This is a genomic window from Burkholderia sp. MR1-5-21, assembly GCF_053427715.1.
In genome coordinates this window covers 1-103236 of sequence record NZ_JBSAXD010000031.1, presented here as the reverse complement: position 1 = coordinate 103236, position 103236 = coordinate 1, and the positions used below count along the sequence as shown (strand labels likewise).

Genomic DNA, 103236 nt, shown 5'->3' with positions numbered 1-103236 from the left:
CCCGGCGATCCGCGCGTTCCTCGAAGGCGGCAAGCGCGTGTCGTACGGCGCGCGCGCGATCACCGCCGGTGGCCTGATGTCGCTGCCGAAGACGGTATTCCCGGGCGGTGCCTTGATCGGTGACGACGCGGGCTTCCTGAACGCATCGCGGATCAAGGGCAGCCACGCGGCGATCAAGACCGGGATGCTGGCGGCGGAAGCGGCGTTCGACGCGGTGCAGGCCGGTCGTCAAAGCGACGAACTCAACGCGTATCCGGATGCGTTCAAGCAATCGTGGCTGTACAACGAGCTGCACCGCGCGCGCAACTTCAAGCAGTGGATGGCGAAGGGGCTGTACATCGGCACGCCAATGGTATTCATCGAACAGAAGCTGATGGGCGGCAACGTGCCGTGGACGCTGCACCACAAGCATGCGGACCACGAGATGCTGAAGCCGGCGTCGCAATGCCAGCCGATCGAGTATCCGAAGCCGGACGGCAAGCTGACGTTCGACCGGCTGTCGTCGGTGTTCATCTCGAACACGAACCACGAAGAGCACCAGCCGGCGCACCTGACGCTGAAGGATGCGAGCGTGCCGGTGAACGTGAACCTGCGCACGTACGCGGGCCCGGAAGCGCGCTTCTGTCCGGCCGGCGTCTACGAGTTCGTCAAGAACGATGGCAACGAGGATCGCTTGCAGATCAACGCGCAGAACTGCGTGCACTGCAAGACGTGCGACATCAAGGACCCGACGCAGAACATCGTGTGGGTGACGCCGGAAGGCGGCGGCGGGCCGAATTACCCGAACATGTAATGCTTGATCGCGCCGGTGTGCGCGAACGAACTGGAGACGAACGATGAGCAATGCAGCGAAAGAAGTCGTGGTGGTGAGCGGTGTCCGTACCGCGATCGGTGATTTCGGTGGAAGCCTGAAGGATTTCTCGCCGACGGAACTGGGCGCGAAGGTCGTGCGCGAAGTGCTGTCGCGCGCGAACGTGCCCGGCGATGCGGTCGGCCACGTCGTGTTCGGCCACGTCGTGAACACGGAACCGAAGGACATGTATCTCGCGCGCGTCGCGGCGATCGAAGGCGGCGTCGCGCAGCACACGCCCGCGCTGACCGTGAACCGGCTGTGCGGCTCGGGCCTGCAGGCGATCGTGTCGGCTGCGCAGACGATCCTGCTCGGCGACGCCGACGTCGCGATCGGCGGCGGCGCGGAGAACATGACCCGCGCGCCGTACAGCGTACCGGCCGCGCGCTTCGGCCAGCGGATGGGCGATGCGAAGCTGGTCGACATGATGCTCGGCGCGTTGCACGACCCGTTCCAGTCGATCCACATGGGCGTGACGGCCGAGAACGTCGCGCGCAAGTACGGCATCACGCGTGACGATCAGGACGCGCTCGCGCTCGAGTCGCATCGCCGCGCGGCGCGCGCGACCGCCGAAGGGCGCTTCAAGGACCAGATCCTGCCGATCGCGATTCGCACGAAGAAGGGTGAGGTTGCGTTCGACACCGACGAGCACGTGCGCCTGGAAGCGAGCGCCGACGATTTCACGAAACTCAAGCCGGTGTTCGTGAAGGAGAACGGCACGGTGACGGCCGGCAACGCGTCGGGCATCAACGACGCGGCGGCTGCCGTGCTGATGATGAGCGCGGACGCGGCGCGCGCGCAGGGCGTGAAGCCGCTCGCACGGCTCGTGTCGTACGCGCATGCGGGCGTCGATCCGGCGTACATGGGGATCGGCCCGGTGCCGGCCACGCAGAAGGCGCTCGAGCGCGCGGGGCTGACGATTGCCGACCTCGACGTGATCGAGGCGAATGAAGCGTTCGCTGCACAGGCGTGCGCGGTGACGAAGGAGCTCGGTCTCGATCCGGCGAAGGTGAACCCGAACGGCTCGGGCATCTCGCTTGGCCACCCGATCGGCGCGACGGGCGCCTTGATCACGGTCAAGGCGCTGTACGAACTGAAGCGCATCGGCGGCCGCTACGCGCTGGTCACGATGTGCATCGGCGGCGGGCAGGGGATTGCGGCGATCTTCGAAAACCTTCAATAATCGACCGCTCAGCACCCGACCACAGGAATCGTCATGGCAATCGAAACCGTAGGCGTCATCGGCGCCGGAACCATGGGCAACGGCATTGCGCAGACCGCCGCCGTTGCAGGACTCAACGTCGTGATGATCGACGTCAACGACGCGGCGCTCGCGAAGGGCGTCGCGACGCTGCAAGGCAGCCTCGACCGGCTCGTGTCGAAGGACAAGCTCGACGCCGCGACGCGCGACGCCGCGCTTGCGCGCATCGAGACGTCGACCGACTACCAGCGGCTGGCTGCGGCCGACATCGTGATCGAAGCGGCGACCGAGAACGTCGAGCTGAAGGCGCGCATCCTGAAGCAGATCGAAGCCGTCGCGCGCGCGGACGCGATCATCGCGACGAACACGTCGTCGATCTCGATCACCGCGCTGGCCGCGCCGCTCGGCGACCCGTCGCGCTTCGTCGGCATGCACTTCTTCAACCCGGTGCCGTTGATGCCGCTCGTCGAGATCATCCGCGGGCTGCAGACGAGCGACGCGACGGCGGCGGCGGTGCGCGCGCTGACCGAGCGCTTCGACAAGTCGCCGATCGGCGTGCGCAACTCGCCGGGGTTCGTCGTCAACCGCATCCTGGTGCCGATGATCAACGAGGCGTTCTTCGTGCTGGCCGAAGGGATCGCGTCGGCCGAGGAGATCGACCAGGGGATGAAGCTGGGCGCGAACCATCCGATCGGGCCGCTGGCGCTCGCGGATCTGGTCGGGCTCGACGTGTGCCTCGCGGTGATGGACGTGTTCCTGAAGGACTTCGGCGATCCGAAGTACCGCGCGTGCCCGCTGCTGCGCGAGATGGTCACGGCCGGGCGCCTTGGGCGCAAGACCGGGCGCGGGGTTTACGACTACAGCAAGTAACGTGAGGGAAGGCGGGCGCGTTGCACGCCCGCCTTCAGTGAAACACGGCTGCCGGCGCCGTGCCGCCGCATCGCGCGGCCGCACGGCGTTGCGCGTTTACGCGCCGGCCGGCACATCGTCGTGCCCCTTTCCCACCGCGACGACCATCGCGACGAGCAGCAGCCCCGGCGCAAGCGCCAGGTCAGCCTGCTCGTGCATACCTGTCTGACCGGCCGCGATCAGCGGCACGCACCCGCCGACACGCTCCGCGATCCGTCAATCGGGCTCAGCGTGCCCCTGCGCCTGCATCCGCGCCTGCCCGCGCTCCAGCAGTGAGCCGGCTGGAGCAACGATCGGCACCAGTTCCCCGTGCACGAGGGCCTGAGCCTCCGCACCGCTGACCCCGAGACCGCGGAGGATCGCCGCAACCGCCAGCTCGGGCTGCGCGCGTGTCTGAGCTTCGTCGGCAAATCGCTGGATCGTCGTCAGCGCGGTTCCGGCAATCACGTCGAGCGCCACTTCGACGGTGACATCGTGGAAACGGCCTTCGGCCAGCCCCTGTTCGATGTGGACCGGCAGGTACACGTAAATCAGGCTGCTCGGCCCTGCCGCATGCAGACCGGCCGCGCAGATGAAGCGCGCGAGGAGCGGGTACGTGTGCGCCGCATGGAGAAACATCCGTACGCCACAGGCAATCCGCCGGGCCGGATCCGCGTACGCGCCGACTTCGGCCTCGATGAGGCGCAGCAGTTCGTCGTTGAGTTCCTGGCTTACCGCGGCCAGCAGATCTTCGTTCGTACGAAAGTAGTTGTAGAACGTGCCTTGCGACACGCCGGCCGCCGCGATGACTTCCTGGATCACGCTGGCGCCGAGCCCCTTTTCTGCAAACACCAGCATCGCGCTTTCGATCAGCCGCGCGCGCATGCGTTCGCGGCGCTCTGCGGCAACCCGGGTCCGGTGATCAGTGGTCGTGGTTTCACTCATGTCGCGATTATAAGGCGCGGGATGCACGCGCCCGGCCGATGCCTAAGTAAAAACGAGAATATTGTCATAATGACAATATTGTCACTACAATGAGGCCTATCTTGAGCAAGCGAGAGCGATCGACGTCATGGATGTCCCATCTATCAGTCAAGCAACGAGCCAGCGCACGGTCCGAGTCGGCGCGCGGCAGATTTTCCTGACGGAAGCCGGTCGCGGCCCCGTGGTGCTGATGCTGCACGGCGGTGGCCCGGGCGCATCCGGCGTATCGAACTACTCGAGGAATATCGAAACGCTCGCACGTCATTTCCGCGTCGTCGTACCCGACATGCCGGGTTACGGAAAATCGACCAAAGGTCTGGATCGAGCCGATCCGTTCGGCGATCTCGCAACTGGCATGCTGGGGATGCTGGATGCGCTGCAGATCCGGCGCGCACACGTGATCGGCAATTCGCTGGGGGGCGCATGTGCGTTGCGGATGGTGCTGGAGCGCCCCGACGCAGTCGGCCGTCTGGTGCTGATGGGGCCGGGCGGCGTGGACACGACGCGCAGCCTGCCGACCCCCGGCCTCAAGCGGCTGCTGAACTACTACAAGGGCGAGGGCCCGACGCTGGAAAAGCTCACCACGTTCATTCGCGGCGATCTGATTTACGACGGCAGCCTGGTTCCTGAAGCCGTGATCCTGGAACGCTTTCAATCCAGCATCGATCCGGAGGTCGTCGCCAGTCCGCCGTTGCTCGGACCCAAAGGCATCCCGCAGTTCAGCAAAGTGGATTTCACGCGCGACGCACGCCTGAAGTCGGTGCAGAACCCCACGTTGGTGCTATGGGGCACCGAAGACAAGGTCAATCGCCCGAGTGGCGCGCATTCGCTTCAGACGCGGATGCCGAACTGCGACGTGCACCTGTTCAGCAAGACCGGCCACTGGGTGCAGTGGGAGCGCGCCGACGAATTCAACGCGATCGTGCTGGCGTTCCTCGCGCAGGACAGCGCCGGCACGCGCGCCACGCCAGCCCGATAAGCCGGAGCACGCCACCATGCCGACCATCGTGAATTCGGGATCCGCGCCGGCCAGCCTGTTCGGTCGCGTTCGTCTCGGCTATGTGCTCGCCGAATCCGCGAGACAGGAAGAATGGAGGACCTTTGCCGCCGACGGTCTCGGACTGCATGTCGATCGCCCCCAGCCCGGCGTGCTCGCGTGCCGCATCGATGCGCACCAGCGGCGCCTGATCGTCCGTGAAGGGGCTGCGGAAGACGTGACGGCGATCGGCTGGCAACTGGACGACGGCGCTGCGCTGCAGCTCGCGCTCGCCCGTCTGGCCGCGCACGGCATCCGCGTGCAGGAAGGCAGTCCGGCAGACGCCGCGTTGCGCGGCGTGCGCAGATTCTGGGGCTTCACCGGCCCGAAGCGGCTGCGCACCGAACTCTTCACGGACGCGATACCAGCGGACCGGCCGTTGCAAATGAAAGCGAGCGGCTTCATCACCGGCGCGTCGGGCATGGGGCACGTCGCGATTACGACGCGCCAGCCGGAAGCGATGCAGCGCTTCTGGAAAAAACTGTTCGACGCGCGGCTGTCCGACGAGATCGAGGACAGGATCGACGGAATGAATCTCGACTTCGCGTTCCTGCGGCTCAACGAGCGTCACCATTCGCTTGCCACCGCGTCGACGCGCGGCGTTCGCGTGAATCCGCTGCGCACGCAGATCCACCACATGAATCTTCAGTGCGCTTCGCTGGACGACGTGACGGGGGCCTATCTCCGCTGTCGCGCGATGGGCTACCCGATCGCCAACGCGATCGGCCAGCATCCGAACGACCGTGAGCTGTCCTTCTACGTCCAGACGCCGTCGGGGTTCGAGATCGAACTGGGCTGGAATCCGATCGTCGTGGACGAGCACACGTGGCGCACCACGGTCTACCAGGGGATCAGCCTGTGGGGTCACCGCCCGGAAAACCTGAGCACGCGCGTCAGGTTGGGGCGCCTTCGCCACGGCCTCGCGTCGTTGTTTCATCCTGAATTCATCGTACAAGGAGAGCAGTCATGAACGTAGCGCATCAGGACGATGCGTGCGATGTTGCGATCGTGGGCCTCGGGCCCACCGGCCTCGTGCTGGCGCACACGCTGGGGCGTGCCGGTCACCGTGTCGTCGTATTGGAACGCGAGCCGGTCTTCTACGGCAACGCCCGCGCGGTGTATACCGACGACGAATGCATGCGCATCTTCCAGTATCTCGCCGTGGCCGACGAACTGCAGGCGCGGATGATGATGGAGACGCCCGTGCAGCTCGTGCGTCCGGACGGTACGCCGATCACGCAGTACATGCCGCACAAGCGCCCGTTCGGCTGGCCGGTCATCAACTTCTTCTATCAGCCGTACCTCGAAACCACGCTGGCCGATACCCTGTCGCGCTATCCGAACGTCGACGTGCGCCGGGGGCGTGAGCTTGTCGATTTTACTCAGGACTCCGATGGTGTCAGCCTCGTGCACCAGGCCACGCAGGAGGCACGGTTCAGCGACAGCAACGATGCGCGGGCGCGCGTGCATGGCGATCCCGATCCGCGGCCTTTGCGGGCGCGGTACATGGTCGGCGCGGACGGCGGCCGCAGCATCGTGCGGACCCGGCTCGGGATCGAAATGACCGGCAAGAGTTTTCCGGAGCCGTGGCTCGTGGTCGACCTCGAACGCAAGCCCGGCACCGATGCGCTGCGTCATCTGCCGTACTTCAACTTCGTCGTCGATCCGAAGCTGCCGGTCGTGAGCTGTGTTCAACCCGACCGGTTTCACCGGTTCGAATTCATGCTGATGCCCGGCGAAACGAAAGAGAACATGGAGCGGCCCGAGACGGTGCGCAAGTATCTGTCCAGGTTTGTCGATCCGGACCAGTTCGTCGTCAAGCGCAAGCTCGTCTACACGTTCAATGCGCTGATCGCGGGCAAGTGGCGGGTCGGTCGCGTACTGCTTGCCGGCGACGCCGCGCACATGACGCCGCAGTTCATGGGGCAGGGCGCCAGCTCGGGCGTGCGCGACGCATACAACCTCGGCTGGAAGCTCGACCTCGCGTTGCGCGGGCTTGCCGGCGATGCGCTGCTGGACACCTACCAGTCGGAACGGCATGCGCATGCGAAGGCGATGATCGACATCTCCGTGTTGCTCAAGAACGTCGTGTCGGCGAGGAATCCGTTTGCGACGCTGCTGCGCGATGCTTCCCTTGGCGTGATCCGGACGGTTCCGCCGCTCAAGCGCTGGTTTCAGGAAGGCGGCTTCAAGCCGATGCCCGTCTATCGGAAGAATGCGTACCTCGGCTTGCCGCGCCGCCGTCGCGGCGGGCCGGAGGGCGCGCTGGCGCCGCAGCCCGAGGTGCGCCTGTTCGACGGCGCGCGGCGGCGGATGGACGACCTGCTCGGAAGCGGGTTTTCGCTGGTGGGGCTGAATGTCGATCCGGCGCGTCATCTCGACGACGCATCGGCGCAGACGCTGCGGGCGTTGTCGGCGCAGTCCATCACGCTGTATCGGTACGGCGGCCGGCCGCAGGGGCTCAACGACGTCGAACGCGACAACCGGGCTGGCACGCTCGAGGTCGAGGATATCAGCGGCGAAATGGTCGCGTGGTTCAGGAAGGCCGGATTCGACAAGGATGCCGTTGCGATCCTGAGGCCGGATCGTTTCGTGTTCGCCGTGGTTCCTGCCGCCGAACTCAACCGTGCCGTTTTGCAACTGAGCCACCAGCTCGGCATGCAAAGCGATGCGCGAGCCGGTCAGGCACGCGCACCCGCACGTGCCGCGGCAAGTCTCGCAAAAGCAGCCTGATGATCGATTTTCACTCTTATATTCGCCATGCATCAATCGCTTGATCACACTGTCATTCAGGCGGCAGCCGACGTGTTGCGCAACGCACGCGCCGCTCGCATGCCGGTCGAACCCATCGCCACCCGGTTCGGCATTTCCGGTCCCGACGCCGCCTATGCCGTCGCTGAAGCCAACACCGCCGCGCGGATCGCCGCGGGCCGCCGGATCGTCGGCAAGAAGATCGGCCTGACGTCGATCGCGGTACAGCAGCAGTTGGGCGTCGACCAGCCGGATTTCGGCGTGCTGTTCGACGACATGGAATATCTCGACGCAGACGAGATTCCGATGAGCCGCCTGCTGCAGCCGAAGGTCGAAGCGGAAGTGGCCTTCGTCGTCGGGCGCGATCTCGACGACGACGCGCCGAGCTACGGCCGGGTCCTGGCGTCGCTCGCCTATGCGCTTCCAGCGCTCGAGATCGTCGACAGCGCGATCGCGGACTGGCGGATCACGCTCGAGGACACCGTCGCGGACAACGCGTCCTGCGGCTTGTACGTGCTCGGTCACCAGCCGGTCTCCGTCGGCCGGTTGTCGATCGGCGAACTGGGCATGTCGATGACCCGGCAGGGCAAGGTCGTTTCCACGGGCAGCGGCGCCGCGTGCCTTGGCCACCCGCTGCGGGCGGTTCACTGGCTTGCGTGCGCAATGGCGCAGCGCGGGCAAGGGCTGCGTGCTGGCGATGTCATCCTGTCCGGCGCGCTGGGCCCGATGATTTCGGTCGCCTCCGGGGACACGATTCATGCGCAGATCGGCGCGCTCGGCAGCGTGAGCTGCCGCATCGGATGAGGACGATGGCGATGGGCAAGAAACTCAAGGTTGCCATCATCGGCAGCGGCAACATCGGCACCGACCTGATGATCAAGATCCTGCGTCACGGCGAGCACATCGAGATGGGCGCGATGGTCGGCATCGACGCGGCGTCCGACGGACTGCAGCGCGCCGCGCGCCTGGGCGTGCCTTCGACGCACGATGGCGTCGAAGGGCTCGCGCGGATGCCCGTGTTCGACGAGATCGACATCGTGTTCGACGCGACATCGGCGTCGGCCCACGTGCGCAACGATGCCTTCCTGCGCACGATCAAGCCCGGCATCCGCTTCGTGGACCTGACGCCGGCGGCCATTGGGCCATATTGCATCCCGGTAGTGAACGGCGAGCGCCACCTCGACGCGCTTAACGTCAACATGGTGACCTGCGGCGGTCAGGCCACGATTCCGATGGTGGCCGCCGTGTCGCGGGTCGCGAAGGTCCATTACGGCGAAATCGTCGCGTCGATTTCCAGCAGGAGCGCGGGGCCCGGCACGCGCGCCAACATCGACGAATTTACCGAGACCACGTCCCGCGCGATCTCGGTGGTCGGCGGCGCGGCCAAAGGCAAGGCGATCATCGTGCTCAATCCGGCCGAGCCGCCGCTCGTGATGCGCGATACGGTGTACACGCTCAGCGAGTTCGCCGACGAAAGCCGGATCGAGGAATCGGTGTCGCGCATGGCGGCAGCGGTGCAGTCGTACGTGCCCGGCTATCGCCTGAAGCAGCGCGTGCAGTTCGACCGCATCGATGCGGATCGGCCGATCCGGATTCCCGGCGTCGGCGAACGGATGGCCGGCCTGAAAACCTCGATCTTTCTCGAGGTCGAAGGCGCGGCCCATTACCTGCCCGCCTACGCCGGCAATCTCGACATCATGACGAGCGCCGCCAAGATCACGGCGGAGAAGGTCGCCGCTCGTCTCGTCGCCAACCCATCGTGAGTTCCGGTCATATGGACAAGAAGCTCTACGTTTCCGACGTGACGTTGCGCGACGGCAGTCACGCGATTCGTCATCAGTACAGCATCGCGCAGGCGAAACGGATCGCTGCCGCGCTCGACGCAGCCCGGGTCGATTCGATCGAGGTCGCACACGGCGACGGCCTGCAGGGCGGAAGCTTCAACTACGGCTTCGGCGCGCATACCGACGTCGAGTGGATCGAGGCAGTCGCCGGTGTGGTCAGCCACGCGAAGATCGCCACGCTGCTGCTGCCCGGCATCGGCACCGTGCACGACCTGCGGGCTGCGTACGACGCAGGCGCACGGGTGGTGCGCGTCGCCACGCACTGCACGGAGGCGGATATCTCCCGGCAGCACATCGAACAGGCTCGCGAACTGGGCATGGAGGCCGTCGGCTTCCTGATGATGAGCCACATGCAGACGCCGCAAGCGCTGGCGGCGCAAGCGAAGCTGATGGAAAGCTATGGCGCGACCTGCTGCTACGTGGTGGACTCCGGCGGCGCGATGAACATGAGCGACATCCGAGATCGCATGCGGGCGTTCAAGGACACGCTCAAGCCCGAAACCGAAACGGGCATCCACGCGCACCACAACCTGAGCCTCGGCGTCGCGAACTCGATCGTCGCGGTCGAGGAGGGCTGCGATCGTGTCGATGCGAGTCTCGCGGGGATGGGCGCCGGCGCAGGCAACGCGCCGCTCGAAGTGTTCATCGCGGCCGCGGAACGCCTCGGCTGGCATCACGGCACCGATCTGTACCGGCTGATGGACGCGGCGGACGACATCGTGCGCCCGCTTCAGGACCGGCCGGTGCGCGTCGACCGGGAAACGCTCGCGCTGGGCTATGCGGGCGTGTATTCGAGTTTTCTGCGGCATGCGGAGCGGGCGGCGCGGAAGTATGGCCTCAAGACGGTCGATATCCTCGTCGAACTGGGGCGCCGCGGCATGGTCGGCGGACAGGAGGACATGATCGTCGATGTGGCGCTGGATTTGCTGAAGACACATGGAACGCAAGCCGACGCTTCGGTCGTGACGGCATAAGTCACGGGGTGCGTCACCCGTGCATGGCAGTCGTCGGCGGATGGCGCCGCGGCAGCCTGCACGTCCCGCCGTTCCGGTAACAGGGTGGCGTTGCATTGCGTTGCGGCTCGCCAACGGTAGATGTGCAGGGCGTCCGGACCGCAGGGCTTTCGACGATGATCGGCTCGGGCGTGCAACCGTACACGCTAATTCGCACTGCTTGATAACTATCATGGACTGGAGTTTTCCGTGCACCGCATAGATGTTCACCACCACTTCGTACCGCCTGCCTACAAGGCGGCCATGTCCCGCCGCGGCATGCACAAGGTCGCGGGTGCCGAGCTTCCCGAATGGAGCGTAGCGGCGTCGCTGGACGTGATGAACGCGAATGCGATCCGGACAGCGATGCTGTCGATTTCCGCGCCGGGCGTGTATTTCGGCAGCCTCGACGAAGCGCGTACGCTCGCACGCGAATGCAACGAATACGCTGCGCAATTGTGCGAACGGCATCCGGGCCGGTTCGGATCGTTCGCCGTGCTCCCGATGCCATTCACCGGGCACGCATGCGAGGAAGCCGTCCATGCGCTCGACGTATTGAAGGCGGACGGCGTTGTCCTGCTCGGCAGTACCGAGGGGACATTCCTCGGCGCACCGGAATTCGACGAACTGATGGCCGAGCTCGATCGCCGCCGCACCGTCGCGTTCGTCCATCCGAACCTGCATCGATCGAGCGAGGAGTTGGGGCTCGGCGCTCCGGGATTCCTGATCGAATTCCTGTGCGATACGACGCGCGCGGCGTTGAACCTGATGCTGACGGGTACGCTCGAACGCTACCCGAAAATCCGGTGGATTCTGGCGCATGCGGGCGGATTCCTTCCGTATGTCGCGTGGCGGCTGTCGCTCGCCAATCTCCTTCCCGACTACACGTCGAAGATGCCTGCGGGCGTGCTGACCTACATCCGGCGGTTCCATTTCGACACGGCGCTGTCGCCCGCGGCCTATCCGCAGGCGGCGCTGCGCGAGCTCGTCGAGCCGTCACAGATTCTCTTCGGCAGCGATTTCCCGTTCGCGCCGGCTCCGGTGACCGCGATGCAGCGCGACACGCTCGAACGTTCGCCGATCTGGGACGCCGACGCGCGCGCGGGGATCGATCGCGGTCACGCGCTTCGCCTGTTTCCGCGCCTCGCTGCCGATGGCGAGCGAATCGCCGACGTATCCGTTCACGACGACGGACCGCTTCTGTGGCTGAAGCGGGCGGCCGCGGGCGCAAGCGTCCGGCTCATCGACAGGCTGAGAAATCGCTGAGCGAAGCCCTCGTTCACGCAGTGGTGCTTTCCGGACAGGTGTGCTGATCCCGTTCGTCCGGACACGGCGGCGGACCACCCATTGCACGCGTTGGCGGACGGGCAATGCGCAAGCCATCGAAATTCCCGGCGATACGGAGCGTCGATGCGTGTCCGTGCCGGACGACCGCCATTCGCTGCCGCATGGCGGCGCGTGTTCCTGCAGCAGTACCCCCATCACAAGATTCGGAGACGACATGAAGCACACAACCGCGGCGCTGTTCCTTTCGATCGCGGCAATACCGGCGGCGCATGCGCAGTCGGCAGGCCAATGGATGTTCAATGCCGGATGGATGCATCTGGCACCGCAGGATTCGAGCCAGCCGTTGACGGTAAGTGCGCTGGGGCACTCGGCCGCGATCGCGGGAAGTGGCGCGGGCGTCGCCGACGTCGATACCGCCGCGCTCACGGGGACTTACTTCCTGACGGATCATGTCGCGGTCGAGACGATCCTGGGGATTCCGCCCAAGCTGCACCTGAGCGGCACAGGGACGATCGCAAGCGTTGGGGAACTGGGAACGGCGCGCGCGTGGAGCCCCGCGATTCTCGCGCAATATCATTTCGGCGAGCCGTCGGCGCGCTTCAGGCCCTATGTGGGCGCCGGCGCTGCATACGTGTGGTTCAGGAGCGTCGAGTTGAGCAGCAAGGTCGCGACGGGCGAATTTTTGGCCTCGCCGACGCTCGGCACGCGGCTCGAAGGTCCGACGTCGGTGTCGCTGAGCAAGTCGTTCGCGCCGATCGTCAATGCCGGCCTGACCTGGAATCTCGATTCGCATTGGTCGGTGGGCGTATCGATCTCGTATGTCTGGCTCTCGACCAAGGCGACGCTCACGACCCGGGCGCCTGTCGGCACTGTGACGAGCACGGCCAACGTGACGATCAATCCGGTCACCTCGTTCGTCTCGGTCGGCTACCGGTTCTGATCGGACGCCGAGACATGCTGCCCGACGCTTGCGTCGGGCCGTTTCTTATGGCGTGAGAGGCGCGTTCGACGTCATTCGGGCGTGGATTCAGACACCCCACCCGGCAACGGCCGATTGGCGATCTCGACGGCCTCCGCGCGCGGCAGCCCCAGCGATTGCAACAGCGCCGCCGCCGCACGCTCCGCGTAGTGAGTCTCGCTGTATCCGACAGCGTTGAGCATGTCGGCCACGGATGCGTCGACCGTGCTGAAGTGCAGTTCGGCCGCGATGGCGGCGAGCACCGTGCCGCCCACCGAGACGAGGCTCATCAGCGGATCGTCGACGACAAAGCGCCCGGCAGCGATCCCTTTCTGAAGATCCCGCTGGAGCCGGGGGCCGAGACCGTGCGTCAGCACGCGTGCCGACAATCCCTCGCGAATCAGGAATTGCCCCCAGACCGGCTCGCGCCGCGCACGCAGCAGCGTGTGCCGGACCGACACCGCGATCACTTCGGCCGGGTCGGACAAGTCGGCAGCCACGCGATCGAGGGTGTCGGCGAATTCTTCGAACACCCAGTCCGTCAGCGCGGCATGGATCGCTTCCTTCGATTCGAAGTGGTTATAGAACGAGCCGAAGCCGACGTCCGCGGCTTCCGTGATCTCGTTGATCGCCACGCCTTCCATCCCTTTTTCCGCCATCAGCCTCATGGCAGCCTCGAGCAGGCGCATCCGCGTTTCGCGCTTGCGGCGCGCGCCGCGCGGCTCGCGGGCCGCAGCGGGTTCGCTGGCTTCGGCCGCCGGGCGCGGCGATCCGGTACGGCGGGTAAAGGCGTTCGACATCGGTGCTTGGGTGGGAGGCTTGGGTTTCGAGTATACGTTCCACCATCAAAATTGACAAAATTATCAGTTATGAATTTAATGTCAGAAATGCGGCGCGTAGAAGTGGCCGAGTCGCCGTGTGCAAAAAAATGGAGACGGAACGGTGGTGGAGATGAGTTCAGCAAGCGAGGCGGGCAAAGCGGGCAGAGTGGGCGGCAACGGCGCATCGCGTCCGGAGCCGCGCCACCTGCCGTCGAGCGTCGACGTGCTCGTGGTGGGCTGCGGGCCGGTCGGCGCGATGGTGGCCAACCTCCTCGCGCGCGATGGCGTGCGTGTGCTCGTCGTCGACAAGGCAACCGACATATTCATGGCGCCGCGCGCGATCGCGCTGGATAACGAGGCGCTGCGCATCCTGCAGCGCGCGGGCGTCGCGGAGACCGATCTCGAGACCGTCGCGATACCTTGTGTGCGCCTGCGCTCGCCGTGGCTCGGCGAATTCGGCAAGGTGAATACGCTCGGCGGCGCGGACGGTCATCCGAAACTCGTCACGTTCTACCAGCCCGACCTCGAGCGTTGCCTGCGTGCGCGGCTCGTCGCACACGACTCCGTAGAAACGGCGTTCGGCGTGACGCTCGTCTCGCTCGACGAGCAGGACGACCATGTCGTCGCGTCGCTGGACGTCGGGCTGACACGCCGCCACGAGGTCCGGGCACGCTACGTCGTCGGCGCCGATGGCGCGAGCTCGCTCGTGCGGCAACTGATCGGCCAGGCATTCGACGGCAAGACGTTTGCCGAAGACTGGCTGATCGTCGACGCCCGTCACGTTCGCAATCCGATCGATCACGTCGAATTCATCTGCGACCACCGGCGCCCGACGCCGCACATGACTGCCCCGGGCGGGCGCGAGCGCTGGGAATTCATGCTTCGTCCCGGCGAAACGCGCGACGAGATGGAGTCCGATGCGCGCGTTCGCGCGTTGCTGGCGCCGTGGGGCGGCACCGATGGCATGGTGATCGAGCGCAAGGCCGTATATCGCTTCCATGCAAGAACGGTGAACGCCTTCAGCAAGGGGCGCGTGTTTCTCGCGGGCGATGCTGCGCACATCACGCCGCCGTTCGTCGGGCAGGGGCTCGTCGCCGGCTTGCGCGATGCCGCGAATCTCTGCTGGAAGCTCGCGTGGGTCATTCACGGGCGGGCGGCGCCCCGCATTCTCGACACCTACGATCAGGAGCGGCGCCCTCACGTGAAGGCGATGATCGGTCTCGCGAAGTTCATGGGGAGGCTGGTGATGCCGCGCAACGCCGGTGTCGCGTTGCTGACGCACGGCCTGATGCGCGTCGCTCGGCTCGTTCCGCGGTTTCGCAGGCATTTCGACGAACTCGGGATCAAGCCGAGGAACGCGTTCCGCTGCGGCCTGTTCGTCGCCGGCGCCGCGAAAACCCGGCTTGCGCGAGGGAGCGTCCTGCCACAGGGCTGGGTGCGTGGCCGCGACGGTACGCTCTGCCTGAGCGACGATGTGCTCGGCCGGGGCCTCGTGCTGGTGGGATTCGGCCTCGACGCCGACGCCGCGCTCGATCCGGCGACGCGCGCCGCATTTGCCGGCGCAGGCGGGACCGTCGTCCAGATTGCGCATCGCGGTCAGCGCCTGCATCGGGCGGCAACCGGTTGCTGGGAGGACCTGGAAGGCGCATTCATGCCGCGTGCGGTGCCGTTCGGCTGGGCGGCGGTCGTCCGCCCGGACAGGACGATCCTGCACGACGGTCCCGCATCCGAATCGGATCGTCTCGTTTGCGAGACCCTCGAATTGCTGGGTACGCCTGCCGAAGCGCCGGCTCGCCCTGTTCAACCTGCGTTCCCGTCTGCCTGAGGTGCCAGCATGAAGCTCGGGACTGCCCAACCGGCCCGCCACCCGAACCCGACGACGAAGGCGCGGGCGTTGTCCCATCTGGTTTTCGAACGTCCGGACCTCGACAGGGCCGAGCGGTTCCTCAACGACTTCGGACTGCGCACGGTGTCGCGCGACAGCGAGTCGCTGTTTCTTCGCGGCGCCGCCGCGACGCCGTTCTGCTATGTGGTCCGAAAAGCCGGGAAGGCCCGCTTTGTCGGTTTCGGCCTCGAAGTCGACGGAATGCCCGCCCTGGAAAAACTTGCCTGCATACCGGGGGCCTCGGATGTCGAGGCATCGCCGTGGCCCGGTGGCGGACATCGCGTGCAGCTCGTCGATCCGTCGGGCTTTCGCGTCGACGCGATTGCCGGCCAGGCATACGCCGGCGCGCTGCTGCATCGGCCGCCGCTGCTGCTCAACTCGGTCGATGCGATCGTGCGCGTGAACGCCACGCAGCGCTTGCCGGAAACGGCGCCCGAGGTGATCCGCCTCGGGCACGTGGTGCTCGAACTGGCCGATTTCCAGGCGACCTGCGCGTGGTACACGCGTCACTTCGGCTTCATTCCGAGCGACGTGCAGGTGCTGCCCGACGGTTCGCCGGCCGTGACATTCATGCGGCTCGATCGCGGCAGCGCACCGGCCGATCATCACACGCTGGCGCTCGCACAGGGATTCGCGCCGATATTCAGTCACAGCGCATTCGAGCTGGTGGATGCGGACGCGGTCGGCGCCGGGCAGCGCGTGCTGCGCGAAAGCGGCTGGACGCATGCGTGGGGGATTGGCCGACATATTCTCGGCAGCCAGGTGTTCGACTACTGGCAGGACCCGTGGGGCGACAAGCACGAGCACTATTGCGACGGTGATCTGTTCACATCCGACATGCCGATGGGGGTGCATGCGGTCAGCCGGGAAGCGATGGCGCAGTGGGGGCCCGCGATGCCGCGCAGCTTCACGAAGCCGAAGCTCACGCTGTCGAGCGTGTCGGCGCTGGTCCGCAACCTGCGCCGCAGCCCCGACCTGACGTTCGCGAAGCTGCGCACGCTCGCGAAGATCTTCGCGTGATATCCAACTATTGAAAGAACAGTCCGAGGCGCATTCATGGCACTGCACGTTTTGCACTACCGATACGACGGTCGCGCTCGCTGGGGCGTGGTGAAGAACCATCGGGTGACACCGATACCGGGCGAATTCGACACGACCGGCGCGTTCTTGCGCGCCTGCAGCATCGAGACGCTGGCGGCACTTGACGGACAGACGATTCCCGAGTCGGAAACCGAGTGGCTGTCGCCCGTCACACGCAACCAGCAATTTGTTTGCCTCGGGGCGAACTACCGGCAGCACATGATCGAATCGGGCATGGATCCGGACGTGAAGACCTTCAACATGGTCTTCACGAAGGCGCCCGGCTGCATCGTGCCGGCCGACGCCGATCTCGTGCGGCCGGCTCACGTGCGGTTTCTCGATTACGAAATCGAACTGGGTCTCGTGCTCAAGCGCGACATCACGTCGCCGCAGACCATCACCGATAGCAATCTCCACGAGTACGTCGCGGGTGCGGTGATCGTGAACGACTATTCCGCGCGCGACGTCCAGATTCCGCAGATGCAGTTCTACAAAGGCAAGAGCTATCGCACGTTCGGCCCGGTGGGGCCTTACCTTTGCCTGCTCGACGCGCGCGACATCGCGCAGTTGCGCGAGTTGAAGCTGACGTTGACGGTCAACGGGGAAGTGCGCCAGAGCGATTCCGCCGCGAATCTCGTTCATGGGCCGGCCGAAACGCTCACCGAACTGTCGGGAATGCACGACCTTCATGCCGGGGATCTGCTGGCGACGGGGACACCGTCGGGGTGTGCGCTCAGCGTGCCGTCTCCGGCCAGGCAGCGGATCGCCGCGTTATTGCCCGAACCCGTGAAGTGGCGGATGTTCATGAAGATGCAGGCGGGCAGAAGCCGGTACCTGAAGGCCGGCGACATCGTGGAATCGCGCATCGCGAGCCGCGACGGGACGATTGATCTGGGTGTGCAACGCAACCGCGTCGTCGACGAGGCCGCATGAACGCAATCGCAACCGAAGCCGACGTCGTCGCAATCGAGACGGAAGGGCCGCCGGCTGACCTGCCCGCCAGCACCTACGAGATGATTTGCCGCGGCGCGGCGATCGATCCGTCAGCGCCCGCGCTGTCGTTTTTCCTGCGCACGGACGATCATCGCCACGCGCGGCGCTGGACCTATGCGGCGCTGCTCCGCGACATCACGCGCACCGCGAACCTGTTCACGCGGCTTGGCGTCGACCGGCAGTCGGTCGTCGCGTACGTGCTGCCGAACCTTCCTGAAACGCATTTCGTGATCTGGGGCGGCGAGGCGGCCGGTATCGTCTGCGCGATCAATCCGCTGCTGGAGGGCGCGGCGATCGCGTCCTTGCTGAACGCGGCAGGGGCCAAGGTGCTGGTGACGCTGGCGCCGTTTCCCGGCACCGACCTGTGGCCGAAGATCCAGCCGGTGCTGGAGCAGGTGGCATCGCTGCGGCATCTCGTGCTGATCGACCTGGCAGGCCAGGTCCGCGGCTGGCGCCGTGTCGCCGCACGGTTCATGCAGCGTCGCGAATGCATGCGGCTGCATGGACGCAGCGGATTGCGCGGCGCGGTTCCCGCGCACATCGACGTCCACGATTTTGCCGGGGCGATCGCACATGAACCGGGCACCGCGCTGACGAGCCGGCGCCGGTTCGAAGCAGACGATTTCTCGTCGTACTTCTGTACGGGCGGGACAACCGGCCTGCCGAAGATCGCGATGCGCCGCCATGGTAACGAGGTCGCCAATGCGTGGAGCGTCGGGCAGGTGTTCGGCGCGGGCATGGGGCCCGGCAAGACCGTGTTCTGTGGCTTGCCGCTGTTCCATGTGAACGCGGTGACGGCAACCGGCCTCGTGCCGTTCTCCCGTGGCGCGCACGTCGTGCTCGGCACGCCGCAGGGCTATCGCGGCGACGGGGTGGTCAAGCGCTTCTGGGAAATCGTCGAGCACCACCGGATCAATTTCTTCAGCGCCGTGCCGACGCTGTATTCAGCGCTGCTCGACGTGCCGGTCGGCAATCGCGACATCCGTTCGCTCGAATACGGGCTGTGCGGCGCCGCGCCGATGCCCGTCGAGGTGTTCCGGGTGTTTCAGCAGCGAACCGGCGTGCGCATTCTCGAGGGCTACGGCCTGACCGAAGGCGCTTGCGTCAGCAGCGTCAATCCTCCGCTTGGCGAGCGCCGGCTCGGGTCGATCGGGTTGCGCGTTCCAGGGCAGGCGATGAAGACGGTGGTCGTCGACGGTGGCGGACATTACGTGCGCGATTGCGTGGACGACGAGGTCGGCCAGTTGGTGATTTCCGGCCCGAACGTATTCGCCGGTTACGCGCAAGCCAGCCAGAACGACGGTCTTTGGCTCGATCTCGCCGATGGCAGGCGCTGGCTCGACACTGGCGATCTCGCGCGTCGTGACGCGGATGGCTACTTCTGGCTGACCGGCCGCAGGAAGGAGCTGATCATCCGGGGCGGACACAATATCGACCCGGCGACGATCGAAGAGCCGCTGCATCGCCACCCGGCCGTGCAGATCGCAGCGGCCGTCGGCCGTCCCGATGCGCACGCGGGCGAATTGCCCGTCGCCTACGTGCAGTTGAAATCCGGCGCCAGCACAACCGAAGCGGAACTGAGCGCGTTCGTGCGCGATTCGATCGGCGAGCGGGCAGCGCTGCCGAAGCGGATTCATATCATCGATGCGATGCCGCTGACGGCGGTCGGCAAGATCTTCAAGCCCGAGCTCAAGCGCCGGGAAATGCTCGACGCGTTGCGCATCGCGCTCGCCGATGCCGGTATCGGCGGGGCCAGGCTGAGCATGGGCGACGACGCGTCACGCGGTATCTCGCTGCAGGTCGAGCTTGCCGATCCGTCGCATGTCGAGCCGGCGAGCGCGATCTTGGGACGCTTTCCGTTCGCGTTCTCGACGACGGTGACCGCTGCCGACGGCTCGCGACTCGATAGATAGAAGCCAGGTTCAGGCGGGGCGAAACACGCTCTGCCATGACGTTGCCTATTAAATTAGGAAAACTACTTAAATGAAAGGAGGAGATATGAAGCAGAGGAAAATTGTGGCACTTGTCGGCGCGTCGATCGGAGTCGGCTTCGCAGCCGCGGCCGGGAACGCACATGCCCAGGCCAGCGGGACCACGACCGTCGGGATAGGGTGGCTGCATATCATGCCGCAGGGCAGCTCGGACGAGACGGTCGTCGAAAGTATCGGCGGCAGGCCGGTCGATCAGCCGATAAACGGCACCGGCGCGCACGTGGGAACATCCGACGCAGCGAGCTTCTCGATCGAATATCACATCACCGATCACGTCGGGGTTGCGTTTCTTGCCGGATCGCCGTTTACGAGCGATCTGATCGGTGACGGCACGCTGAGCCGCTACGGCGTGGTCGGCAAGTCGAAGCCGATGGCGCCGGTGCTCGAGGCGAGATATCACTTCCTTGCAGCGGACGCGCGGTTCAGGCCGTATGTCGCGCTTGGCGTCAACTACACGTGGTTCACGGATACGCGGCTGACGAACAACGACTTCATCGACGCGAGCTTCGGTCCCGGCAGTTCGACACATGCGACGCTGAGTGCGTCGTGGAACCCGACGCTTGCCGTCGGCGCGAGCTATGCGATTGCGAAGCACTGGTCGGCCGGCTTTTCGCTGACCTATATTCCGATGTCGACGAACCTCACGACCTACGCGAAGACGGCAGTTGGCGCGGACATGGTCACGAAGACGAAAATCCGGACGAACCCGTTGATCACGCTCTTCAACGTGGCATATACGTTTTAATCTGCACTGCAAAAGATGGGCCGGACTGAAGCGGTTGCGAGGCCGGCTTCGCCGGCCTCACGGGCAGCGACGATTCTCCGGATACCCCCGCCGGGCGTCAAATAATCGCCATCGATTCGGTCATGTTCTGTTTCATGTAGTCGAGGAATCGCTTCTGAAACAGCATCGTATGGTCGTGCGCGGCTTTCTCGGCGGCATCTGCGTCGCGCCGCGCGATCGCGTCGATCAGTTCGTCATGGTCGCGGCCGAGCTTGGCCGCCGTGGGCGAGCTCACCGTGAAGTCGAAATGCAGGTGAAGCAGGCGCTGCCCCTCGCCGAGCAGCCGCTCGTAGTAACCGACGAAGTACGGGTTGTTGGCCGCGTGCGCGATCGCCATGTGGAGCGCCTTGTTGGTCTCCGACATCGCCTGGAAATCGCCGCTGTTGACGGCGTCCATGTAGACGTCGTCAGCCTTGCGGATCTTCGCGAGATCCGCGTCGGTGCGCTGGGTGGCCGCGAGGCGGGTGACCGCCCGCTGGATCAGGTCGAGCGCCGAAATGTATTTCGGGAATTCCTCGATCTCGAACGGCGTCACGAGCGTCGTCCGGTTCGGCAGGATCGTGACGAGTCCCTCGCTGCTCAGGCGCGCGATCGCGTCCCGCACCGGCGAACGCGACAGCCCGAACTGCGCGGCCAATGAAATTTCGTCGAGCTGTACGCCGGGCTTCAGCTTCAGCGTCAGAATCTGCTTGCGCAGTTCCTCGTAAACATACCGTCCGCCATGCCGGCGGCCGCCACCTTCGGTTTCAACGGCCTCTTTGCTCATCACGCCACCATTCATGTAATCGGCCCGGATCGCCGAGCGCGCTCTCGAGTTTAGCATCGCTCCCTCACGTCCCGGCCGACCCGAAGCCGTCGCCCCAGGTGTCGCTCAGCATGAATCCCGCAGCCAGCGGATCGTCCGGGTCCACACCGAGTTGCTGGATGCCGTAGACCCAGGCCCGCCCGGTGATCCTCGGCAGGACCGCCGGCTTGCCGCCCACTTCGGTCAGCCCCAGCAATTCCACGCCGAATTCCCCGCCGATCGTGGATCGCGACGTCAGGCGATCGCCTACCCGGACGCGCTGGCGCGCGGCGAGGGTCGCAAGGTTGGCCGAGCTGCCGGTGCCACACGGGGACCGGTCGACGCGGCCCGGCGGCAAGGTCGTGCAGGTCTGGTAGAGCGTGTCGGTGACACGGTTCCGGAACATGACGTACGCGACATCGTTGATTTCCGCATGAAGCGGGTGTTGCACGGCGATCTGGCGGTTGATGAGGTCTTTCAGCCGTACCCCGTGCATCGCCAGTTGCCGCGCATTTTCGGGCGCGATGGCGAGCCCGATCTGGCCGACATCGACGAGCGCATAGTAGACGCCGCCGAACGCGATGTCGGCCTTGATCGTGCCGAACCCTGGCGTTTCCACGTCCACATCGAGACGCTCGACGAAGGACGGCACCATGTCGAGCGACACCGCGATGCAACGTCCGTCGCGGCACGCCGCGCGGGCCGTGACGAGCCCGGCCGGCGTGTCCAGCACGACCGTGGTCTCGGGCTCCTGCATCGGCACCATGCCGAGTTCGAGCAGGGCCGTGACGACGCAGATGCAGTTGCTGCCGGACATCGGATGCGCCTTGTCGGCCTGCAGCACGATGAATCCGGCGTGCGCGTCGGGCCGGGTCGGCGGCAGCAGCAGATTGACCGACATCTGCAGGCAGCCGCGCGGTTCGAGCACGACGAGACGCCGGAGGCTGTCGTCGACCTCGTTGAGGTAGTTCATCTTGTCGAGCATGGTCTTGCCGGGGATGTCGACGACGCCGCCCGTGATGACCTTGCCGATCTCGCCTTCGCAATGCACGTCGACGAGCTGCAGCGTTTTCTTCCAGCGCATGATCGATTCACCTTACTTGAGATACCAGCCCCACGGCTTGTCGCTGTCGTAGCGCGTGATCTGCTTGACCTCGAGATAGTTGTTCAGGCCCCACTCGCCGAGCTCGCGCCCGATCCCGCTCTGCTTGTATCCGCCCCACGGCGCCTCGGTGAACGTCGGCTGCGAGCAGTTGATCCACACGATGCCGGCGCGCAGTGCGCGGGCGACGCGCTCGCAGCGCGCGAGATCGGCCGACATCACCGCCGCCGCGAGGCCGAAGCGCGAGTCGTTGGCGGACCGGACCGCCTCGTCCTCGCTGTCGAACGGCCGGATGCAGACGACCGGGCCGAAGATCTCTTCGCGCCAGATCCAGCTCTGTTCCGGCACGTCGGCGAAGATGGCCGGCTCGATGAAGTAGCCGTTGTCGAGATGCGCGGGGCGCCCGCCGCCGGTCACGAGCCGCGCGCCTTCGTCGCGGCCGCGCGCAACCGCCGCGAGTACTTTGTCGTATTGCCCGCGGCTGACCAGCGGCCCGAGCAGCACGCCGTCATCGCGGCCGTTGCCGATCCTGAGTTTGCGCGTTTCCTGCGCGAGCCGCTCGACGAGCGGCCCGTACAGCTTGCGCTGCACGAGCACGCGCGACGTCGCCGAGCACACTTCGCCCTGGTTCCAGAAGATGCCGAACATGATCCATTCGACGGCCGCTTCGATGTCGCTGTCGTCGAATACGACGAACGGCGATTTCCCGCCGAGCTCGAGGCTCACGTTCTTGATGTCGCGCGCGGCGGCCTGCATGATGCGGCTGCCGGTCGGCACGCTGCCGGTGAACGCGAGCTTGTCGATGCCGGGATGCTCGGCGAGCGGCGCGCCCGCGTCGGGACCGAGGCCCGTCACGACGTTCAGCACGCCGGCCGGCAGTCCGGCCGCTTCTGCGATTCGAGCCAGCTCCAGCGCTGTCAGCGGTGTCAGTTCGGACGGTTTCAGCACCATCGTGCAGCCGGCCGCAAGCGCGGGCGCCACCTTCCAGGCGGCCATCAGCATCGGGAAATTCCACGGGATGATCGCGCCGGCGACACCGACCGGTTCCTTCCGGACAATCGAGCTGAACCGCTCGTCGGCCAGTGCGACCGGCGTTTCGGCGTTACCGTCGAGCTGTTCCGCGAGCCCTGCGTAGAAGTCGAAGCAGCCTGCGGCGTCGCCCAGATCCCACAGCGCTTCGGGCAGCGGCTTGCCGTTGTCGCGCACTTCGAGTTCGGCGAGTTCCGGCAGACGGTCGCGAATGCGCTGCGCGATCGCGCGCAGCACGGCGGCGCGCGCGGCGCCGCTCATCCGCGGCCAGGGACCGTCGTCGAATGCGCGGCGTGCCGCGTCGACGGCCAGGTCGATGTCTTCGGCGGTGCCGGCGGCCACCTTCGCGATCACGGTTTCGTTGCTCGGATCGATCGTGTCGAAGGTCTGCCCGCGAGCCGGAGCAACCCAGCGTCCGTCGATGAAAAGTCGTTCGTAGGATGTCATGGATGATCTCGAATGTCAGTCGAAGCGATAGGCGCTGAACGGCGCCAGATCCTGACGCGTCGGCCGGCCGGCGGCGAGGTCGCCGATCAGGCGTCCGGTCGTCGCGCCGAGTGTCAGCCCGAGCTGGCCGTGGCCGAACGCCATCAGCACGTTCGGCAGCCGCTTCGAGCGATCGATGACGGGCTTCGTATCGGGCAGGAACGGGCGATAGCCGACGCCGTACTCGACGCGTTCGGTGCGCAGCTCGGGCAGGATGCGTTTCGCTTTCGCGAGGATGATGTCCGCGCGCTTGAAGTTCGGTTCGGCGTTGCGGCCGGCGAACTCGATCGTGCCGCCGATCTGCAGCCCGCGCGTCATCGGGCTGAAGCAGAAGCCGCCGTCCGCGTAGATCACGGAATGCCGGAACGCGATGCCGGGCTCGGCGAGCAACGCCTGATAGCCGGCGATGCCCTCGAGCGGCACGTTCACGCCGAGCTGGCCGAAAAACGGCCGCGAGCCCGTGCCAGCCGCGACGACGACCTGGCTGGCTGCGACGCGCTCACCGTTCGCGAGCGTCACGCCCGTCGCGCGTCCCGACGTCTCGTCGATGCGTACGGCGTTCGCTCGGATGCGGCGCCCGCCCTGCGACACGAAGCTGTCGGTCAGCGCCGCGATGAAACCCTCGGTATCGCTGACCGAGCGCCAGTCCGGGAACAACAGCCCATGCTGGAATTTGCCGGCCAGTACGGGTTCCAGGTCGCCGATATCCGCGGCGTTCAGCCGTTGCGACGAGAACCCCAGCGACTGTCGCAGATCGAGGTGGGGCTGCTCGCGCGCGATGCCAGCCGGATCGTCGAACACTTCCAGGATCGGGCGCTCGCCGATCAGCGCGCGGTTCCCGCACGCATCGAGCAGCGGCGCGTAGTCGGTGTAGACGTCGTGCGTGAGCGACGCCAGCGCGTTCGCGATCGACACGATCTTCGCGTGGCGGGCCGACGCGACGAACCGGAAGAACCACGGCAGGATGCCGGGCAGCGCACTCGGCCGCAGCGCGAGCGGCCCTTCCTGATCCATCAGCCAGCCGGGCACCTTCATCAGGATGCCCGGCTTCGACAGCGGGATGACTTCGCTGACCGCCATCTGTCCGCAGCTCCACTTCGCGGTGCTGTCGCCGGGCGCGGCCGGATCGATCAGCGTGACGGCATGTCCGTCGCGTTGCAGGTAGAGCGCGCAGCAGACCCCGACGATGCCACCGCCGATGACGACGGCCGGTTCGTGCCGGGATGCGCGTGGCGCCTCGATGGCGGTGTCTTGCGGAACGGCGTTCAATTGACGCACTCCTGCAGGCTGAAGTCGGCATTGTCGCTGAGCGGCGGATAGAGGGTCGTGCCGGACATGTGCGCATGACCGCGCGCCTCCAGCGTCCGCGAACGGCGGCCCCGGTCGTGGCGCTCGACGAAGTACGCGCGGCGCGCGCTCATCGTCGCGCCCTGGAGAGAAGGCGCGCCGTCGATCACCATGCGTACCGGCATCCCTACAGTATGGCCTTCGAGACAGGTAAAGCTGTGAATCGGCATGTTCGGTTTCCCGTGTCTGCGCACCGGCGCGGGCGGCGCCGGTGCGCGCTGCGCGTCAGGCCTGCGACGCGTCGAAGACCGCGCGGAATTCCGCCTTCTCCGCGTCGGTCAGCGGCTGCAGCGGCATGCGCGCGTTGCCGACCTTGAAGCCCGCGAGTTCGCAGCCGTACTTGACCTTCTGGATGAACTTGCCCGACTCCATGCTCGCCATCACCGGGAACAGCGAACGCATCACGTTCTGCGCACCGGCAATGTCGCCGGACGTGAACTTGTCGTAGAAGCCGACGACCTGCTTCGCGAAGCAGTTTGCGGGCCCGCAGATCCAGCTCGTCGCGCCCCACAGGAAGAAGTCGAGCGCCTGGTCGTCCGAGCCGCACGACAGCTGATAGTGATCCTTGTACTTGCCGCCGATTTCGATCGCGCGCAGCAGGTTGCCGCTGCTTTCCTTGATACCGATGACGCGCGGATGATCCTTGAGCGCGTCGAGCACGCCGAAGCCGACCTCGACGTTCGTGCGAACCGGGTAGTTGTACAGGATCACGTTGACGTCGGTCACCGCGGCGAGAATCGCGTCGTAGTGCCCGATCAGTTCGTCCTGCGAGGGCAGCGCATAGTACGGCGGCGCGATCAGGATGTTGGTGTAGCCGGCATCGCGCGCCTGCCTGACCTGCTCGATCACTTCCCGCGTGCACGAGCCGTTCGCGCCGGCGATCAGCAACCCCCGATCGCCGACCACCTCGCGAACGGTCTTCATGACCGCGCGGCGCTCGTCGTTCGTCAGCGCGTAGTACTCGCCCGTCGAACCGAGCGGAACGAAGCCGCGGACGCCGGCGTCGAGCTGAAACTCGAGGATCGACGCGAGCGTATCGTGATCGACTGCGCCCGATGCGTCGAACGGCGTGACGAGTGCGGGCAGTATGCCTTTCAGTTGCATGAGATTTCTCCAGCTTGACGAGGGTTGATGAGGGTCAATAGGCGTAGCGCCTGAGCATCCTGGACTCCACTACGCCGACCAGGCGGGTCAGCGGAAAGGCGACGAGGAAATAGATGACGGCCACGGTGGTCAGGAACTCGACCGGCCGCGCCGTGCTGTTCGACACGTTCTGGCCGACGAACATCAGGTCGGCGACACCCACCGACGAGATGAGCGCGCTCTCCTTGAACAGGCTCACGACGTTCGACAGCAGCGGCGGAATGGCACGCAGCAACGCCTGCGGAAAGATCACGTAGACGATCTTCACGTGCGGCGACAGGCTGAGCGCGATGCACGCGTCGTGCTGCTCGCCGGTGATCGACTTGAGCGAGCCGCGAAACGTCTCGCTCGTGATCGCGGCCATGTACAGCGTCAGCGAGATCAGCACCGACAGGAAGGGCGGAATCGGCAGCCGGAACACGACCGGGAAGCAGAAGAACACCCAGAACAGCTGGATCAGCAGCGGCGTGCCGCGAAAGAATTCCACGTACGCGGTGACCGGCCCCTTCAGCCAGCGGGATGGCGACATCCGCAGCAGGCTCAGCACGAAACCGGCGAGGCTGCCGACGATCGCGCAAGTCACGGTGAACACGAGGGTCAGCCCGAGGCCTTTCGCGAGCACGAGCCAGTAGGGCCAGACGACGGAAAAATCGAGATTCACGGCGTGCTCCTCAGCGCTGCACCGCAGCGTCCTGACGACGCTCGATGATGTGAACGAGTTTCGCGATCGGCAGCGACAGGGCGAAGTACACGAGCGCGACCACCGAATACGTTTCGAGCGGCCGATACGCTTGCGTGGCGAGGCTCTTGGCGACGTACATCAGGTCCGCCACCGCGACGATCGCCACCAGCGCGCTCTGCTGCAGGCTGCCGATGCCGTTGGTCAGCAGTACCGGCATCGCGCTGCGCAGCGCTTGCGGAAGCACGACGAAGATCGTGCGCTGCCACGGCCGCAGGCCCAGCGCGACGGCCGCGTCGAGATGTTCCTTCGGCACCGCCTGCACGCCGGCGCGATACGCTTCGGCGTTGAACGCAGTCAGGTTCAGGCCGAGCGCGAGCACGCCCATCGTGATCGGGTCGATGAACACGTCGACCATCATCGGGATGCAGTAGAAGAACCAGACGATCTGCAGCAGCGCCGGCGTGCAGCGAAAGAATTCGATGAAGAGCTGGGCCGGCCAGCGCACGATCGCCCAGCGGCTCATCGCGAGCAGGCACAGCAGGAAGCCGAGCACGAGGCCCATCGCGTTGGCGGCGACGGCCAGCACGATCGTGACCTGGAGGCCTTCGAGCAGCGCGCCGACACTGCCGGCGAGGAAACTGAAGTCGAAGTGGTAGTTCATGGCCGCCGCCTCAGTCGAGATGCAGGACTTTTTCGAGGAACTCGCGCGTGCGCGCTTCCTTCGGACACTTGAAGATCTGCGCCGGCGCGCCTTCCTCGACGATCCTTCCGTTTGCGCAGAACACGACGCGCGTAGCGATATCGCGCGCGAAATGCATGTCGTGCGTGACGATGATCATCGCCATCTTCTGCTCGGCGAGCTGCAGCATCACGTTCTGCACTTCGACGACCATTTCCGGATCGAGCGCGGACGTCACTTCGTCGAACAGCATCAGCTTCGGCTCGAGCATCAGCGCACGCGCGATCGCCACGCGCTGCTTCTGGCCGCCGGACAACTGGCTCGGGTACGCGTGCAGCTTGCTTTCGAGGCCGAGGCGCGCGAGGTACGTGCGTGCGCGGTCGGTCGCGTCGGCCTTCGACACGCCGCCGACCCTGACGGGCGCGAGGATCAGGTTGCCGAGCACCGACAGATGCGGAAACAGCGTGTAGTGCTGGAACACCATGCCGACCTGCTTCTGCAGCTTCGCGTCGATGCGCTGGCCGGCGCGCGACTCGCTGCCGCGAATGTACGGCTTGCCCTGGAACGCGATTTCGCCGCGCTGGACGCCTTCGAGGCCCATCATCACGCGCAGCAGCGAGCTCTTGCCGCTGCCGCTCGGGCCGATGATGACGAGCCGGTCGTCGGCGCGCATGTCGAGGTTCATGCCGTCCATCACGACGAGGTTCGGCCCGTACGACTTGTAGACGTCGCGCAGGCGCACGAAATCGCCGGCCGGCGCGGACGAAGCGGAAAAGGTCGTCGAATGGGACTGCATGTTCGACCTGACGGCCGTCGTTTGAGGCGACAACATGGCGTTCTCTCCAGTGGCGCCTGACGTCGGCGCTCGAAGTGCGAATCGGAAAAATCGAAACCCGTCGACGATCCGCCGGACCATCCGCGCTGCGCCCGTGGGCGCAGCATCCGACGGCGCGGCGGGACGCGGGGGCAGCCGGTCGGCGGACGCTTGCTTGGCCCTTGGTTGCTCGTTACTTGCCCGTGACCAGCATCGCTTGCACGGAGGTCTTGATCAGGCGGTTGACCGCGCCGGACTTGACCTGCTGCGCGAGATACCGGTTGAGCACGTCGAGGTCGGCCTGCGGCGTGTCCTTGCGCAAGCCGAATGCCACTTCCTGCTGCGCGAGCGGCGGCGTCGGATTGAAGCTGGCCGCCCAGTCCGGATGCGCTTCCGTCAGCAGCATGTTCGTGATGTTCGCGTCCGCGAGCAGATCGGCGCGCTTCGAAATCAGCGACAGACGCGTCTCGTCGTTGCCGGGCAGCCGCATGATCCGCGCCTGCTTCAGTTCGGCCGAAATCGCCTTGTCCTGCGATGTGCCCGACATCACGGCGACCGTCACGTTCGGCTTGTCGATGTCGGCGATCGTGCGAAGGCTCTTCGGGACCTTCGGGTTGTGCTTGTTGTAGACGAACGAAACGTTGTAGTCGGTCGCCGGCGCGGAGAACGCGACGGCCTTTTCACGCTCGGGCGTGTCGTTCAGCGCCATCGACAGGTCCCATTTGTCCGACTGCAGGCCCGCGACGATGTTGTCCCACGTCGTGTCGACGAACTCGACCTTGACCTTGAGCACGTTCTGCCCGAAATCGCGGCACAGGTCCGAGAAGAAGCCGCTGTAGGTGCCCGTCTTCGGGTCGCGCATCACGTAGGGCGGCGCGACCGCCGCGCCGCAGCGCAGGACGCCGGCTTTTTTCACGCCGGCCCATGTGTCTGGTCCATCTGCATGCGATGCGGTGGCGGCGAACATCGAAGTCGCGGCGACAACGCACGCGGCGAGCTGGCGGGTGAGACGAGACAGCCGAATCATGGTGACCTCTCTAACTTTGGGTAAACCCGTATGCCTGATGGGTCTGCCACACATCGTTGTGTGTTTTGTTGTGTGCAGCATTGCATGCATCATAGGAGAGCAAAATTCGCTGTGTCAACGGGAACTTGGCAGTTGGGACGGCTGGGGTTTTCCCCGGGATGCGCGGTCGTGGGCATCATCGGTGCGCGACGCTCCCTCCGCCTCGCGACGCGATGAAGTCGCAAGGCGGAGGGAGAAAGGGGGGGAAGGCGACGCGCCTTCAATGGCGGGAAAGAAACGTCAGACGAATGTCGTGCGACGGCCTGGCGCGATTACGAGCACGTCACGGCGGGCGATGGTCCGACCGGTTCGGTTGGGGCTTCGTCGACGCGACGCGTGCCGATGTTGCATCGGCTGTTCGATGTGCTGCGTCGGTGATGCAATATCTGCCGTTCAGCCTGCGTCGGCTGCGGGCGCCACCGACGCCCCCGCGATCCCGTGCCTGGCCAGCGACTGCGCGACGAAACCGGATGCCTTCATCTCTTCGACGAAGTCGCGAAGCACATTCGCCGCCGCTTCACCGCGACGCTTCGGCGTGCCCATCGCCTGCCGGATCACCATGAAGCGCTCGTCGAGCAGACGAAGCCCCGGCGTCTGCCGTGCGTCGGCTTCGAGCTGCTGCTTGACGCCTGCAGCGACTTCCAGCCCTTGCTCGACAAACGTCTGCACGACGGCCGGCGACGTCGGCGCGCGCACGATCTGCGCGGCCTTCAGTTCGCGCGTGAGGAACAGGTCGTAGGCGCTGCCCTTGCCGACGGCCACGCGGTTATGCGCGTGATCGACATCCTCGTTCGTGCGGATCGGCGAATCGTCGCGCACGAGATAGAAGCCTTCGATCAGCACGTAGGGCGCGGTGAACGCGATGGTTTCGCCGCGCAGCGGATCGACGGCGAAGAACCCGAAGTCGGCGCGTTCCTCGCTCACGGCCTGCACCGATTTCCCCGCGGCATCGAACACGACCAGTTCGAGTTCGACCGACAGACGTTCGGCGAATGCGCGCGCGAGGTCGATCGATACGCCGAACGGTTCGCCAGTGGAAGGATCGCGGTTCGCGAGGATCGGATTGCCGAGATTGATCGACGCGCGCAGCTTGCCGGTGGGTGTCAATGCGGAGACAACGGAAGGATCAATGGTCATGAAGGCGCTCGTGGCACCGCGTTCGACGGAAGCGGTCTCAGGGTTCAAGGATTTCGCTGATGCGTGACAGCGCATCGAGCGTATGCAGCAGGTGTTGGCGCAATGCTTCGGATGCTTCCTCATTGAGCTCGCGCTCGAGCAGTTCGAGCACGTGCAGATGCTGCTTTGCATGTTCGACGTAGCGCTCGCGATGCTGCATCGAGCGATACGACAGCAAGCGGCGCACGCGGTTGACCCGCTTGATCGTATCGATGAAGAAGCTGTTGCCGGACGCCTCGACGAGCGACTCGTGAAATCGCACGCCGCGTTCGTGCAACTGGTCAGCGGTGTCGGTTTCGATGCCGCCCGCGAGCAGGTGCTTCTCGACTTCGCGGCAGCGTTCGAGCACCTTGCGCTCGAGCCGGTAGCCGGGTTCCAGCAGCGCGGCCGGTTCCAGCGCGAGGCGCAGACGGTACGACTTCAGCAGACTGTCGGGCGTGGTCAGCATCGGCGAGAATTGCCAGCCGTAGCCCGGCTTGCGCTCGGCCCATCCTTCCTGCGCGATGCGCCCGAGCACGGCGGTGAGCTGCGCGTTCGTCAGCCCGTACCGGTTGCGGATCAGCTGCTCGGAAAACTCGTCGGGCAATTCGCCCTTGAGGCGATCGTCCGCGACCTGGAAATACGCGCTCGTCACGACGTCGGTTTCGGCGAGGCCCAGCTCTCCGACGACGTCCGACAGCGGTTCGACGACCGGCTTCGCGACGAAGAACCCGCGATTCCTTTCGCGGGTGAGGATGCCTTTCTCGTGCAGCAGCGCGAGCGCCTCGTTGACGGGGGAACGCGACACGCGCAGGCGGTCCGCGAGCATCTGCGCGGGCAGGTGCGTGCCGACGTCCAGTCCTTCGGTCTTGATCAGTTCGACAATCTGGGTCGCAATGGATCGGTCGATCATGTGAGTCTGCCTTCCGGGCGGCGCAAAAGCCCGGTTTCAAGCCTCCTGCGTCGCCAGATTTTTCTGCAATATCAGCGGGATCACGCCGCCCGAACGCAGCAGCCGGCATTCGAGGCGGGTCTCGACGGCCGCCGTCGCGTCGACGGACTCCACGCGGCCGTCCGCACGCACGATTCGCACGGGCACCTTGCAGCGCGGTGACAGCGTATCGGCCGGCGCGTCGACGTCGAGCTTATCACCTGGCTGGAGGTCGAGCGTGTCCGGGTTCGTGCCGGACGCGAAGCGCAGCGGCAGGATGCCCATGCCGATCAGGTTCGACCGGTGAATGCGCTCGAAGCTCACGGCGAGCACGGCGCGGATCCCGAGGAGCCGCTGGCCTTTCGCCGCCCAGTCGCGCGACGAACCCGTGCCGTAGCGCTCCCCCGCGACGAGCACGACCGAATCGCCGTGCTGCCGGTAGCGCTCGGCCGCCTCGAAAATCGGCAACACGTCGCCGCTCGGTACGTGCAGCGTATGCGCGACGGGCATGCCGGCGCGCAGCCGGTTGACGAGCGTCCGGTTGTAGAACGCGGCCCGGACCATCACTTCCCAGTTGCCGCGCCGCGACGCGAACACGTTCAGGTCGTCGCGGTCGTCGCCGCGCGACACGAGGAAATCGGCGACGAAGCTGTCCTTCGGGATCGCGCTGGCGGGCGAGATGTGATCGGTCGTCACGTCGTCGCCGAGCACGAGCAGCGGATACGCGCGGTACGAGCCGAGCTGGCTGCCCTGCGACGCGGACGCGAACGGCGGGCGGCGCAGCGCGGTCGATGCCGGGTCCCATGGAAACCGCGCGCTGTCCGGCGCGTCGAGATCGTGCCAAGCGGGATTCTCGCTCGCGAGCGCGAACGCGCGTGGATAGTCGCGCGGCTCGGCCGCCGCAGTGACGAGCGCGGCGACTTCCTCGCGAGTGGGCCAGAGGTCGCGCAGGTAGACCGGTTTGCCGTCGGCCCCATGCTGGAGCGGATCGCGGCTCAGGTCGATCTCGGCATCGCCTGCCAACGCGAAGGCGATCACGAGCGGCGGCGACATGATGAAGCCGAGGTCGAGATCCGGATGAACGCGTCCCGGGAAATTGCGGTTGCCGGACAGCATCGCGACGGGACGGATGCAATGGTCCGCAAGCGCTTCGCGAATCGGCTCGGTCAGCGGCCCCGAATTGCCGATGCAGGTCGTGCAGCCATATCCGACGATATCGAAACCGACCGCCGACAGATCGTCGGTCAGCCCGGCCCGTTCGAGATACGCGGCGGCGGCGGGGGAGCCGGGGCCGAGCGATGTCTTGACCCACGACGGCACCTTCAGCCCGAGTGCACGCGCGTTGCGTGCGAGCAGGCCGGCGGCGATCAGCAGGGCGGGATCCGACGTGTTCGTGCAACTCGTGATCGCGGCGATCGCGACCGGATGCTTCGGCATCGACGGATGGCGCCGCGCCGGACGGAAATCGAGCGGCGCGAGCGCAGCCGCGGTTTGCGAGTAGTCAAGCAGGTCCTGCGGGCGGCGCGGTCCGGCGATGTGCATGCCGATCGCCGCGAGGTCGATGTCGATCGTGCGCGTGTAGCGCGGCTCGGCGTGCGGATCGAACCACAGGCCTGCGCGCTGCGTGAACGCTTCGACGAGACGGATCGCGGCCTCCGTGCGGTTCGTCGCGCGCAGGTAGTCGAGCGTGTGCCGGTCGACCGGGAAGAAACCGGTCGTCGCGCCGTATTCGGGCGCCATGTTCGCGACGACGGCGCGCTCGCCCGCGGTGAGCGTCGCGACGCCGGGCCCGAAGAATTCGACGAATTCGCCGGACACGCCGATCGCGCGCAGTCTCTGCGTGACGATGAGCGCGAGGTCGGTCGCGAGCACGCCCGGCCGCAGCGCGCCGGTCAGACGCACGCCGATCACATCCGGAATGCGCTGCATCACCGGCATGCCGAACATCACCGTCTGCGCTTCGAGCCCGCCCACGCCCCAGCCGAGCACGCCGATGCCATTGATCATCGGCGTGTGGCTGTCCGTGCCGATCAGCGTGTCCGGCACGGCCCATCGCTCGCCGTCGCGCTCGACCGTCGTCACCACCGTGGCCAGTTGCTCGAGATTGATCGTATGCATGATCCCCGTGCCCGGCGGGTGGATGCGCACGCCCGTCAGCGCCTTCGATGCCCAGCGCAGGAACCGGTAGCGCTCCGCGTTGCGGCGCAGTTCGAGATCCAGGTTCAGCGGCGCCGCGTCCTGTCGCGCGAAATATTCGACGGCCAGCGAGTGATCGACCGACGAATCGACGGGCAGCACCGGATTGAGCGATGCGGGATCCGCGCCGGCTTCCGCCAGCGCGTCGCGCATGCCGGCGATATCGACGAGCGCGGGCGTGCTCGTCGTGTCGTGCATCAGCACGCGGTTTGGCTGAAACGCGATCTCGGCCGCGCTCGTTGCGCGGCGCGTCCATTCGAGGATGCCGTCGACTGCCTGCCGCCGTTCGTCGCCATCCGTGTTGCGGATCACGTTTTCAAGCAGCAGACGCAGCACGACGGGCAGTTCGCGCAACGTGTCGCCGAACAGGCCGGGCAGATCGACGAAGCGCAACGACGCGCCGTCGACCGTCAACCGGGCTTCAGGGAGGGTGTCGGTGTTTTCCATGACTGTATTTTTGCATTTACACGAGTAAAAATGCAATCTAGTGCTAACCCGAAATACCCCGATCGGGAGACATCCGTGACGAAAACGAGCAGTGGCCTGGGCCGGAAAGGCCCGGATCGAGCACGACGCCGGGTCGTGCAGGGCGCCGCGTCGCTGGGCGCGCTGGCGGTTCTCGGCGCGGCCGCGCGATCGGTGTTTGCTGACGAATTGACCCAGGCAGCTTTCAAAGGAAAGAAACCCATGTTTGCTTATGTCGGATCGCGCACCACGCGCGAACGAAACGCCCGCGGCGAGGGCATCAGCGTCTATCAGGTCGACACCGGAACGGGTTCGCTCGAACTCGTGCAGGTGTTGAAGGACCTCGTCAATCCGTCATTCCTCGCGCTCGCCGGCAACGGCGAGCGCCTCTACGCGGTGCACGGCGACCTGAGCGACATCAGCGCGTTCAAGGTCGACCGGGCATCGGGCAGGCTCGCGTTCCTGAACCGCCAGAGCACGCGCGGCCAGAACCCGGTGCACCTCGCGATCGATCCGTCCGGCCGCTACGTCGTCGTGTCGAACCACATCGGCGCGAGTCTCGCCGTGCTGCCGATCGCCGCCGACGGGTCGCTGCAGGAAGTGACGCAACTCGTCACGCTCGAAGGTCCGATCGGTCCGCACCGTATCGAGCAGAAGCAGGCGAAGCCGCATTTCAATCCGTTCGACCCGAGCGGCGAATTCGTCGTCGTGCCGGACAAGGGCCTCGATCGCGTGTTCACGTTCCGCTTCAACGACGGGCGGCTTACGGCGGCCGATCCCGCGTTCGTCGTGACGCGCGAGACGGCCGGGCCGCGTCACCTTGCATTCCATCCGGGTGGCGCGTACGCGTATGTCGTCAACGAACTCGATTCGACGGTCACGACGTATCGATACGTGCGCGCCGGAGGCGCGCTTACGCCCGTGCAAATCGTCTCGTCGCTGCCCGACACATACACGGGCACCAGCCGCGCGTCGGAGATCGAGGTCGATCGTGCGGGCCGGTTCGTCTACGCGTCGAATCGCGGCGACGACAGCATTGCCGTGTTCCGCATCGATGCGGCGACCGGGCGTCTGTCGTTCGTGGCCGCCGAGCCGACCGGCGGCCGCACGCCCCGCTTCATGACGAGCACGCCCGACGGCCGCTTCATGTACGCACTGAACGAAGACAGCGACAGCATCGTCGCGTTTTCGATCGACGCCGCGACCGGTCGGCTCAAACCGACCGGGTTCTCGACCGCATCCGGCAGCCCGGTCTGCATGGTGTTTTCCCGTCACCACGCGTAAGCCGCGAATTCGAATCAGGAGACATCCGGCGGGTCCGTCCGCCGGAGCGGACATATGCAATCGACAAACTCTATCGACGAACGCGCACTGGTGCGGAAGATCGCGTGGCGCATCATCCCGTTCGTTTTCGTGCTGTACATCATCTCGTACCTCGATCGCGCCAATATCGGCTACGCCGCGTTGCAGATGAACAAGGAGCTGGCGCTGAGCAGCGAGGCGTTCGGTTTTGCATCGGGCATCTTCTTCATCGGGTATTTCCTGTTCGAGGTGCCGAGCAACGTGATGCTCAACCGCTACGGCGCCCGCGTGTGGATCGCGCGCATTCTCGCGACATGGGGCATCGTGTCCGTGATCTCCGCGTTCGTGCAGAACGCGACGCAGCTCTACGTGCTGCGGTTCCTGCTCGGTGTTGCCGAAGCGGGGTTCTTTCCGGGCATCATCGTCTACCTGACGGCCTGGTTCCGGGCGAAGGAACTCGCGACGACCGTCGCGCTCTTCACCGCGGCGATTCCCGTGTCGTACATCATCGGCGCGCCGCTGTCGACGTGGATCATGGACCACGTCCAGTGGCTCCAGTGGAGCGGCTGGCGCTGGATGCTCGTGCTCGAGGGCGCGCCCGCGCTGATCGGCGGCATCCTGTGCTTCCTCTACCTGACGGATCGTCCGGCCGATGCGAAGTGGCTGACGCCCGCCGAGCGGGCGTGGCTCCTCAACGAACTCGCCAACGACCGGAAAGCACGCCCGAATGCGCAGCACTTCGGCTCGATCAAGGCGATGACCAATCCGAAGGTGCTGTACCTGTCGTTCATCTACTTCGTCTATCAGTGCGGCAGCCTCGGCGTCGGCTACTGGATGCCGCAGATCATCAAGGGCTTTTCGTCGACACTGAGCCACACCGAAATCGGGCTCATCGCGACGGTGCCTTACGTGTTCGCGACGATCGCGATGGTGATGTGGTCGCGCAGTTCCGACCGGCGTGGCGAACGGCGCCTGCATTCGGCGATTCCGCTTGCGGTGGCCGCCATCGCGCTGCTTGGAGCGGGGCTCACGACGAACCCCTTTGTGTCGATCGCGATGATCAGCCTGAGCCTCGCGGGGCTCTATGCGTTCAAGTCGCCGTTCTGGGCGCTGCCGACGCTGTTCCTCAGCCGCTCGACGGCCGCCGTGTCGATCGCGGTGATCAATTCCGTCGGGAACCTCGGCGGGTTCGTCGGACCGTTCGCGATCGGCTACGTCAAGGGTTCGGGGCAGAGCGCGACGCCGGGGTTGCTGTTTCTCGCCGGATTGCTCGTCGTGTCGTTCCTGATGACGTTCTTCATGCGCGTCACGGAACAGCGAACGAGCGATGCGCCGGCGGGCGTCGTGAACCAGAGTCATTGAGCCGGCTGCGGACCGGGTTGGCGCCGTCCGCGACCGACAGGCAGGTGTCGTTGCGAGCCGGCATCCGTCACACATTCTGGGTCGGGCGGCGTCCGTCGCGTTGCATTACGAGCGATCAGCGCTCGACGGGCAAGCGCCGATCAGGTTCCCCGCGGTCGCGGCGCATGCGGTCGGGTATGCGTCGCGATTGCAGCTATCACATGATTTCCAGGAGAACACAACATGATGAGACTACCCAAGCCAGTCCTGTTCGGCATCGTCGCGGCGCTCGCGGGCATCGCGACAGCGTTTTCTGCGCGGGCCGCGGACACGCAAACCATTTCGATCATGGTCGGCGGCATTTCGAAGTTCATTTATCTACCTGTCAAGCTGGCTGACCAGCTCGGCTACTTCAAGGACGAGAAACTGCAGGTAGAACTGCTGTCCCAGCCGTCCGGCGTCGATGCTGAAAACGAACTGCTCGCCGGTGCGGTGCAGGCCGTCGCTGGTGCGTACGACCATACGATCGATCTGCAAAGCAAGGGGAAGGACGTTCGATCGATTGCGACCTTCCTTCAGGTGCCGGGAGAAGTCGAAGTCGTGTCGAAAACTTCGCAGATGAAAAGCATGGCCGATGCGAAGGGCAAGACGTTGGGCGTGACCGGGCTGGGTTCGTCGACGGACTTCCTGACGCGGTACATGGCACTGAAGAGCGGCGTCGCGACCCAGCAGTATTCGACGCTGCCGGTCGGCGCGGACAATTCGTTCATCGCGGCGATCAAGCAGAACCGGATCGATGCGGGCATGACGACGGAGCCCACAGTGTCGCGGCTGCTCGAAACGGGTGATGCGTCGATTCTCGTCGACATGCGAACCGTCGAGGGCACGCGGCGTGCGCTCGGCGGCATCTATCCGTTTACCGGGCTGTATGTCGACGCGCACTGGCTGGCGCTCCATCAATCGCAGGCGGCGGGTCTTGCGCGCGCGGTCGCGCGGACGATGGCATACATCCACACGCATTCCGCCGACGAGATCGCGGACAGGATGCCGAAGGACTATTACGGCGGCAACAAGGCGCTTTACGTGCAGGCGCTCAAGGCGACCAAGTCGATGTATACCGCCGACGGAAAAATGCCGGAAGGCGGCCCGGAACATGTTCTGGACGTCCTTGCCACGATCAATCCCGCGATCAAGGGCAAGCAGATCGACTTGAGCAGGACTTATACGAACGCGTTCGTGACGGCTGCCAAGGCGCCGTAGTCGCGTCCCCCGCGAGATACGAGAGGGACGCTTCATCGCTGTGCATGTGCGTGCGTCGCGATTCAACGCAATTCCGGGAAATCTTCCTCCCAGTATTCATCGGGAAACCGCGTGAGCTCGGCCGCACGCTCCATCTCGCGACGACGCAGCTCGACGCGACGGATCTTGCCTGAGATCGTCTTGGGCAACTCGCTGAACTGAAGGCGGCGAATGCGCTTGTATGGCGCGAGCTTTTCGCGCGAGAAGCGGAACACGGCGCGCGCGAGCTCCGGACCGATTTCGTAGCCCTGCCGCACGGTGACGAACGCCTTCGGCACCGCCAGGCGCAGCGTGTCCGCGCTCGGCACGACGGCTGCTTCCGCAATCGCATCATGCTCGATCAGCACGCTCTCCAACTCGAAAGGGCTCAGCCTGTAATCGGACGACTTGAAGACATCGTCTGCTCGGCCGACGTACACGAAATAGCCGTCATCGCGACGCAACGCGACATCGGACGTGTGATAGAAACCGTGACGCATCGCCTCGTCCGTCGCCTTCGCGTTGTTCGCGTATCCGGTCATCAGGCCGAGTGGGCGCAGTGCCAGTGGCAACGCGATCTCGCCTTCGCTGACGACATGGTCGTCCGTGTCGACAAGTTCGACGCGGTAACCCGGCAATGGTCTTCCCATGGATCCGGCGACGACCGGCTGGCCCGGTGAATTGCCGATCTGGCATGTGGTCTCCGTCTGACCATAGCCGTCACGTATGGTCACGCCCCATGCGTCGCGCACGCGCTCGATGATCTCCGGATTCAGCGGTTCCCCCGCCCCGACGATCTCGCGCAACTTCACCGGATACGATGCCAGCGGCTCTTGCACCAGCATCCGCCACACGGTCGGCGGCGCGCAGAGCGTCGTGACGCCGAACTTGACGAGCACCTTCAGCGTGTCTTGCGGCACAAAGCGCGCGTAGTTATAGACGAACACGCACGTCTGCGCGTTCCACGGCGCGAAGAAGCAGCTCCACGCGTGCTTCGCCCAGCCCGGCGAGCTGATGTTCCAGTGGATATCGCCTGGCTGCAAGCCGATCCAGTACATCGTCGACAAATGGCCGACCGGGTAGCTCTGATGCGTGTGCTCGACGAGCTTCGGCTTCGAGGTGGTTCCCGACGTGAAATACAGCAGCAGCGGATCAGTCGCGTACGTCGGACCGTCCGGCTCGAAATTGGCACTTGCATCGTAGGCGAGCCCGAGGTCGATCCAGCCTTCAGCGTTACGCGGTAACCCGCCGACTGCGACGCGTGTCACGTTCGGCGCAAGCGCATCGAATTTGCCGAGCTGGTCGGCATCAACGACGACAAAGCGCACACCACCAGTCTCTACACGCTCGCGCACGTCATCCGGCGATAGCTGCGTCGTCGCGGGCAGTACCACGGCGCCGAGCTTCATCGCGGCGAGCATCACGTCCCACAGCTCGACGCGATTCGGCAGCATCAGCAACAGGCGATCGCCGCGCTCGACGCCTTGCGCGCGCAAGAAATTCGCCATCCGGGACGAGCGTTCGGCCATTTGCGCGTAGGAGAAGCGCGTGCCGCTACCGGTAAGGTCGTCGACAATCCACAGCGCAGGGTTGTCGTTGTCGCGGGCCACCACGTCGAAGTAGTCGAGTGCCCAGTTGAACGTGTCGAGCTGGGGCCACGCGAACTCGCGATATGCGCGTTCGTAGTCGATGCGATGACGCAGCAGCAGGTCGCGTGCGTCGACGAATGCCTGTGTGGAATCGGTGTAGTGGGTCATGGTCATCTCATGCTTTCATGTATATATGGAGTACTGAAGATAAATTGAGCTTGCCGGCACGGCGCCCATGCATCGCTTGATGTCGCGGTGAAGTAAGGCATGCCGTCGCCATGGGAACAGGTGATCGCCTTTCTCTCAGGAACACGCGCTACGGACGTGCTCGCGGAGAAAGTCGCGGGTTCGCTCGAAGGCTTTCGAGGCGCTTTCCTCGTGGTAGTGCAGCGGATCGCCTTGCCGATCGAACGCGTGACCCGCGGGATAGGAGAACACGAGCGATCCGGTTGAGTTGCTTCCGGGCGTTCGCCATCCATCGGAAGAATATTGCGGATCCGACTCCCCCCAATGAACCAGCATCGGGGTTTGCACGTCCGCATCTGGCTGGAAGGGCTCGGACGACCCGTAGTAAATGACGCAGGGCGTCGACAATGCTCGGGCGGCGCGCAGCGCAATCGATGCTCCCCAACCGTAGCCGACGATCGCGATATTGCCCGCATGGCCAATCGCATCGGCAGTGGTTGCAACGAGTGCGGCGGCAGTCTCGTGTCCGAGTTGCGATGCCAGCTCGGTGCCGAGTTGATGGTCGGCGAGCGCATAGCCGAGTTCGACCTCGCGCCGAATGCTGTCGAACAGGGCAGGAACCACGGTCAGATATCCGTCGGCCGCATAGTGCTCGGCGATTCGACGCATGTCGGCATTGACCCCGAATATCTCGTGAACGAGCACGATGCCCCCCACGGGCTTGTCGTCAGGTTGGGCCAACCAGCCGTTCATCGGGCCATGCGCGGTCACCATCGTAATCCAATGACTCATCGGTACCTCTTCGAGCAATAGAAATCGAACCTCGTTCGTATCGAGCTGCGGAGCGGAACTTGCAGGCAACTCAAGCGACTCGTGAGCGTCATGTCACGGATCCGCCAGTACGGATTCGTCGGACATATGCTCGGACTGCTACCCCAGCGCCTGCGTACAGCCGCTCGAATCGATGTCCTGAATGCGCCGCACGGATGTCCTGGCGAAAGGTGGTGCAGTCCGTGACATGCTGCTCCGCAGCAACCTGAATCACGCCGTATTTGCGCTTTTTGCAATCCCATCCCGGGGCGGGATTTGGTGCGGCGCGCAATATTCGAGCGAGCAAAGTTGTTGACGAGGCACATCTTAGAGGTTCAAGATTCGATCCGCAACATACAAACAGACGAGGTTGTCTGTTTGTTTTCGAACAGGACAATCGAACATCACTGGAGCGAGGAGATGAGGCTTAAGGGCAAGGTGGCGGTTATCACCGGTGCGGCAGCCGGTATCGGCAATGCAATTGCCAGGGCGTATGTGGTGGAGGGCGCGAAGGTCGTGATCGCCGACGTGAAGGGGGCGGAAGCGGCGGCGGCCGAACTCGGGCCCGATGTCGCGCTCGGCGTTTACACCAATGTGGCCGATCCGGACAGCACCAGGCAGATGGCTGCCGCGGCGCTGGAGCATTTCGGCAAGATCGACGTGCTGGTCAACAACGCCGGCATCTTCACGGGGCTCAATGGTGTCCCGATGGACGCGATCTCGGTCGAGGACTGGGACAAGCTCTACGCCGTCAACGTCAAGGGACCGTGGCTGTGCACCAACGCCGTATCGGCTGCGATGCGCGAGGCGGGCGGCGGCAAGGTCATCAACATTGCGTCGGTCATCGCCCATATGGGTGTTCCGTTCATGCTGCACTACGTATCGAGCAAGGGCGCTGTCGCAGCGATGACCCGCGCGATGGCCCGCGAGTTCGCGGCGACCCGGTCCCGAATCACGGTCAATGCGATCTCCCCGGGCTACACCCACTCCGCGAACGCAGTCGCCAACACCCAACAGCACGAGCAGTTCGAAGGCGTGGCGGCGCAGATGCGCACGATCGACCGTTCGCAGGTTCCGGCCGATATCGCCGGCGCAGCGCTCTGGCTCGCGAGCGACGAAGCGTCTTACGTGAACGGGCAGAACATCATCGTGGACGGCGGCATCTTCATGAGCCTGTAGCCGCCGGCCAACCAACATCTGTTCATCGCAAGCTGTCGCGGAGTCGAAACAATGAACGCAAATCCGAAGTCTGTTGCAAGCTCGACCGGGTTCCGGAACAAGAACCTGATCGGCGGCCAGTGGAAAGATGCCGCCTCCGGCAAGTCGATTGCCGTCGAGAATCCCGCGAATGAAGAGCTCATCGCGGAAGTGCCTCGAGGTCAGCATGAGGACATCGACGAGGCAGTGAAGGTCGCGCGTGCCGCCTTCGAGTCTGCCGCCTGGCGAAAGGTCCGGCCGATCGATCGCGGCCGAATTCTGGAGAACATCGCCCGCAAGGTGGAGGAGCACGCCGACGAGTTGACCTATCTCGAGTCGCTGGACACAGGCAAGGCCATCTCGTTTGCCAAGGTCATCGATCTGCCGTCGACCGTCGATGTGTTCAGGTATATGGGCGGGTGGTGCTCGAAGCTGGGCGGCAGCACGCCGCCGATCTCCTTCGACGGCAAGGAATACCACGCCTACACGCGGCGCGAGCCGGTGGGGGTGGTCGGTGCCATTACCCCATGGAACTACCCGCTTGCGCTGGGCGCCTGGAAGATCGCATCGGCACTGGCTGCAGGCTGCACGATGGTACTGAAGCCGACCGAGCTGACCCCGCTGAGCACGCTCCGCCTGGCCGAGCTGTGCCTGGAGGCGGGATTGCCGGAAGGCGTGTTGAACGTGGTCAACGGATACGGGCACGAGGCCGGCGAGGCGTTGGCGCGCCATCCGGACGTCGACAAGATCACCTTCACCGGATCGACGGTGGTCGGCAAGAAGATCGTCGAGTATTCGCTGGGCAACATGAAGCGCGTCACGCTGGAGCTGGGCGGAAAGTCGCCGAGCATTGTCTTTGCGGACGCGGATCTCGACCAGGTCGGCCTCGGCGCCGCGCTCGCGGTTTTCTTCAATTCCGGGCAGATCTGCTTCGCCGCCAGCCGGCTGTTGGTCCAGGACAGTGTCTACGACCGCGTCGTCGAAGCCGTCGCTGCCGTGGCGTCGCAGTTCAAGGTGGGCAACGGGCAGGAGGCCGACACCATGCTGGGGCCGCTCGTGTCGCGCAAGCAGCAGGAGCGCGTGCTCGGCTACGTGCAATCGGGCATCGAGCAGGGCGCCACGCTCGTATGCGGCGGCCAGAAGGTTGGCGACAAGGGCTACTTCCTGCAGCCGACCGTATTTGCCGATGCGGACCCGTCGATGAGGATCGCGCGAGAGGAAATCTTCGGGCCGGTCGTGAGCATCATTCGCTTCAAGGACGAGGCGGAAGCCATTCGCATCGCCAATGACACGACGTATGGTCTCGCCGCCAACATCTGGACGCGAGACATCAAGAAGGCGCATCGCGTGGCGCATCGTCTCCAGGCCGGATCCGTATGGATCAACTGCCACGGCGTGATCGACGCAGCGGCGCCGTTTGGCGGATTCAAGCAGTCGGGTTGGGGGCGCGAGGTATCGGAAGAGGGATTGTCCGCGTACACGGAAACCAAGACGGTCTGTGCGCTGCTCGACGAATGAGTGCGCGTCGGACTTGAAGGTCGTACGTTCAGGAGGAGACTGATCATGTGGGAATACATCAAGTACTACTTTGCCCCGCTCGTGCAGGTGCTGGCGATCTGGGGGTTTTACCGCGGTGCCGACTTCACGTGGATCGCGATCGCCGCGTTCCCGACGATCGCGGTCTTCGACGCGCTGCTTCCGCTCGACTTGTCCGAGCGCAAGATGAAGAGTCACTTCTGGGCCTATCTGCCGGTCTGGATTTCGACGCTTTTGCTGCCGGCGATGTACTGCGTCTTCGCCTGGTCGGTCGGCCATCACAACCTGACCGCGCTGCAAATGGCGGCCGGTGTGGCGGGGCTGGCCTGGTTGTCGGTCGTGCCGGGCGTGCCAGCGACTCACGAGCTGTATCACTCGCGCGGGCGCCTCGCGCGATTCGTCGGCCGCTACGGTCAAGTCGCGTTCCTCGATGCGATGCGCATGGAAGTCCATGTCGTGGGCCATCACCGCGATGTCGGAACCGCGGAGGATTGCGACACGGCGCGGCGCGGCACGAATTTGTACCGGTTCGTTGCCCGATCGATGTGGGAGTCCACCCGCCTGGAATTGAAGCTGGATTGCGACACGCTGGAGAAGCGCGGCTATTCGCGCTGGTCGATTCGACACTCGCTTTGGCGTGCGATCCTCGCGGTCGTCGTGTTCCTGGGCATCCTGTATGCGATCGGCGGCTGGCAAGCAGCAGGCCTGTCGCTGATCGGGATGGTGATCGCGCGTTTCTGGGTCGAGGCGTTCAATTACTACCAGCATTTCGGCCAGGTTCGGGTGGTGGGCACGCCGATCGAGAAGCGGCACGTCTGGAACCACTACGGAACGTTGTCGCGCCTGTATGCGTTCGAGATCACCAACCATGCCGACCACCATCTGAATTCCTATATCCCGTACTACAAGCTGGTGCCGGACCGGCAGGCGATCATCATCCCGAGCATCATCGTCTGCTTCCTTTCCGGGTTCATTCCTCCCCTTTGGTACAACCGCATTATCAAACCGGCCTTGCGTCGTTGGGACAACGAATTTGCATCGCCGGAGGAGCGCCGATTGGCGAAGGAGCAGAACCAGAGCGCGGGGTGGGACGACTGGTTCGACGAGCCGCCCGGCAGAACGAAGCGACCGGACACGTCCGCATGGGCGAACGGCTGAGCAGCGGACAGAAAGGAGGCAGTGTGACTGGTATCACAAACGTCGGGGCGAACCCGAGCGGAGAAATCCAGCGAAGGATGATCGGCCACGGGATGCTGATCCTTCTGATCGGCCTGCTGGCCGGGATCGGGCTGTTGATCAGCCTGATCGGCGGCCTTGAAGCGTGGCCGGGCAGACTGATTTCAATCGACCTGCCCGGTGGCAGCAGTGCGTGGGCACGCTTCCATATGGGGCAATTGCTCAACGCCTTCCTGATCGTGCTGGTGGCGCTGGCGTTGCCCGTGCTGAAGTTCGAGCCGCGAAGCGGACGACGCATCGGGTGGTTCATCGTGGCGGTCGGCTGGGCCAATACGCTCTTTTATGCGGCTGCGCTGTTCGCGCCGAACCGGGCGCTCACCTTCGGCAACAACCGGCTGGGGGACGCCAATCTCGCGTCGTTGATCGGACTGGCTCCCGCGCTCGTGTTTGCCGTCGTTTCCGTCGTCGTCGTGGTCGTGTTGGCCCGGCAGGCATTTCGACGCCTGACGTGACAGGCCGCTCAAATTTTATCGTGGTGACTGATGCGAGAACTTCTGAAATCCGTCTTCGGCAAATCGAAGCCGAAGCAACTGCGAATCCTTCCGCAAGATGTGACGATCGAGTTGGGGCAAGGCCAGACGCTGCTGGAGGCCGCATTGGCCAACGGCATCACCTACCCGCACGATTGCACGGTCGGTACATGTGCGTCGTGCAAGAGCCGCCTGAAGCAGGGCCGGGTTCGGGAAGCAACGCCGTTCGGCTACACGCTGTCCAAGGAAGAGCTCGACGCCGGGTACATCCTTGCGTGCCAGGCCTTTCCACGCGATGAACTGACCGTCGTGGAGATCGATGCGGCGGCGGCCGATCTCGCGCCCGCAGAGAAATACGTCGCGAAGATCATGGCGACCGAGCCGCTCACGCACGACATTCTGAAGGTGACGGTGCAGACGGACCGCGCCGTCAGCTATGCGGCCGGTCAGTACGCGAACTTGCGTCAGGATGGCGCGAACCGCGCCCGATCCTATTCCTTTGCGAATGCGCCGCAACGAAAGGGCAGGACGACGCTCGACTTCTATATTCGCAAGGTTCCGGGAGGCGAGTTCACGGAGGCGCTTTTCAACGGGACATTGAGCGGAGCGTCACTGGAGATGGAGGGGCCGCTGGGAACCTTCCATTTGCGAGGCGGCGACGCGCCGATGGTGTGCATTGCCGGCGGCAGTGGCCTGGCGCCTTTGATGAGCGTTCTCGAGCATGCACGGCTCAACCGTATCAAGCGCAACTGCACGCTGCTGTTCGGTGCGCGGACGCAAGCGGATCTATACCAGCTCGACGTCATCCAGGACATTGCCAACAGCTGGCAAGGCGGCTTTCGCTTCATTCCGGTGTTGTCGCATGAGCCTATCGATAGCGATTGGCGCGGCGCCCGAGGGCTCGTCACGGATCACATCGCGGCCGAGTTCTGCACGGGCGCCGAGGGTTATCTCTGTGGCCCGCCGCTGATGATCGACGCGGCGATAACCACGCTCGGCCGGCACGGCATCCCGATCGACAGGGTGTTCTACGACAAGTTTACCGACAGCAGAGACCGCTGATCGACGATCCCGACACACGCAGGACGTTGAAACGGCGTGACTTGCCAAGATGCGGGCGGCCAATCCGCATGGTGTCGTGCTCGCCGTTCTGCGATCGAGCAGGCAGTTGCTGCGACGCAGAAACGAAATTTTCCGTTCCTCGTTGACACGCGCATGTAACGGAACAACAATCTCAACAAACAGACAGCCGTGTCTGTTTGTAAATTGGATGAAGTTGAGTCTCCTGAATCAACCAGACGGAACCAGAATGAACGAAGGCATTGACAGGATCGTTATCGTCGGCGCTGGCCAGGCTGGGGCGACGGTGGCTTTCGGCTTGCGTCGAGGCGGATTCGACGGCGAGATCACGCTGGTGGGCGAGGAAGTGCATCTGCCGTATGAACGGCCGCAGTTGTCGAAGGACCTGCTGCAGCCCGAACGGGCCACGCTGCGAACGATCAGGACGCAGGCCGAGTACGAGGATCACGGCATCCGGCTGAACCTTGGTCGCAAAGTCGTCGAGACGGATGCGGTTGGCGGTCGGATCCGGCTGGACGATGGCGACGAGATCGCATTCGACCGCCTCGTGATCGCGACTGGTGTCAAGCCGCGCCGGTTGCCGGGGACGCTCGACGACCCGACGCGAGTGCGCTATCTGCGCACGGTCGAAGACGCCGGCGATCTGCGTGCGGACCTGGAAGCCGGCAAGCCCATCGCGATCGTGGGGGGCGGTGTGATCGGTCTTGAAGTGGCTGCGGCCGCGCGCGCATTGGGCTGTCAGGTGACCGTGATCGAGGCTGGCGACAGGCTGATGGCGCGAAGCGTGGACGAGACCGTGTCGCGTTATCTCGACAGCGCGCATCGCAACAACGGCGTGGAGATCCGCTACGGCGTGCATGCGACGGCGCTCATCGACGATGGACATCTGAAGCTGTCCGATGGAAGTGTCGTTGCGGCGGGCAGCGTACTCGTCGGAATCGGTGTCACGCCGAATGTTGCCGGATTCGAGGGTCTCGACATAACGGACGACGCTGGCGTGCGGGTCGATGCCTACGGTCGAACGGGCGTCGACAGAATCTTCGCCACGGGCGATATCGCTTCACAACCGAATGGAAACGGATTCGCGCGGATCGAAACCTGGGCAAACGCCCAGGACCATGCGCTGAACGTGGTCAGGAACCTGTTGGGGGAGCTTGTGCGTTACGAGACGCCCGTGTGGTTCTGGTCCGATCAAGGTCAGATCAACCTTCAGGTTGTCGGCAACGCGACGTGCGGCACGCGCGTCGTCCGCGGCGACGAGAACGCCGGAAGCTTCAGCATTTTCTGGCTGGACGACGGCAATCGCGTGACGGGTTGCGCGTCGGTCAATTCACCCAAGGACATGGCCGTCGCACGTCGCTGGGTGAAGCAGGGAAATCGAGTGGACCCGCAACGGATTGCCGATCCGGGCACCCAGTTACGCAATTGTGCGCTCTGAACGCGCACGCGCAGCACCACAAGGATAAGACCATGGAGAATGAAACGAAGTGGGTGGAGGTGGACGAGAAGAACCTCCAGTTTCGCGTGTCCCGGGAGGCCTTCGTCAGCGAGCAGATCCTGTTCGATGAATACGAGAGGATCTTCGACCAGTGCTGGCTTTACGTCGGGCATGTCTCGGAGTTCGAGAAGCCGGGCGACTTCGTCACCCGTACCATCGCGCGCCGCAACCTGCTGGTGACGATGGGAACGGACAACCGGATCAATGCGTTCTTCAACACGTGCCCGCATCGCGGCGCGACGGTTTGCCGGGATCGATCCGGCAACTCGAAGAACTTCCAGTGCTTCTACCACGGCTGGGTGTTCGGGTGCGACGGCAATCTGAAGAGTCAACCGGGCAAGGAACGGTACTGCGCGGACTTCATCGCGAGCGGAGCGGGCAATCTGGTGCCGGTGCCTCGCTTCGACATCTATGCCGGCTTTTGCTTCGTCAGCTTCAATGCCGAGGTAGAGCCGTTGCCCGACTATCTCGCGGGCGCCAAGGAATACCTCGACCTCGTGTCCAGGTATTCCGAAAGCGGCATGGCGATCTCCAACGGCACGCAGGAATACGCGATCCGCGCGAACTGGAAGTTGCTGGTCGAAAACAGCGTGGACGGCTACCACGCGGTCAGTACGCATGCGACCTACCTCGATTACCTGAAGAACACCAACGGCGGTTTGTCGAGCACGAAGCTCGAAGGGCGGAGCCGCGATCTCGGTAACGGCCACGCGGTGCTCGAATACACCGCGCCGTGGGGTCGTCCGATTGCATCGTGGATTCCTCTGTGGGGAGACGAGGGAAAGGCGGAGATCGACCGCATTTACGCGCGCCTCGTCGAGCTGCATGGCGAGGAGATGGCCGACCGCATGGCGCACAAGAACCGCAACCTGCTGATTTTTCCGAACCTCGTGATCAACGACATCATGGCGATCACGGTGCGCACGTTCTACCCGCAGGCGCCGAACTACATGCTGGTCAATGGCTGGTCGCTCGCGCCCAACGAAGAGTCCGACTGGGCGAAGAAGTTCAGGCTCAGCAACTTCCTCGAATTCCTCGGGCCGGGCGGATTCGCGACGCCGGACGATGTCGAGGCGCTCGAGTCGTGCCAAAACGGTTTCAGCAACTACCGCCTGGTCCCGTGGAGCGACATCTCCAAGGGCATGGGCAAGGCGTCGCCCAACTACGACGACGAGCTGCAGATGCGCGCTTTCTGGACGCGATGGAACCAGTACATCGGCGGATCGCCCGCTGCGCGTTCGAACGCCCATCGGATCTCGCCGGCAACCGCAGCCTGAGGACATGCCCATGAATGCCGTCACGATCGAAAAAGAGGCCATGCGCGTCCCGTCGTCCAGCGATTTCGCTGAATACGTGACACGAACGGAAGTAGAAGACCTGCTGTACCACGAAGCGGAGCTGCTCGACACCTGGCAGCTCCACGACTGGCTGGATCTGTTCACCGACGATGGCTGCTACTACGTGCCGTCGACCGATCTGCCGCGTACCGCAAGCGCGGACGACAGCCTGTTCTATATCGCGGACGATCCTGTCCGGTTGCGCGAACGGGTGATCCGTTTGATGAAGAAGACCGCGCACTCGGAGTACCCGCGTTCCCGCACGCGCCATCTGGTGAGCAACGTCCGCATCCTCGACGCCGGCCCGGACGAGATCAAGGTCGCCACCGCGTTCGTGACCTACCGGATGAAGTTCGGAAGCAACGACGCGTACATCGGCAGTGCCCACTACTGCCTGCGGCGCGTCGACGGGCAGCTCAGGATCGTCGAGAAGCGCTGCTTCCTGGATCTCGAGGCGCTCCGTCCGCACGGGCGGGTGAGCATCATTCTCTGAAAGAAGGCGATCATGGATATCACGCTTCCGTTCCGCTACAAGAAGCTCGGCTATGCGGCCATCAATGTCACCGATCTCGGCCGGTCGGTGGCGTTCTATGAGGACATCGTCGGTCTCGAGGTCGTGCAGCTGGACACCGATGTCGCGTACCTGCGGTGTAGCCGGGACCATCACAACATCGTGCTCTGCCAGGCGGATGAGCACGGGCTCAAGCGCGTCGGCTTCGAGCTGGAGCAGGAAAGCGACGTGCGCGCTGCCTTCGACCATTTCGAGAAGCTCGGCATGGCGCCGGTCTGGGTGCCGAAGGACGAAGCCCGTCAGATGAGGCAGGGGCTGAGTTTTCGCGTACGGGAACGGCACAGCGGCCTGCTGTTCGAGCTGTTCGCCGGCAACCTGCACCTGAGCAAGCCGTTCGTGCCGACGGTCGCCAAGATCGCGCGCATCGGCCATGTGGTGATCGGCGCCGAGAATTTCGAGGCGAGCCGGGACTCGTTGGTGCGCGATTTCGGATTCCGGATTTCCGACTTGATCGAGGATCGCATCGTGTTCATGCGCTGTCATCCGAATCCGTTCCATCACACGTTCGCGGTCGGGCCGGCAAGCAGCAGCCACTTCCATCACGTGAACTTCATGGTCACGGACATCGATGACATCGGCAAGGCGCTTTACCGGATCAAGAAGCACGACCTGAAGGTGGTGTTCGGCCCCGGCAGGCATCCGCCGTCCGACAGCGTGTTCTTCTATTTCCTCGATCCGGACGGCATCACCGTCGAGTACAGCTTCGGCATGGAGGAGTTCTCGGAACAGGGTGCGCGGCCGCCGCGCTGCCTGGAGCCCGTGCCCGAGTCGCTCGATGTCTGGGGGGCGGTGCCGGATGGGCAGTTCGGGCGCAGCGGTCCGATCGAAAAGGACGCGGCCGAGGTGTCCGTTCCCAAGATGCAGAAGGTGGCCGGTTGAGCGAAATGAAAAAAGAACAGACCGATCTGAATGGGCAGGTGGCGGTGGTCAGCGGCGGTGCCCACGGCATCGGGCTCGGCATCGTCGAGCGGCTGCTGAAACTGGGCGCGAAGGTCGTGGCCTCGGACATCGACAAGCAGGGGCTGTCCGCCACGCGTGAGCGATTCGCGAAGTCATTCGGCAAGTCGATCGCGGTGCACGCGGCAGACCTGTCGAAGGAGCGCGGCGCGCAGGCGTTGCACGCTGCCGTCACCAAACGGTTCGGTCCGGCGCAGATCCTGGTCAATTGCGCGGGCGGCGGCGTGATTCGTCCGTTCCTGGAGCACACGCCCGACACCCTCAAGGCGACCGTCGACCGGAATCTGTGGACGGTCATCTGGTGTAGCCGGGTGTTCCTGCCGGACATGGTCGCCGCGAAGTACGGCCGAATCGTCAACATCGGCGCGGACTCGGTTCGCAATGGCCTGCCGGCCCACGCGGGATACAACGCCGCGAAGGGCGGCATGCATGGATTGACGACGGGACTGGCGCGCGAGTTCGCGTTGGACGGTATCACCGTCAACACGGTCGCCCCGTGCGCGGTGAATACGGAGGTTTGGGCGAAAGTGAAGCTGTCGAATCCGAAACTCGCCCAGGACTTCGTGGACGTCATTCCGATGGGCCGTGTAGGCGAAATCGAAGAGGTTGCGTCGATGGTGGGCTATCTGGCTCTGCCGGACGCGGCGTTTGTCACAGGGCAGGTCATCAGCGTGAACGGCGGCAGCACGATGCTGTGAGGATCAAAATGAGTACAACCACTGAAATGGTCGATTTGGGTTCGTGCGACGATGTGGCCGATGGCGAGATCCGTCGCGGCACGTTGCCGTCCGGACATGCGGTCGCGATCTACTGCGTCGATGGCGAGTTCTACGTCACCGACGACATCTGCTCGCACGGGGAGGCGTCGTTGTCCGAGGACGGCTCGCTCGACGGCTACGAGGTCGAATGCAGTTGGCATTTCGGGCGGTTCGACGTGCGTGACGGGCGGCCTTGCGCGATGCCCTGCGAGCATGCGCTCCGCAGTTGGCCGGTGAAGGTCGAGAACGGTCGCGTCTTCGTGGACGCGGGAGCACACGCGATATGAGCGGCGTCGAACTCACCGGCATCGAGCGTCGCGTGCGGGTATCGGCACGTGCGCTCGCGCGTCACGGTCTGGTGCAGGCGTGGGGGCATTGCAGCGCCCGGATCGACGAGCACACCTTCCTGGTCTGCGCGTCCAGGCCGATGGGGCGCATCGGCGTGGGCGAACCGGGAACGGTCGTTCGCATCGACGCGCCGCTCCCGCCCGGCGTGCTGGGCGAGGTCCGCATCCATCAGCAGATCTACAAGCAGCGCCCGGACGTGGGCGGAGTGTGTCGCGTGATGCCGCCCAACGTGGTGGCGCTCTCCACCCTCAGGATCGTGCCCAAGCCACGGCACGGCGTCGGTGCGTTCAACGCGGCCTGCAAGTTCTGGGACGATCCGCGACTGCTGCGCGACGACGGGTTGGCGGCGCAACTGGCCGAGCATCTGGGCGACGCGCCGTCGCTGGTCATGCGGGCGAACGGCGCCGTTACGGTGGGGCCGAGCATTGAACTGGCCGTGGGTTTCGCATGGTGCCTCGAGGATGCCGCGCGAATCGAGACACTGGTGCGTTCCGTGGCCGGCAGCCAGGAGATCGATGCCAGCGGCCTGAGCCGTGACGAGATCGGCGCGAGACAGGTGAGCACCGGTGGGGTATTCGAACGCCTGTGGGATTTCCTGACCGACGCGGATCCTGAGGCGTCGGCAAAGGACGCCGAATTTTCGGCTCCGTCGTGGGGGGCCGCGCAATGACGACGCGGGATCATCGGATGTCGGCATCGTTCGAGCGGATGCCGGGCACGGAGACTGGTTGCCAAGTCGACGGACGAGGTAGTCTAATATCGTCTTCGGTTGACTCGACACGTTACGATGACAAAAAAAGTTCCAGAGCGACGCCGCACCCAGGCCGAAAGACGCGAAGAGACGCGTTCGCGAATCTTGGAAGCCGCCGTCAGCGAGCTGATGAAAAAGGGTTACGCGGGATTCCGGGTCGAACAGGTCGCGGCCGCCGCCAACGTATCGCGCGGTGCGCAAACCCATCATTTTCCGACCAAGGAAGCGTTGGTCGTCGCGGCACTGCAAAAGCTCTATCAGGAATCGACCGAATCCAGCATGAAGCTGATCGAGGGCCTGCAGCCCGGGGACGACATCCTCGATGCGCTCATGGCGGACTCGGCCAAGTTTTACCTGGGGCCGAACTTCATCATCTCGATGTCGCTGCTGAATCTCGGCGATCACGAACCCGAACTGAGACAGAAGGTTCGTGCGATCTCGCGCAAGCACCGGCTGCCGATCGAGAAGGCGTGGCTGGATGCGCTGCTGCGCTCCGGGCTGGCCGACGAGCCGGCACGCACCGTGCTGAACATCACGCAGAGCATCTATCGCGGGATGGTGATGCGTCGTTTCTTGCGCAACGATCCGGAATATTCGCGCTTCACCATCGAGCAGTGGTCCCGGATCGCGCGCGCGTACATGAGCCTCAACTTCCCGCCGTCACGCTAAGGCCGCGTTCGCGCCAGCGCGCGGCCGGTTCTCACACGCCTATCCGTCATTCAACGCCACCCCTGCGGAATCCGCGGGGGTGGCGTTGCTGTGTCTGCTTTTCATAAAGGAAAAATCGATGAGTCTCTGGCTTGATTTGCTCGGCGCGGAAATCCGCTACGTCGACACGAAGAACTTCGGCACGATCCGCATCGCCGAGGCCGGGAAAGGCAACTCCGAAACGCTCATCCTGCAGCATGGCATCAACGGCCATCTGGAAGCGTATGCGAAGAACATCGTGCCGTTATCGAAGGACTTTCACGTCATCGCGTTCGACTATGTGGGCCAGGGGCTGTCGAGCAAGCCGGTTCGGGAATACAACCCGATCATGCTTGCGGAGCAGCTTGGCGAGTTGATGGATGCACTCGGCATCGAAAAGGCCCACCTGTCGGGCGAGTCGCTCGGAGGCTGGGTGTCCGGGCACTTTGCCGCGGCGAACCCCCACCGCGTGCGGCGCCTCATGCTGAACACGGCGGGTGGCATCCCTATCGTGACTCAGAAGGGCAAGCAAGACCTGGAGACCTTCATCGGGCTGAACAGGCGCAATATCGACAATACGCCCACCTACGAATCGGTGCAGGCCCGCATGTACTGGCTGATGCATCCGGACAACCGTCACCTCGTGGACGACGAGCTGGTCGAACTGCGCCTGCGCATCTACCTGCGCCCGGAAAGCCGCGCGGTGTTGCCGAAGCTCAACGAAATTCTCGCGCGCCACGACGAGTATCTGATCCCATTGGAGAAGCTGCCCGAGGGGACGCTGTTCCTGTGGACACACGACAACCCGATCCACGATACCAAATCGGTGAAAGCCGCACAGGCGAAGGTGCCGGGAAGCATCCTCTACTTCATGAAAGGCAATTCGGCGCACTGGCCGCAATACGAGGCGATCGAAGAGTTCAACGAGGTCGCCATCCGATTCTTCAAGACCGGAACGGTCGAGTGAGCAGCCGAAGATGAACGAGGCAAACGAAATCGCAGAAAGTCTCTGGAATGCTCAGCAGTACAGAGCGCCTTGCGCCCCCGTGCGCGATCGTTTCGAGGGCAGGGACGAACATGCGCAGGCGGAACTCGCCTATGCAGTACAGCAGATCAATATCCAGCGACAAGTGTGGGCTGGCAGAAGAATCGTCGGACGGAAGATCGGTCTGACGTCACCAGCCGTTCAGAAGCAGCTCGGCGTCGGCCGTCCCGATTTCGGCACGCTGCTGGACGACATGGCGATCGTCGACGGCGAACCGATCGATACGAGTCGTCTGCTGCAGCCGAAGGCCGAGGCCGAGATCGCGCTCGTGCTGGCGAAGGATCTCGACCACGAGCGGCATACGGTCGCCGACCTGATTGGCGCCACCGCCTATGCGCTCGCCGCGATCGAGGTGGTCGCGAGCCGCATTGCGGACTGGAACATCCGTTTCCTGGACACCGTCGCCGACAACGCGTCATCGGGCCTGTTCGTGCTCGGCACGCAGCCAGTCCCGCTATCGAGGCTGGATCTGGCCGGCGTGTCGATGCGCATGACCCGTGGCGACGAGACCGTGTCGCACGGCGCGGGCGCTGCCTGTCTGGGCAATCCGCTGAACGCCGCGCGCTGGCTTGCCGACACGCTCGTCCAGGTCGGCACGCCGATGCGCGCCGGCGACGTCATCCTCACCGGCGCGCTTGGTCCGATGGTGGCGGTGCAGGCAGGTCAGACCTGCGTTGCGCACATCGACGGCTTTGCCCCGGTTCGGGCCATCTTCTCCTGATGAGGTTCTCCACATGAGCTCCAACGACGAAAAGCACGCAGTCGCCATCGTCGGGTCCGGAAACATCGGCACCGACCTGATGGTCAAGATTCTCCGCTACGGAAAGCACCTGAAGATGGGCGCGTTCGTCGGCATCGATCCGGAGTCGGACGGCCTGAAGCGGGCCGAGCGTATGGGCGTGCTGACCGTGACGACCGGGATCGACGGGCTGCTCGCCCACCCCGATTTCGGATCCATCCGCTACGTATTCGACGCCACGAGCGCCGGCGCACACGCCACGCATGAACGGTTGCTGCGTCCGCACGGCGTGCGCGTGATCGACCTGACGCCGGCAGCGATCGGTCCATTTGTCGTTCCGGCAGTCAACATCGACCAGCATCTGGATTCGCCGAACGTGAACATGGTGACCTGCGGCGGGCAAGCGACGATTCCGATGGTCGCGGCGGTGTCCCGCGTCGCGCCGGTCGAATACGCCGAGATCGTCGCGTCGATCTCGAGCCGCTCCGCGGGCCCGGGTACGCGAGCCAATATCGACGAGTTTACTGAGACCACGTCGAACGCGATCGTGCAGGTGGGCGGTGCGAGGGCCGGCAAGGCCATCATCATCCTCAACCCGGCGGAGCCGCCGCTGATCATGCGCGACACGGTGTACTGCCTGGTTCCAGGAGACGCCAGCCGGGCTGCGATCGTCGAATCGGTCGAGCAGATGGTGGCCTCGGTTCGCGCGTATGTGCCGGGGTATCGCCTGAAGCAGGTCGTGCAGTTCGACGAGTTCTACGGACGCATGCCGCAGGAACCGGCCGCCGCGCGGGCGCCGCGCCTGAAGGTGTCGGTGTTCCTCGAGGTCGAGGGCGCGGGACACTACCTGCCGAGCTACGCCGGGAACCTGGACATCATGACCAGCGCGGCGCTCGCCACCGCCGAACGCATGGCGGCGCGCCAGCCGGCCGTCGCATAAGGAGGCAATGGATCATGTACGACAAGAGCAAGAAGATCTACGTGTCGGATGTGACGCTGCGTGACGGCATGCACGCAATCCGGCATCAGTACGGCGTGGCGGATGCTCGGCGTATCGCTCGCGCGCTGGACGAAGCCGGCGTGGACAGCATCGAGGTTGCACATGGCGATGGCCTGCGAGGATCGTCGTTCAACTACGGTTTCGGCGCACACACGGATCTGGAATGGATCGCGGCGGTGGCGGAAGTGGTCGAGCAGGCGAAGATCGCCACGCTGCTCCTGCCGGGCATCGGCACGATTCACGACCTGAAGGCCGCTTACGATGCCGGCGCACGTGTCGTGCGCGTCGCGACGCACTGCACCGAAGCCGATATCTCGAAGCAGCATATCGAGTATGCGCGCTCGCTCGGCATGGACACGGTGGGCTTTCTGATGATGAGCCACATGACGACGCCGGAGAACCTGGCCGTCGAGGCGAAGAAGATGGAAAGCTACGGCGCGACCTGCATCTATGTCGTCGATTCGGGCGGCGCGATGACGATGGGCGATATCCGTGATCGCTTCCAGTCGCTGAAGGCGGTGCTCGATCCGGCGACGCAGACCGGCATCCACGCGCACCACAATCTGAGTCTCGGCGTCGCGAACTCGATCGCCGCGGTCGAGGAGGGGTGCGACCGGGTCGACGCGAGCCTGGCCGGCATGGGCGCGGGCGCGGGCAACGCGCCGCTTGAAGTGTTCATCGCGGCGGCCGAGCGGCTCGGCTGGAACCACGGGACGGACCTGTACGCGCTGATGGATGCGGCAGACGATATCGTGCGGCCGCTGCAGGACCGTCCGGTGCGAGTCGACCGCGAGACACTCGCGCTCGGCTATGCGGGCGTCTATTCGAGCTTCCTGCGCCATTCGGAGGTTGCGGCGGAGAAATATGGCCTTAAGGCCGTGGATATCCTCGTCGAACTGGGGCGCCGCAAGATGGTGGGCGGGCAGGAGGACATGATCGTGGATGTCGCGCTGGACCTGTTGCGCAATTCGGCGTGACAGGGTGAATGGCGTCGCTTCGTCCGGGCGACGCCAGACCAGGTCGCCGACGTGATGTTCGGTGGCAGGCGCTGCGCGGCGTCACGCGCTCCGGACAGCAGGCACTTCTTTTCATCATGCACGGTAGGTTCGCATATCGGAAGGAAGCCGATTTGAGCGGCATCAAAAAACGAGACTGTCTGTTTAAAGAAAAACGACGGCGTGACGTGCCAGCGTTTGTATCGGCATGAGAGCGCCGCCTCTGATGGAATCGGGCAGTAAAGGAACGAGCCATCAACATGGTCAAGGAGACAAATGAGACATCAACGAGCAGCGTTGCTCGCCACCTTGGTGAGCATCTGTGCGCCGGCATGCGCGCAATCGACGATTACGTTGTACGGCATTGTCGATACCGGAGTGGAGTTCTTTACTCATGCGTCACCGACAGGCGGCGCGATGTTGCGGCTCCCGACGATCAGTGGCGGCGATCTGCCGTCCCGCTGGGGGTTGCGCGGAGAAGAGGATCTGGGCGGAGGAATCAAGACGGTTTTCACGCTCGAAAGCGGCTTTGCGCTGTCTTCAGGGACGTCGCTCCAGAATGGCCGCTTATTTGGGCGGCAGTCGTTTGTCGGGCTCAAGGGCGCGTGGGGACAATTGACTGTCGGCCGGCAAATGAACATGACCATCTATGGCATGGCCGATGCGGATGTGATCGGCCCTGCCGCTTTCAGCATGGGATCGTTCGATGGCTACCTTGCTGCGGCACGGGCGGACAACAGCGTCGAGTATCGCGGGAAATTTTCGGATCTGACGGTCGGCGTCAGCTATTCGTTCGGGCGCGACGGCCTGTCTGCAAGCAACTGCGGCGGGCAGCTTCCCGGGGACATGATGTCATGCCGTGCGATCACCACGATGCTGAAATACGACCGCGCGAACTGGGGCGCCGCACTCATCTATGACGAGCAGCGCGGTGGCGCCGGCGCAACGGCAATGACGGTCGTGCCCGGCTTGAGCGGCGTCGCTTTCGCGAACTCGGGCGATACCGATCGGAGGTACCAGGCAAACGGTTATGTTCTCGTCGGGAAGGTCAAGGTCGGGGGCGGATGGCTGCATCGGGAAATCAAAGGGGATGTTCGGACAGTGCGAACGGATCTCAGCTATCTCGGCGTGTCGGTGCCGTACGTCGCATGGGTCTTCGACGCGCAAATTTCGCACATCAGGAACCGGTCATACGATGCGGACGGGACGATGGGGGTCTTTCGTGCCAACTACAACCTTTCCAAGCGCACCGCGGTATACGGTCTGCTTGCTTACATGAAGAACAGCGGAAGCGGTGCGGTTTATTCGGTGTCGTCGAGCAGTGTCGTTCCTGCTGTGCCGGCACCTGGAATCGGACAGGCTGGCGCCATGGTGGGCATACGTCACCTGTTCTGACAGTTGATTCGCTGGAGAAGTCCCGTCATGTGCCGATACAAATAAAAACAGACGCGTTGGTTTTATATCAGGAATTTTGAGCATGCCGTGGATCGGCCGGTTCTGTTGGTCGCATCGAGAACTTGTCGACGCTGCGATGGCGATCGCGACATTGGATTATCGGAGGAAAAGATGAGCGAGGAAGCGAGGATGGGCGGACCGTGTTCGAGGCTCCGCGTGCTCGAGCTGGGTTCGATGGTGTCGGCTCCGTTAGCGGGGCAGATTCTGGCTGACATGGGCGCGGAGGTCATCAAGATCGAGGCGCCGGAAGGCGATCCGATGCGCAGGGTCGGGCCGTTCCACAAGGGAATGGGCGCGTTGTTCATGACGGTGAACCGCGGCAAGAAAAGCATCGTGCTGGATCTGAAGGCGCCCCGTGACCTGGAAGTCGCTCGGGAGCTGGCGTTATCGTCGGATGTGTTGCTTCACAACATGCGTCCTCGTGTGATGGAGCGGCTCGGCCTGGGCTACGAGTCACTGCAGAGTGCCAACCCGAAGCTGATCTATACGTCGATTTCCGGTTTTGGCGAGTCGGGGCCCTACGCATCCAAACCCGCATACGACCATGTCCTTCAGGGCATGACGGGCGTCATGTATTTGCAGGGACGCGGCGATACACCCGAGCCGATCCGCAATCTGATGGTGGACAAGTCGACCGCGACGATCACGGCAAGCGCGATTCTCGCGGCACTGCTGCATCGCGAACGCAGCGGCGGGCAAGGGCAGCGCATCGATGCGTCGCTGCTGAACGCGTTCTCGTGGTTCGGGCTCACGGACAACATCGGAAACTATACGTTCCGGACGCCCGACGCACGCAAAGCCCCCGCACTCGACATTCATCACCCGCTTCGCACGAGCGACGGATGGGTCATCGGTCACATCCAGACGGACGATCAGTTTGCGGCCGCGTGTCGGCTCTTCGATCGGGAAGATCTGCTGGGTGACGAGACCTGGAAGTCGGCGGCGAAACGAATCGAACGAAACGGCGAGATGTGGCGAGCGCTCGGCGGCAAGGCCGGCACGATGACGCGCGCCGAAGTGTTGGCGCGCGCCGAATCCGAGGGGGTGGCGATCGGCCCGATCTATACGCTGGATGAGTTCTTCGAAGACCCGCAAGTCAGCAGCAGCCATGTCTATGTCGATCATGAGGATCCCGAGTTCGGTGTGATCCGGCAAATGAACTTCCCGGTGCGTTTCGGTCGTTCAACGGTCGACGTCGCGGCACGCGCGCCGCTGCTTGGCGAACACACCGAGGAGATTCTGCGCGATACGAGGCGCGAGCTCGCGAAGCGTTGACTGCGGGTCGTCATTCGCTTCCCGCGATTTTCGGCGGGTTGAGAAGGGCGAATATCACGAACGATGCAATGGCGCTTCGTGGAACAGATTTGAACTGCGTAGTGCAGGAGAACAGGAGAGAGACTTGATTACGTTCGATTTGAGCGAGGAGCAGGAACTCGCACGTAACGCGATGCGAAGCTTCGCGCAACGGGAGTTGCGTCCGATCGCACAGAAGCTGGACCGGGAATCGACGATTCCCGTATCGACGCTGGATGCGCTGTGGTCGACTGGCCTCATGCAGATGCAAGGCGACGAGGATCAGGGGCGGTGCTCGATTCTCAACGTGCTTGTGCTCGAGGAGCTCGCCGCGGCCGATGCGACACTCGCGCTTGCGCTCGCGGGACCGGTTGCCTTCACGCAGGCCATCATGGACCAGGGATCTTCGGTCCAGCGTCAGGCGTTGCTGCCGCTTTTTCAGGAAAAGGCATTTCATGCCGCGGCCATAGCGCTGATGGAACCGCATTTCGGCTCGGACGTGTCGGTGCCGACGACCTCCGCCGTGCGCGACGGCGATGGATGGCGACTGAGCGGACGCAAGACAATGGTCCCGCTGGCTTCCAGCGCCAGCCATTTTCTCGTGATCGCCCAGGCGGATGGCGGGCGGGCAGCTTTCATCGTCGATCGTGACGCAACGGGCGTCAGCGTCGAGACGCCGGTGCCGACGGTCGGCCTTCGGGCGCTCGGCATGAGCGACGTCCTGTTCGATCGCGTGTTCGTTCCGCGCGCGGGACGCCTGGGCGAAGGCGCCGGCGCAAACGTCCAACGCATTGTGGATTCGTCGCGCGCGGGGCTTGCCGCCGTCATGACCGGTTTGTCGCGCGGTGTCATGGAGTACGTGATCCCTTATGCCAAGGATCGAGTGGTACACGGCTCGGCGTTGGCGAACAAGCAGTCGATCGCATTCCGTATCGCGGACATGTACATCGAGGTGGCGGCCATGCGCTTGATGACGTGGCGAGCGGCGTTCGAACTCGGAAACGGCCAGGAGGCAACGCGGGCGGCGCAGCTTGCATATACCTACGCCGCGCGTCAATCCATGCTGATCGCGGACGAAGGCTTGCAGATTTTCGGCGGCCATGGGTTCGTGCGCGAGCATCCAATCGAAATGTGGTATCGAAATGCCCGGGCAGTCTCGATGCTCGAAGGCGTGGCCGGTGTCTGATCGTGACCAAGGAGATCAAACGTGGTTGACTTTAGCCTCACACCCAAAGATGAGCATCTGGTGAATATTGCTCGTGAAGACGCAGAAATTTCCCGTAAATACGCACGTTACTACGATCAGCACCACGAAATGCTCGAGCCGGTCGAACTTCCCGAGGCCGCCGGGCGCCAGGACCCTTACGCGTTGCTCGAAGCGGACCCGAGCGGAACGAGCGGACCGATCGTCTCGCAGGCGCTGCTTCACCTCGAATATCCCGACGTGCGGATGAGGCGCGACACGAATCGATTCCTCGGGACGAAGATCGTCAATTATGCGGGAACGCCGGATCAAATCGCGAGTTTCGGCGGCAAGCTGCTCTCTATCGCCATTTCGGAGCCGGGCGCCGGATCCGATCCGCGAGCGATGGTTGGGAACGCGCGTTACGAAGAAGCCACGGACGAATGGATATTGAATGGCGAGAAGATCTATTGTTCGGGTTTCGGAGAGGCGGCGGGCGCGGTCGTCATGCTCAAGGGTCCGCCGGACGAGCGTGGCATTCGCCCGTTCTGCTCGTTCGTGGTGGAAAAGGGCGCGCCGGGCCTGCAACTCCTTGGGCAGGTCGACAAAATGGGCATGCGTGCATGGGATACCGCGGATTTCGTGCTTCAGGATTGCCGCGTGCCGTCACGGAACAAGCTTGACGCCGATTTCAAGCGCACGCTGATGGTGTTCAACGGATCTCGTGCGATGGTCACCGCATTCGGGCTCAAAACGGCCAGCAACATGCTTGACGCGGTCCGCGAGAATCTCTGCGAGGGGGAGCAGACGCTCAACTACGAGCAAGGCCGCAATGCGCGCTCCGCGGTACAGGATCGCCTGATTGCGCTTGAAGCGCTGCACGACGCCACGAAGCTGTCGATCCTGCACGCGAAATGGTCGGAGCAGCGCAACGGGGTCACGGACGAGGGGACGATGGTCGAGGCCTCCATGGCAAAAGCATTGGGCGGTATGGCCACGCGCCGCATTACCCAGGCGTGCATGGAGCTCCTCGGGCCGCTCGCGCTGACCGAGGACCATCTGGCCGAGAAGTGGTTTCGGGATGCTCGGATATTCGACATTTTCGAAGGGGCGGGTGAGATCAACCGACTCATCGTCGCCAGATGGCTGCTCGGATATTCGAGCCGGGAGCTGAACTGAATGCTTCGCGGATCGGAGATCACGATAAGGCATTGTCCGAGTGCAATGCAATCCGTGTCCTGACCCGCGACGCGCGCGGCGACCGGGTTTATAGGTTGCGGGTATCGGCAATCGATCAGTAAAACAAAATACAAAGGATTGGAGACAGGCAATGAAAGGTGCATATGCTGCCGTGGCAGCAGGGTGTCTGGCTGCCCAAATTCCGAGTGAAAATGTCTGGGCGCAAGACGCGTTCAACCTGAGCGCCTATGGGGCGACTTCACTCGCGATGGGAGGGACGGCGGCGGCCAGCAATGTCGGGTTGGCCGGCATCATGGTGAATCCGGCGACGCTTGGACTCATGAGCGACGGACAGTATGTCGAGCTCGGCGTCGGGGTCATCACGGCGGACGTCAAGGCAAAGAATGAAGCGACGGGCGAGATCGCGGATTCTCATGCTGTCGGCAGGAACAACGGGCCTTACTATGCGCCGGACTTCGCCTATTTATGGCGACATGGGCGTTATGCGCTGGGCCTTGGCGTCTTCGCGTCATCCGGCGTCGGGACGGAGTATGGCACCAGCAGTTTTCTGTCGCGAACCACGACCAACAGCGTGGACACGGGGCTGGACAATTTCTCCCGCCTGATGGTGATGAAGATTCCCCTTTCGCTTGCGTACCAAGTGACCGACAAGCTTACCGTCGGTGGCGCGGTGGAAGCTGTCATGACCGCGGCGAACATGGGGTTGCTGTTCGATGCTTCCCAACTCGGCACGCTGGCGGGCCAGGGAAGGCTGTCGGGTGGTTTGCTGTCGTCGTTGATGAGCGTGCCGGGTCTTTCAGGCGCCCAGCTGCAATTCAACAACGGCAAGATCGCCGGCGGCGCGGCCGATGGCTGGGGCATCAGCGGCAAGCTGGGGCTGACCTACCAGGCCACACCCAGGACCAGGCTGGGCCTTGCTTATCAATTCAAAACTCACGTAAGCGACTTGACCGGACATGCTCAGGTTACCGCGGTGAGTTCGTCTGCCGGCAACATTCCGATCAGCGGTACGGTCAGCGTCGTCAATTTTCAGATGCCTGCTTCGCTTACGGTTGGTATCAGTCATGACTTGACCGATCAACTCACCGTCGCGGCGGACTACCAGCGCGTCTTCTGGCACAGCGTCATGAAGGATATGCACGTCAGGTTCACCCAGGACGGTTCGGGGCAGGGAATCTCCCTGTCACTCCCGCTGAATTACCAGGACGTCAATGTGTTCTCGATTGGCATGCAATACCGGTACAACGCCAATTGGACCTTCCGTGGGGGCTTTCACTATGCCCAGGAGGCGACGCCCAACTTCGGGCTGGTGGCCATCATCCCTTCGACACCGACCACAAGCATAACCGTTGGGGGAGCGTACACGCTCGATCGGGACGGGACGATCGACTTCGCGGTCGGATATTCGTTGCCCAAGCGCGTCATCAGCAGCGCCGGCACCGGCAGCAGCGTGCCGATCTCGGTGACCGACTCGATGATTCACGTGATGTGCTCCTACACGAAACGGTTCTAGGACGATGCTGCGTGTTCTTTTTTCTTGCCAACAATACAGACGAACTGTACTGTTTGTTTTGTCGGCGCTGCGAAAGCGCGGTGTTTCCTGCGCGGCGCGCCCGAGAGGCGTTGCTGTGATCACGGCCTTCAATGGCGCCCTCGGAAGCCCAGCAAAATCGCAACATGCGATCTTCGATGAGATCGCGGGAGTTATGTATGCAAGGTGAACCTTCATGCTTCGACGCCATCGTGATTGGTGCCGGCGCCGGCGGCATATGTGCGGCGGCACGGCTCGCCCATTCGGGTTATCGGACGCTGCTTGTCGAATCGCTCGACCGCGTGGGTGGGCGCGCGTCCACTCGGGAAGTCGACGGCTTCCTGTGCAATACCGGAGCGCTCATCATCGAAGTGGACGGGGCCGTTGCGAAGACCTATGAGGACCTCGGGCTCGTCCTTGACCTCCATATTCCACAGCGGGCGTCGACCGTTCTGCGACTGAATGGCAAAGACGTCAACGTGTCGGAGGGAATCGGTGGCTGGCTTCGAAACACCGCGCCGAAGGCAATGGCGGCACTTGGGAAGCTCATTCCGTCGCTCGAGCCGAAACAGGGGCAGTTGCTTTCCGAGTGGTTGAACCGGTTTACGCGCAACGCTGCCGTCCACGGCCTTATCGACAACGCGGTGGGCGCGATGTTCGCGGCAAACAGCAAGATCTTCTACGCGGATGTCTTTCTGCACTACTTCACCAAAGACACGGCATTCAAGAAGTTCGGGCTGCCACCGGGCGGCACGATCGAAGTCTGGAAGCCGCTGGTGAATCTCATTGCGTCGAAGGGCGGGGAGGTCTGGCTCGAGGCTTCGGTGAAAGCGCTTACGTTCTCCAGTGACGGCGTGATCAATGGTGCCGTGATCGAGAGGGGCGGCGTATCGACGACCGTTCGATGCAGTGTCGTCGTGAGCAACATTGGTCCGCTGCAGACTGCGTTACTCGTCGATAAGGAGCGGTTCCCCCGCGGGTACGTGCAATCGGTTCGGGATGCGACCCATCCTGCCGCGATCATCACGGTGCACTTCGCCAGCAAGCAGCCTCTGGCGCGCTTTCCCGGGCTGGCGTTGTTCGCAAAGACGCGGCGTATGGTTTATGCGGCCAATTTCAGCGCGCCGGAGCTCCGGCGTGCACCGCCCGGTTGGAACCTGTATTGCGGCGCGTCGGTTCCGCAACCGCCATGCGGAGAGTTCGACGTCGAGCATGAAAAGGCGCTGCTGTTGGACGATCTTCGTGAACACTTCCCCGGCTTCGACAGTGCCAGGATCGTTGCGATCGACGTCACGGCGCATGAATGGCCAGCGCAGCGTGCTGTTACCGGATATGACCTGCCACGGGACACGCCAATTGCCAATCTTTGGAACGTTGGCGACGGAGTCAAGCCGTGGGCAACGGGCGGTACGGCGGCATGTGCGGAAGTCGCAAGACAGGTGGTCGACGACATCCGGACGCGTTTCCCTTTGAACGCCCTGGCATCGCACACCAAAGCGGGTATCGACGGCGGATGCACAACGGTTCGGGTGTGAACCCAGCCTATCCCGATTCAGGAATTTCCAGCGCGGTAGATCAATAGAGGAAACATCGTGAAGGTTGCTGTCATTGGTGCCGGCCCGGCCGGCTGTACCGCCGCATACACGTTGCGCAAGCACGGGCATGAAGTCTTGTTGTTCGAAAGCCAGGACCATGCAGGCGGGCGAACGAGCCAGGTTCATCGCGACGGGTTCAATCTTGGTTCCGGCGCGTTGTTCCTCATGGGCGGAATCTATCCGCGGACCAATGCGATCCTGAAGGAACTGGGCCGCCACAAAGACCTGGTTGCCTGGGACGCCAAGACGCATGTCGTCGACTGGGACAGGCAGCGCTATACCGTGGACTTCGATCAGGTATTGAGCTTTCTGAAGCTACCGGTCTTCAGTGTTCTCGACAAGCTCCGGATCGCTGCAGGCGTCGTTGGCCAACTGCTCTCGTCCGGTCCGAAATCCTGCTTTGACGGTGCGGAACTCGCAAAGCATGACAAGGGCGAACATCTGGAGAGCTGGTCCATGCGAGTTCTCGGGAAGAAGGGGCACAACTACATTACCGTGCCATACATGGGGTTCCTGTATGCGGTGCCGATGAACTGGCTTTCGACGTCCCTCTATCAGGCAATCATTCAGCAATTCTACAAACTCTCGCTGCAGGTTCCTCCCAAGGGCATGGGCCAGATTTGCGACTGGCTCATTGAAGGCTCGCCGGGTCTCGATCTTCGACTGTCGAGCCCGGTGACGGGCGTGGCGAAGCATGACAGCGGCTACACGGTCGTCGCGAATGACGAACCGCACACCGTGGACGCAATTGTCCTCGCGTCGGAACCCGGCGTGTCGGCCGATTTGCTCGAGGGAATCGTATCGGAGCAGTCGACCAGAAAGCTCCGGGAGTGCCTGTACTCCGAATACGCACATGTTCAGGTTTGTTACGCAAGGAATCCATGGCCGAACTTCCCTGTGAGCGTTGCGCTACCCGCCAACGACCTTCGGAACTGGGGGGCTTGCGTTCTGCAGAGCAGGAGGCATCCCGATGCGGTTCCGCCTGGGGGAGAAGCCGTAGGCGTTTACTTCTATACGCCTCCGCTGGAACACATGACAGATGAGGACATCAAGCGCGAGGCGGTGGTCGCGGTAACGGAGGTCTTTGGCGCGGCGCCGGAGCCGACATTCGTGCACTTGTTCCGTTATAAGCGGGGGCTCTCTATCGCGGGTCCCGGACACTACGCGATGCTGAACGCGTTGCATGGCGAAATGCCGAAGGGCATTTTCCTGGCGGGTGACTACTTCGCGCACGCGGGCGTCGAAGCGGCCGTATTCAGCGGTGAATTGGCGGCGAATCGCCTGATGGGGCGAGCGTAAGCGCTTTGCGCTTGCCGAAGTAGACATGCCTGTCAGTCGCGATGGGCGGATTTTCAGTGTCAGGAACACGCAACCAAGGTAAAGGAGATAGATGATGAATTCGACGATTTGTAATCCTTCATATTTCAAATACTGGCGGATCTGTGCAGTGTGCGGGCCAATTTTTCTTGCCGCTTTCCTGTTGTGTTGGGGCATGCTCGGCTACAACATTCCACCGATTCCGGCTGACCAGACCCCCGATCAGATGGCGGATTTCTTCCGTCACCACTACAACGAAGTCCGCGCCGGCATGGCCGGCGCGATGCTGTTCGGCGTGCTCTATTTGCCCTGGACCTTGTCCATCACCAAGGTCATGGAGCTGATCAATCCGCAGGAAAACGACATTCTTTCGACCTTGCAGATGTGGGGTGGCGGTCTGACGGTCGTGCCGCTCGTGACATCATCCGTGTTCTGGTTGACCGGCGCATATCGCCCGGATGTGCTTTCGCCGGTAACGCTGCAAATGCTCTATGACATGGGCTGGCTGTTGATCGATATGTTCTATGCGATTACCACCATTCCGATGGTTGCGATCGGCATCTCGGGATTGACGGACCAGCGCGCGAAACCGCTGTTTCCGCGTTGGGCCTGCTGGTATTCGATCTGGGCTGGCCTCAGCTTTCTCTTCGAGCTGATGATGCCATTCTTCAAGATCGGTCTTTTTGCTCGCCAGGGCTGGCTGAACTTCTGGGTCGAATTCCTGGTTTGGTTCGCCTACATCCTGTTGATCTCGTTTTACGTCTTCAAGGCCGTGCCTCGGCTCGAGCGGGAACGTGCCGATCGGTTGAGTCTCGCGAGCAGCACCGCGCCTCGGCCCGTCGGCACGCGTCTGTCGAATGCGTGATCCTCGAGCCTGCGAGTTGCCATGACCCATTTCGCTTCCCCAGCGTCGACTGACAGGCCGGGAGGAACTTCCCGGCGAAGTGCTCGTGCCGCGTCGGTTCCCGGCGTCCTGTTCTTCATCATCGCGGATCTCGTGATCTTTGGTGTGCTCTTCGTGGCCTTCATGATCGAGCGGAGCGGGCAGCTGAAACTGTTCGATTTCTCGTCTCAACGTCTGAATATCGAACTCGGGCTGCTGAATACCTTGATTCTGATGACGAGCGGCATGTTCGTGGTATTTGCGGTCGATGCGGCACGGCGCGCGCGAAAAGATCACGTTCGACGTTGGTTGCTGTTGTCGATGTTGATCGGCGCCGGTTTCGGTGTTGTCAAGCTCACCGAATACGCCGACAAGTTTGCCCACGGCATCAGCATGCTGACCAACGATTTCTTCATGTTCTACTTCGTGTTGACGGGGGCGCACTTCATTCACTTTATCGCCGGCATGACCATTCTCGGCACGCTGTGGTTCCGGGCCGGCCCGGAGCCGGTGCATGAAGGAGCGTTGTTTGCGTGGATCGAATCAGGCGCGCTGTATTGGCATATGGTCGACCTGCTCTGGATCGTCATTTTCCCGATGCTCTATTTGATGGGGGCGCGATGACCACCAACGCGCATACGACGGTAGCCCGTGCGTTGATCGTGTGGCTGTTTCTGGTGACGGCGACACTGTGCAGCGGCCTGCTGGCGGAGCATCGCATTGTGTCGGGCGGCGCCGTGACGGTTGCCGGCATCATGCTGATCGCGGCGATCAAAGGGCGGGCGGTGATACTGCACTTCATGGAGATCAAGACGGTACCGTTGCCGTGGCGTGTCGCCTTCGAGTCATGGATATGGGTGGTATGCGGCTTGATCGTCGCGATCTGGGTCTTCGGCGAAGCTGGGGGGTGAAGCGCTGTCCGTTGAGCCAGCGAATGTCTGGTCGACGCGGATTGCGGCCGTCTTCTCGTGTTGACGACGGATGGCCGTTATCCGCGTCGACCGCGCAGGCGTCGGCGATCGGCGCGCGGGTCCACGCGAGCGCGTTCACAGTGCGCGACTGTGTCGGGCGGCGCCGGCGGGACAAGCGGACGCTAAAGCAACCGCTCCCACAGCACCCGAAACGCAACACCCGGCACGACGAAGCAGAACGGCGTACCGACCGCGCCGATCCGCTGCAGGAATTCGCCGCCGACTGCCGGTTCCGTCAGCCTGAGCGCTTCCACCGCATCGACGTCGATCGGCAGGTCGATGCCGGCATGCGCGAGGCCGTCGCAATCCTCGACGTGCGCGAGCGCACTGTGCTGCAGGCTCAGGAAGCTCACCGCGCTGCGCCATGAATCGAAAAACGGCGCGAGCTCGGCCGGCAGCCCACGTTCCGACGTCTTCTCGGCGACGCAGCGAAAATCCGGCGCGCTGCCGTCCCCACCCGACAGCAGCGTGCTGAACCGTCCGTTGCGTGCATCGTGCTCGAAGCGCTTCGCGAGATGCGACGGCAACGCGTCGCTGAATAGCCGGCTGCCGATCGCATACAGCGGATGGTCGAAGACGTTCTTCACGAACAGCACGGTCTGTTCGGCCGGAACCTGCCCGGGAAGCATGTCGACGTAAAGCCGCCAGTTGCTTTGCAGCGGCGACGGAAACACACGGCGCAGCGGGCCGGCCGCGCACGGGCCGAAGTGGCGATGCGCGTAGGTCAGGATCGTGAACAGCGTCTTGCCGTTGCGCGCGGCGAGCGCGACGCCGGCCGGCACGAGATGCGCGACGTCCGCAACGTTGACGGCCCACGTGCAGTAAACGACGTCCTGCACGTCGCTCGCCAGTTGCAGGAACGGGAGCCGGGACAGCAGCGCGCGGCGGGTGCGCAGCAACGGCCGGTTTCCGACGATGCGGTTGGCGAGCTTGCCGACGACGCCGACCGACGGATGAATGAATGCGTTGTTATAGGACATGACTGTTCTTGTTGGATTCGAATGTCAGGCTGATGCGGAAACGACGGCATCGGCTTCGACGGCCATGCCCGCACGATACCTCAATCGCAATCGCCATCGTCACCGCGCCTCTGCCGCGCGACGTGTTCGTCGTCCTGCCCGGCGTGGCGACTCAGCCCCGCCTGATCCGCGCGAAACCCGCCCGGCGAATGCCCTGTCCATTTCCGGAACGCGCGATGAAACGCGCTCGGTTCGGAAAACCCCAGCTCGACCGCGATATCGGCCACGCTGCGCGTGCCGTCGCGCAGCAGCGACTGGGCCATCACGCTGCGCATCTCGTCCTTGATCGCCGCGAAGCTCTGCCCTTCGCCGCGCAGGCGCCGCCGCAGCGTTGCGGGCGGCATGTCGAGCTGCGCGGCCAGCGTGTCGAAGCACGGCCACTCCGCCGCGGGCATTGCCTTCAGGTGCGCGCGGATTTTCGCGACCCAGCCCGTGTCGTGCCGATAGCGCACGAGAATATTCGCGGGCGCGCCGCGCAGGAAAGTCTTCAGCGCCTGCTCGGAGCGGATCGTCGGCAGCGCCAGAAAGGCGGCGTCGAACGTCAGCCGGCTGTCGGGCTGGCCGAAATGAACCGGCGCGCCGAAGAAAAGGCTGTAATCGGCGCGATGCTCGGGGCTCGGGCACGCGAAATCGATGCGCCGCAGCGGAATGCGCCGCCCGACGAGCCAGCACGCGAGCCCGAGCAGGATCAGCCAGAACGTGCGGTACGCGAACGCGGGGCGCGGCTCGCCGACATCGGCGAGCACGATCCGCGCTTCGCCGCCGGCCACCTGCAGCCGGCCGTGCGGATGGTCGAGCACCACGCGCAGGAACCTGAGCGAGCGGCGCAGCGCCTGCTCGAGCGTGTCCGTATGCAGCACGGCATGACAGAGCAGCGCGAAGCTGCCGACCCGCATCGGCCGCGCGGCGAGGCCGAAGAACTCGTCGTCCAGCGCCTCCGCCATCGCGAGCCACAGCCGCCCGTATTGCTGGACCGTGACCGGCGCGTCGACGTCGGCGGGCAGCCCGGCCGCGCGCAGCAGCGGCGCGACGTCGACGCCCTGCCGGCGCAGGCTCGCCAGCGCATCCTCGACAAACCCGGGCGCAATCATCTGCCGTTCCATCCCCCAACCTCCCGACATGGCAAATCCGATCAAGATCCTAGTCCCGATTTGTCATTGTTTGCAATGTCGGCGATCACTACCATCGGGTACGGATCTGCCGCGCCAACTCCAACCGACAGGGCGGCAGCGATACAACGGGAGGAGACACCCATGTCAGACCAATCCGTCGCCCGCACGCTGCCGGCTTACGCCGACGCGGCGGCCCGATTCAGCATCGGCACGGCCGCCGCGCAACTGCACGGCGACCTGGCGCGCGGGCTGAACGCGTGCGTCGAATGCTGCGACCGGCACGTGGCGGCCGGCGGGACGGCGCTCGACTGGATCGACGCGAACGGCCGGCACCATGGCTTCAGCTTCGCGCAGATGCAGGCGTTGTCCGCGCGGGTCGCCAACCTCCTCACCGCACAGGGCGTGCGGCCCGGCGACGTGGTCGCCGGCCTGCTGCCGCGCACGCCGGAACTGCTGGCGACCGTGCTCGGCGTCTGGCGCGCGGGCGCCGTCTACCAGCCGCTGTTCACCGCGTTCGGACCGAAGGCGATCGAGCACCGGCTGCGCATGAGCGAAGCGAAACTCGTCGTGACCAACCTGGCGAACCGGGCCAAGCTCGACGACGTCGCGTATTGCCCGCCGGTGGCGACGGTGCGCGAGCGGGGCACGCTGCTGCCTGCCGGCGACATCGATTTCCGCGCGGCGCTCGACGCGCAGCCCGACACGTTCGAGCCCGTGCCGCGCAAGGCAACGGACCTGTTCATGATGATGTCGACGTCGGGCACGACCGGGCTGCCGAAGGGCGTGCCGGTGCCGCTCCACGCGCTGCTCGCGTTCGGCGCGTACCTGCGCGACGCGGTGGACCTGCGTCCCGACGACCGCTTCTGGAACATCGCCGACCCGGGCTGGGCGTACGGCCTCTATTACGCGATCACCGGGCCGCTGCTGCTCGGCCACGCGACGACGCTGTACGAAGGCAGCTTCACGGTCGAAGGCACCTACGACGTGATCGAGCGGCTCGGCATCACCAATCTCGCAGGCTCGCCGACGGCCTACCGGCTGCTGATGGCGGCCGGATCCGGGCCGGCCAGCCGCATCAAGGGCAAGCTGCGCGTCGTCAGCAGCGCGGGCGAACCGCTGAATCCGGAAGTGATCCGCTGGTTCGACACCGAGCTCGGCGCGCCGATTCACGACCACTACGGGCAAACGGAAACCGGCATGGTCGTGAACAACCATCACGGGCTCGCGCACCCGGTCCATCCGGGCTCGGCGGGCCTCGCGATGCCCGGCTACCGCGTGGCGGTGCTCGACGACGCGGGCCGCGAACTCGGGCCGAACCAGCCGGGCGTGCTCGCCGTCGACATCGCCCGATCGCCGCTGCTGTGGTTCTCGGGCTACTGGCAGCAGGAAACGCCCGCGATCGGCGGCGGCTACTACCGCACCGGCGACACCGTCGAACTCGAGCCGGACGGCAGCATCAGCTTCATCGGCCGCGCGGACGACGTGATCACGTCGGCCGGCTACCGGATCGGCCCGTTTGACGTCGAAAGCGCGCTGATCGAGCATCCGGCGGTGATGGAGGCGGCCGTCATCGGCGTACCCGATCCCGAGCGGACCGAGATCGTCAAGGCGTACGTCGTGCTGTCGGCGGGCCATGCGGGCTCGCCGGCGCTCGCCGACGAATTGAGCCTGCACGTGAAGAAACGCTTGTCCGCGCATGCGTATCCGCGCGCGGTCGAATTCGTCGACGCGCTGCCGAAGACGCCGAGCGGCAAGATCCAGCGCTTCGTGTTGCGCAAGATGGCGGTTGAACAAAGCACCAATTCCTGAATGGAGCAGAACGGATGAACATCGATAACCGGGTATTTGTCGTCACGGGTGCGGGCTCGGGCCTCGGCGCCGCGGTCGCGCGCATGGTCGTCGCGCAAGGCGGCCGGGCCATGCTGCTAGACATCAACGCGGACGCCGTGGCCGGCGTCGCGCGCGAACTCGGCACGGCGGCGCGCTTTGCGGCGGCCGACGTGACGAGCGAGGCGGACGGGCAGGCCGCGATCGCGGCCACGCTCGACGCGTTCGGGCGAATCGACGGACTCGTGAACTGCGCGGGCGTCGCGCCGGGCGAAAAGGTCGTCGGACGCGACGGGCCGCACCGCCTCGACAGCTTCGCGCGCGCGGTGTCGATCAACCTCGTCGGCACGTTCAACATGATGCGGCTCGCGGCCGACGCGATGTCGAAGCAGGAAGCCGATGCCGGCGGCGAACGCGGCGTGATCGTCAACACGGCGTCGGTCGCCGCGTTCGACGGGCAGATCGGGCAGGCCGCCTATGCGGCGTCGAAGGCCGGCGTGGCCGGGATGACGCTGCCGGTGGCGCGCGAGCTCGCGCGCTTCGGCATCCGCGTCGTGACGATCGCGCCGGGCATCTTCGAGACGCCGATGCTGACCGGGATGCCGCAGGAGGTGCAGGACTCGCTGGGCAAGAGCGTGCCGTTCCCGTCCCGTCTCGGGCGGCCCGACGAATTCGCGGCGCTGGTGCGCCATATCGCCGAGAACCCGATGCTGAACGGCGAGGTCATTCGGCTCGACGGCGCGTTGCGCATGGCACCGCGCTGATACTGAAGGAGAGGAAATCATGACGACACAGGATCCGATCGTCATCGTCGGTGCGGCACGCACCCCGATGGGCGGTTTTCAGGGCGAGCTGTCCGCCGTCGCCGCGAGCGACCTCGGCGCGGTGGCGATCCGCGCCGCGCTCGAACGCGCAGGCCTGCCGGCCGAACAGATCGAGGAGATCGTGTTCGGCTGCGTGCTGCCGGCGGGGCAGGGGCAGGCCCCGGCCCGCCAGGCGGCGCTGAAGGCGGGGCTGCCGCTGGCTGCGGGCGCGACCACGATCAACAAGATGTGCGGCTCGGGCATGAAGGCCGCGATGCTCGCGCACGACCTGCTGGTCGCGGGCACCGCGAACGCGATGGTCGCGGGCGGCATGGAGAGCATGAGCAACGCGCCCTACCTGCTGCCGAAGGCGCGCGGCGGCTACCGGATGGGGCATGGCCAGGTGCTCGACCACATGTTCCTCGACGGCCTCGAAGACGCCTACGACAAAGGCCGCCTGATGGGCACGTTCGCCGAGGATTGCGCGCAATCCTACGGCTTCACGCGCGAAGCGCAGGATGCGTTCGCGATCGCGTCGCTCACGCGTGCGCAGAAGGCGATCGCGGAAGGCCGCTTCGCTGCCGAGGTGGCGCCGGTGCGCGTGAGCGCGGGCAAGACGGAAACGCTGGTGAGCATCGACGAACAGCCGGGCAAGGCGAAGCTCGACAAGATCCCGACGCTCAAGCCGGCGTTCCGGGAAGGCGGCACGGTGACGGCCGCGAACTCGTCGTCGATCTCGGACGGGGCAGCGGCGCTCGTGATGATGCGCCGCTCGGAAGCCGAAAAGCGCGGCCTCGCGCCGAAGGCCGTGATCGTCGGACACGCGACGCATGCGGACAAGCCGAGCCTGTTCGCGACGGCGCCGGTCGGCGCGCTGCGCAAGCTATCCGAGAAGACCGGCTGGCGGCTTGGCGACGTCGACCTGTTCGAGATCAACGAAGCGTTCGCGGTGGTCGCGATGGCGGCGATGCATGATCTCGACCTGCCGCACGACAAGGTCAACGTGCATGGCGGCGCATGCGCGCTGGGCCACCCGATCGGCGCGTCGGGCGCGCGCGTGATGGTCACGCTGCTCGCGGCGCTCGAGACATACGGCCTCAAGCGCGGCGTGGCGTCGCTGTGCATCGGCGGCGGCGAAGCGACCGCGATCGCGATCGAACGGATCGCGTGATGCGGTAGCGCGGATCCGGGGCGTCCGATTTCGTCCGGATCCGCGAGGTCATTGAAGGCGCAGTGGTGCATGAGCGTGGCCGGATGGCTGCGCTCGTGCCGTTCAACCTTGCCGGCGACGTCGGCGGCGGCTCGCTGCGTCTTGTGTCGGCCGGAAGCAAACATGTAGTTATCCGAAGTGTTCGGGACGCTTGCGCGTGACGAATGGTGCGTGCGTCCGTCATCGGGGGCGCGCCCGCCCCCTCGCCACCACGGCATGGCAAATATGCTCACCGCGATTGAGCGGGTTGGGCATCGACGGCCGGCCCGACATTGCTTAGCTTTGACGATCTGGCGCGCTTATCCGCGCGCCGGATTCGCGACGCGCTGCAGGCTGATTCGCCCGCGGCGCAGCATGGCGCACGGACCGGCAACCGGCCGCGCGTCCCTCTATATCAGCGTGAGACACAATCGAGCGTGGAGACGACACGAATGAGCCTGTCAGAGCCATTGCGTCTGCATGTGCCGGAGCCGACAGGGCGCCCGGGCTGCAAGACCGACTTTTCCTACCTGCATCTATCGCCGGCCGGTTCCGTCCGGCGCCCCCCGATCGATGTCCCGGCGGCGGATACCGCCGATCTCGCCCGCAGCCTCGTGCGCGTGCTCGACGAGCACGGCGCAGCCGTCGGCCCGTGGGCACCGGACCTCGACGACGCGCAGCTGATCGCCGGGTTGCGGACGATGCTGAAGACCCGCATCTTCGACGCACGGATGCTGATCGCGCAGCGCCAGAAGAAGATCTCCTTCTACATGCTGAGCCTCGGCGAGGAGGCGATCGGCGCCGCGCATGCGATGGCCTTGCAGCACGGCGACATGTGCTTCCCGACCTACCGGCAGCAGAGCATCCTGATCGCGCGCGACGTGCCGCTCGAACGGATGATCTGCCAGCTGATGTCGAACGAAGGCGACCCGCTGAAGGGCCGCCAGCTCCCCGTGATGTATTCGGAACGCGACGCGGGCTTCTTCTCGATCTCCGGCAATCTCGCGACGCAGTTCATCCAGGCTGTCGGCTGGGCGATGGCGTCCGCGATCAAGGGCGATACGCGAATCTCGTCGGCCTGGATCGGCGACGGCGCGACGGCCGAAGCGGATTTCCACACCGCGCTCACGTTCGCGCACGTGTATCGCGCGCCCGTCGTGCTGAATGTCGTCAACAACCAGTGGGCGATCTCGACGTTCCAGGCGATCGCGGGCGGCGAGGGGACGACGTTCGCCGGGCGCGGCGTCGGCTGCGGGATCGCGTCGCTGCGGGTGGACGGCAACGACTTCCTCGCGGTGTATTCCGCGTCGCGCTGGGCGGCCGAGCGCGCGCGCCGCAACCTCGGCCCGACGCTGATCGAATGGGTCACGTACCGCGCCGGCGCGCACTCGACGTCGGACGATCCGTCGAAATACCGGCCGGGCGACGACTGGACGCATTTCCCGCTGGGCGATCCGATCGACCGCTTCAAGCGCCACCTGATCGCGAAGGGCATCTGGTCCGACAGCGCGCACGACGCGCTCGCGGCCGAGCTCGAGGCCGAAGTGATCGCCGCGCAGAAGGCGGCCGAGCAGTACGGCTCGCTCGCCGACGAGCGGATCCCGAGCCCGGCGTCGATGTTCGACGACGTCTACAAGGAACTGCCCGCGCACCTGCGCCGGCAGCGTCAGGAACTGGGAGCGTGATGATGGCAGAACGGGAAGCAACGACGACGGGAACGCAGCCGATGACGATGATTCAGGCGCTGCGCTCCGCGATGGACGTGATGCTCGGGCGCGACGACGACGTCGTCGTGTTCGGCCAGGACGTCGGCTATTTCGGCGGCGTGTTCCGCTGCACCGAGGGGCTGCAGACGAAGTACGGCAAGTCGCGCGTGTTCGACGCGCCGATCTCCGAAGGCGGGATCGTCGGCGCGGCGGTCGGCATGGGCGCGTACGGGCTGCGGCCGGTGTGCGAGATCCAGTTCGCCGACTACTTCTACCCGGCGTCGGACCAGATCGTGTCGGAAGGCGCGCGGCTGCGCTACCGGTCCGCCGGGCAGTTCACCGCACCGCTGACGATCCGGATGCCGTGCGGCGGCGGGATCTACGGCGGCCAGACGCACAGCCAGAGCCCGGAGGCGATGTTCACGCAGGTGTGCGGGCTGCGCACGGTGATGCCGTCGAATCCGTACGATGCGAAGGGGCTGCTGATCGCGGCCATCGAGAACGACGATCCGGTGATCTTCCTGGAGCCGAAGCGGCTCTACAACGGGCCGTTCGACGGCCATCACGAGCGGCCCGTCACGCCGTGGCAGAAACATCCGGCGAGCGCGGTGCCCGAGGGCTACTACACCGTGCCGCTCGACTCGGCGGCCATCGTGCGCCCGGGCAACGACGTGACGGTGCTGACTTACGGCACGACGGTTCACGTGTCGCTCGCGGCGGCGGCGGAGACCGGCATCGACGCCGAGGTGATCGACCTGCGCACGCTGTGGCCGCTGGATCTCGACACGGTCGTCGCGTCGGTGCGCAAGACCGGGCGCTGCGTCGTGGTCCACGAGGCGACCCGCACCTGCGGCTACGGCGCGGAGCTCGTGTCGCTCGTGCAGGAGCATTGCTTCTATCACCTGGAGGCGCCGGTCGAACGCACGACCGGCTGGGACACGCCGTATCCGCATGCGCAGGAGTGGGCGTATTTCCCCGGCCCGGGCCGGGTCGGCGATGCATTGCGGCGAGTCATGGAGGCCTGACATGGGTGTACACGTCATCAAGATGCCGGATATCGGCGAAGGAATCGCCGAGGTCGAGCTGGTGGCCTGGCATGTGGAAGTCGGGCAGACGATCGCGGAGGACCAGCCGCTCGCCGATGTGATGACCGACAAGGCGGCGGTCGAGATTCCGTCGCCCGTCACCGGCAAGGTGATCGCGCTCGGCGGCAGGATCGGCGAGTCGATGGCGGTCGGCAGCGAGCTGATCCGCCTCGAGGTCGAAGGCGACGGCAACCTGAAACCCGGCGCCGACGCGCACGCGAACGAGCCGAAGCAGGCTGTCGCTGCGCCGGCAGCGATGCCGGTCGAGGCACCCGTCGCCGCGCAGGTCGAGGCGCCGGCGCACCGGCCGGCCGGCGCGGACCGTCGTGCGAGCGCCGCACACGCTGCGCCGCGACGGGCCGAGCACGCGGCGCAGCCGCGCGTCGCGCTCGCGCCGGGCGAACGGCCGCTCGCTTCGCCGGCGGTGCGCCAACGCGCGTGGGACATGGGCGTCGAGCTGCGCTACGTGCGCGGCACGGGCGACGCCGGCCGCATCCTGCACGACGATCTCGATGCCTACGTGCAGGCGGGCGGCCCGGCCGGCGTAGCGGCCGCGCACGGCTATGCGCAGCGGACCGACGAGACCGAGGTGCCGGTGATCGGCTTGCGCCGCGCGATCGCGCGCAAGATGCAGGAAGCGAAGCGGCGCATCCCGCACTTCAGCTATGTCGAGGAAGTCGATGTCACCGAGCTCGAGACGCTGCGCGCGGAGCTGAACCGTCGCTACGGCGAATCGCGCGGCCGGCTCACGGTGCTGCCGCTGCTGATCCGCGCGATGGTGATCGCGCTGCGCGATTTCCCGCAGATCAACGCGCGCTACGACGACGAGGCGGGCGTCGTGACCCGCTACGGCGCGGTGCACATGGGCGTCGCGACGCAGACCGACGCGGGCCTCACCGTGCCCGTGCTGCGTCACGCGGAGGCGCGCGATGTGTGGTCGATCTCGGCCGAGATCGCGCGGCTCGCCGACGCGGTGCGCGCAAACCGTGCGCAGCGCGACGAGCTCGTCGGTTCGACGATCACGATCTCGAGCCTCGGTCCGCTCGGCGGCATCGTGTCGACGCCGGTCATCAACCATCCGGAAGTCGGCATCGTCGGCGTGAACCGCATCGTCGAGCGGCCGGCGTTCCGCGATGGCGTGATCGTCGCGCGCAAGCTGATGAACCTGTCGTCGTCGTTCGATCACCGCGTCGTCGACGGCATGGACGCAGCCGAATTCATCCAGGCGGTGCGCGGGCTGCTCGAGCGCCCGGCCCTGCTGTTCGTGGAGTGAGCACAATGCAGAACCTGAATACGACCTTGCTCGTGATCGGCGGCGGCCCGGGCGGCTATGTCGCGGCGATCCGCGCGGGGCAGCTCGGCATTCCGACGATGCTCGTCGAGCGCGATCGGCTCGGCGGCACCTGCCTGAACATCGGCTGCATTCCGTCGAAGGCGCTGATCCATGTCGCCGACGCATTCGAGCAGGCGCGCGAACAGGCCGGCGAGGCGGCACTCGGCATCCGCGTGCGCGCACCGGAGATCGACATTGCGCGCAGCGTCGAATGGAAGGACGGCATCGTCGAGAAGCTGACGCGTGGCGTCGGCGCGCTGCTGAAGAAGCACGGTGTGCGCGTGCTGCATGGCGACGCGCGCGTGATCGACGGCAAGACGGTCGAGGTCGTCGCGGGCGGCGAAACGACGCGGATCGGCTGCGAGCATCTGCTGCTCGCGACGGGCTCCGAGCCCGTCGCGCTGCCGTCGATGCCGTTCGGTGGCCATGTCGTGTCGTCGACCGAGGCGCTGTCGCCCGCCACGCTGCCGAAGCGGCTGGTCGTCGTCGGCGCCGGCTACATCGGCCTCGAGCTCGGCACCGTCTATCGCAAGCTCGGCGTCGACGTCAGCGTCGTCGAAGCGGCGGACCGCGTGCTGCCCGCGTACGACGCCGAACTCGTCAAGCCGGTAGCCGATTCGCTGCTGCGGCAGGGCGTCAGGCTGTTGCTCGGCCACAAGGTGCTCGGCCTCGCAGGCGACGGCGCGGTGCGCGTGCAGGCGCAGGACGGCACCGAGCGGACGCTGACGGCCGATCGCGTGCTGGTCGCGGTCGGCCGCCGGCCACGCGTCGACGGCTTCGGTCTCGAGACGCTGCCGCTCGAGCGCGCGGGCCGCGCGCTGCGCATCGACGATGAATGCCGGACGTCGATGCGCGGCGTGTGGGCGATCGGCGACGTCGCGGGCGAACCGATGCTCGCGCATCGCGCGATGGCGCAGGGCGAGATGGTCGCGGAGCTGATTGCCGGCCGGCGCCGGCGGTTCATGCCCGCGGCGATACCCGCCGTGTGCTTCACCGACCCGGAGATCGTGACGGCGGGCTGGTCGCCCGACGACGCGCGCTCGGCCGGCGTCGACTGCCTGAGCGCGTCGTTCCCGTTTGCCGCGAACGGCCGCGCGATGACGCTGCAGGCGACGGAGGGTTTCGTACGCGTGGTCGCGCGGCGGGACACCCACCTGATCGTCGGCTGGCAGGCGGTCGGACGCGGCGTGTCGGAACTGGCCGCGGCGTTCTCGCAATCGCTCGAGATGGGCGCGCGGCTCGAAGACGTCGGCGGTACGATCCACGCGCATCCGACGCTCGGCGAAGCGGTGCAGGAGGCGGCGCTGCGCGCGCTGGGCCACGCGCTGCACATCTGAGCGCCAGACCGCCAAGCGGGCACCGGATATGCGATCTGCGGCGTCTGGCACATCGACGAGGTTGCGCTCGCCTAACGCGCCTTGAAGAGCGCGGCGAGCACGTCTTCGGCGGGAATCGCGCCGTGCGTCGACGGACGTTTCCTTCGTGACCTGTTCGTGCCGGAGCGCGCAGCTTCCACGCCGGTTTCATCCGGCCGCGCACCCGTATAGATCGCGCGTGGCCGGATGAGTGCCGGGTCTTGACGTTGCTCCAGTGCATGCGCGATCCACCCGACCGTGCGGCCGAGCGCGAACAGCCCGAACGCGGCGCCCACCGGAAGCCGCAGATGCCGGCGCACCGCGACGAGCGCGAAGTCCACGGACGGCTGTTGCCCGACGAGCGAAGCCCCCAGGTCGATGATGTGCCGCCATTTCGGGTGGCTCGGCAGGACGCGCGCCAGCAGCGCGATCGCCCGTACGTCGCCATCGGGGTAGAGCGGGTGTCCGAACCCGGGCAGGTCGTCGCCGCGAGACAGGCGCTCGCGCATCCTGCGTTCGATGTCGTCGTCGCCGAGTTCGTCCCAGAGCGCTTCGCCGCGCGCGGTGGTCGCGCCGTGCCGCCCGCCCGTCAACCCCGCGAGCCCGCCGATGACGGCCGCGCGCAGGCTCGCGCCGGTCGATGCGATGCAGCGGGCCGTGAAGCTCGACGCGTTCAATTCGTGATCCGCGCAGAGCACGAGCGCCATCCGGATCAATTCGGCGCCGCGTTTGTCGACACCCCATGCGCGCGCACATTGCAGATGGATCGGCGCCGTATCGGGCCGTGTGCCGAGCAGGCACGCAGCCATGATCCCGACGAGATCCGCACAGCCCTGCGCCTGCCGTTGTGCGGATTGCTGCCAGATCGCCGTCGGCGCATCCTCGCTCGCGACGGTGAAGCGTAGCAGTAAGGATTCCTCTGCACGTCGGCCATCATAGCGCTTCAACAGCGCGGGCATCGCGGCGGATGACGGCGGCGCGCGATCGCCGAACGCGGCATGTTCATCGCACTGCCACAGCAGCGCCGCGACGGTTTCGACGCTCGCGGTCGCCGCGAGATCCAGCGCGTCGACACCGCGATAGGACAGCCGGCCGCCTTCGATCAACGTGATCGACGACTCGAGGACGGGCGTGCCCCAGTCGAGCGCCGCCCGTGCGACTTCCTTCGGCTTGCGGCCTCGTGCGCGCTGGTTGGCGAGACGCTCGACGTCGCTTGCGAGATAGCGGCTTTCGCGCTGGCCGCCTTTGCTGTCGGCGCGCAGCAGGCCTCGGCTGACGTACGCGTACAGCGTCTGACGCGACACGCCGAGGCGCTCCGCTGCTTCGGTCGAGTTCAGGTAGTTCGGCACCGTGCGCACCGGTCGATCGATGGGTTGACCAGAATAATCAACGTTGACAATTAAAGCGAGCAAAACGATCTTTGATGTACGCAACCGACCCGAGGCCATCATGTACGCCGACGAACAGACCCAAACGACGCTCGCCGACAACGGCGATCCGGTATTCCGTTTCATGTCGGAAATCTGGCGTGCCGTGGACGGCGATCCGGACCACCTGCGCGCGATCGAGCTGACAGGTTCCGGCGATCTGGTTTCCGCGTTTCGCGTGTCCGATCTCGCGACAGCGGCCATTGGCGCGGCGGGCGTTGCCGCCGCCGAGCTGCTGTCTGTCGTGACCGGGCGCCTGCCCGAGGTGCGTGTCGATCGGCGTCTGGCGTCGCTCTGGTTCGGCACGTCGTTGCGTCCGCAAGGGTGGACGCTTCCGCCTCAATGGGATCCGATCGCCGGAAACTATCGCGCGCGGGATCGCTGGATCCGGCTGCACACCAACGCGCCGCATCACCGTGACGCTGCGTTGAGCGTGCTCGGCTGCCGCGCAGACGCGCAGTCGGTTGCGGACGCGATTGCGCACTGGGACGCCACTGCGCTCGAAACGGCGATCGTCGAGCGCGGCGGCTGCGCGGCCACGATGCATACGATGCAGGAATGGGCGGCGCACCCTCAAGGGCAGGCCGTCGCGGCCGAGCCGCTGCTCGAGCGCAGGAAGCACACGAACGGGACGGACGTGCCCGACAGCGGCTGGCAACCCGCGCCGGACCGGCCGCTTGCCGGCATTCGCGTGCTCGACCTGACGCGCATTCTCGCGGGGCCGGTCGCGACCCGCTTCCTGGCCGGCCTCGGCGCCGATGTGCTGCGGATCGATCCGTATGGCTGGGAAGAGCCGAACGTCGTGCCGGAAGTCGTGCTGGGCAAGCGCTGCGCGCGGCTGGACCTGAAGCGCGAGGCGGGGCGCTCGACGCTGGCGCAGCTGATGCGCGACGCGGATGTCGTCGTGCACGGCTATCGTCCCGACGCGCTGGCGCGTCTCGGCTTCGACGCCGACAGCAGAAGGGCGCTGAATCCGGGGATCGTGGACGTATCGCTCGATGCGTATGGCTGGCACGGCCCGTGGTGCGGGCGGCGCGGGTTCGACAGCATCGTGCAGATGAGCACAGGCATTGCGGATGCCGGCATGCGTGCGACGGGCAAGGATCATCCGGTGCCGTTGCCGGTCCAGGGCATCGATCATGGAACGGGTTACCTGATGGCCGCGGCGGTCATCCGCGGGTTGACGGAGCGTTTGCGAGATGGCGTCGCCACGACGGCCCGCGCGTCGCTCGCGCGGACCGCGGCATGGCTCGTCTCGAATCCGGGATCGGTGGCGGATTGCGTGCCGCTCGTGCCGGACGGGCCCGCGGACCTTGCCGCGCATACCGAGCAGACTTCGTGGGGGCCGGCGCGCAGGATCGCGCCGCCGTTGCAGATCGACGGGGCGCCGGTCGCGTGGCCATACCCGGCGAGCGCGCTGGGATCGTCGACGGCGCAGTGGCAGTCGTCGGGCAGCAATCAGACAGGAGCGTGAAATGGAGCAGCTAGTCGTCGCGAGCGGCGGCGGGACCGGCATCGGTCTCGCCACCGCGAAATATTTCGCCGCGCAGCGTGCGCAGGGGGGCGTGATCAGCCGTCCGACGTACTGCGACCGGTCGATTACGCAGGCTGGCCGGGATTCCGCCTGACGATCGCGCCATCTCCGTATTCCCGGAGCACCTTCGCGATGACGACCCGGTAGCCGTCCAGCCAGCGTGCCTGCTTCGATTTCGCTTCGAGGTGCGACGGATGCCGGATCAGTTGCATCAGCGCTTCCTCGGATTCCCAGTAATAGATGTTCTGGATCAGCCCGCTGCCGGCGTTCTCCCAGGTTTCCTCGCCGAGATAGCCCGGAATCGCGCGCGCGGCGTCGGCGATCTGCTGGTCGAGACGATGGAATTCATCGTCGTATTGACCGGCCTTGAAAATGAAGGTGGACGAGTACACGGGCGTTCCGCTGGAGGTGACTGGGACAGCACGGAGTGTACGGCATGCGGGGCCGCAATGAGCGGCATGTCGCGTTCGGGAGCCGGACCGCGGCGCGTTGCGTCCGGTCACGAGGCCGCGTGGTGCGCAGTCCCGTGATCGCCGCCCCCCCGTATTGCATGCCACCGCTCAACGCCCGGTCTTCAACTGCGCCCACAGACGGTTCTGAAGCCGGCGAATTTCCGGCGACACGGGCTTCAGCAGCGTCATCCTGCCCAGCACCTCGTCCGCCGGATAAACGGCCGGATCGCGCGCGATCGCGGGCTTCACATACTGGCGCGCGGCCTTGTTCGCGGTCGGATAGAACACCGTGTTGGTGATCGCCGCATTGACCTTCGGATCCAGCACGTAGTTGATCCACTTCAGCGCGGCGTCCTGATTCGGCGCATCCTTCGGGATCGCCATCATGTCGAACCACAGCAGCCCGCCTTCTTTCGGATTCGCGAACTTGATGTCGTACGGGCGCTTCGCTTCCGCGGACCGGCGGTGCGCGATGCCGACGTCGCCCGAATAGCCGAACGCGACGCAGAGGTCGTTGTTGGCGAGATCGTTGATGTAGCCCGACGAGTTGAACTGCGTGATGTACGGACGCACCTTCTTGAGCACTTCGTACGCGGCGCGGTAGTCGGCCGGGTTCGTGCTGTTCGGGTCCTTGCCCATGTATTGCAGCGTCGCGGCGAATACGTCGACGGCCTGGTCGAGGAACGACACGCCGCAGCGCTTCAGCTTCGCCATGTTGGCCGGATCGAAGACCAGCGCCCAGCTGTCGACGGGCGCGTTGTCGCCGAGCGCCTTCTTCACGGCCTGCGCGTTGTAGCCGATGCCGTCGGTGCCGTACGCCCACGGCACGCCGTACTGGTTGCCCGGATCGGCGTCGGCCACCATCTTCATCAGCAGCGGATCGAGGTTCGACAGATTCGGCAGCTTCGTCTTGTCGAGCTTCCGGTAGACGTCGGCCTGGATCTGCTTGGCCATGTAGTTCGACGTCGGCACGACGACGTCGTAGCCCGAATTGCCCGACATCAGCTTCGCCTGCAACGTGTCGTGGCTGTCGTAGTTGTCGTACCGGACGCGGATGCCGGTCTGCTTCTGGAAGTTCGGGATCGTGTCCGGCGCGATGTAGTCGGACCAGTTGTAGATGTTCAGTTCGCCGGCGGCATGGGCCGGGGTGCCGGACAGTACGGCGACGCCGGAGATCGACGCGATGGCGACGGTTGAAAGGGCGCGGCGAAGCGTTCGAATACGCATGGGGAGTTTCCTTTTCAAGACTTCAATCGGGTTGCCTGATGAGGCGCCCAAGCAGTGCGCGATGCGCAAGGCCGCTGACGAACGGGCGCAGCGGGAATCCACGCGCGAGCGCGATCCGTCACCGGTCATGCGACGCGGTGACGACTCAGGACACCTAAGGACGATGCGACGAGAAAAGAGGCGCTAAGGCAGCAGCGATGCCACGTCGTCGGTATGGATCGCGACGAACGCGCGCGCGGAGACGGCATTGTGGCGACGGACGGAGCGACGGGACAGGATCGTGTAGATCGACAGATGCAGGCGAGGACCATGCAAGCCGAAATTGCCGTCGGAAGGGGATGCCGCGCTGCGCAGACTTCGCGCATCGCCTCGATTCCACCTCACCAGAGGGCCACGGACTCTCACGATTACACTCGACTGGATTGTTGAAAGTATTGAACACCCGAGGGTTCGAACACGACGCGTGTTTCGATTCTCGGGATGACGGCCGTGCCCGGCAATCGTGTTTCGCGGCGCAGCAATTACGGTCTCGTCAATCGAATTGAAAGACTGGATCGGTTCGAAACGTCAGGATATACCGGCATTCAGCATCATCAATAAAATTTTTGTAAGGAGGCGTCGGTATTTTCCCTAGTGAACGGATCGCGCCGGTATTCGATTGGGCCGGCAGCCGAGCGCGAATGGATAACGCAGGACGAGGGGTGTCCACTGATCAATGTGCGTGCAAAGTGATGAGAATATTCAACGCGGCGCGCGCGCTGGCTTGCCGTCTTTCACGGTTCTGGCGGTAACGCGGACGGTTTCCCGTCGACGATTAGCCAGGCATGTACGCGGGATTGAAACCATGCATTCGCATCGGCGCGTGCTGTCCGGTTTTCCAATCGCAATCGGAAGAGCCGCGATCTTTTCGACGCGCATCGCGGCCGGGCACAAAGGATTCGGGATGTCTGCATTTGAAATGCGATCGGCGTCGGAGTCCGACATCGACCGCATCTTCGAAGTCCATCGAGACTCGGTCACGCGGTGGTGCATCATGAACCATTCGCGCAAGTAGCCGACGCGATTCCGGTCGACGTCTCGGTGCATCGAATCGGCACGACGTACGCGACTTTTCCGACAAAGTCGTGACGCGCAGCGGTCGACCCGGTTGCGGGTTCGCGTCGAAGGATGCGTTCGGTTTCGAACCCGACCTGATCATGCAGGCGGCGATCGATCAGACAATCGATGCGATGCATGCGAGCGCCGAGCGTCATTGACAACTGGCTCGTTGTCGTGTCGAAGACCGCCTCGCGCCGGTCGAACCCGGTCGGCTGCCCGTTCTTTGAGCACGCGACTCAAAGCCTTGTGCAGAAAGGGAGGCGGCGGGTTTTCCACATGGTTGTCCAGCGAAACTGTGGATAGTGTGGCGGCGTCGGCCCGCGCATCCGCGAGGCTTGATCCGGGATTTACTCGATTGCACGAACACGCGCGTGCTGCCGACTGCACGATCATCGCCGCTCGTCGACATGTCGTTCATCACGCTGTTGAAAATTACCGAGTAGCGCTTGCCTTCGTGATGACCTTGGGCGAACGCAGCGTTCGATCACGTTGGTGACCATTCTGTGATGATCGAACAGGTGAACCTGTTCACCGCGCGTCGTTTGAAACGTTTCTTCGCGCCGCAACGCTCGTACGCGTTATCCGTTGTCGGCTATCACGCGCCAACTGTCAAACATGGTTAGTCAATCGTCAGCATTTGCAACGAGCGTAACAGTCATCAAGAGTCGGAGATTTCTCGATCGAGGCCCGGTAGAGTGGCTCCACCTGCCGCACGGTGCGGCGAGGAACTCGACGGGCCGCGACGATGCGGCCGGTACCAACACTGTCTTTGGGGAGAAAACCATGAACAAGATTCGTACGATGCTGCTCGGTGCCGCGCTGACGGCGTTCGCGACCTCGGCTGCTTTTGCCCAGACTGCCCAGACGGGCGCACAGGGTTCGGCAGGCGCCGGCCTGAACGTGCAGACGCCGATTCTCGGCGTCGGTGCCGGTGCGCAGGCAGGTGCCGGCGCGAATGCCGCGGGTTCGGGCGCAGGGGCGGGCAACCTCGTCGGCGGCGCGGTGAACGGCGTCGGCAAGGCCGTCGGCGGCGTCGGCGCAGCAGCCGGCAACGTGGTTGGCGGCGCAACGAACGCAGTCGGTTCGGCAGCTGAATCGGCGAAGGGCGCTGCCACGTCGGTAGCCGAATCGGCGAAGGGCGCTGCCACGTCGGCAACCCACTCGGCGAAGCAGCACGTGAAGCACGTCGCGGGTTCGGCGAAGAATCACGCGGAAGGCGCGATGTCGACGGCGGGCGATGTCGTCGGCGGCGCGAAGGCGAAGGCCGGCGAAGCGCTCGATGGCACGGCTGCGGCAGTTCAGGGTGGCGCGTCGGTCGGCTTGAAGGGCTCGGCTTCGGCCCAGGGCTCGTCGATGTAAGCAGTGACATCCTCTGCGGGAGTGCGAAGCCGGAACAGAACTTCGCACTCCCGAGAGCAGGATGAGCAGAGACTGCGGAGATGCAGCCTCAACGCCGGTATGACGGTGGCCTTTCCAGACTGATCGGCGCGGGATTCAGCAGCACCCACGCGACCGCGAGTTCGCACAGGCGCATTGGATCACCGGACTGGCTTTTCACGTTGCCGACGACGGTCGCGGCGTCCTCGCAATCCGATGGCGTCAACGGATTGCCCGCCTGGATGTACGCGAGGAACGCGTCGGCCATCTTGTTGAAATCGGCGTCCCAGTTGCAACCGCCATTGCCTTCAAGCTCGTGGGCTATACGCCCCGACACGCGGATCACTTCGCCCTGGATCGTCGCCGCATGGCCCGATGCGGGGACCAGCAGTTCCCACAGTTCCTGGTGTTGCGCCTGCCACGAATCCGCGCTGACGACGATGCGTGACTGGCCGTCATGCATCCGGCGGCGCGGCACAGGCCGCACATCGAAAAGCGCATAGAGGCGATCGAGCGCGCCGCTTGCAGCACCGACCGAATCCGGATTGAAGCCCGCTCGATGAAACTCGAACCGCTTGCCGATCGCGTCGACGAATTCCTTCATCCGGGGTGTCCGCTGCGCACCGGCATCGAGCAGCGCGACGGCGAGCGGGACCACGCGTTCCAGATCGATGTTGCTGCAGCCGCGCAGCGCCAATTCGAGCGGCGTCAACCGTTCCCTGTTGAGCGCGTCGACGTGAGCGCCCCGCTGAAGCAGCAATCGCGCATGCTCGACGTGATACGAAGCGGCCGCCGCGTGCAACGGCGTGCCGATCGACGCGCTGTCGCTGTTGACGTCGGCGCCGAGTTCCAGCAACACATCGATGCGCCCCCGGCGGCTGCGCGACCTTGCGTGCAGCGGCGTGTTGCCCCGCAGGTCGGTCGCGGACAGGTCGGCGCCTTGCTCGACCAGCCAGCGCGCAAGCGCGTCCGGGCACAAGTCGAATGCGAGCGCCGTCTGTTTGCCGTATCCACCGCGCGCGTTTGGATCGCAGGTATCGAAGACGGCCCGCAGTTTCGCGACGTCGCCTTCCGCCAGCAACTCCTCGAAGTTCTTGGGTAACGATTTCCTTTTCGTGCGGCCAGTGTTGGTTGTTCCCGTCCGGGCGGCAGGAGACGAAGCCGGCGCCGGCGTAGCCGCGCCGGTCTCGGGGCGCTTGCCTGCAGCATCGGTGTCCGTTTCTGACAGCTTGTCTGCCGGCCTGTCTGCCGGCTCCAGCGGCCGGCCTCCGAACAACCGTTTCCACCAGTTCATGGCAGCAATCCTCCGTTCGGCGTCGAAATGTCGTCGTTCGTTCCGCGCGCATCGCGCATGGCCGGTGCAGGCGCGCCGTTGGCGTATCCTTCCACCTTCGGAAACAGACCCGCGCTCGTGCCCGTCCCCGGCAAGAGGCTCAAGCCTATCACTCGCATGACCACACAGAAGGATATCCGCGCCGACATGACATCCGTTGCGTCTGACGATGCGTCTCCCAGCCCGTTCCTCGGCGACCGGATCCGGGGCTTGCGAAAGCGCCGGGGAATGACGCTGACGCAACTCACCGACAGCACGAACCTGTCTGCGGGCTATATCAGCCAGCTCGAGCGCAATCTGGCTTCGCCGTCGGTCGCGGCGCTGGTCAACATCGCGAAGACCCTCGGCGTGACCGTGCAATGGTTCTTCTCGGGCGACAACCCGGTGCCGGTCGACGAGCGCGGCTACGTCGTGCGCCGGGGCGGCCGGCTGCAGATCCAGTACGAGCAGGGCGTCGTCGACGAACTGCTGACGCCGCGCATGGACCTGCAGCTCGAACTGCTCTATACGCGGCTCCCGCCCGGCGCGGAAAGCAGGCAGAGCTATTCGCACGAGGGCGACGAAGTGGGCTACGTGCAATCCGGCCAGCTCGAAATCTGGATCGGCGACGACAAGCACTTCATCCTGGGCGAAGGCGATTCCGTCGCATTCTCGTCGCGCCTGCCGCATCGCTACCGCAATCCGGGCAACGTGGAAGCGGTCGTCATCTGGGCCATTTCGCCCCCGACTTTCTGAGTCGTTCTTCCGCCACGCGCGCGGCCGTCGTTGCGCCGATCGTCAGGAGACGATCGCGCTTCCCCAGCCTTTGCTTGCCATCGGACGCGCGTTTTCGACGGGAGATTCGATGCCGATTCGCGCGGCAGTGTTCGGTCTACTGCACGCCGGGCGCATTCAAGCCCTTGCGCAGCCGGTCAGATCGATTGCGACATCGGTAGAAGCGGCCCGGCGTTGCCGGGCCTCGACAACGATTGCACTACTTCACCGGCGTGAGGACCGGCGCGCCCTTGTTCTTGATCAGAAGCACAATGAATTTTGCCGGTTTCGTGCTGCTGGCATTTCTTCCGACCGTGTGCACGTCCTCCGGGCCTTCGTGGAACGTGTCGCCAGCGTGGAGCGTGACCTCCTTGTGACCGTTCAGGCCCATCACGATGCTGCCGTCGAGCACGTAGACAAAGGCGTGCGCATCGTGACGATGAACGGGATCGACGCTGCCTGGCGGATAATCCACGACGATCATCTGGACTTCCTTGCCCGGATACTCGGGCAGCGGCTCCGTGGTCAGCGGCGTGACTTTGGCTTGCGGTGCGGCGGCGGCCGGCTGAACGGCCATCAGCAGCGACGATACGAGCGGCGCAAGAACAAGCATGATGCGCTTCATGTCGTCACTCCAGGTTGGCCTTGTCGAGCCCGAACATCTTGTCGAACGAGCCGGGCACGATGCGGAATGCGACATTCAGCCGATTCCAGCTATTGATCGCGCCCACGAGGACAGTGAGATCCGACAACTCCTTCTCGGAATAGTGCGCACGGACGCGCTCGTAGAGGTCGTCCGGCACGCCGTGCGGGGGGAGGTGGGTCAGCGCGTCGGTCCATTCCAGCGCGGCACGCTCGCGCGGCGAAAACAGGGGCGACTCGCGCCAGATCGCGACGTGATGAACGCGCAGTTCGCGTTCGCCGTGGATTTTTGCCATCTTGATGTGCATGTCGACGCAGAATGCGCAGCCATTGAGCTGCGATGCCCGAATCTCGACGAGCTCGCGGACCGGCGCCTCGATAGTCGTCTTTTGAAACAACCCGTCGAGCTCGACGAGCTTTTTGGTCAGTTCCGGCGATTGTTGAAAGTAGTTGATACGTTGCGTCATGATCTGTTCTCCTGATCTGTGGAAGCGGTACTACCGAACCTGCGAATAGCGATTCACCGCAGGACCTGTCCGGCAACCATCGTAATCGCGTGCCTCGGGGACCAGTAGTGCCGGGGACGTGCGCACTCTGTTGCCGCTTCGGAACCAATCGCCCGTCGAGTGCAGCGGTCGATCGCACATCGTTGGCGTGCAGTCAGGTCGATACCGAGATGACACTGCAGATTCCCTGCCGCGCCATCTTCGTGTAGGGGCACAGGCGTTCAGTGTCGCGGACAAGACCTTCCGCGACATGCAGGTCGACACCCGGCATGCGGACGGTGACGTTGGCATTCAGCACATATCCGCCATCGACCGGATCACGACCGAACGATACTTCGACGGCCACGGTCGTCTCCCCGATGTCGATCTGCTCACGTTGCGCCAGCAGGCTCAGCGCGCCGTGAAAGCACGCGGCGTAGCCGGCGGCAAAAAGCTGTTCGGGATTGGTGCCGCCGCCCGGGCCGCCGAGTCTGGTGGGCAACCGCAGATCAAGGACGAGACAGCCGTCGTCGGATCTCGCGACGCCCGATGCACGGCCGTGCCCGGATTCGCCTCCAGAGACCATGACCGTGGTCGTATAGAGCACGGCGAATTCCCGCCCGCGGTATTTGTCGAGCAGTGACAGCGGCGGAGGTTGCAACCTCTCATTCTCCATATGTCTCCCGGTTGCTTGTATTGGCCAACGCGAGCGGTTCTCGAACCTTGCGTGTCGAGGCCGTGCGTCGTTTTTCGAAGCGAATCAGCGCAATGGCGCAGGTCTTGCCTGCAAGTCGATCCCCATGACCTCCATCCGAAACACGGGCCAAACGCTCTTGCATGCTAGGCAAAGACGAGTCGCCGCACCAGATCGGCTCGGGATGCATGGTGTTGCCCACTCTGCACCAATAACGCGAGAACGGGGCGATCGGTGGCATCAACCGCTCGACGAATGCAGCGACGGGGCGGATTGGTGCCAATGAGGAACGGGAAAGTGTTCCGATACAGGTCTACCTGCGCATGGGTCCGGCTCCTAGTATTACGGCACGGCAATGCGGCTGATCAGGGGCGCCGACGAGCCATCGATTTCGATAGCGCCCGACGCACGCGCCCCGAATCGTGATTTTCCGTCGCCAATGAAGTGTTGCGAATGCAACGGCAACTGCTTCCGAAAGACGTATTTCGGGCGGGAGCGGCTTTGTCGTCGAACCGGAAGACCGTGACCCACTCTTCGACTTGCGCGTGCAAGCGGCCCATCGGCGACGCGAAATACGACGCACATACGAAATCGGAGGCTTGCGATGGAAACGTTGAATATCGATTGGCTGATGACTTCGCTGGCGCCGATTCGAACCGAACCCGGCATCGAAGCAGGCGCTCATCTCGTCAGCGAGCGCGAAGGGTATGCGCACCACGGAATCTACGCGGGAAACGGACTGGTTATTCACTATGGCGGCTTTCATCGTTCCACCAGGCGGTGCCCGGTGGAATGCATCTCGTTGCGTCGCTTCGCGGCGAACAAAGGCATCCGTGTTCAACTGGAACCGGAGGCCGTTTATACCGGAATGACCGTTGTCGAGCGGGCCCGGTCGCGCCTTGGTGAAGACCGATATCAGCTTCTGACGAACAACTGCGAACACTTCTGTACATGGTGCGTACAAGGCGTCGGACGCAGTGAGCAGGTACGCCGTGGTTTGAGGAATCCGTGGATGGGCATCAGAACATTGTTCGCGTTTGCGAACGAGATGCTTGTTTCTCGCGCACGCATGACGTCGTGTCGTCGCGATGAAAAGCGCTCGAATCACGCTGCGCTGCTGCCGATACCGGACCGAACCCGAATAGCGTTTTTTCTGCAAACGGTTTTCTTTGCCTACTACGTGACGAGACGAGCAATGAACATTTTTTCAATCGCCGGGCGACACACGTCACGCGTGTTCAAGTCGGGGGTGCCGGTGCTCGTCGCGACCGGGTTGTCGGCGTGCGTGAATTATGCGGGCATTCATGGCGATGCCGCGATGGCTGATCCGCAGCAGTATGCGACCCAGCAGAGTCTTCCGTTCGAGCGAGGCCATTGGCCCAACGCCAATTGGGCCGATCAGTTCGGCGACGGCCAACTGAAAGCACTGGTTGACGAGGCGCTGAGAAGCAGCCCGACGCTCGATCAGGCGCGTGCGCGCGTGGCTGCCGCGCAGGCTTATAGCGAATCCGCGCATGCGGGAACGATGCCGCGCGTCGACGCCAGCTACGCGCTCACACGTCAGCAATTTTCCGGAACGGCACTCGTTCCGCCACCATATGGCGGGTCATGGCAGACGGAGAACCAGGGCATCCTGAGCGCTTCGTATGAACTCGACCTCTGGGGCAAGAAGCGCGAGGCGCTGAAGGCGTCGGTGTCCAGGCTTCAGGCGAGCCGCGCCGACGAGGAAACGGTCAGGCTGACGCTCACGACGTCGATCGCGCGCACCTATAACCAGCTTGCACGCCTGTACATGTCGCATGACATCGCGGAACAGGAGATCGATCGGCGCGAGCAGATCGATCGCATCACCGCAGGTCGTATCGCGACAGGGCTCGACACGCAGGTCGAGCGTGAGACCGCACGCGCGAATCTCGCGACGAGCCGCGCCGCGATGAAATCGCTCGATGGTCAGATTCTCGCGACGCGCTATCAGACCGCCGCGCTGCTTGGCGCCGGTCCCGATCGCGGTTTGCAGATCGCGCGCCCGGCGCTCGGCATGGGCGACGAGGTTCGTCTGCCCGGCAATTTGCCTGCGGATCTCGTGAGCCGGCGCCCCGACATCGTGGCCGCCCGGTGGAGCGTCGATGCGATCGCGCACGACGTGAAGGAAGCGAAAGCCGAGTTCTATCCCGACATCAACCTGAGCGCCGCGATCGGCCTCGATGCGTTCGGCTTCGGTCGCTTCCTGACGGCGGCGAGCCGCACGGCATCGGTCGGCCCGGCGATCCACCTGCCAATCTTCGACGCGGGTGAACTCCGCGCGCAACTGAAGGGACGCTACGCCGACTTCGATTACGCCGTCGCGACCTATAACCAGGCGCTCGTGACCGCATTGACCGAAGTCGCCACGCAAATCGCCGGCGTGCGTTCGACGGATGCGCAGCTTGTCGATGCGCAGACTGCGCAACAAGCCGCACTGAAAGCCGCCGAGCTGGCGCTCGCGCAGTACAAGGCCGGTCTCACGAATCAACTGACCGTGTTGAACGCCGACGTCAATGCGCTTTCCGCGAATCAGAGCGTCGCGAATCTGCGCATGAACCGCCGCGATCAGCAGATTGCGCTGGCGTCCGCGCTGGGCGGCGGCTTCGTCGACATGTCGTTCGTGGACTCGGGGGCCGCGGCACGCGCCGATGTGTCCGCATCCGACACACGTGCCGTCGCCGCGCGCTGAGCGGCTATCCATCGAATCTGCCTGGAGAATTGAAATGAGCGAAATCAACCCGCCGGTTCGCAAACCGGTCGATGCCGCGCGCGTGAATCATGACCCGTCGCCCTCTGGAGGAGACGATGTCGCAAGCGAACCCGCTGCGCGGCGGCGCAGGCTGCTGTTGGCGTTGCTCGGCGTGGCGGTCGTCGCGTCGTCGGTCGCGTATGGCGTGTACTACCTGACGTATGCGCGCTACCACGAATCCACCGACGACGCATACGTCAGCGGCAACCTCGTGCAGTTGACGCCACAGGTGGCGGGCACCGTCGTCGCCGTGAATGCCGACGATACGCAGATCGTGAAGGCGGGCGATCCGGTCGTCACGCTCGACAACGCCGATGCGAAAGTCGCGCTCGGCAATGCCGAAGCGACGCTGGGTCAGACCGTGCGGCAGGTGAGCAGTCTTTACGTGAACAACGATCTCTACGGCGCGAACGTCGCCCAGAAGCAGTCCGATCTGGGCCGCGCTCAGGACGATCTGCGCCGCCGCCAGGCTGTTGCCGGTACGGGCGCCGTGTCGGCCGAAGACATCGCGCACGCGCGCGAGACCGTGACGGCCGCGCGGGCCGCGCTCGACGCCGCGCGTCAACAGGCGGAAGCCAACCGCGCACTGACCGGCCGCACGACGATCGACCAGCATCCGAATGTGCAAGCCGCCGCGTCGAAAGTGCGCGATGCGTATCTCGCCTACGCGCGCAACGTACTGCCCGCGCCTGTCACGGGCTATGTCGCGAAGCGTTCGGTTCAGGTCGGCCAGCGTGTGTCGCCGGGCACCCCGTTGATGGCGATCGTGCCGCTCGACGGCGTGTGGATCGATGCGAACTACAAGGAAAGCCAGTTGCGCAACATGCGCATCGGTCAGCCCGTCACGCTGACGGCCGATGTGTATGGCGGCAAAGTCAAGTATCACGGCCGCGTCGTCGGCTTCTCGGCGGGCACGGGAAGCGCGTTCGCGAGCTTGCCGGCGCAGAACGCGACGGGCAACTGGATCAAGATCGTTCAGCGTCTGCCCGCGCGCATCCAGCTCGACCAGAAGGAACTCGAAGTGCATCCGCTGCGTATCGGCCTGTCGATGGACGTCGATGTGGATACGCGCGACAACACGGGCCCGAAGCTCGGCGCGGCGATGAATACGTCGTATCGCACGGACGTGTTTGCCGCATACGGCGCGCAGGCCGATGCCGAGATCGAGAAGATCATTGCGCAAAACATCGTCATCGAGCATGCGGGGCAAACGGGGCACGTCGTATCGTCGACCACCTCCGCAAAGCGCGACGCAAGAGACACGCGCGGCGCAAAGCTGCGCGCAAGCTAAATCGCCGCCCGGCGCGCGCTTCGCAGTCGCGTTCCGGGTGATTCAATCGTCAGACTGGCCCGATCGATACGCCGGGCCGGTCGAACCTCCAGAGTGAAAGCGAGATGAATTCCTCAATGCAAACTGCACCGCCACCGCTGACGGGCGGAAAGCTGGTTCTTGCGACAATCGCCGTCGCGCTCGCGACGTTCATGAACGTGCTCGATTCATCCATTGCCAATGTTGCAATTCCAACCATCTCGGGAAACCTCGGCGTATCCGTCGACGAAGGCACGTGGGTGATTACGCTCTTCTCGGCGGCCAATGCCGTCGCGATACCGTTGACAGGCTGGCTCACGCAGCGCGTCGGACAGATCAGGTTGTTCGTGGCCGCCATCGTGCTGTTCGTGTTTTCGTCGTGGTTGTGCGGCGTCGCGCCGGACCTGCTCGTGCTGCTCGCCGCGCGCGTATTGCAGGGGGTCGTCGCAGGGCCGCTGATTCCGCTTTCGCAAGCGATCCTGTTGGGCTCGTATTCGAAGGAGAAAAGCTCGACCGCGCTGGCGCTTTGGTCGATGACCGCGACAGTCGGCCCGATCGCCGGTCCCGCGCTGGGCGGCTGGATCACCGACAGCTACAGCTGGTCGTGGATCTTTTACATCAACATTCCCGTCGGCCTGTTCGCGGCCGGCGTAACGTGGATGATCTATCGCGACCGGGAGACACCCGTGCGCACGCTTCCCATCGACAAGGTCGGCCTGATGTCGCTCATTGTGTGGGTCGCGTCGCTGCAGATCATGCTCGACAAGGGCAAGGATCTCGATTGGTTCAATTCGCCCGTGATCTGCACGCTTGCCGTCATCGCTGCCATCAGCTTCCTGTTCTTCCTGATCTGGGAATTCACGGAGAAGAACCCGATCGTCGATATTCGCCTCTTCGCGGTGCGTAATTTCCGCGGCGGCACGATTGCGATTTCAGTCGCGTATGCGGTGTTCTTCTCGAACCTCGTGATCCTGCCGCAATGGATTCAGGGCTATCTGGGCTATCGTTCGGTGGACGCCGGACTCGTGACAGCACCGCTCGGGATCTTCGCCGTGCTGCTTGCACCGTTGATGGCGAAGATCATGCCGAAGTCCGATGCACGGGTGCTCGCGACGCTGGCCTTCGTCGGTTTTGCGGGCGTGTTCTTCATGCGCTCGCATTACACGACGAGCGTCGACCCCTATACCCTGGTGCTGCCGACGCTGTTGCAAGGTATTCCCATGGCGCTCTTCTTTACGCCGCTTACCGCGATCATCCTGTCGGGGTTGACGCCCGACAGGATTCCGGCGGCCGCCGGCCTGTCCAATTTCGTGCGTGTGTTCGCGGGCGGCGTCGGCACGTCGTTGATCTCGACCGGGTGGAACGACCGGACGATCCTCCACCATGCCCGACTCGCCGAGCAGTCGAGCGTGAACAATCCCGACTATATGAGCGCGATCGCGCAGCTCCACGCGACGCTCGGCGGCAGTACGGATCAGGCCGCGACGTTCTTCGAACGCGCGCTGAATGCGCAGGCAGCGATGCTCGCGCTGAACGATATCTTCTGGCTGTCGTCGATCATCTTCATCGTAATCATTCCGCTGGTCTGGCTCACCAAGCCCGGCAAGGGCGGTGGTGGGGTAGCGGCAGGGGCGCACTGAGTAAGGTCACTTCGAATCGCATGGTGATGATCACTCGTACGCCGTCGAGCCAGAATGCGCCAAACCCGCGAGGATCGATCCCAAGGTGGTGTCCATAATTTTCGAATTGATGGACACCACTTGGTCAGAGCCGATGGGGAAGCCGGGCTGTCTCGAACGACGCCCAAATCACGATCCGGAATTGCGGCGTCGTCTGGCGATGGCTGTTGACTAGCCTGGCGTTTCGGTCGCCAGATTGGCTCGGGAGTTCCGGGCAGCTGACTGTCGGATGCGTGCGGTTAGCGTTGTTCGACGACCGCTTCAATTTCCACTGCAAAACCGCGTGGCAACGAGCCCACCCCGATTGCCGATCGGGCATGTACGCCACGGGCCCCCAGAACCTGAACAAACAAATCCGATGCGCCATCGATCACCTCGGTGTGTTCAGTGAAATCCGGGACGGCATTGACCATTCCAAGCACTTTAACCACCTGATCGAGCTGTTCGAAGCCTCCGAGCGCCTCCTTCATCACCGCAAGGAGGTAGATAGCCGCCTCGCGTGCATGGTGCTGCGCTTCGGTAACGCTGATCTCGGCGCCCACTTTGGGAACAGGCTCTCCCGGAGCGCGAAGGGGATAACCTTTGCCCGACAGATAAATCGTCTTTCCATGCTTCACGTAAGAGGCAAAGTTGCCGCGCGGCGTGACTATCGCGGGAAGCGTGATGCCCAGTTCGCGAAGGCGTTGTTCGACATTGCACATGAGTGGGGCCCGTCAGGAATTACCGTTGGAACGCACGCGATCATTCTACGGCATCGATCACGCCGGAGGGGCGCATCCGGTTCAGGGTACCCGATCGCGGGCACGTGCTCACATGGTCTGCACGGACTTCCGCCAAGGTCCGGAAATCATGCGTCGTGCGAACACGAATGAAGGGCTGGGACCGCTGAGCCGCTTACGACACAGGCGCGACGACGTTCTCAATGCAGTGCCTTGCCATCTGCGTACAAGGGAAAAGTCGTTTGGTGTCGGGAAGAGGCTTGAAACCGGGAGTGCAAAGGTCGTGGCGCCGTTTTAGGATACACGAGGCAATGGAGGCGCTGTCCGTGGCCGAGCAGATCGCCGGCCTGGCAGGCCGGAAACGGCGCGCTACCCGGCTACTCTGGCGCTTGGGGGCGCCACTGCAGTCAATGCGTGAAAAGTTTCCGTTCGTCACCACCGATTGCCGCGTCGTTCATCGCGATCATCGGCTCGACGTCGAAGCCCGCGACGCGCCATGCATCGATACCGCCGGTGAGCGGCAACGCGAGCTTGACGCCGGACAGCCGCAACTGCTTGGCCACCGACACCGCAGACACTTCGTGCGGGCACGCACAATAGATGACGAGCGTCCGGTTCGTTCCATAGCACGCCATGATCTGCCGGTGCTTTCGTTCATCGGCAATCACGGCGCCTGGAATGACAAACGGATCGAGCATTCTTCGCTCGGTGGAGCGGATATCGATCACAACCGGCCGCGGATGGTTCGCGAGCAATGCATGCAATTCGTCCGCGCTGATCCGTGCCTTCCCGAGCGCGTTTGCCAACATCTGTCTGCGACAGTAGCAATACAGGACATACAGCACCGGTGCGATGGCGATCACGATGAGCGCACGCCAGCCGAGACGGGCGACAAGGGCGAAAATCACGTCGATCTGGGAAGCGAACAGTGTGCCGATAGCCAGTCCGATCGACGCCCACAGCGCAATGCCGGCGCAATCGTGCAAGACAAAGGAGCGCAACCTGACGGCCATCGCGCCGCACAGCGGAACGGCGACGAGCGACAGGCCGGGTACGAACCTCGCAACAACGAGCACGCGGACGCCCCAGCGCCCGAAAAAGCGCTCCGTTGTCCTGACGCACGTTTCGCGCGACTGCGACAATTTGCAAACGGTATGAAGCGTGCGCTTGCCGTACCGTTTGCCGCCCTGAAACCAGACCAGGTCGCCGAGCAAGCCGCCAATCACGGCGGCGCCCAGTATCGTCGAGAAATGCAGCAACGTCGACGACGCAACGTGCGTGACGAGCGCAATGCCTGCCCCTACCGTGATCAACGTCGGTATGGCAGGCAGAGGCAGGCCAAGCGAAGACCCGAGCACGTTCAGGAAGACGACCAGCGTGCCGTACCTCGCGATCATTTCATGCGACATCATGGTGCTCTCCTTGAGGCTTGCACATATCCGACCTCGAAGATCGTTCGCTACCTGACGACGGACAGTTCTTCCTGCGACGCGTGTTTCGATACCGGCAAAACGTCCTTGCCCAGGCCGTCGATTTCGTTGACGTCCTGCCGATAGCGGTGCACGTCCCGCGTGACGAAGCCGATTTCCCGGCTCGGAATCTCGAACCACTCCGGGTGTCCGAACGAACGCCGAATATCCTCGAGACCGCTCGCCCAATGCTCGCGCATCGTATCCTTGCTGAATTCATAGTCCTTGTAGTGCCCCTCGAACGTCTTGTTCTTGTAGATCAGGTGCACGACGTTCACCGCACTGCCATCCGCCGTCTTCTGCGCCTCTCGCAACAACGGGTGCGCAAGCCGCACATCTTCGGGAATATGTTCGAGCAGCGCCTTGATCATCTGCGCGTGCTTCTGGTTCTGCGACATGAACGCCGTGATGGCTCGCGTGCGGCTTGAATACTGAATGTCCTTGGTGCGCTCGCTGACATCGAGGAAGTCGCCCGGCAACTTGCCTCGCGAGCTCCACAGATCGATCTGGAAAACGAGCGTGTCCTTGTGCTGGCTTTCCCGGATGATCTCGGTGAGTGGCGTGTTGGAAACCAGTCCCCCGTCCCAGTAGAACTCGCCATCGATCTCGACGGCCGGAAAGCCCGGCGGCAGTGCGCCGGAGGCGATGAAGTGCTCCGGCGCCAGACGCATTTTCGAATTGTCGAAATAGACGAGATTACCCGTTCGCACGTTGACTGCCCCGACGGATACGCGAATGTTCCCGTCATTGATGCGATCGAAGTTCGCGTACCGCAAAAGCGTTTCACGCAACGCCGACGTGTCGTAATAGCTGACCTGATCGGGGCGTTTCCTGCCGAACCCTGCGAAAGGCACACGCATGCGCGGAGAGAAGAATCCGTTCTGACCTTCCATCAGTGTGCGCGTTGCGGCCCATGCGCTCGACCACCTGCGCCCCATGTCTTCAAGTCCGGACCACGCCGACATGTACGCGCCGACGTGTGACAGCGGATCGGTCGGCTGACTGATGGTGTTCCAGAAGCCGCGCAGCGCTTCCGCTCGATCCGCGGGCGGATTGCCGGCGATGATCGCCGTGTTCAGCGCACCGATCGATACACCGGCGATTCGCGTCGGTTCCACACCGACTTCGGCCATACCTTCGTATACGCCGGCCTGGTATGAGCCGAGTGCGCCGCCGCCCTGCAGCACGAGCCCGATTTCGTCATAGGCGGGGAGCTTGATGCGATGGGGCTGCGTCAGCTTGTTTCGCTGGCTCGAATACATGGTGTTCTCCTTACTGCATGAACCAGCCGTGGCTGACAACGATCGATTGTCCGGTGAGCGCGTTCGACTCGAAGCCGGCAAGGAACGCAACGGTGTTCGCGACATCCGCCAGCGACGTGAATTCGCCGTCGACCGTCTCCCTCAACATCACGTCCCTGACGACCTGCTGTTCGGAGATACCCAGGGCTTTCGCCTGCTCGGGGATCTGCTTGTCGACCAGCGGGGTTCTGACGAAACCCGGGCACACGACATTGGCACGTACGCCACGCGGGCCGCCTTCTTTCGCGACAACCCGCGCGAGGCCGAGCAACCCGTGTTTCGCGGTCACATAGGCGGACTTCAGTGGCGAGGCCTCGTGCGAATGCACCGAGCCCATGTAGATCACCGTGCCACCCTTGTTCGACGCATACATATGCCTGATGGCGGCCCGGGTCGTCAGGAACGCACCATCGAGGTGAATGGCCAGCATCTTCTTCCAGTCGGAAAATGCGTAGTCCTCAATCCTGTTGACGATCTGGATGCCTGCGTTCGACACGAGCACGTCGATTCCGCCCAGCCGGTTCACCGTTTCGGCCAGGCCCGCATCGACGGCTTCCTCGCTGGTTACGTCCATTGCGATTGCCAACGCTTTCCCACCGTTGGTAACGATATCGTCGGCAACCTTTCGCGCAGCCTCGAGGTTCAGATCCGCGATCACGACCGTCGCGCCGTCTGCCGCGAGCTTGCGCGCGCACACCGCGCCGATGCCGCTTGCTGCGCCCGTAACGAGCGCGACCTTGTCATTCAGTGCCATACGTCCTCCGGGAGCTTACTGGTTGACCGCGAGTTTCAACGACTCGGCGGGGGCGAGATAGTCATAAGCCACTTCGCCGATATCGAGCGTGAGATTTGCAATGACGTGGCGCGCGCCGATCACCTTGCGAACCGGCAGCTCGGCAACCGATGCGAGTGCGTGTGGATGCAGTTCGAGCGCGGCGGGCCCCTCCCATGCGCCGATCACGTCGACATCGCGCAGGAAGAAACGCACCAGTTCGCAGATGCGAGCCGAGCCATCGACGTGCGGAATGACCTTGAGCAGATAGTTGGGTGTGTCGGCGAGCTTGCGGCGCTCGGCCGCCGTGTCAAGGGCGCGATACTTGTAGCCCATCGTTCCGGTGGCGATGCGCTGCGTTCCGTAGTCGAGCGTGCCGAGCAGCGTGTCCTTGCCATCGACGCAGAGCTTCGGCGTGGCCAGCTTCTTGGGAAATCCCCAGATTTCGCGTCCGGCTGCAATCGGGCCTTCATCGTCGAGGTACATCGCATGCGTGAAGTTGGCTCGATTGCCGTCCTCGTCCAGAACGGAGATCACCTGGCCGCTTTCCGTGTAGTCACCGAATCCTGACGAATCGGGCATGCGAATGAACTCGTAATGGACGATGGCCTTGTCGACCGTCAGCGGGGCCGGGACGACGGCCCGGAGGGCGTCCATGTCCGTCTCGTACGAGATGATGAAGTACTCCCGATTGATGAAACGGAAGGGCGGACGCGGATACGCCGGGTTGTGCACGGGCATCGCAAACGCGTTGTTGCGGATTTCTTCTTCTGTCACGGATCGTTCCTCGGTTGGTGAGGTGCTGTGTCACACCCGTCACGGCAGCCTTTGCTGCCGCGGCCAATGACGAGCGAAGGCGCAACGCGGCAAAGACTTGCCGCGCGCGTTCGCACGTTTCTCTTGCGGTGCCGTGTTTGTTTCCCGGATTGCAGCAGGCAGCATGAACGGCCACCGTCAGCGCCAAGCGTAGGCGATGTGGTCTTGCGGCAGTAGCGTCGCAAAGGACCTCACCATGTTGTCTCTGCGGCAACAATCGACGACGGGGGGATTGCGCGGCAAATGATCCAGGTACGGCAAACGATGCCGTGCGAAAGAAAGCATCGAGGGGCGGGCGCGCAGCATGTCTTTCCCGCGGGCCGGTGACGGGTCGACAGACGCCGGACTCCCTATAGCGCAATGATCGTGTGGCTCGCCGGATCGCCGGCATGTTCTCCGAGCATCGCTTTCAGATCGCGCTCGATCGTGCTGCACAGCGTTGAAATGGGAACATCGTTTGCGCCGCCTTCAAACGGATTCTCCGTGCTTTCGCCAACCTGCTCGAGCGATGTGTACATCCACGAAACCGCGACACTGCATGGCACCACCAGCCATACCATGTTGCCGTGCATGAAGCCGATCACGCCATCATTCAGCCGGTTGAATTCGTTCAGAAGCCCGAACGGAAGGGACAGGCAAAAGAATCGTACGAACAGGGAGCTGACGGTCGCGTACTGACGCGGATAGGGGAAGTTCTTGAAACGTTCCGCTCTTGACTGGAGATCAATGAAGTCTCCGATCGTTTTTTGAAGCTCCATGTAAAAGTTCGAATTCAGTTGGCCGGCCATGTGAAGCGTCTTGAGCGAAGTGCCTTGCAGGCTCAGCACGAACGTTGCGATGGAAGCAGAAGAGAGCGCCTGTGCCGTTTCACAGGGAGACAGGTATTTTGGCAATATTTCCTTGATGTCTGTTTCCCACTCCGGAACGCGATAGAACCGACGGTACTCCGCATTGGAGCGTTGGTTCGTGCTTTCCCAGATACGGGAGCGACGCAGGTCATATCGCAGTGCGGTCAGCCAGGCGAGGTGTCGATATACCAGTTCTCGGGAAATCTCGTCGTCCGTGACAAAATCGCGCGCGATTTGACCCCAGCGACGGCTTTTGCTCAAGATATCCGTCCAGATTTCCAGCGCGTCCATTGCCCTGTTGTACGTTTGAACGTTCTTGAAGCCGACGATAAACGACGTCGCAGTTCCTAGAAGAGCGACGATCGTCAGAGGTATCGACAACCATGTAACGGAAAAGAATTTATACAGAACAACCGGCACGGAACCGAAAATAAGAAGTTCGTAAATTTTCCAGCGAGTCCAGATCAGGAATTCCGATAATTTGTACGATTTTCCGAGATGCATTTTATTTTCCTCATCGCTAATTCAGGTGGGTGTCGAAGATGGCGTTTTGGTCGCGTGTGATCTTCCATCACGCATCATGCCTGCGATCGATTCAGGCGGCATGTGATCGATTGGTGCCGAAGAGGCAACATCGTGAGCACGATTGCGGATCTACTGCGCAATGCCGCGTCGACCTACGATGACTTCGTGCGGTCGATTGCCGCCAACGACATCCGTCGGGCGAGCGTGTCGG

General features: G+C 64.3%; 94 protein-coding genes. 61 read left to right on the top strand and 33 right to left on the bottom strand.

Translation table 11 applies throughout. The annotated features are described in order from the left end of the window. From ACV229_RS32225 to ACV229_RS32215, 3 genes are all read left to right on the top strand, one after another. Positions 1 to 793, top strand: a 793-nt coding sequence (locus ACV229_RS32225) for an electron transfer flavoprotein-ubiquinone oxidoreductase (protein WP_448087134.1), incomplete at its 5' end; no start/stop codon positions are given. 43 nt (positions 794 to 836) lie between these two features. Further along, entirely contained in the window at positions 837 to 2033 is a 1197-nt protein-coding gene (gene bktB / locus ACV229_RS32220; RefSeq protein ID WP_448087133.1) for a beta-ketothiolase BktB, read from the top strand. Positions 2034 to 2066: 33 nt separating this feature from the next. Then, positions 2067 to 2921, top strand: a complete 855-nt coding sequence (locus ACV229_RS32215; protein ID WP_448087132.1) for a 3-hydroxybutyryl-CoA dehydrogenase — start codon at positions 2067 to 2069, stop codon at positions 2919 to 2921. Positions 2922 to 3176: 255 nt separating this feature from the next. On the opposite strand, the gene ACV229_RS32210 is transcribed toward ACV229_RS32215, so the two are convergent. Beyond that, entirely contained in the window at positions 3177 to 3884 is a 708-nt protein-coding gene (locus tag ACV229_RS32210) for a TetR/AcrR family transcriptional regulator (RefSeq protein ID WP_448087131.1), read from the bottom strand. Between the two features lie 127 nt (positions 3885 to 4011). Between ACV229_RS32210 and ACV229_RS32205 the strand changes: the two genes are divergently transcribed. The 8 genes from ACV229_RS32205 (at position 4012) to ACV229_RS32170 (ending at position 12773) form a co-directional block, all read left to right on the top strand. Next, entirely contained in the window at positions 4012 to 4902 is an 891-nt protein-coding gene (locus ACV229_RS32205; protein WP_448087130.1) for an alpha/beta fold hydrolase, read from the top strand. Positions 4903 to 4918: 16 nt separating this feature from the next. Next, positions 4919 to 5929, top strand: coding sequence for a VOC family protein (locus ACV229_RS32200; RefSeq protein WP_448087129.1), 1011 nt, complete (start codon positions 4919 to 4921; stop codon positions 5927 to 5929). Beyond that, entirely contained in the window at positions 5926 to 7692 is a 1767-nt protein-coding gene (gene mhpA, locus ACV229_RS32195; RefSeq protein ID WP_448087128.1) for a bifunctional 3-(3-hydroxy-phenyl)propionate/3-hydroxycinnamic acid hydroxylase MhpA, read from the top strand. The genes ACV229_RS32200 and mhpA overlap by 4 nt, the downstream gene beginning before the upstream one ends. Positions 7693 to 7719: 27 nt before the next feature. After that, on the top strand, positions 7720 to 8514 hold the full coding sequence (locus ACV229_RS32190; protein ID WP_448087127.1) for a 2-keto-4-pentenoate hydratase: 795 nt from the start codon (positions 7720 to 7722) through the stop codon (positions 8512 to 8514). An 11-nt stretch (positions 8515 to 8525) separates the two neighbouring features. Continuing rightward, positions 8526 to 9473 carry an acetaldehyde dehydrogenase (acetylating) gene (locus ACV229_RS32185; protein ID WP_448087126.1) on the top strand — a complete coding sequence of 316 codons (948 nt, stop codon included), beginning with the start codon at positions 8526 to 8528 and terminating at the stop codon, positions 9471 to 9473. Between the two features lie 11 nt (positions 9474 to 9484). Next, complete coding sequence (gene dmpG, locus ACV229_RS32180; protein ID WP_448087125.1) at positions 9485 to 10528, top strand: 4-hydroxy-2-oxovalerate aldolase; 1044 nt, start codon at positions 9485 to 9487, stop codon at positions 10526 to 10528. Positions 10529 to 10756: 228 nt separating this feature from the next. Further along, positions 10757 to 11812 carry an amidohydrolase family protein gene (locus ACV229_RS32175; RefSeq protein ID WP_448087124.1) on the top strand — a complete coding sequence of 352 codons (1056 nt, stop codon included), beginning with the start codon at positions 10757 to 10759 and terminating at the stop codon, positions 11810 to 11812. Between the two features lie 235 nt (positions 11813 to 12047). After that, positions 12048 to 12773 (top strand): OmpW/AlkL family protein, encoded by a 726-nt coding sequence (locus tag ACV229_RS32170; protein ID WP_448087123.1) that lies wholly within the window; start codon positions 12048 to 12050, stop codon positions 12771 to 12773. A 71-nt stretch (positions 12774 to 12844) separates the two neighbouring features. Here the strand turns inward: ACV229_RS32170 and ACV229_RS32165 are convergent, their stop codons facing one another. Beyond that, complete coding sequence (locus ACV229_RS32165; RefSeq protein WP_448087122.1) at positions 12845 to 13591, bottom strand: TetR/AcrR family transcriptional regulator; 747 nt, start codon at positions 13589 to 13591, stop codon at positions 12845 to 12847. Positions 13592 to 13742: 151 nt separating this feature from the next. Here ACV229_RS32165 and ACV229_RS32160 point away from each other — a divergent pair, with 151 nt between their 5' ends. From ACV229_RS32160 to ACV229_RS32140, 5 genes are all read left to right on the top strand, one after another. Beyond that, positions 13743 to 15437 (top strand): bifunctional 3-(3-hydroxy-phenyl)propionate/3-hydroxycinnamic acid hydroxylase, encoded by a 1695-nt coding sequence (locus tag ACV229_RS32160; RefSeq protein ID WP_448087121.1) that lies wholly within the window; start codon positions 13743 to 13745, stop codon positions 15435 to 15437. Positions 15438 to 15446: 9 nt separating this feature from the next. Then, a complete protein-coding gene (locus ACV229_RS32155) occupies positions 15447 to 16517 on the top strand; it encodes a VOC family protein (RefSeq protein ID WP_448087120.1) in 1071 nt (356 codons plus the stop codon). Positions 16518 to 16553: 36 nt separating this feature from the next. Further along, complete coding sequence (locus ACV229_RS32150; protein WP_448087119.1) at positions 16554 to 17510, top strand: fumarylacetoacetate hydrolase family protein; 957 nt, start codon at positions 16554 to 16556, stop codon at positions 17508 to 17510. Beyond that, positions 17507 to 19483 (top strand): acyl-CoA synthetase, encoded by a 1977-nt coding sequence (locus ACV229_RS32145; RefSeq protein ID WP_448087118.1) that lies wholly within the window; start codon positions 17507 to 17509, stop codon positions 19481 to 19483. Before ACV229_RS32150 ends, ACV229_RS32145 begins: the two co-directional genes overlap by 4 nt. A gap of 85 nt (positions 19484 to 19568) precedes the next feature. After that, positions 19569 to 20306 (top strand): OmpW/AlkL family protein, encoded by a 738-nt coding sequence (locus ACV229_RS32140; RefSeq protein WP_448087117.1) that lies wholly within the window; start codon positions 19569 to 19571, stop codon positions 20304 to 20306. 97 nt (positions 20307 to 20403) lie between these two features. Here the strand turns inward: ACV229_RS32140 and ACV229_RS32135 are convergent, their stop codons facing one another. From ACV229_RS32135 to acnA, 13 genes are all read right to left on the bottom strand, one after another. Beyond that, positions 20404 to 21168 carry a GntR family transcriptional regulator gene (locus ACV229_RS32135; RefSeq protein WP_448087116.1) on the bottom strand — a complete coding sequence of 255 codons (765 nt, stop codon included), beginning with the start codon at positions 21166 to 21168 and terminating at the stop codon, positions 20404 to 20406. 7 nt (positions 21169 to 21175) lie between these two features. Next, positions 21176 to 22213, bottom strand: a complete 1038-nt coding sequence (locus ACV229_RS32130) for a proline racemase family protein (protein WP_448087115.1) — start codon at positions 22211 to 22213, stop codon at positions 21176 to 21178. Positions 22214 to 22225: 12 nt separating this feature from the next. Beyond that, on the bottom strand, positions 22226 to 23707 hold the full coding sequence (locus ACV229_RS32125; RefSeq protein WP_448087114.1) for an aldehyde dehydrogenase family protein: 1482 nt from the start codon (positions 23705 to 23707) through the stop codon (positions 22226 to 22228). 15 nt (positions 23708 to 23722) lie between these two features. Further along, complete coding sequence (locus ACV229_RS32120; RefSeq protein WP_448087113.1) at positions 23723 to 25015, bottom strand: NAD(P)/FAD-dependent oxidoreductase; 1293 nt, start codon at positions 25013 to 25015, stop codon at positions 23723 to 23725. Next, positions 25012 to 25263, bottom strand: coding sequence for a proline racemase family protein (locus ACV229_RS32115; protein ID WP_448087112.1), 252 nt, complete (start codon positions 25261 to 25263; stop codon positions 25012 to 25014). Before ACV229_RS32115 ends, ACV229_RS32120 begins: the two co-directional genes overlap by 4 nt. 55 nt (positions 25264 to 25318) lie before the next feature. Further along, on the bottom strand, positions 25319 to 26197 hold the full coding sequence (locus ACV229_RS32110) for a dihydrodipicolinate synthase family protein (RefSeq protein ID WP_448087111.1): 879 nt from the start codon (positions 26195 to 26197) through the stop codon (positions 25319 to 25321). 34 nt (positions 26198 to 26231) lie between these two features. Beyond that, the gene (locus tag ACV229_RS32105; protein ID WP_448087110.1) at positions 26232 to 26897 is read right to left on the bottom strand and encodes an amino acid ABC transporter permease; all 666 of its coding nucleotides are present in this window, start codon (positions 26895 to 26897) and stop codon (positions 26232 to 26234) included. 10 nt (positions 26898 to 26907) lie between these two features. Next, positions 26908 to 27579 (bottom strand): amino acid ABC transporter permease, encoded by a 672-nt coding sequence (locus tag ACV229_RS32100; RefSeq protein WP_448087109.1) that lies wholly within the window; start codon positions 27577 to 27579, stop codon positions 26908 to 26910. A 10-nt stretch (positions 27580 to 27589) separates the two neighbouring features. Beyond that, positions 27590 to 28429, bottom strand: coding sequence for an amino acid ABC transporter ATP-binding protein (locus tag ACV229_RS32095; RefSeq protein WP_448087108.1), 840 nt, complete (start codon positions 28427 to 28429; stop codon positions 27590 to 27592). A 175-nt stretch (positions 28430 to 28604) separates the two neighbouring features. Continuing rightward, positions 28605 to 29438: a substrate-binding periplasmic protein gene (locus tag ACV229_RS32090; protein ID WP_448087107.1), complete on the bottom strand. Its 834-nt coding sequence runs from the start codon at positions 29436 to 29438 to the stop codon at positions 28605 to 28607. A 432-nt stretch (positions 29439 to 29870) separates the two neighbouring features. Beyond that, positions 29871 to 30614, bottom strand: coding sequence for an ABC transporter substrate-binding protein (locus ACV229_RS32085; RefSeq protein WP_448087106.1), 744 nt, complete (start codon positions 30612 to 30614; stop codon positions 29871 to 29873). A gap of 37 nt (positions 30615 to 30651) precedes the next feature. Then, entirely contained in the window at positions 30652 to 31545 is an 894-nt protein-coding gene (locus tag ACV229_RS32080) for a GntR family transcriptional regulator (protein ID WP_448087105.1), read from the bottom strand. 36 nt (positions 31546 to 31581) lie between these two features. Then, the gene (gene acnA / locus ACV229_RS32075; protein ID WP_448087104.1) at positions 31582 to 34206 is read right to left on the bottom strand and encodes an aconitate hydratase AcnA; all 2625 of its coding nucleotides are present in this window, start codon (positions 34204 to 34206) and stop codon (positions 31582 to 31584) included. Positions 34207 to 34446: 240 nt separating this feature from the next. On the opposite strand from acnA, the gene ACV229_RS32070 reads away from it, so the two are divergent. From ACV229_RS32070 to ACV229_RS32060, 3 genes are all read left to right on the top strand, one after another. Beyond that, entirely contained in the window at positions 34447 to 35508 is a 1062-nt protein-coding gene (locus tag ACV229_RS32070) for a lactonase family protein (protein WP_448087103.1), read from the top strand. Positions 35509 to 35562: 54 nt separating this feature from the next. After that, positions 35563 to 36888 (top strand): MFS transporter, encoded by a 1326-nt coding sequence (locus ACV229_RS32065; protein ID WP_448087102.1) that lies wholly within the window; start codon positions 35563 to 35565, stop codon positions 36886 to 36888. A gap of 222 nt (positions 36889 to 37110) precedes the next feature. After that, positions 37111 to 38127, top strand: coding sequence for an ABC transporter substrate-binding protein (locus ACV229_RS32060; RefSeq protein ID WP_448087101.1), 1017 nt, complete (start codon positions 37111 to 37113; stop codon positions 38125 to 38127). A 62-nt stretch (positions 38128 to 38189) separates the two neighbouring features. On the opposite strand, the gene ACV229_RS32055 is transcribed toward ACV229_RS32060, so the two are convergent. Both ACV229_RS32055 and ACV229_RS32050 read right to left on the bottom strand, forming a co-directional pair. Continuing rightward, positions 38190 to 39902 (bottom strand): AMP-binding protein, encoded by a 1713-nt coding sequence (locus ACV229_RS32055; protein WP_448087100.1) that lies wholly within the window; start codon positions 39900 to 39902, stop codon positions 38190 to 38192. Between the two features lie 135 nt (positions 39903 to 40037). Then, positions 40038 to 40712, bottom strand: a complete 675-nt coding sequence (locus ACV229_RS32050) for a dienelactone hydrolase family protein (protein WP_448087099.1) — start codon at positions 40710 to 40712, stop codon at positions 40038 to 40040. 438 nt (positions 40713 to 41150) lie between these two features. On the opposite strand from ACV229_RS32050, the gene ACV229_RS32045 reads away from it, so the two are divergent. The 27 genes from ACV229_RS32045 to ACV229_RS31915 all read left to right on the top strand — a co-directional run bounded on the left by ACV229_RS32045 (position 41151) and on the right by ACV229_RS31915 (position 68303). After that, the gene (locus ACV229_RS32045) at positions 41151 to 41909 is read left to right on the top strand and encodes an SDR family NAD(P)-dependent oxidoreductase (protein WP_448087098.1); all 759 of its coding nucleotides are present in this window, start codon (positions 41151 to 41153) and stop codon (positions 41907 to 41909) included. Positions 41910 to 41960: 51 nt separating this feature from the next. Continuing rightward, positions 41961 to 43445: an aldehyde dehydrogenase family protein gene (locus ACV229_RS32040; RefSeq protein WP_448087097.1), complete on the top strand. Its 1485-nt coding sequence runs from the start codon at positions 41961 to 41963 to the stop codon at positions 43443 to 43445. Positions 43446 to 43490: 45 nt separating this feature from the next. Beyond that, entirely contained in the window at positions 43491 to 44621 is a 1131-nt protein-coding gene (locus ACV229_RS32035; RefSeq protein ID WP_448087096.1) for an alkane 1-monooxygenase, read from the top strand. Next, on the top strand, positions 44606 to 45151 hold the full coding sequence (styC, locus tag ACV229_RS32030; RefSeq protein ID WP_448087095.1) for a styrene-oxide isomerase StyC: 546 nt from the start codon (positions 44606 to 44608) through the stop codon (positions 45149 to 45151). The genes ACV229_RS32035 and styC overlap by 16 nt, the downstream gene beginning before the upstream one ends. Positions 45152 to 45181: 30 nt before the next feature. After that, positions 45182 to 46231, top strand: a complete 1050-nt coding sequence (locus ACV229_RS32025; RefSeq protein ID WP_448087094.1) for a 2Fe-2S iron-sulfur cluster-binding protein — start codon at positions 45182 to 45184, stop codon at positions 46229 to 46231. A 247-nt stretch (positions 46232 to 46478) separates the two neighbouring features. Beyond that, the gene (locus ACV229_RS32020) at positions 46479 to 47687 is read left to right on the top strand and encodes an NAD(P)/FAD-dependent oxidoreductase (RefSeq protein WP_448087093.1); all 1209 of its coding nucleotides are present in this window, start codon (positions 46479 to 46481) and stop codon (positions 47685 to 47687) included. A gap of 32 nt (positions 47688 to 47719) precedes the next feature. Beyond that, complete coding sequence (locus ACV229_RS32015) at positions 47720 to 49024, top strand: aromatic ring-hydroxylating oxygenase subunit alpha (protein ID WP_448087092.1); 1305 nt, start codon at positions 47720 to 47722, stop codon at positions 49022 to 49024. Positions 49025 to 49034: 10 nt separating this feature from the next. Beyond that, positions 49035 to 49577 carry an aromatic-ring-hydroxylating dioxygenase subunit beta gene (locus tag ACV229_RS32010; protein ID WP_448087091.1) on the top strand — a complete coding sequence of 181 codons (543 nt, stop codon included), beginning with the start codon at positions 49035 to 49037 and terminating at the stop codon, positions 49575 to 49577. 12 nt (positions 49578 to 49589) lie between these two features. Beyond that, entirely contained in the window at positions 49590 to 50534 is a 945-nt protein-coding gene (locus ACV229_RS32005; protein WP_448087090.1) for a VOC family protein, read from the top strand. A 5-nt stretch (positions 50535 to 50539) separates the two neighbouring features. Beyond that, a complete protein-coding gene (locus ACV229_RS32000) occupies positions 50540 to 51310 on the top strand; it encodes an SDR family oxidoreductase (protein WP_448087089.1) in 771 nt (256 codons plus the stop codon). A gap of 8 nt (positions 51311 to 51318) precedes the next feature. Next, positions 51319 to 51657, top strand: a complete 339-nt coding sequence (locus tag ACV229_RS31995; RefSeq protein WP_448087088.1) for a non-heme iron oxygenase ferredoxin subunit — start codon at positions 51319 to 51321, stop codon at positions 51655 to 51657. Further along, on the top strand, positions 51654 to 52388 hold the full coding sequence (locus tag ACV229_RS31990) for a class II aldolase/adducin family protein (RefSeq protein ID WP_448087087.1): 735 nt from the start codon (positions 51654 to 51656) through the stop codon (positions 52386 to 52388). The genes ACV229_RS31995 and ACV229_RS31990 overlap by 4 nt, the downstream gene beginning before the upstream one ends. A gap of 186 nt (positions 52389 to 52574) precedes the next feature. Next, a complete protein-coding gene (locus ACV229_RS31985; RefSeq protein WP_448087086.1) occupies positions 52575 to 53138 on the top strand; it encodes a TetR/AcrR family transcriptional regulator in 564 nt (187 codons plus the stop codon). 118 nt (positions 53139 to 53256) lie between these two features. After that, on the top strand, positions 53257 to 54123 hold the full coding sequence (locus tag ACV229_RS31980; RefSeq protein ID WP_448087085.1) for an alpha/beta fold hydrolase: 867 nt from the start codon (positions 53257 to 53259) through the stop codon (positions 54121 to 54123). Positions 54124 to 54133: 10 nt separating this feature from the next. After that, the gene (locus ACV229_RS31975; protein ID WP_448087084.1) at positions 54134 to 54922 is read left to right on the top strand and encodes a 2-keto-4-pentenoate hydratase; all 789 of its coding nucleotides are present in this window, start codon (positions 54134 to 54136) and stop codon (positions 54920 to 54922) included. 13 nt (positions 54923 to 54935) lie between these two features. Then, positions 54936 to 55880 (top strand): acetaldehyde dehydrogenase (acetylating), encoded by a 945-nt coding sequence (locus ACV229_RS31970; RefSeq protein ID WP_448087083.1) that lies wholly within the window; start codon positions 54936 to 54938, stop codon positions 55878 to 55880. Positions 55881 to 55894: 14 nt separating this feature from the next. Beyond that, positions 55895 to 56917, top strand: coding sequence for a 4-hydroxy-2-oxovalerate aldolase (dmpG, locus tag ACV229_RS31965; RefSeq protein ID WP_448087082.1), 1023 nt, complete (start codon positions 55895 to 55897; stop codon positions 56915 to 56917). A gap of 294 nt (positions 56918 to 57211) precedes the next feature. Then, positions 57212 to 58330: a porin gene (locus ACV229_RS31960; RefSeq protein WP_448087081.1), complete on the top strand. Its 1119-nt coding sequence runs from the start codon at positions 57212 to 57214 to the stop codon at positions 58328 to 58330. A gap of 171 nt (positions 58331 to 58501) precedes the next feature. Further along, positions 58502 to 59665 carry a CaiB/BaiF CoA transferase family protein gene (locus ACV229_RS31955; protein ID WP_448087080.1) on the top strand — a complete coding sequence of 388 codons (1164 nt, stop codon included), beginning with the start codon at positions 58502 to 58504 and terminating at the stop codon, positions 59663 to 59665. A 124-nt stretch (positions 59666 to 59789) separates the two neighbouring features. After that, positions 59790 to 60869, top strand: a complete 1080-nt coding sequence (locus ACV229_RS31950; protein WP_448087079.1) for an acyl-CoA dehydrogenase family protein — start codon at positions 59790 to 59792, stop codon at positions 60867 to 60869. A gap of 21 nt (positions 60870 to 60890) precedes the next feature. Next, positions 60891 to 62045: an acyl-CoA dehydrogenase family protein gene (locus ACV229_RS31945; RefSeq protein WP_448087078.1), complete on the top strand. Its 1155-nt coding sequence runs from the start codon at positions 60891 to 60893 to the stop codon at positions 62043 to 62045. Between the two features lie 151 nt (positions 62046 to 62196). After that, positions 62197 to 63579, top strand: a complete 1383-nt coding sequence (locus tag ACV229_RS31940) for an OmpP1/FadL family transporter (protein WP_448087077.1) — start codon at positions 62197 to 62199, stop codon at positions 63577 to 63579. A gap of 197 nt (positions 63580 to 63776) precedes the next feature. Then, positions 63777 to 65132 carry a phytoene desaturase family protein gene (locus ACV229_RS31935; protein WP_448087076.1) on the top strand — a complete coding sequence of 452 codons (1356 nt, stop codon included), beginning with the start codon at positions 63777 to 63779 and terminating at the stop codon, positions 65130 to 65132. Between the two features lie 57 nt (positions 65133 to 65189). Further along, complete coding sequence (locus ACV229_RS31930; protein WP_448087075.1) at positions 65190 to 66491, top strand: protoporphyrinogen/coproporphyrinogen oxidase; 1302 nt, start codon at positions 65190 to 65192, stop codon at positions 66489 to 66491. A 94-nt stretch (positions 66492 to 66585) separates the two neighbouring features. After that, a complete protein-coding gene (locus ACV229_RS31925) occupies positions 66586 to 67374 on the top strand; it encodes a hypothetical protein (protein ID WP_448087074.1) in 789 nt (262 codons plus the stop codon). A gap of 21 nt (positions 67375 to 67395) precedes the next feature. Then, entirely contained in the window at positions 67396 to 68016 is a 621-nt protein-coding gene (locus tag ACV229_RS31920; RefSeq protein ID WP_448087073.1) for a cytochrome c oxidase subunit 3, read from the top strand. Then, complete coding sequence (locus ACV229_RS31915; protein WP_448087072.1) at positions 68013 to 68303, top strand: cytochrome C oxidase subunit IV family protein; 291 nt, start codon at positions 68013 to 68015, stop codon at positions 68301 to 68303. The genes ACV229_RS31920 and ACV229_RS31915 overlap by 4 nt, the downstream gene beginning before the upstream one ends. Before the next feature lie 182 nt (positions 68304 to 68485). Here the strand turns inward: ACV229_RS31915 and ACV229_RS31910 are convergent, their stop codons facing one another. Both ACV229_RS31910 and ACV229_RS31905 read right to left on the bottom strand, forming a co-directional pair. Then, the gene (locus ACV229_RS31910; protein ID WP_448087071.1) at positions 68486 to 69343 is read right to left on the bottom strand and encodes a DUF2071 domain-containing protein; all 858 of its coding nucleotides are present in this window, start codon (positions 69341 to 69343) and stop codon (positions 68486 to 68488) included. Positions 69344 to 69423: 80 nt separating this feature from the next. Next, positions 69424 to 70485, bottom strand: a complete 1062-nt coding sequence (locus ACV229_RS31905; protein WP_448087138.1) for an AraC family transcriptional regulator — start codon at positions 70483 to 70485, stop codon at positions 69424 to 69426. A gap of 150 nt (positions 70486 to 70635) precedes the next feature. Here ACV229_RS31905 and ACV229_RS31900 point away from each other — a divergent pair, with 150 nt between their 5' ends. From ACV229_RS31900 to lpdA, 7 genes are all read left to right on the top strand, one after another. Next, positions 70636 to 72303 carry an acyl-CoA synthetase gene (locus ACV229_RS31900; RefSeq protein ID WP_448087070.1) on the top strand — a complete coding sequence of 556 codons (1668 nt, stop codon included), beginning with the start codon at positions 70636 to 70638 and terminating at the stop codon, positions 72301 to 72303. 14 nt (positions 72304 to 72317) lie between these two features. Then, positions 72318 to 73085 carry a 3-hydroxyacyl-CoA dehydrogenase gene (locus ACV229_RS31895; RefSeq protein ID WP_448087069.1) on the top strand — a complete coding sequence of 256 codons (768 nt, stop codon included), beginning with the start codon at positions 72318 to 72320 and terminating at the stop codon, positions 73083 to 73085. 19 nt (positions 73086 to 73104) lie between these two features. Next, positions 73105 to 74295: an acetyl-CoA C-acetyltransferase gene (locus tag ACV229_RS31890; protein ID WP_448087068.1), complete on the top strand. Its 1191-nt coding sequence runs from the start codon at positions 73105 to 73107 to the stop codon at positions 74293 to 74295. Between the two features lie 470 nt (positions 74296 to 74765). Next, positions 74766 to 75998, top strand: coding sequence for a thiamine pyrophosphate-dependent enzyme (locus ACV229_RS31885; protein ID WP_448087067.1), 1233 nt, complete (start codon positions 74766 to 74768; stop codon positions 75996 to 75998). Between the two features lie 2 nt (positions 75999 to 76000). After that, a complete protein-coding gene (locus tag ACV229_RS31880) occupies positions 76001 to 77044 on the top strand; it encodes an alpha-ketoacid dehydrogenase subunit beta (protein WP_448087137.1) in 1044 nt (347 codons plus the stop codon). A 1-nt stretch (position 77045) separates the two neighbouring features. After that, complete coding sequence (locus ACV229_RS31875; RefSeq protein WP_448087066.1) at positions 77046 to 78377, top strand: dihydrolipoamide acetyltransferase family protein; 1332 nt, start codon at positions 77046 to 77048, stop codon at positions 78375 to 78377. 5 nt (positions 78378 to 78382) lie between these two features. Beyond that, entirely contained in the window at positions 78383 to 79774 is a 1392-nt protein-coding gene (gene lpdA, locus ACV229_RS31870) for a dihydrolipoyl dehydrogenase (protein WP_448087065.1), read from the top strand. Positions 79775 to 79845: 71 nt separating this feature from the next. Here the strand turns inward: lpdA and ACV229_RS31865 are convergent, their stop codons facing one another. Beyond that, a complete protein-coding gene (locus tag ACV229_RS31865) occupies positions 79846 to 81141 on the bottom strand; it encodes a citrate/2-methylcitrate synthase (RefSeq protein WP_448087136.1) in 1296 nt (431 codons plus the stop codon). Positions 81142 to 81241: 100 nt separating this feature from the next. On the opposite strand from ACV229_RS31865, the gene ACV229_RS31860 reads away from it, so the two are divergent. Both ACV229_RS31860 and ACV229_RS31855 read left to right on the top strand, forming a co-directional pair. Next, a complete protein-coding gene (locus ACV229_RS31860) occupies positions 81242 to 82693 on the top strand; it encodes a CoA transferase (protein ID WP_448087064.1) in 1452 nt (483 codons plus the stop codon). 1 nt (position 82694) lies between these two features. Then, positions 82695 to 82847 carry a hypothetical protein gene (locus tag ACV229_RS31855; protein WP_448087063.1) on the top strand — a complete coding sequence of 51 codons (153 nt, stop codon included), beginning with the start codon at positions 82695 to 82697 and terminating at the stop codon, positions 82845 to 82847. On the opposite strand, the gene ACV229_RS31850 is transcribed toward ACV229_RS31855, so the two are convergent. The 3 genes from ACV229_RS31850 to ACV229_RS31840 all read right to left on the bottom strand — a co-directional run bounded on the left by ACV229_RS31850 (position 82819) and on the right by ACV229_RS31840 (position 84837). Continuing rightward, positions 82819 to 83145: an antibiotic biosynthesis monooxygenase family protein gene (locus ACV229_RS31850; RefSeq protein WP_448087062.1), complete on the bottom strand. Its 327-nt coding sequence runs from the start codon at positions 83143 to 83145 to the stop codon at positions 82819 to 82821. The two genes, ACV229_RS31855 and ACV229_RS31850, sit on opposite strands and share 29 nt — an antisense overlap. Positions 83146 to 83313: 168 nt before the next feature. Next, the gene (locus tag ACV229_RS31845) at positions 83314 to 84432 is read right to left on the bottom strand and encodes a polyamine ABC transporter substrate-binding protein (protein WP_448087061.1); all 1119 of its coding nucleotides are present in this window, start codon (positions 84430 to 84432) and stop codon (positions 83314 to 83316) included. Positions 84433 to 84615: 183 nt separating this feature from the next. Beyond that, positions 84616 to 84837 (bottom strand): hypothetical protein, encoded by a 222-nt coding sequence (locus ACV229_RS31840; protein WP_448087060.1) that lies wholly within the window; start codon positions 84835 to 84837, stop codon positions 84616 to 84618. A gap of 719 nt (positions 84838 to 85556) precedes the next feature. On the opposite strand from ACV229_RS31840, the gene ACV229_RS31835 reads away from it, so the two are divergent. Then, entirely contained in the window at positions 85557 to 85688 is a 132-nt protein-coding gene (locus ACV229_RS31835) for a hypothetical protein (protein ID WP_448087059.1), read from the top strand. A 625-nt stretch (positions 85689 to 86313) separates the two neighbouring features. Continuing rightward, complete coding sequence (locus ACV229_RS31830) at positions 86314 to 86889, top strand: hypothetical protein (protein WP_448087058.1); 576 nt, start codon at positions 86314 to 86316, stop codon at positions 86887 to 86889. 88 nt (positions 86890 to 86977) lie between these two features. Here ACV229_RS31830 and ACV229_RS31825 read toward each other — a convergent pair whose 3' ends face one another. Beyond that, positions 86978 to 88483 (bottom strand): ankyrin repeat domain-containing protein, encoded by a 1506-nt coding sequence (locus tag ACV229_RS31825; protein ID WP_448087057.1) that lies wholly within the window; start codon positions 88481 to 88483, stop codon positions 86978 to 86980. Between ACV229_RS31825 and ACV229_RS31820 the strand changes: the two genes are divergently transcribed. After that, positions 88469 to 88975, top strand: a complete 507-nt coding sequence (locus ACV229_RS31820; protein WP_448087056.1) for a helix-turn-helix domain-containing protein — start codon at positions 88469 to 88471, stop codon at positions 88973 to 88975. The two genes, ACV229_RS31825 and ACV229_RS31820, sit on opposite strands and share 15 nt — an antisense overlap. 238 nt (positions 88976 to 89213) lie before the next feature. On the opposite strand, the gene ACV229_RS31815 is transcribed toward ACV229_RS31820, so the two are convergent. From ACV229_RS31815 to ACV229_RS31805, 3 genes are all read right to left on the bottom strand, one after another. Beyond that, positions 89214 to 89618: a cupin domain-containing protein gene (locus tag ACV229_RS31815; RefSeq protein ID WP_448087055.1), complete on the bottom strand. Its 405-nt coding sequence runs from the start codon at positions 89616 to 89618 to the stop codon at positions 89214 to 89216. A gap of 4 nt (positions 89619 to 89622) precedes the next feature. Continuing rightward, positions 89623 to 90102 carry a carboxymuconolactone decarboxylase family protein gene (locus ACV229_RS31810; RefSeq protein WP_448087054.1) on the bottom strand — a complete coding sequence of 160 codons (480 nt, stop codon included), beginning with the start codon at positions 90100 to 90102 and terminating at the stop codon, positions 89623 to 89625. Between the two features lie 193 nt (positions 90103 to 90295). Next, positions 90296 to 90796, bottom strand: a complete 501-nt coding sequence (locus tag ACV229_RS31805) for an Ohr family peroxiredoxin (protein ID WP_448087053.1) — start codon at positions 90794 to 90796, stop codon at positions 90296 to 90298. Positions 90797 to 91418: 622 nt separating this feature from the next. On the opposite strand from ACV229_RS31805, the gene ACV229_RS31800 reads away from it, so the two are divergent. The 3 genes from ACV229_RS31800 to ACV229_RS31790 all read left to right on the top strand — a co-directional run bounded on the left by ACV229_RS31800 (position 91419) and on the right by ACV229_RS31790 (position 96536). Then, positions 91419 to 93527, top strand: a complete 2109-nt coding sequence (locus tag ACV229_RS31800; RefSeq protein WP_448087052.1) for an efflux transporter outer membrane subunit — start codon at positions 91419 to 91421, stop codon at positions 93525 to 93527. Positions 93528 to 93561: 34 nt separating this feature from the next. After that, positions 93562 to 94878 carry an HlyD family secretion protein gene (locus ACV229_RS31795; protein WP_448087051.1) on the top strand — a complete coding sequence of 439 codons (1317 nt, stop codon included), beginning with the start codon at positions 93562 to 93564 and terminating at the stop codon, positions 94876 to 94878. Positions 94879 to 94982: 104 nt separating this feature from the next. Next, positions 94983 to 96536: a DHA2 family efflux MFS transporter permease subunit gene (locus ACV229_RS31790; RefSeq protein ID WP_448087050.1), complete on the top strand. Its 1554-nt coding sequence runs from the start codon at positions 94983 to 94985 to the stop codon at positions 96534 to 96536. Positions 96537 to 96814: 278 nt separating this feature from the next. Here the strand turns inward: ACV229_RS31790 and ACV229_RS31785 are convergent, their stop codons facing one another. From ACV229_RS31785 to ACV229_RS31760, 6 genes are all read right to left on the bottom strand, one after another. Continuing rightward, positions 96815 to 97276 carry a RidA family protein gene (locus ACV229_RS31785; protein WP_448087049.1) on the bottom strand — a complete coding sequence of 154 codons (462 nt, stop codon included), beginning with the start codon at positions 97274 to 97276 and terminating at the stop codon, positions 96815 to 96817. A gap of 425 nt (positions 97277 to 97701) precedes the next feature. Next, complete coding sequence (locus ACV229_RS31780; RefSeq protein ID WP_448087048.1) at positions 97702 to 98706, bottom strand: VTT domain-containing protein; 1005 nt, start codon at positions 98704 to 98706, stop codon at positions 97702 to 97704. 47 nt (positions 98707 to 98753) lie between these two features. Then, entirely contained in the window at positions 98754 to 100025 is a 1272-nt protein-coding gene (locus ACV229_RS31775; protein WP_448087135.1) for a DUF3734 domain-containing protein, read from the bottom strand. Between the two features lie 10 nt (positions 100026 to 100035). Beyond that, positions 100036 to 100818, bottom strand: coding sequence for a 3-hydroxybutyrate dehydrogenase (locus ACV229_RS31770; protein ID WP_448087047.1), 783 nt, complete (start codon positions 100816 to 100818; stop codon positions 100036 to 100038). A gap of 15 nt (positions 100819 to 100833) precedes the next feature. Further along, positions 100834 to 101613 (bottom strand): acetoacetate decarboxylase, encoded by a 780-nt coding sequence (locus ACV229_RS31765; protein ID WP_448087046.1) that lies wholly within the window; start codon positions 101611 to 101613, stop codon positions 100834 to 100836. 389 nt (positions 101614 to 102002) lie between these two features. After that, positions 102003 to 103004 carry a bestrophin family protein gene (locus ACV229_RS31760; protein WP_448087045.1) on the bottom strand — a complete coding sequence of 334 codons (1002 nt, stop codon included), beginning with the start codon at positions 103002 to 103004 and terminating at the stop codon, positions 102003 to 102005. Positions 103005 to 103236: the final 232 nt, after the last annotated feature.

Excerpts from the sequence above, each read along its gene's own strand:
- acnA (WP_448087104.1), bottom strand. The coding sequence starts at position 34,206 with ATGGAAAACACCGACACCCTCCCTGAAGCCCGGTTGACGGTCGACGGC.
- ACV229_RS31820 (WP_448087056.1), top strand. The coding sequence starts at position 88,469 with ATGACGCTGACGCAACTCACCGACAGCACGAACCTGTCTGCGGGCTAT.
- ACV229_RS31890 (WP_448087068.1), top strand. The coding sequence starts at position 73,105 with ATGACGACACAGGATCCGATCGTCATCGTCGGTGCGGCACGCACCCCG.
- ACV229_RS32070 (WP_448087103.1), top strand. The coding sequence starts at position 34,447 with ATGTTTGCTTATGTCGGATCGCGCACCACGCGCGAACGAAACGCCCGC.
- ACV229_RS31975 (WP_448087084.1), top strand. The coding sequence starts at position 54,134 with ATGAACGAGGCAAACGAAATCGCAGAAAGTCTCTGGAATGCTCAGCAG.
- ACV229_RS32185 (WP_448087126.1), top strand. The coding sequence starts at position 8,526 with ATGGGCAAGAAACTCAAGGTTGCCATCATCGGCAGCGGCAACATCGGC.
- ACV229_RS31780 (WP_448087048.1), bottom strand. The coding sequence starts at position 98,706 with ATGATGTCGCATGAAATGATCGCGAGGTACGGCACGCTGGTCGTCTTC.
- ACV229_RS32155 (WP_448087120.1), top strand. The coding sequence starts at position 15,447 with ATGAAGCTCGGGACTGCCCAACCGGCCCGCCACCCGAACCCGACGACG.
- ACV229_RS32060 (WP_448087101.1), top strand. The coding sequence starts at position 37,111 with ATGATGAGACTACCCAAGCCAGTCCTGTTCGGCATCGTCGCGGCGCTC.
- ACV229_RS31775 (WP_448087135.1), bottom strand. The coding sequence starts at position 100,025 with ATGTATTCGAGCCAGCGAAACAAGCTGACGCAGCCCCATCGCATCAAG.
- ACV229_RS32205 (WP_448087130.1), top strand. The coding sequence starts at position 4,012 with ATGGATGTCCCATCTATCAGTCAAGCAACGAGCCAGCGCACGGTCCGA.
- ACV229_RS31935 (WP_448087076.1), top strand. The coding sequence starts at position 63,777 with ATGCAAGGTGAACCTTCATGCTTCGACGCCATCGTGATTGGTGCCGGC.
- ACV229_RS31860 (WP_448087064.1), top strand. The coding sequence starts at position 81,242 with ATGTACGCCGACGAACAGACCCAAACGACGCTCGCCGACAACGGCGAT.
- ACV229_RS32065 (WP_448087102.1), top strand. The coding sequence starts at position 35,563 with ATGCAATCGACAAACTCTATCGACGAACGCGCACTGGTGCGGAAGATC.
- ACV229_RS32215 (WP_448087132.1), top strand. The coding sequence starts at position 2,067 with ATGGCAATCGAAACCGTAGGCGTCATCGGCGCCGGAACCATGGGCAAC.
- mhpA (WP_448087128.1), top strand. The coding sequence starts at position 5,926 with ATGAACGTAGCGCATCAGGACGATGCGTGCGATGTTGCGATCGTGGGC.
- ACV229_RS31760 (WP_448087045.1), bottom strand. The coding sequence starts at position 103,004 with ATGCATCTCGGAAAATCGTACAAATTATCGGAATTCCTGATCTGGACT.
- ACV229_RS32010 (WP_448087091.1), top strand. The coding sequence starts at position 49,035 with ATGAATGCCGTCACGATCGAAAAAGAGGCCATGCGCGTCCCGTCGTCC.
- ACV229_RS31810 (WP_448087054.1), bottom strand. The coding sequence starts at position 90,102 with ATGACGCAACGTATCAACTACTTTCAACAATCGCCGGAACTGACCAAA.
- ACV229_RS31855 (WP_448087063.1), top strand. The coding sequence starts at position 82,695 with ATGGAGCAGCTAGTCGTCGCGAGCGGCGGCGGGACCGGCATCGGTCTC.
- ACV229_RS31795 (WP_448087051.1), top strand. The coding sequence starts at position 93,562 with ATGAGCGAAATCAACCCGCCGGTTCGCAAACCGGTCGATGCCGCGCGC.
- ACV229_RS32050 (WP_448087099.1), bottom strand. The coding sequence starts at position 40,712 with ATGAGTCATTGGATTACGATGGTGACCGCGCATGGCCCGATGAACGGC.
- ACV229_RS31770 (WP_448087047.1), bottom strand. The coding sequence starts at position 100,818 with ATGGCACTGAATGACAAGGTCGCGCTCGTTACGGGCGCAGCAAGCGGC.
- styC (WP_448087095.1), top strand. The coding sequence starts at position 44,606 with ATGGGCGAACGGCTGAGCAGCGGACAGAAAGGAGGCAGTGTGACTGGT.
- ACV229_RS32095 (WP_448087108.1), bottom strand. The coding sequence starts at position 28,429 with ATGTTGTCGCCTCAAACGACGGCCGTCAGGTCGAACATGCAGTCCCAT.
- ACV229_RS31830 (WP_448087058.1), top strand. The coding sequence starts at position 86,314 with ATGAACAAGATTCGTACGATGCTGCTCGGTGCCGCGCTGACGGCGTTC.
- ACV229_RS32025 (WP_448087094.1), top strand. The coding sequence starts at position 45,182 with ATGCGAGAACTTCTGAAATCCGTCTTCGGCAAATCGAAGCCGAAGCAA.
- ACV229_RS31990 (WP_448087087.1), top strand. The coding sequence starts at position 51,654 with ATGAGCGGCGTCGAACTCACCGGCATCGAGCGTCGCGTGCGGGTATCG.
- ACV229_RS31885 (WP_448087067.1), top strand. The coding sequence starts at position 74,766 with ATGAGCCTGTCAGAGCCATTGCGTCTGCATGTGCCGGAGCCGACAGGG.
- ACV229_RS32160 (WP_448087121.1), top strand. The coding sequence starts at position 13,743 with ATGAGTTCAGCAAGCGAGGCGGGCAAAGCGGGCAGAGTGGGCGGCAAC.
- ACV229_RS32150 (WP_448087119.1), top strand. The coding sequence starts at position 16,554 with ATGGCACTGCACGTTTTGCACTACCGATACGACGGTCGCGCTCGCTGG.
- ACV229_RS31940 (WP_448087077.1), top strand. The coding sequence starts at position 62,197 with ATGAAAGGTGCATATGCTGCCGTGGCAGCAGGGTGTCTGGCTGCCCAA.
- ACV229_RS31785 (WP_448087049.1), bottom strand. The coding sequence starts at position 97,276 with ATGTGCAATGTCGAACAACGCCTTCGCGAACTGGGCATCACGCTTCCC.
- ACV229_RS32040 (WP_448087097.1), top strand. The coding sequence starts at position 41,961 with ATGAACGCAAATCCGAAGTCTGTTGCAAGCTCGACCGGGTTCCGGAAC.
- ACV229_RS32085 (WP_448087106.1), bottom strand. The coding sequence starts at position 30,614 with ATGACCATTGATCCTTCCGTTGTCTCCGCATTGACACCCACCGGCAAG.
- ACV229_RS32115 (WP_448087112.1), bottom strand. The coding sequence starts at position 25,263 with ATGCCGATTCACAGCTTTACCTGTCTCGAAGGCCATACTGTAGGGATG.
- ACV229_RS31915 (WP_448087072.1), top strand. The coding sequence starts at position 68,013 with ATGACCACCAACGCGCATACGACGGTAGCCCGTGCGTTGATCGTGTGG.
- ACV229_RS32135 (WP_448087116.1), bottom strand. The coding sequence starts at position 21,168 with ATGCTAAACTCGAGAGCGCGCTCGGCGATCCGGGCCGATTACATGAAT.
- ACV229_RS32140 (WP_448087117.1), top strand. The coding sequence starts at position 19,569 with ATGAAGCAGAGGAAAATTGTGGCACTTGTCGGCGCGTCGATCGGAGTC.
- ACV229_RS32080 (WP_448087105.1), bottom strand. The coding sequence starts at position 31,545 with ATGATCGACCGATCCATTGCGACCCAGATTGTCGAACTGATCAAGACC.
- ACV229_RS32100 (WP_448087109.1), bottom strand. The coding sequence starts at position 27,579 with ATGAACTACCACTTCGACTTCAGTTTCCTCGCCGGCAGTGTCGGCGCG.
- ACV229_RS31920 (WP_448087073.1), top strand. The coding sequence starts at position 67,396 with ATGACCCATTTCGCTTCCCCAGCGTCGACTGACAGGCCGGGAGGAACT.
- ACV229_RS31980 (WP_448087085.1), top strand. The coding sequence starts at position 53,257 with ATGAGTCTCTGGCTTGATTTGCTCGGCGCGGAAATCCGCTACGTCGAC.
- ACV229_RS32190 (WP_448087127.1), top strand. The coding sequence starts at position 7,720 with ATGCATCAATCGCTTGATCACACTGTCATTCAGGCGGCAGCCGACGTG.
- ACV229_RS32035 (WP_448087096.1), top strand. The coding sequence starts at position 43,491 with ATGTGGGAATACATCAAGTACTACTTTGCCCCGCTCGTGCAGGTGCTG.
- ACV229_RS31960 (WP_448087081.1), top strand. The coding sequence starts at position 57,212 with ATGAGACATCAACGAGCAGCGTTGCTCGCCACCTTGGTGAGCATCTGT.
- ACV229_RS31910 (WP_448087071.1), bottom strand. The coding sequence starts at position 69,343 with ATGTCCTATAACAACGCATTCATTCATCCGTCGGTCGGCGTCGTCGGC.
- ACV229_RS32125 (WP_448087114.1), bottom strand. The coding sequence starts at position 23,707 with ATGACATCCTACGAACGACTTTTCATCGACGGACGCTGGGTTGCTCCG.
- dmpG (WP_448087125.1), top strand. The coding sequence starts at position 9,485 with ATGGACAAGAAGCTCTACGTTTCCGACGTGACGTTGCGCGACGGCAGT.
- ACV229_RS32165 (WP_448087122.1), bottom strand. The coding sequence starts at position 13,591 with ATGTCGAACGCCTTTACCCGCCGTACCGGATCGCCGCGCCCGGCGGCC.
- ACV229_RS31895 (WP_448087069.1), top strand. The coding sequence starts at position 72,318 with ATGAACATCGATAACCGGGTATTTGTCGTCACGGGTGCGGGCTCGGGC.
- ACV229_RS32130 (WP_448087115.1), bottom strand. The coding sequence starts at position 22,213 with ATGCGCTGGAAGAAAACGCTGCAGCTCGTCGACGTGCATTGCGAAGGC.
- ACV229_RS31905 (WP_448087138.1), bottom strand. The coding sequence starts at position 70,485 with ATGGAACGGCAGATGATTGCGCCCGGGTTTGTCGAGGATGCGCTGGCG.
- ACV229_RS31790 (WP_448087050.1), top strand. The coding sequence starts at position 94,983 with ATGAATTCCTCAATGCAAACTGCACCGCCACCGCTGACGGGCGGAAAG.
- ACV229_RS31805 (WP_448087053.1), bottom strand. The coding sequence starts at position 90,796 with ATGGAGAATGAGAGGTTGCAACCTCCGCCGCTGTCACTGCTCGACAAA.
- ACV229_RS32145 (WP_448087118.1), top strand. The coding sequence starts at position 17,507 with ATGAACGCAATCGCAACCGAAGCCGACGTCGTCGCAATCGAGACGGAA.
- bktB (WP_448087133.1), top strand. The coding sequence starts at position 837 with ATGAGCAATGCAGCGAAAGAAGTCGTGGTGGTGAGCGGTGTCCGTACC.
- ACV229_RS32000 (WP_448087089.1), top strand. The coding sequence starts at position 50,540 with ATGAAAAAAGAACAGACCGATCTGAATGGGCAGGTGGCGGTGGTCAGC.
- ACV229_RS31970 (WP_448087083.1), top strand. The coding sequence starts at position 54,936 with ATGAGCTCCAACGACGAAAAGCACGCAGTCGCCATCGTCGGGTCCGGA.
- ACV229_RS32045 (WP_448087098.1), top strand. The coding sequence starts at position 41,151 with ATGAGGCTTAAGGGCAAGGTGGCGGTTATCACCGGTGCGGCAGCCGGT.
- ACV229_RS32005 (WP_448087090.1), top strand. The coding sequence starts at position 49,590 with ATGGATATCACGCTTCCGTTCCGCTACAAGAAGCTCGGCTATGCGGCC.
- ACV229_RS31875 (WP_448087066.1), top strand. The coding sequence starts at position 77,046 with ATGGGTGTACACGTCATCAAGATGCCGGATATCGGCGAAGGAATCGCC.
- ACV229_RS32020 (WP_448087093.1), top strand. The coding sequence starts at position 46,479 with ATGAACGAAGGCATTGACAGGATCGTTATCGTCGGCGCTGGCCAGGCT.
- ACV229_RS32090 (WP_448087107.1), bottom strand. The coding sequence starts at position 29,438 with ATGATTCGGCTGTCTCGTCTCACCCGCCAGCTCGCCGCGTGCGTTGTC.
- ACV229_RS31880 (WP_448087137.1), top strand. The coding sequence starts at position 76,001 with ATGGCAGAACGGGAAGCAACGACGACGGGAACGCAGCCGATGACGATG.
- ACV229_RS31815 (WP_448087055.1), bottom strand. The coding sequence starts at position 89,618 with ATGAAGCGCATCATGCTTGTTCTTGCGCCGCTCGTATCGTCGCTGCTG.
- ACV229_RS31845 (WP_448087061.1), bottom strand. The coding sequence starts at position 84,432 with ATGCGTATTCGAACGCTTCGCCGCGCCCTTTCAACCGTCGCCATCGCG.
- ACV229_RS31800 (WP_448087052.1), top strand. The coding sequence starts at position 91,419 with ATGGAAACGTTGAATATCGATTGGCTGATGACTTCGCTGGCGCCGATT.
- lpdA (WP_448087065.1), top strand. The coding sequence starts at position 78,383 with ATGCAGAACCTGAATACGACCTTGCTCGTGATCGGCGGCGGCCCGGGC.
- ACV229_RS32055 (WP_448087100.1), bottom strand. The coding sequence starts at position 39,902 with ATGACCCACTACACCGATTCCACACAGGCATTCGTCGACGCACGCGAC.
- ACV229_RS32015 (WP_448087092.1), top strand. The coding sequence starts at position 47,720 with ATGGAGAATGAAACGAAGTGGGTGGAGGTGGACGAGAAGAACCTCCAG.
- dmpG (WP_448087082.1), top strand. The coding sequence starts at position 55,895 with ATGTACGACAAGAGCAAGAAGATCTACGTGTCGGATGTGACGCTGCGT.
- ACV229_RS32210 (WP_448087131.1), bottom strand. The coding sequence starts at position 3,884 with ATGAGTGAAACCACGACCACTGATCACCGGACCCGGGTTGCCGCAGAG.
- ACV229_RS31925 (WP_448087074.1), top strand. The coding sequence starts at position 66,586 with ATGAATTCGACGATTTGTAATCCTTCATATTTCAAATACTGGCGGATC.
- ACV229_RS32110 (WP_448087111.1), bottom strand. The coding sequence starts at position 26,197 with ATGCAACTGAAAGGCATACTGCCCGCACTCGTCACGCCGTTCGACGCA.
- ACV229_RS31955 (WP_448087080.1), top strand. The coding sequence starts at position 58,502 with ATGAGCGAGGAAGCGAGGATGGGCGGACCGTGTTCGAGGCTCCGCGTG.
- ACV229_RS32170 (WP_448087123.1), top strand. The coding sequence starts at position 12,048 with ATGAAGCACACAACCGCGGCGCTGTTCCTTTCGATCGCGGCAATACCG.
- ACV229_RS31995 (WP_448087088.1), top strand. The coding sequence starts at position 51,319 with ATGAGTACAACCACTGAAATGGTCGATTTGGGTTCGTGCGACGATGTG.
- ACV229_RS31900 (WP_448087070.1), top strand. The coding sequence starts at position 70,636 with ATGTCAGACCAATCCGTCGCCCGCACGCTGCCGGCTTACGCCGACGCG.
- ACV229_RS32200 (WP_448087129.1), top strand. The coding sequence starts at position 4,919 with ATGCCGACCATCGTGAATTCGGGATCCGCGCCGGCCAGCCTGTTCGGT.